The sequence below is a fragment of the Pseudomonas viridiflava genome, assembly GCF_001642795.1.
Lineage (GTDB): Bacteria > Pseudomonadota > Gammaproteobacteria > Pseudomonadales > Pseudomonadaceae > Aquipseudomonas > Aquipseudomonas viridiflava.
Genome location: NZ_LKEH01000015.1, coordinates 1 through 95,318, shown reverse-complemented (window position 1 = coordinate 95,318; position 95,318 = coordinate 1). Strand labels below are relative to the sequence as shown.

68 protein-coding genes and 1 pseudogene are annotated in these 95,318 nt (G+C 58.9%); 16 read left to right on the top strand and 53 right to left on the bottom strand.

Features of this window, described 5'->3' with window-relative positions:
• Positions 1-277 precede the first annotated feature (277 nt).
• From AO065_RS00715 to kdpF, 6 genes are all read right to left on the bottom strand, one after another.
• The gene (locus AO065_RS00715) at positions 278-970 is read right to left on the bottom strand and encodes a response regulator (RefSeq protein WP_004882535.1); all 693 of its coding nucleotides are present in this window, start codon (positions 968-970) and stop codon (positions 278-280) included.
• A gap of 55 nt (positions 971-1,025) precedes the next feature.
• On the bottom strand, positions 1,026-3,689 hold the full coding sequence (locus AO065_RS00710; protein WP_004882536.1) for a sensor histidine kinase: 2,664 nt from the start codon (positions 3,687-3,689) through the stop codon (positions 1,026-1,028).
• Positions 3,690-4,033: 344 nt separating this feature from the next.
• Entirely contained in the window at positions 4,034-4,606 is a 573-nt protein-coding gene (gene kdpC, locus AO065_RS00705; protein WP_004882537.1) for a potassium-transporting ATPase subunit KdpC, read from the bottom strand.
• 59 nt (positions 4,607-4,665) lie between these two features.
• Complete coding sequence (gene kdpB, locus AO065_RS00700; protein ID WP_004882538.1) at positions 4,666-6,732, bottom strand: potassium-transporting ATPase subunit KdpB; 2,067 nt, start codon at positions 6,730-6,732, stop codon at positions 4,666-4,668.
• Positions 6,733-6,742: 10 nt separating this feature from the next.
• Positions 6,743-8,437: a potassium-transporting ATPase subunit KdpA gene (gene kdpA / locus AO065_RS00695; RefSeq protein WP_004882539.1), complete on the bottom strand. Its 1,695-nt coding sequence runs from the start codon at positions 8,435-8,437 to the stop codon at positions 6,743-6,745.
• An 8-nt stretch (positions 8,438-8,445) separates the two neighbouring features.
• Positions 8,446-8,535 carry a K(+)-transporting ATPase subunit F gene (gene kdpF, locus AO065_RS00690; RefSeq protein ID WP_004882540.1) on the bottom strand — a complete coding sequence of 30 codons (90 nt, stop codon included), beginning with the start codon at positions 8,533-8,535 and terminating at the stop codon, positions 8,446-8,448.
• Between the two features lie 269 nt (positions 8,536-8,804).
• Between kdpF and AO065_RS00685 the strand changes: the two genes are divergently transcribed.
• Complete coding sequence (locus tag AO065_RS00685) at positions 8,805-9,047, top strand: helix-turn-helix domain-containing protein (RefSeq protein ID WP_004882541.1); 243 nt, start codon at positions 8,805-8,807, stop codon at positions 9,045-9,047.
• Between the two features lie 86 nt (positions 9,048-9,133).
• On the opposite strand, the gene AO065_RS00680 is transcribed toward AO065_RS00685, so the two are convergent.
• The 6 genes from AO065_RS00680 to AO065_RS00655 all read right to left on the bottom strand — a co-directional run bounded on the left by AO065_RS00680 (position 9,134) and on the right by AO065_RS00655 (position 25,388).
• Positions 9,134-12,985 (bottom strand): RHS repeat protein, encoded by a 3,852-nt coding sequence (locus AO065_RS00680; RefSeq protein ID WP_050562169.1) that lies wholly within the window; start codon positions 12,983-12,985, stop codon positions 9,134-9,136.
• 78 nt (positions 12,986-13,063) lie between these two features.
• Complete coding sequence (locus AO065_RS00675; RefSeq protein WP_004882543.1) at positions 13,064-13,561, bottom strand: hypothetical protein; 498 nt, start codon at positions 13,559-13,561, stop codon at positions 13,064-13,066.
• A 34-nt stretch (positions 13,562-13,595) separates the two neighbouring features.
• Positions 13,596-16,523 carry a hypothetical protein gene (locus AO065_RS00670; RefSeq protein WP_004882544.1) on the bottom strand — a complete coding sequence of 976 codons (2,928 nt, stop codon included), beginning with the start codon at positions 16,521-16,523 and terminating at the stop codon, positions 13,596-13,598.
• 3 nt (positions 16,524-16,526) lie between these two features.
• Entirely contained in the window at positions 16,527-18,911 is a 2,385-nt protein-coding gene (locus AO065_RS00665) for a hypothetical protein (RefSeq protein ID WP_032651096.1), read from the bottom strand.
• Positions 18,912-19,011: 100 nt separating this feature from the next.
• Positions 19,012-23,730, bottom strand: coding sequence for a hypothetical protein (locus tag AO065_RS27340; RefSeq protein WP_004882546.1), 4,719 nt, complete (start codon positions 23,728-23,730; stop codon positions 19,012-19,014).
• Between the two features lie 35 nt (positions 23,731-23,765).
• Positions 23,766-25,388 carry a hypothetical protein gene (locus tag AO065_RS00655; protein WP_235811608.1) on the bottom strand — a complete coding sequence of 541 codons (1,623 nt, stop codon included), beginning with the start codon at positions 25,386-25,388 and terminating at the stop codon, positions 23,766-23,768.
• A gap of 485 nt (positions 25,389-25,873) precedes the next feature.
• Between AO065_RS00655 and AO065_RS00650 the strand changes: the two genes are divergently transcribed.
• The 5 genes from AO065_RS00650 to AO065_RS00630 all read left to right on the top strand — a co-directional run bounded on the left by AO065_RS00650 (position 25,874) and on the right by AO065_RS00630 (position 36,497).
• Positions 25,874-30,868: an RHS repeat domain-containing protein gene (locus AO065_RS00650; protein ID WP_162234847.1), complete on the top strand. Its 4,995-nt coding sequence runs from the start codon at positions 25,874-25,876 to the stop codon at positions 30,866-30,868.
• 495 nt (positions 30,869-31,363) lie between these two features.
• Positions 31,364-31,915 (top strand): fimbrial protein, encoded by a 552-nt coding sequence (locus AO065_RS00645; protein ID WP_004882549.1) that lies wholly within the window; start codon positions 31,364-31,366, stop codon positions 31,913-31,915.
• 101 nt (positions 31,916-32,016) lie between these two features.
• Positions 32,017-32,772, top strand: a complete 756-nt coding sequence (locus AO065_RS00640) for a fimbrial biogenesis chaperone (protein WP_004882550.1) — start codon at positions 32,017-32,019, stop codon at positions 32,770-32,772.
• 37 nt (positions 32,773-32,809) lie between these two features.
• Positions 32,810-35,323 (top strand): fimbria/pilus outer membrane usher protein, encoded by a 2,514-nt coding sequence (locus AO065_RS00635; RefSeq protein WP_004882551.1) that lies wholly within the window; start codon positions 32,810-32,812, stop codon positions 35,321-35,323.
• A gap of 61 nt (positions 35,324-35,384) precedes the next feature.
• Positions 35,385-36,497, top strand: a complete 1,113-nt coding sequence (locus AO065_RS00630; RefSeq protein ID WP_032651106.1) for a fimbrial protein — start codon at positions 35,385-35,387, stop codon at positions 36,495-36,497.
• Positions 36,498-36,527: 30 nt separating this feature from the next.
• Here AO065_RS00630 and AO065_RS00625 read toward each other — a convergent pair whose 3' ends face one another.
• From AO065_RS00625 to AO065_RS00615, 3 genes and pseudogenes are all read right to left on the bottom strand, one after another.
• Positions 36,528-37,964 carry a hypothetical protein gene (locus tag AO065_RS00625; RefSeq protein ID WP_004882553.1) on the bottom strand — a complete coding sequence of 479 codons (1,437 nt, stop codon included), beginning with the start codon at positions 37,962-37,964 and terminating at the stop codon, positions 36,528-36,530.
• 182 nt (positions 37,965-38,146) lie between these two features.
• Positions 38,147-40,459: pseudogene (locus AO065_RS00620) on the bottom strand (autotransporter outer membrane beta-barrel domain-containing protein).
• A gap of 371 nt (positions 40,460-40,830) precedes the next feature.
• On the bottom strand, positions 40,831-42,831 hold the full coding sequence (locus AO065_RS00615; RefSeq protein WP_004882554.1) for a hypothetical protein: 2,001 nt from the start codon (positions 42,829-42,831) through the stop codon (positions 40,831-40,833).
• A gap of 356 nt (positions 42,832-43,187) precedes the next feature.
• On the opposite strand from AO065_RS00615, the gene AO065_RS00610 reads away from it, so the two are divergent.
• Together AO065_RS00610 and AO065_RS00605 are read left to right on the top strand one after the other, a co-directional pair.
• The gene (locus AO065_RS00610) at positions 43,188-43,937 is read left to right on the top strand and encodes a response regulator (RefSeq protein WP_004882555.1); all 750 of its coding nucleotides are present in this window, start codon (positions 43,188-43,190) and stop codon (positions 43,935-43,937) included.
• Entirely contained in the window at positions 43,934-44,989 is a 1,056-nt protein-coding gene (locus AO065_RS00605; RefSeq protein WP_004882556.1) for a sensor histidine kinase, read from the top strand. The genes AO065_RS00610 and AO065_RS00605 overlap by 4 nt, the downstream gene beginning before the upstream one ends.
• Positions 44,990-45,046: 57 nt before the next feature.
• Here the strand turns inward: AO065_RS00605 and AO065_RS00600 are convergent, their stop codons facing one another.
• The 8 genes from AO065_RS00600 to AO065_RS00565 form a co-directional block, all read right to left on the bottom strand.
• Positions 45,047-46,096: an AI-2E family transporter gene (locus AO065_RS00600; protein ID WP_004882557.1), complete on the bottom strand. Its 1,050-nt coding sequence runs from the start codon at positions 46,094-46,096 to the stop codon at positions 45,047-45,049.
• A gap of 91 nt (positions 46,097-46,187) precedes the next feature.
• On the bottom strand, positions 46,188-47,018 hold the full coding sequence (locus tag AO065_RS00595) for a DUF4892 domain-containing protein (RefSeq protein WP_032651099.1): 831 nt from the start codon (positions 47,016-47,018) through the stop codon (positions 46,188-46,190).
• 127 nt (positions 47,019-47,145) lie between these two features.
• The gene (locus tag AO065_RS00590) at positions 47,146-48,000 is read right to left on the bottom strand and encodes an alpha/beta hydrolase (protein ID WP_004882559.1); all 855 of its coding nucleotides are present in this window, start codon (positions 47,998-48,000) and stop codon (positions 47,146-47,148) included.
• Positions 47,997-48,818, bottom strand: coding sequence for an alpha/beta fold hydrolase (locus AO065_RS00585; RefSeq protein WP_004882560.1), 822 nt, complete (start codon positions 48,816-48,818; stop codon positions 47,997-47,999). The genes AO065_RS00590 and AO065_RS00585 overlap by 4 nt, the downstream gene beginning before the upstream one ends.
• 130 nt (positions 48,819-48,948) lie before the next feature.
• Positions 48,949-49,392, bottom strand: a complete 444-nt coding sequence (locus AO065_RS00580) for a hotdog fold thioesterase (protein ID WP_004882561.1) — start codon at positions 49,390-49,392, stop codon at positions 48,949-48,951.
• A 59-nt stretch (positions 49,393-49,451) separates the two neighbouring features.
• Positions 49,452-49,916, bottom strand: coding sequence for a phosphohistidine phosphatase SixA (sixA, locus tag AO065_RS00575; RefSeq protein ID WP_004882562.1), 465 nt, complete (start codon positions 49,914-49,916; stop codon positions 49,452-49,454).
• A complete protein-coding gene (locus tag AO065_RS00570; RefSeq protein ID WP_004882563.1) occupies positions 49,913-50,257 on the bottom strand; it encodes a DUF4389 domain-containing protein in 345 nt (114 codons plus the stop codon). Before AO065_RS00570 ends, sixA begins: the two co-directional genes overlap by 4 nt.
• A 25-nt stretch (positions 50,258-50,282) precedes the next feature.
• Positions 50,283-51,308, bottom strand: a complete 1,026-nt coding sequence (locus AO065_RS00565; RefSeq protein ID WP_004882564.1) for an NAD(P)H-dependent glycerol-3-phosphate dehydrogenase — start codon at positions 51,306-51,308, stop codon at positions 50,283-50,285.
• Between the two features lie 286 nt (positions 51,309-51,594).
• On the opposite strand from AO065_RS00565, the gene AO065_RS00560 reads away from it, so the two are divergent.
• The 4 genes from AO065_RS00560 (at position 51,595) to AO065_RS00545 (ending at position 56,610) form a co-directional block, all read left to right on the top strand.
• Positions 51,595-53,520 carry a response regulator gene (locus tag AO065_RS00560; RefSeq protein ID WP_004882565.1) on the top strand — a complete coding sequence of 642 codons (1,926 nt, stop codon included), beginning with the start codon at positions 51,595-51,597 and terminating at the stop codon, positions 53,518-53,520.
• A 220-nt stretch (positions 53,521-53,740) separates the two neighbouring features.
• The gene (gene fabA, locus AO065_RS00555; RefSeq protein ID WP_004882566.1) at positions 53,741-54,256 is read left to right on the top strand and encodes a 3-hydroxyacyl-[acyl-carrier-protein] dehydratase FabA; all 516 of its coding nucleotides are present in this window, start codon (positions 53,741-53,743) and stop codon (positions 54,254-54,256) included.
• A 10-nt stretch (positions 54,257-54,266) separates the two neighbouring features.
• On the top strand, positions 54,267-55,484 hold the full coding sequence (fabB, locus tag AO065_RS00550) for a beta-ketoacyl-ACP synthase I (RefSeq protein WP_004882567.1): 1,218 nt from the start codon (positions 54,267-54,269) through the stop codon (positions 55,482-55,484).
• 274 nt (positions 55,485-55,758) lie between these two features.
• Positions 55,759-56,610 carry a pirin family protein gene (locus AO065_RS00545; protein WP_004882568.1) on the top strand — a complete coding sequence of 284 codons (852 nt, stop codon included), beginning with the start codon at positions 55,759-55,761 and terminating at the stop codon, positions 56,608-56,610.
• A 21-nt stretch (positions 56,611-56,631) separates the two neighbouring features.
• On the opposite strand, the gene AO065_RS00540 is transcribed toward AO065_RS00545, so the two are convergent.
• Together AO065_RS00540 and htpG are read right to left on the bottom strand one after the other, a co-directional pair.
• Positions 56,632-57,366 (bottom strand): dienelactone hydrolase family protein, encoded by a 735-nt coding sequence (locus AO065_RS00540; protein WP_004882569.1) that lies wholly within the window; start codon positions 57,364-57,366, stop codon positions 56,632-56,634.
• Between the two features lie 91 nt (positions 57,367-57,457).
• Positions 57,458-59,365 (bottom strand): molecular chaperone HtpG, encoded by a 1,908-nt coding sequence (gene htpG, locus AO065_RS00535; protein WP_004882570.1) that lies wholly within the window; start codon positions 59,363-59,365, stop codon positions 57,458-57,460.
• Positions 59,366-59,700: 335 nt separating this feature from the next.
• Here htpG and AO065_RS00530 point away from each other — a divergent pair, with 335 nt between their 5' ends.
• On the top strand, positions 59,701-59,973 hold the full coding sequence (locus AO065_RS00530; RefSeq protein ID WP_004882571.1) for a hypothetical protein: 273 nt from the start codon (positions 59,701-59,703) through the stop codon (positions 59,971-59,973).
• Positions 59,974-60,054: 81 nt separating this feature from the next.
• Here the strand turns inward: AO065_RS00530 and brnQ are convergent, their stop codons facing one another.
• The 10 genes from brnQ to sdhC form a co-directional block, all read right to left on the bottom strand.
• Positions 60,055-61,368, bottom strand: coding sequence for a branched-chain amino acid transport system II carrier protein (gene brnQ / locus AO065_RS00525; protein ID WP_004882572.1), 1,314 nt, complete (start codon positions 61,366-61,368; stop codon positions 60,055-60,057).
• Positions 61,369-61,751: 383 nt separating this feature from the next.
• On the bottom strand, positions 61,752-62,633 hold the full coding sequence (gene sucD / locus AO065_RS00520) for a succinate--CoA ligase subunit alpha (RefSeq protein ID WP_004882573.1): 882 nt from the start codon (positions 62,631-62,633) through the stop codon (positions 61,752-61,754).
• The gene (gene sucC / locus AO065_RS00515; RefSeq protein ID WP_004882574.1) at positions 62,633-63,799 is read right to left on the bottom strand and encodes an ADP-forming succinate--CoA ligase subunit beta; all 1,167 of its coding nucleotides are present in this window, start codon (positions 63,797-63,799) and stop codon (positions 62,633-62,635) included. Before sucC ends, sucD begins: the two co-directional genes overlap by 1 nt.
• A 206-nt stretch (positions 63,800-64,005) precedes the next feature.
• Entirely contained in the window at positions 64,006-65,442 is a 1,437-nt protein-coding gene (gene lpdA / locus AO065_RS00510) for a dihydrolipoyl dehydrogenase (protein WP_004882575.1), read from the bottom strand.
• A 165-nt stretch (positions 65,443-65,607) separates the two neighbouring features.
• Positions 65,608-66,825: a 2-oxoglutarate dehydrogenase complex dihydrolipoyllysine-residue succinyltransferase gene (gene odhB, locus AO065_RS00505; RefSeq protein ID WP_004882576.1), complete on the bottom strand. Its 1,218-nt coding sequence runs from the start codon at positions 66,823-66,825 to the stop codon at positions 65,608-65,610.
• Between the two features lie 41 nt (positions 66,826-66,866).
• Entirely contained in the window at positions 66,867-69,698 is a 2,832-nt protein-coding gene (locus AO065_RS00500; RefSeq protein ID WP_004882577.1) for a 2-oxoglutarate dehydrogenase E1 component, read from the bottom strand.
• A 260-nt stretch (positions 69,699-69,958) separates the two neighbouring features.
• A complete protein-coding gene (locus tag AO065_RS00495) occupies positions 69,959-70,663 on the bottom strand; it encodes a succinate dehydrogenase iron-sulfur subunit (protein ID WP_004882578.1) in 705 nt (234 codons plus the stop codon).
• Positions 70,664-70,675: 12 nt separating this feature from the next.
• Positions 70,676-72,448 carry a succinate dehydrogenase flavoprotein subunit gene (sdhA, locus tag AO065_RS00490; RefSeq protein ID WP_004882579.1) on the bottom strand — a complete coding sequence of 591 codons (1,773 nt, stop codon included), beginning with the start codon at positions 72,446-72,448 and terminating at the stop codon, positions 70,676-70,678.
• 3 nt (positions 72,449-72,451) lie between these two features.
• Positions 72,452-72,820: a succinate dehydrogenase, hydrophobic membrane anchor protein gene (gene sdhD, locus AO065_RS00485; RefSeq protein WP_004882580.1), complete on the bottom strand. Its 369-nt coding sequence runs from the start codon at positions 72,818-72,820 to the stop codon at positions 72,452-72,454.
• Positions 72,814-73,200, bottom strand: coding sequence for a succinate dehydrogenase, cytochrome b556 subunit (sdhC, locus tag AO065_RS00480; RefSeq protein ID WP_004882581.1), 387 nt, complete (start codon positions 73,198-73,200; stop codon positions 72,814-72,816). The genes sdhD and sdhC overlap by 7 nt, the downstream gene beginning before the upstream one ends.
• Before the next feature lie 350 nt (positions 73,201-73,550).
• Between sdhC and gltA the strand changes: the two genes are divergently transcribed.
• Positions 73,551-74,840: a citrate synthase gene (gene gltA / locus AO065_RS00475; protein ID WP_004882582.1), complete on the top strand. Its 1,290-nt coding sequence runs from the start codon at positions 73,551-73,553 to the stop codon at positions 74,838-74,840.
• Between the two features lie 69 nt (positions 74,841-74,909).
• On the opposite strand, the gene AO065_RS00470 is transcribed toward gltA, so the two are convergent.
• The 9 genes from AO065_RS00470 to AO065_RS00430 form a co-directional block, all read right to left on the bottom strand.
• The gene (locus AO065_RS00470) at positions 74,910-75,515 is read right to left on the bottom strand and encodes an START domain-containing protein (protein WP_004882583.1); all 606 of its coding nucleotides are present in this window, start codon (positions 75,513-75,515) and stop codon (positions 74,910-74,912) included.
• Positions 75,516-75,570: 55 nt separating this feature from the next.
• The gene (locus AO065_RS00465; RefSeq protein WP_004882584.1) at positions 75,571-75,828 is read right to left on the bottom strand and encodes a YkgJ family cysteine cluster protein; all 258 of its coding nucleotides are present in this window, start codon (positions 75,826-75,828) and stop codon (positions 75,571-75,573) included.
• A gap of 91 nt (positions 75,829-75,919) precedes the next feature.
• Positions 75,920-76,579 (bottom strand): translation initiation factor 2, encoded by a 660-nt coding sequence (locus AO065_RS00460; RefSeq protein WP_080597935.1) that lies wholly within the window; start codon positions 76,577-76,579, stop codon positions 75,920-75,922.
• Positions 76,580-76,691: 112 nt separating this feature from the next.
• A complete protein-coding gene (locus AO065_RS00455) occupies positions 76,692-78,131 on the bottom strand; it encodes an aminotransferase-like domain-containing protein (RefSeq protein WP_004882586.1) in 1,440 nt (479 codons plus the stop codon).
• Between the two features lie 324 nt (positions 78,132-78,455).
• The gene (locus AO065_RS00450) at positions 78,456-79,271 is read right to left on the bottom strand and encodes an OmpA family protein (protein WP_004882587.1); all 816 of its coding nucleotides are present in this window, start codon (positions 79,269-79,271) and stop codon (positions 78,456-78,458) included.
• Positions 79,268-79,618, bottom strand: a complete 351-nt coding sequence (locus AO065_RS00445; RefSeq protein ID WP_004882588.1) for a DUF4398 domain-containing protein — start codon at positions 79,616-79,618, stop codon at positions 79,268-79,270. Before AO065_RS00445 ends, AO065_RS00450 begins: the two co-directional genes overlap by 4 nt.
• An 11-nt stretch (positions 79,619-79,629) precedes the next feature.
• Entirely contained in the window at positions 79,630-80,472 is an 843-nt protein-coding gene (locus tag AO065_RS00440) for a substrate-binding periplasmic protein (protein ID WP_004882589.1), read from the bottom strand.
• A gap of 120 nt (positions 80,473-80,592) precedes the next feature.
• Positions 80,593-81,522 carry an electron transfer flavoprotein subunit alpha/FixB family protein gene (locus tag AO065_RS00435; protein WP_004882590.1) on the bottom strand — a complete coding sequence of 310 codons (930 nt, stop codon included), beginning with the start codon at positions 81,520-81,522 and terminating at the stop codon, positions 80,593-80,595.
• Complete coding sequence (locus AO065_RS00430; RefSeq protein ID WP_004882591.1) at positions 81,523-82,272, bottom strand: electron transfer flavoprotein subunit beta/FixA family protein; 750 nt, start codon at positions 82,270-82,272, stop codon at positions 81,523-81,525. It abuts the gene before it with no gap.
• A 538-nt stretch (positions 82,273-82,810) separates the two neighbouring features.
• Between AO065_RS00430 and AO065_RS00425 the strand changes: the two genes are divergently transcribed.
• A complete protein-coding gene (locus AO065_RS00425; RefSeq protein ID WP_004882592.1) occupies positions 82,811-84,466 on the top strand; it encodes an electron transfer flavoprotein-ubiquinone oxidoreductase in 1,656 nt (551 codons plus the stop codon).
• A 62-nt stretch (positions 84,467-84,528) separates the two neighbouring features.
• Here AO065_RS00425 and AO065_RS00420 read toward each other — a convergent pair whose 3' ends face one another.
• Positions 84,529-85,434 (bottom strand): AraC family transcriptional regulator, encoded by a 906-nt coding sequence (locus AO065_RS00420; protein ID WP_004882593.1) that lies wholly within the window; start codon positions 85,432-85,434, stop codon positions 84,529-84,531.
• 180 nt (positions 85,435-85,614) lie between these two features.
• Between AO065_RS00420 and AO065_RS00415 the strand changes: the two genes are divergently transcribed.
• Positions 85,615-86,667, top strand: coding sequence for an NAD(P)-dependent alcohol dehydrogenase (locus tag AO065_RS00415; protein WP_004882594.1), 1,053 nt, complete (start codon positions 85,615-85,617; stop codon positions 86,665-86,667).
• 1 nt (position 86,668) lies between these two features.
• On the opposite strand, the gene AO065_RS00410 is transcribed toward AO065_RS00415, so the two are convergent.
• The 8 genes from AO065_RS00410 to AO065_RS00375 all read right to left on the bottom strand — a co-directional run bounded on the left by AO065_RS00410 (position 86,669) and on the right by AO065_RS00375 (position 95,090).
• Positions 86,669-87,481, bottom strand: coding sequence for an IclR family transcriptional regulator (locus tag AO065_RS00410; RefSeq protein WP_004882595.1), 813 nt, complete (start codon positions 87,479-87,481; stop codon positions 86,669-86,671).
• Positions 87,482-87,546: 65 nt separating this feature from the next.
• A complete protein-coding gene (locus AO065_RS00405; protein WP_004882596.1) occupies positions 87,547-88,857 on the bottom strand; it encodes an MFS transporter in 1,311 nt (436 codons plus the stop codon).
• Between the two features lie 111 nt (positions 88,858-88,968).
• On the bottom strand, positions 88,969-90,117 hold the full coding sequence (gene dgoD / locus AO065_RS00400) for a galactonate dehydratase (RefSeq protein WP_004882597.1): 1,149 nt from the start codon (positions 90,115-90,117) through the stop codon (positions 88,969-88,971).
• Positions 90,118-90,178: 61 nt separating this feature from the next.
• Positions 90,179-90,808, bottom strand: a complete 630-nt coding sequence (locus AO065_RS00395) for a 2-dehydro-3-deoxy-6-phosphogalactonate aldolase (RefSeq protein WP_004882598.1) — start codon at positions 90,806-90,808, stop codon at positions 90,179-90,181.
• 1 nt (position 90,809) lies between these two features.
• Positions 90,810-91,814: a 2-dehydro-3-deoxygalactonokinase gene (locus tag AO065_RS00390; protein ID WP_004882599.1), complete on the bottom strand. Its 1,005-nt coding sequence runs from the start codon at positions 91,812-91,814 to the stop codon at positions 90,810-90,812.
• Positions 91,815-91,992: 178 nt separating this feature from the next.
• Positions 91,993-93,105 (bottom strand): aspartate-semialdehyde dehydrogenase, encoded by a 1,113-nt coding sequence (asd, locus tag AO065_RS00385; RefSeq protein ID WP_004882600.1) that lies wholly within the window; start codon positions 93,103-93,105, stop codon positions 91,993-91,995.
• Positions 93,106-93,175: 70 nt separating this feature from the next.
• A complete protein-coding gene (leuB, locus tag AO065_RS00380) occupies positions 93,176-94,258 on the bottom strand; it encodes a 3-isopropylmalate dehydrogenase (RefSeq protein WP_004882601.1) in 1,083 nt (360 codons plus the stop codon).
• 67 nt (positions 94,259-94,325) lie between these two features.
• Positions 94,326-95,090 carry a class I SAM-dependent methyltransferase gene (locus AO065_RS00375; RefSeq protein ID WP_004882602.1) on the bottom strand — a complete coding sequence of 255 codons (765 nt, stop codon included), beginning with the start codon at positions 95,088-95,090 and terminating at the stop codon, positions 94,326-94,328.
• Between the last annotated feature and the right edge of the window lie 228 nt (positions 95,091-95,318).

The following is a 95,318-nucleotide window of genomic DNA, read 5'->3' as shown; positions in this document are numbered from 1 at the left end:
CATCCATGCCGATTGCCCCCCGAATCAGCGCCAGGACTCAGCCTTCACCCACGTCGCGTTCTGCGGTGTTCTTACCATCGCGTTAGAAAAGCGCATCAGTGCTGCTGCCTCTCTGGATAGCCAGGTGACTTGTGTAAAACGATGAGCGCTGGAGTGGGCGTGATTGGTGTGCTTGAGACCTCTGATCGTTACCACGCTCCAGCGTGGTAACGCCTCTCAGGACGCTCCGCGTCCGGCCGTGATGTGGCGCAGAGCGGCACGTTTGCGGGCACTGCGCTCAATCCCTGGCCAGCAACCGGTACCCCACGCCCGCCTCGGTCAGGATGAACCTCGGCGCGGTCGGGTCGTCATCCAGTTTCTGACGCAGGTGCCCCACCACAATGCGCAGGTAGTGGCTGTCTTCGGTATGGGTCGGCCCCCAGATGTCCTTGAGCAGTTGCTGCTGGGTGATGACGCGTCCTGGGTGGCGCGCCAGTTGCGCGAGCACTGCGTATTCCTTGCGGGTCAGTGCGACTTCGTTGCCGTCCAGCAGCACTCGGCGATATGCCAGGTCCACAGTCAGCGGACCGAAGGTCAGTGCAGCTTCGGTTTTTTCAGTGCCGGAGGACTGACGCAACAACGACCTGACCCTGGCCAGAAACTCCTGAATGCCGAACGGCTTGGTCACGTAATCGTTGGCGCCTGCGTCCAGCGCCTGCACCTTTTGCGCTTCGCTGGCGCGCACCGACAGCACCAGGACCGGCACTGCCGACCATTCGCGAAACTCGCTCAGCACCTGCTGGCCGTCCATGTCCGGCAGCCCCAGATCGAGCACCAGCAGATCAGGTTTGTTCAGCGCCGCCTGAGTCAGTCCCTCCGCGCCAGTGGCAGCTTCGAGCACTTTATAGCCCTGCGACACGAGGCTGATGCGCAGGAATTTGCGGATCTGCGGCTCGTCGTCGATCACCAGTATGGTTGCCGTCTGACTCATCGGTGCGCTGCCGTTTCAATGCGGGAAGTGAACACAAGCGTAACCCAGGATCGACTCAAGCCGGTTCCTCCGTTTCGGCGTCGGGCTGAGCCTGCAACGGCAGGAACAGGGTGATGCGCGTCCCCAGACCGTCAATGCCTTCACCGACGCTCAAACGGCCGCCATGCGCACCGACCATGCCCTGACAGATCGCAAGCCCCAACCCCGTGCCCTGCCCGCCCCGGTCGCCGCGTGCGGCGGTGTAGAACATGTCGAAAATCTTCGCGCGCTCCTCTTCGGGAATACCCGGCCCTTCATCGCTGACCGAGAAAAACAGTTCGCTGTCGATAACGCCCGCCGCCACTTGCAGGCGTCCTTCCGGCGGCGAAAATCGTGCAGCGTTTTCCAGTACGTTGACCAGCGCCTGCTCGATCAGCGCAGCATGCACGTACAGCAGCGGCAACGCTTCGGCGACCTGGGTACTGACCTGCAACGGCGTCATCACGGCACGCAACCGGTTGAGCGCACTGCCGACGATGTCAGCGGGCGAGACCCAGTCACGGGCCAGTTTCAAGGCGCCGTGACCGAGCCGGGTCATGTCCAGCAGGTTCTGGATATAGCGATCCAGACGTTCGGCTTCGTCGCGCGTGCCCTCAAGCAGTTCACGACGATCCTCCAGTGGAATGGCCTCGCCCAGCGCCAGCAGGCTGTCGATGCTGCCGCGCATGGACGTCAGTGGCGTGCGCAGGTCATGGGAGACGGACGCCAGCAAGGCGCTGCGCAATTGTTCGGTTTCACCGTGCAGGCGAGCCGCTTCCAGCTCTTCGGCCAATTGGGCACGTGCGAGGGCTTGAGCCAGGGGTTGGGTCAGCGCCGCCAGCAGGCGCCGGTGCTGCGCCGTGAACGACTGACCCTTGCGTGCCGTGACGCCGAGCAGCGCCAACGGCCCCTCTTCGGCGGTGATCGGCCACCACCACCATTGCCCCGACGGCAAGGTGCCGGTGCCGCTGCCCGCAGGCTGCTCATGCTGCCAGGCCCAGTCGGCTGCAGCGCGCTCGGCCTCGGTAAAGGTCAGCGGTCCGCCGCTCTCGACGGTCCAGCCGCCCTGCTTGTCGCGATCCAGCAGACAAAGCTTCAATTCCTTCCAGCCACTGAAATGCTGTTCAGCGGCATGAAACACCGCCTTGCTGTCGGCGGCGGCGGTCATCTTGCGTGACAGGTCCAGCAACTCGCTGGTCTGTTCCTGCGTATCGCGCAATGCCTGCAACTGCCGACGCTGACGTGCCGCCAGCTTGCCGGTGAGCGCCGACATCAGCAGGAAAAACATCAGGGTCAGTACGTCTTCGTCGCGCTGGATGCTCAGCGAGAAACTGGGCGGAATGAACAGAAAGTCGTAGGCCAGAAACGACAGTCCGGCACAGGCCAGTGCCGGCCCCATGCTGCTGCGAACCGCCACCAGCAGCACGGCCGCGAGAAAGATCAGAGAGATGTTGGGTAACGCCAGCACGCCCGAAACGCCCCACGCCACCAGACTGGCCAGCACCGTTGCGATCAGCGCCAGCCCGTAGTCGAACCACACCACATCGCGAAGCGGCCGGGCGCGGGGCGGCTGGTCGGGCTGCTGCTCGCTGTCGTCGAGCACACAGACTTCCAGCCCGTGCCCTTCGCGCAGCAGCCTTGCGGCCACCCCGCCTCCGAAAATACGCCGGTGCCAGTGTCGATGCGACTGGCCGACCAGCACCACGTTGGCACGACGCTCCACCGCATGCTGAATCAGGGTTCTGGCCACCTCTCCGGCGCGCAGGGACACCACTTCGCCGCCCAGCCGCTCGGCCAATTGCTGAGCACCTTGCAGACGCGCCCGGGACTGTTCGTCCAGCGTCTGCCCATCGTCTACATGCACGGCGCTCCACGGCAGGTGACGGCGCTGGGCGACCCGGCTGGCATGACGCACAAGGCGCTCGGCCTGCGCATCGCCGTCGATACCCACCAGCAAACGACCGCGCACTGCCGGAGCGGCCTGCCCCAGTTGCCGATAACCCTGGGCCAGATCGTTGTCGACCTGGGTAGCCGCGGTCTGCATGGCCAGTTCGCGCAGAGCACTCAGGTTGGTCGGGGTGAAGAAGGCGTCGATGGCAGCGCGTGCCTGCTCCGGTACGTAGACCTTGCCCTCACGCAACCGCTCCAGCAGTTCGCGGGGCGGCAGGTCGATCAGGATAAGATCGAAGGCTTCCTGCAACACCCAGTCGGGCAGCGTTTCGCGGACCTGCACGCCGGTGATGCCGCGCACTTGATCGTTGAGGCTTTCCAAGTGCTGAACGTTGACCGTGGTGTAAACGTCGATGCCCGCAGCCAGCAACTCCTGAATATCCTGCCAGCGCTTGGCGTGACGACTGCCGGGCGCATTGCTGTGCGCCAGTTCATCGACCAGTACCAGACTCGGCGCGGCCTTGAGCAAGGCGTCCAGGTCCATTTCTTCCAGCGTCATGCCGCGGTATTCGCTGCGCAACAGCGGCTGCTGCGGCAGGCCGTTGAGCAGGGCTTCGGTTTCCGCACGCCCGTGGGTCTCCACGACGCCTGCCATGACGTTCACGCCCTGACGCAGCTGTTTGTGAGCGGCCTGCAGCATGGCGTAGGTCTTGCCCACGCCCGGCGCTGCGCCCAGAAAAACCTTCAGCCGCCCTCGGCCGTCGCGGGGCAATTGAGCCAGTAATGCGTCTGCTCGACCGGAATCACTCACGTTGGGTATCACTCTCTTTCGGTATGGCCTGGGCGCCGTTGAACATCATGGCAGCTGGAAGAACGCATTTTTCTGAAACAGCGTTGTCTCGCATCGAACACCGGACTGTGGGAGGCGGCTCTTATCAAACAAGCTGTAAGCCACTGAAGGAACGCGTTTTTGTGGGGGGCGGTTTGCCGGCGATGCAGTCAACGCGGTATTTCAGGAAAATCGCGTCATTGTTCATCGCCGGCAAGCCGCCTCCCACGGTCCGGTGCTTGCTGCGCGACAGCGCTACGTCGAAGACGTGGAGGCGCCTCCCACACTACGTGCGGTGTTGCGAAACAGCGCTTTGTCAGCGAATGTTACAGCTGCGCGTTGCGTTGTGCAGACGTTATCTGATTCAGGCTCATATTCAAGGTCAATACGTTGACCACTGGCGGTCCGATCAATGGACGACGGGTGTTGGCTTCGATCAGCGCCTGAACCCTGTCCAGCGGCAATTTCCGCGCAGCAGCCACGCGTGCGGCCTGCCAGTCCGCCGCTTCAGGCGACAGGTGAGGATCAAGCCCGCTGCCGGACGTAGTCAGCAAGGCCAGCGGCACAGGTCCCTGACCGGGAACAGCCAGTTTTGCGGCGTCTTCGGTAACACGGGTCGCCAGCGCCGGGTTGCTCGGTGCAAAGTTGCTGGCACCGCTGGCAACCGTTGCGAAAGCACCGGCCGAAGGACGCGGCTGGAACCACTCATCGCCGGTGAAAGACTGGGCGATCAGTTCCGAACCGCGCACCTTGCCCTCGTTGTCATACAGCAGGCTGCCATTGGCTTGCGCCGGGAACGCCACTTGCGCCACACCGGTCACCACCAGCGGATAGGCCACGCCTGTAATCAGACTCATCAACACAATCAGGCTCAGGGCCGGACGCACTACATTCGACATTTCCACATCCTCAATCAGGTGAAGCTGCACACCGACCGGCGTGCAGCTCAGTCATCCACTCAAACCAGGCCAAACGCGACCAGCAGCATGTCGATCAGCTTGATCCCCACGAACGGCACGAAGATGCCGCCCACGCCGTAGATCAGCAGGTTGCGACGCAGCAAGTGCGCAGCGCTCGCCGCCTGAACCCGCACGCCACGCAACGCCAGCGGAATCAGCACCACGATGATCAACGCGTTGAAGATGATCGCCGACAGGATCGCGCTCTGCGGGCTGGCCAGTCGCATGACGTTGAGCACGCCCAGTTGCGGGTAGATCGCAGCGAACAGCGCGGGCAGCACCGCAAAGTACTTGGCCACGTCGTTGGCGATGGAGAACGTGGTCAGCGCGCCGCGGGTCACCAGCAACTGCTTGCCGATGTGCACCACGTCCAGCAGCTTGGTAGGGTCGCTGTCCAGATCGACCATGTTGGCCGCTTCACGAGCCGCCTGAGTACCGTCGTTCATGGCCATGCCGACGTCGGCCTGCGCCAGTGCCGGAGCGTCGTTGGCGCCGTCGCCGCACATGGCGACCAGACGACCCTCACCCTGTTCCTGACGAATCCGTTCCAGTTTCTTCTCCGGAGTGGCTTCGGCCAGCACGTCATCGACGCCCGCTTCTGCTGCAATTGCTGCGGCGGTCAGCGGGTTGTCGCCGGTCACCATCACGGTGCGGATGCCCAGCTTGCGCAGCTCTTCGAAACGTTCGCGGATGCCCGGCTTCACCACGTCCTTGAGGTGAATCGCGCCCAGCAGGCGACCATTGGCGCAGACCAGCAGCGGCGTACCACCGGTCTTGGCGATCTTGTCGACTTCACGTGCCAGCGGTGCAGGCAGGTCGCTGCGCTGCAGGTTGATGAACGCCAGCAGCGAATCCACGGCACCCTTGCGATACACATGGCCCTGGTAGTCCACACCGGACAGTCGCGTGTCAGCACTGAACGGCACGGCGGTCACCGAGCTCAGCGTCGGCTCGTTCATCGGGTGCAAGTTGCGCAGGAATTCGACGATGGATTTACCTTCGGCGGTGTCGTCGGCAAGCGAAGCGAGCAAGGCGCCCTCGCCCAGCTCTTTCGGTGTGACGCCGGGTGCTGCGTAAACAGCAGCGCAACGACGGTTGCCGAAGGTGATGGTGCCCGTCTTGTCGAGCAGCAATACGTGCACGTCACCTGCCGCTTCCACGGCGCGACCGGACTTGGCGATCACGTTGAGGCGCACCAGTCGGTCCATACCGGCGATACCGATGGCCGACAGCAGGCCTCCAATCGTAGTTGGAATCAGCGTCACCAGCAGTGCCACCAGAAACACCAGCGGCAGGCTGCCACCGGCAAAGTGGGCGAACGGCTGCAGGGTGATCACCACCAGCAGGAAGATCAGCGTCAGGCCGATCAGCAGGATATCCAGCGCCACTTCGTTGGGCGTCTTCTGACGCTTGGCACCTTCCACCAGCGCGATCATGCGGTCCAGGGTCGATTCGCCCGGGTTGGCGCTAATGCGCACCAGCAGCCAGTCGGAGACCAACCGCGTGTTGCCGGTAACGGCCGAGCGATCACCGCCGGACTCGCGGATCACGGGGGCCGATTCGCCCGTGATCGCCGCCTCGTTGACGGCTGCAATCCCTTCGATCACTTCGCCGTCGCCGGGAATCATCTCCCCGGCTTCGACGCGCACCACATCGCCCTTGCGCAGTTCGCTGGCGTTGATAGTGCGCAGGCTGCCGTTCTCGTCACGGATGCGAGCCTTCAGGCCTTCGCTGCCCGCCTTGAGACTGTCGGCCCGCGCCTTGCCACGACCTTCGGCCAGCGCTTCGGCGAAGTTGGCGAACAGCACGGTGAACCACAACCACAGCGCAATCTGCAACGCGACCGATGTCGACACCTGCGGGTCGGGAATGAAGCACAGCACGGTGGTCAGGATGGCGGTCAGCTCAACCACCAGCATCACCGGCGAACGCTTGAGCAAACGCGGGTCCAGCTTGACGAAAGCTTGCACCAGTGCCGGACGCCACAAGGCCGACATGCCGGTTTTGGCAGAAGTCTGAGCGGTTTGGGATTCGGCCTGTTTGGCAGAAGAAATAGGCATATTCATGGTCGGTTCCTCAGAAACCCAGGCTCAAGTGTTCGGCAATCGGACCCAGTGCCAGCGTCGGCAAAAAGGTCAGCCCGCCGACCAGCAGAATGGTCACCGTCAGCAATGTCACGAACAGCAGGCCATGAGTCGGGAAGCTGTCCTGCCCCTGCGGTATGCTCTTTTTCATCGCCAGACTGCCCGCCAGGGCGAGGACCGGCAGGATGTAGCCGAAACGGCCGATGAAGATCGCCAGACTGAGCATCAGGTTATGGAAAACGGTGTTGGCACTGAAACCGCCGAACGCCGAGCCGTTGTTGGCTGTGGCCGAGGTGTAGGCGTAAAGCAACTGGCTGAAGCCATGCGGACCGGGGTTACTGATCGCACCCGCAGGACCGGGCAGGCTGGCGGCGATGGCGCCCAGTACCAGCACGCCGACCGGCATTACCAGCAGCGTCGCGACCAGCAGCCGCACTTCCTGAGCCTGGAGTTTCTTGCCCAGGTATTCCGGCGTACGACCGATCATCAAACCTGCCAGAAACACCGCAATCAGCACGTTCAGCAGCATGCCGTTGAGGCCGACCCCGACACCGCCGAAGATCACTTCGCCGACCATCATGTTGACCAGCGCCACCATGCCCGTCAGCGGGTTGAGGCTGTCATGCATGCCATTGACCGAACCGTTGGAAGCTGCGGTCGTGGCCACCGACCAGAGCACGGTGCCGGTGGTGCCGAAGCGGGTTTCCTTGCCTTCCAGCGGTGCGGTCTGTTCGACACCCGCCAGATTCAGCATCGGGTTGGGCTGGTACTCGGCCCACAGTGACACCGCGCCGCCAATCAGCAGCAACGCCAGCATGCAACCGAGAATCGCGCGGCTCTGGCGCATGTCCTTGACGTAATGCCCGAAGGTGAACACCAGCGCCGCCGGGATCAGCAGGATCGAGACCAGCTCGAACAGGTTGCTCCAGGCCGTCGGGTTCTCGAACGGGTGCGCCGAGTTGACGCCGAAAAAGCCGCCGCCGTTGGTGCCCAGTTGTTTGATTGCAATCTGGCTCGCAGCCGGACCCATCGGCAGGCTTTGATCAGTGCCTTGCAGGGTCAGCGCGTCGATGTAATGAGCGAAGCTCTGCGGCACGCCCTGCCAGACCAGAAACACGGCCAGCACGATGCTGATCGGCAGAAGACCGTACAGTGTGGCGCGGGTCATGTCGGCCCAGAAGTTACCCAGACTGTTGGATGAACGACGGCTGATGCCTCGGCACAACGCGACCAGCACGGCGAGGCCGGTGGCGGCGCTGACGAAATTCTGCACGGTCAGGCCGACCATCTGGCTCAGGTAGCTGAGCGACGCTTCGCCGCTGTAGGCCTGCCAGTTGGTGTTGGTAATAAAACTCATCGTGGTGTTGAACGCCAGTGACCACTCCATGCCGGGCAACTGCTGCGGGTTGAGCGGCAGCACGCCCTGCAACAACAGGATCGCAAACAACAGGACAAAGCCCGCCAGATTGAAGGCCAGCAAGGCCCAGGCATACTGTTTCCAGGACTGTTCCACTCGTGGATCGACGCCGGATATCCGGTAGCAGGCCCGCTCAACGGGTCCCAGCACAGGCGTCAGCCAGGTGCGCTCGCCCTCCATCACTCGGTAGTAAAAACGCCCAAGCCAGGGTGCCGGCAACAGCAGCAGCACGAGAAAGGCCAGGATCAACAGATAGTCATAACTGTGCATGGCCGCTCCTAGTTCTGGTCGGCGCGCAACAGCGCCACCAACAGATAGATGAACAGCCCGACTCCCATCAACAGAGAGATACCATCCATAACGCTCATTGCAATTTCCCCATGATCAGGCCACATCGAATACGGCGATGGCCGCGTAATGGCATTGTCGTGACCTGGGGCGTAAAGGAACGAGGGCGAGGCGGCAGAACCCGCATAAAGAAACCGTAAAATTCGGGATTTGGCGCTAAAAAACGCTCGCGCAAAGAACATCAGGTCGGTTGGCGAACCGGGACTGAATAAATGACATTTCTGTCAGGTTTCAAGTGCTCATTGACGCGCTAAGTTAATGGCTGGTTTTCAAGGATGAGGAACCGGCCATGAACACTGTAGAACGCTATTATCGCGCCCATGAAGCGCCCGTACGCTTGACCCCCAAGGAACAGGAGGCCCTGCACTGGGCCATGCTCGGCAAGACTGCGTGGGAAACCTCGCGCATACAGGATTGCAGCGAAGCGGCGATCAACTTTCACCTGAGCAATATTCGTCGCAAATTCGGGGTCAGCTCGATAAGAGCGGCGCTGGTCATCGCCATCAATCAGGGCATGTTACTTTCCAGGTAGGCAACTGCTTGAATGCTTTTCAAGCCCTCATAAAAAAGCCGGCCAGGATACAAAACATTCTTGGCCGGCCTTCCACAAGCAACGCCTCAACGCCTGACTTGCATATCCTCAGAGCTTCCAACCGCCTGGGGATCGGCAGGGTCGTGGGGCCTGTCAATCGTCACGCCCGGACTGCTGACCTCGAGCAGACGGCCAAGGGCGTCGTATCTAAGCGTGCGGTTGCATTCATCACGAATCAGATTGCCGTCCGGATCATAGGTCAAATCGATTCTGGCCGGGTAATCCGCGTGTTTATTCGTGACGGCGCTCAGTTGGACAGGGTCGGGGTTTTCGTAATGATAGCTGGCAATATTGCTTTCGTTACCGAAGCTGGTCTGGACCAGTCTCAGGTTGTCCAGACCGTCGAAACTGAACAGTTGTCTGGAGACGATCTTGCCGTAGGGGTCCACCGGACAGTGAGTGCCTTCACAGACGTATCGTGTCAGACGTCCACGTAGGTCATAACCGTAAGCCTCGTCCCGAATGACGGTGTTTCCTTCAGTCAGCAGACGCCTGGTCATGTCATCAACATGATCGTACTCCTGTTCCATTCGCTGCATGACGCCGGCAAGATCAAAAGTGCGCAGAATCTCGCGACCGAAATCGTCGTACTCCAGACCGACCGCGACACGCTGCTGATTTCCGGTGTCAGTCGTCGTGATGCTGCGCGTGCGACCCAGGGCATCGTAGGTGAAATCCGTGGATGTAGTACCCAGCGAGGTGTGGCTCAAACGTCCGTAGTCATCGTACAGGAAGGTTTGCTCCTGTTTGAGCACATCGGTATAGCCCAGCAGTCGGCCAAGCCGACTGTAGCGATACTGCATTGAGTAAAGATTTCCATCGGAGAGCCGCTGCTCGCTTTTCAACTCTCCGGTGCTGTAGTAATTGCGCTCAAGACGCTCGCCCTGCTCCTGGGAATGAAGCAGACGTGCATTTTTCGGATCATAGGTGTAATCAGACGTCACGCCCTCCAGCGTCCGTTGCAACGGATCGGAGCCCAGCCGAGGCTCGTAGGTATACCCCACAGTTTTTCCGCTGGCCGTGGTGACCGACTGGGGTTGCAACATTCCCGGCTCATACTTCAATACGCGCTGTCGTCCACCCGTGACGGTTTTCCTGATGCGATCAAGGCCATCGAACACCTGTTCGCCCAGTGGCAATGTCTTGCCGGCATCTTCGACGCTGATGGAGACAGGCAGGTCTTCGCTGCTGTGGCGCGCAAAGGTACGGTGCACGATGGCGTTATCCGGCAAGGTGGTTCTGACAGCCCGGCCGAAGGCATCATAGGAAAACGTCGTTTCCCTGAACGGTGGCTCGAGGCCGACGATCTCCTCCACGGTACGTCCCAGGCCATCGTAGCGGGTCTGCGTCTGGCTGACTTTTTTACCGTCACGGTCAAACCGGACGACAAGGGTGGGTTTTTCAAACAGATTGAGCCAGGTTTCGGTGACACCGGTTTTTACGACGATACCGTTTTCGTCGGTTCCTTCGCTCCAGCTGCGCCGGACAGGTCCTTTGGACTCATCGGTACCAATGGGGTCGGTTTCTTCAAAATTCCTGACACCGTCCGGGCCCGTCACGCAGCGTTGTTCTCCCCAGTCGTCGTACTCGAATCTGCTGGTCAACGCCAGAGCACGCGCATCAAGCCAGTCGTACTCGCACTCCCACGACAGCCGCCCCCATGGATCATAACGGGCCGCATAGGTCGGACGTGTAGAACGGGTACCGAACGGGCTGGGGTTATCAGCATCGTCACGTTCCTCGCGGATCACCCGGTGCAAGCCGTCCATGTAACTGATGGTTTTCACGCCCTTGACGTCAAACACCCCTTGCTCGGCCTGATCGCCGTCATCGGCGCAAAGGACATAGCTGTAGAACCGGGAGGCCTCGTACATCGTATCGGGCGCAACGGTCTCCGAAAAAACGCGTCTGAGCGAGTCGTATGCATAGCGGATTTCCACATCGTTGTCATCGCGATTGAGTAAAGGCTCACCCATGAGCAGAGAGTGCTCAAACGTCGTGACTTTCTGTTCGCCATCAAAGCCGGTGACCGTCTGAACCGTACGCTGCACACTTTCGCCAAAGACGGGACTTTGCAACGTGTCGTAGGCGAAATCGGTTGTGGTGTCCTGACCGTCCAGTGTCACGATCTGTCGCCCGATGCGCCCATGCCGAAATGCATCGGTGGGCACGTCAATATAGTCGTAGACAATGCTCTGCAGCGGCTGCTCGCTTTGTGCGACTTTCTTCCTGACAGCCTCGATGAGCTTATGCGCAGTGCGTTGAAAGAGAGGGGCCTGTTTTGACAGTAAAGCGGCAGCCATTTTGTCCAGACTCGCTTGCAGCTTGTGTAGGGTCCCTGTATCAATCTGCACCTGCGTTTCGCTCTGCACAGCCAGCCAGTTGTCGAGCTCGCTGCCCGCTATCGGGTCAAGCGACGTGTAACGGTAGCGTGTAACAAGCGTCGGCGCCTGACCGTACTCCGAAGCCGCAGGCTCGACAGTGCGGCTCTTGATGTTACGAACAAACCCTTCTGGATCGGACGGGCAACCATCCTCTCCTTCGGCCTCGTACCACACACTGGTTTCGACCACCCCGTTTGCGTCGGTCTGACTGAGCAGGTTGCCATGCGTGTCATAGCGGCTGCTGACGATTTCACTGCGCGGCACACGCCCACTTTCCAGTTGCCGCCATACTGTCCTGACCTCCCTGGGAAGCTGACAATAGTTGGGCTGCTGGTCGAAGGGTTTGTCCGGATCAACGTAGTAGAGGGTCTGCACCTCTTTGACATTGTTGTTCTGGCGGGTGGTTTCCAGGGTGAGCAGGTGGAACTGATTGAACACACGCTCAATCGTGCGTGCGTCCTGATCGTCCACGCACAGGGTTTCGGTCGTGACATAGTTATACGCTTGCGCCCCCCCGTATTTGTAAAGATTGTCGAGGCCGTCGTCCGCCCAATCAATCTCGAGGCCGGCACCGAGGAAATTATGCTCACGGCCTTCGCTGTCCTGATAGGTGTAGTGCACCTCCACTTCAGGCTGGTCAAAACCGGGCGTGGTGCGATGACAGGTCACGCGCGGCAATGGCTGACGTCCCGCTGACCCCGGAAACTGATGGCCGGCGTCCAGGTAGGCAATGTCTTCGTGACCTCCGGCAGGTGTGTCGAGTGATGTGACACAGAGGTGTTCGCGAAACAGCTCGTATTCAAAACGCCAGGATGCGGCATTCTCGGTAGGAAGTTCAATCCGCTGGACACGATGATCCGAACCGCCCAGTCTCATTAAAAACTCGACGTCCGGCCCCTCCCCCGCACTCATCCGGAGACTGACAGACAGATCGTCTCGACAGATGCTCAGCAAGGTGTGGCCTGCATCATCGATGACTTCGCTGAGCAACTGATGGGTATTGTCGAAAGACGTGTAGGTCAGTTTCAAACTGTGCCCTTCAGGGGCAAACAGTTGCACGGGCAGCGCAACGGGATTCTCGCGACTCCCGACAACTTCAAGTATCTCTACCTGTCCGGACTTGTGCACGACCCGGTACGTCGAGTCGACCTGTTCGTGAAAGTGGAAACTGTCGATCTTCTTTTCCGACATCAGTAACTGATCGCCGTTACTGTCATCCACCTTGAACGTCTCGCCGGTGCTCAAGGCAAGTATCTGACTACCCGGTGTGTATTGCGACAACCCCAGATTCCAGCCCAGGCCAAAACCACTGTCTTGGGTATTGAGCGGGTTATAGTTCAATGCCAATGGAAAACCCGGACCGCGAAGCCCATTGGTTTTTATATCCGGCAATGTAATGGAAACGGTGTACTGACCGGTACGTGGGTCTACGCCACTTTGGACGAAACTCATGAAATTGAAAGCGTTGGAATGTACGGAAGTTGAAAGCGTCATTGCGTGATTCTCCCATTCTTTTTCGCAAGGGAAGACAGGCCTCATCGTTCCCTTGCAACGAAACCCATGCGCTCACCGTCAACGAGAGGTTCTCACCCTGACACAGGACAGCTTTCCTTTTATCTGATCGTCGTTTTGATGTCTTTTCCACTCGAGATAAACGCCCTCCCGAACGATATAACCAGGCTCTTGGCCTTTCAGTTCCTGGATGTCAATCCAGTCCGTACTCACCGGATCAACGTACGTCTTTAAAGCAAACACCCACCCACCGGAATCGTTACAGTGCCTCGACTCCAATTCGATGCCCGTGGCCGAACGAACATTATTCAGCTGAAAATAATTCATCTGATCATTCTTGCAGGGATTATCATCCGCGAAACTCCAATCCACAGTCGAATTGATGGGGACCGAGCACTGATCGCCCTCAGGTCTTTGATTTTCATATTTTTCTGCAAAATTTATGGAGCGTGATGTATCGCCTTCGAGCGCTACCGGCTGCCTGTCAGAGCCGAATCCTTGCAAACTCGTCAAGCCTGCCACCAGCAGGCACGCAAAAAAACCATTCCTTATATTCATGACTCTGACTCCCTGTCGTTTAATCGCCTAAGGTTTAAAAGGGGGTATATAAACTATGAATCAGACGATTTCGTCTTCCGACACCGCTGGGTCTAAAGTCGATGTATCTTCGGTGAACGCTTCCTTTCTGATCAATCAACATGACCGCCAGCGGACGGTACAAACGATCGCGCACCGCATCGCCTGAGGGACGGTAGGGTATTCTCCAGGAGCGGTGCAGGCTGATGACCAGCGAACCCACTTCAAATCCAGGCAGCACCCCGCCCTTATCCAGACTTTCACCGATGCCTATAACGTCCGAAACACCGGGATCGAATGAAATTTTTTCAACGTTCAAGCCATCCGGGATGGCCTGAAATATATAACCTGTCCAGCTGACAAACGACTCGTTCGCTTGTTCGCTCTCCCAAAGCAGTGCCGAGCAATTGATGTCATCGCTCCCGTTTACCGAAGGCAGGAACTCAACGGTGTAAAACTTTATCCATTGACGCGTCATCGGATCCAACACTTTCAACGCCCAGAAATCAACAGACTTAAATACGAAATTGAATGCAGGGTCTGAAGTGACGTCGCCGTCCGCCGCGGGCGGGGGCGGTTCCGCTGTGGGAGGAGGAATATCATTGCCCTCGACCCGATGCGGTTCGAACGAATAGTCTTTCGTGTCAAATACAACAAGCGCTAACGGCTCGATCGTTATCCTGTTGAACTCGTCGGCAAACTGGATCGATTCAAACCATGCATTTGTTTCAGATTGAAACCTGGCATAAAACTCCGTGACCGCTCCTGCAGGTGCACGACTTTGCAGATAAAAGGGCTGGACGACGGTGCTCGAACTAATAACTGACGACTCGGCCGCGGCAAACGTATCCGGCACATCCGCACTGGCCATCGTCCAGGTAGCGAGATCGAAACGATTGGCGAGACTGTGGGTCGCCCACAGTTGCTGCTCTTGCAGTGAGGCCGCTTCAGCGATAGCCTCCTGACCATCAAGCAGGAATGCTATCTCCTGACTGGTAGCTTTATCGACCAGTCGCATCGAAGCCATTTCTGCCGGGCTCAACGGATAATTCACACCGCTGACGTCCATGGTTTGCGTCTCGACCCGGAACGCGAGTTGCTGGCGACCGTTCGGAAGCAACTTTCCGGCATGAACGTTATATACGCTTGGCACCACCACCTTGAAAACACTCAGCTCACTCCACGTCGGCTCATCGATCAGATCCGACACCTCGATAACGCTATAGCCACAGGCCAGCACCATACCCTCGCGGACGATCTCACATCTGACCACGCTGTTCGACCCGGTATTCTCCAGAGGCGGGCTGAACTCACCCTGGTCATTGACGCTGCCAGCGCCACTGATCACGTGCCAGCGGCGCTGAAAGCCCGGAAGCATCGTGGCGTCGTCGGTCAGCTTGACGGGAGTCGATTGTCGCGCCCGCGCTACAAAGACGGGATCGATTCGCAACATGGGTTGCCCATTGGCTATCAAAACCGTGGCAACTTTCCCGTCCGCCCCCCCTGCCTCGATCTGCTGGGCGATCAGTGCCTTGTTTGCAGATCGCTCATCGGGGGTGAACAGTGCACCACCTTCGACCTCACTCAGTACGCCGTACTCAGGGCTGGGTAACGCCCAGAGCGTTACGGCACCTTCGGAATCGGATGCCTTCAGTGTCACAGATTCAGGGCGTGTTCCACCTGCGACGAGCGCCAGGCGTGGCCCGAGTTCCAGTTTCTCGTACACGACCGTCACCAGCGCCGAAGCGATGAGAGGTCTGGCACCACCGTAAGTCGCGATGATCGCGACACGGAGGGATTCGTGGCCCAGCAGGTCCACGCGGGCTGCCGTGTAAACGCCAAGTGGATTGATCTTGCCCTGGCTTTCAAGCGTATGGCTTTCCAGGCCCCGCACCTCCCACTTGTCGACGTTCAATTCCGTACCGTCAGCATCATGCAGCACAAACTGCCGCTGCTCCCCGGCATACAGCCTGGTCGTCGATGGGCTGATAGCAGCCTGCGGCGACGCGAGCGTACCGAACAGCACCAGATCGCTCGACACATCGCGTTCCACCTCGACAAACCTGCTCTGCCCAGCGAAGCGCAGGCTGTCAACGATCATCGCAAGCCCCTCGGCAGTCATGCCTCGTGCGTCGCGCGAAAGTGCCAGCGTCACCCCGAACCCCGTACGTTTGTCCGCGCGGGGGGCGTCAGGAATCAGGAATGGAAAATCACTGGTGGGCGGGAAACGTCCGGACTCAGGACGCCCCCTCAATCGCATGAATACCACCAGAGCACCCGCACCGAAGTTTCTGGCCCCCCGCACGTGCGATCCAGGCGCTGGCTGAATGAAAAGCCTGCTGCCCGAAAGCACCTGTGGAGGTAACTTCTGCACAAGAAAAAATGAACTCTGATGCAGACGCAGATTGTTGAACTTCTGCTCGATAAATTCGGCAACAAGCGCACTGGAGACTTCGTCAGCCCCTGCCACGTTGCAGGTGAAGTCGAATGCTTTTGCCAGATCCAGTGTCACGCCAAGGTCATCATCAAGCTGCAGTTCAGCAACTGCCTGCAGGCTGAAACCCATGGCCTCAGTGATGCGTACATCCTGTGACACTGTGGTGGCGCTGCCTTGCGGGCAGCGCGATATTCGGCAAGTAGCTGACACCACCCCCATCGTCACCTGCACGAACTGTTTGTACGCAGACGCACTTGAGATGGACAGAACCGGTACACCCAACTCGATGCGAGACAGATGAATGTTCATGGTCTTGTCTGTCGAGTTGATGTCACCGGAAAACGATGGAAGAAAACTCAACCGCGCATGGCGCTCCAGATACTGAACGAGCAATTGTTCGTTGAGCTCGGAGAAGCTGATGGCCAGAACAGCGCCCCAGCCTTGAGTGACCGAACCGTTGTCGGAAGTCTGCAACCGGTGTTTCAGATACCTGAGGGAAATTGACATGATTCACACTCCGGGCACAAAAGGCTGCGCCTGGTCATCGGGTTTGATCGAAAGCGCCTTGACTACGGCCGCAGCCTGTTTGAGCGGCAGGGGCAGAATGATGTGCCCTGCCAACTCCCCGAGGAAATCGTCTTCCCAAGTGGCATAAATCAGGACGAAACTGTCGCAGGCATTGGAAGCGCTGGTGTAGATACCGTTCTGATCAATAGAGCCGGGGCCACCGGCAGGCAATGACCACACGAGCCCTTCCTCGTCGGAAGTCTTTGCCGGAATGCGTTCTCCCTTTTTCAAGCTCGTTGTATCGACGCCGCTCAAGACATCCAGTCGAATTTGCCCTTCGGGAAGCGTTGCATCCTCGACAGGCCTGATCGCGAGCGACGGCGGCATCTGCTTCACAAGGATCCAGGCCGAACGGGTGTCATTGCCATCGCTGACCGTCACTTCATCCAGCACGTAGGTTTTATCTGCCACCCTGGGCCCGGCGGTATAGATCTGGCCGCCTGCCGGATCACTATCGTCAGGCCCGAGGCTACCTCCACTGGCCGCGTCCTTTTTCTTCCAGACAAGATCTGCACCACTGACACTGCTGGCCGACAGCCTTACCGACTCGCTGTGATTGCAGACTTCGATCAGCGGGTTCAGGCTGACGCCATGAGACTGCACGGCAATCAGCGTTGTAGCGCGCTCGTTGCCGACAGCGTTCTCTGCGCTGATCAACACCTGATGAAACCGCTGCCCCATCGCCTCGGTGTCAGGGGCCTGATACAGGCCTTGGGCACTGATCGTCCCCGGGGCGCCATGACTGCCATCAGGCATAGTGACAGACCATCGCAACCCTTCGCAGACGGGCTCAGTCCTCAACTGCAGGCTCGAGCCAGCCACAACCACGCCCTGGGGCGCGACAATCCTTAGCGTCGAGGAGTCAGGCCCCATTCGGCCGAACACTGCCAGATCGTGAGGCAGCCTCTTTGCCCGAGCTTGCAATCCCTGCCCGCCGCACAGTTTCAGACCCGACAGATAGGTTTCACTGCCATCGGCACGAAAATGCGGGGCCAGTCCCTTGAGCAGACCATGTTTGGCCGTGTAGGCAACGAAGCCATTGATCTGTTGCAGTTCTGCGGGCGAAATGTCTGCCAAATGACCTGCCACAGGGGTGACCTGCGCATCATGGTGATAAGGGCAATAGAAATGGCCCTCGATCACATCGTTGTCGAATTCGCCAGGCGTCAGGTGAAACTCATGCTTGAGGGTGACGTTGAACGTTGCCTCCTGATACGGCTGCCACTCGCTACTGTTCAGCGCCCTGTACCGAAAGTTGAGCGTGCAGGGAAAACCCCAACTGTGAACAGCGTTGCCGTAATCGAAATCAACCGTCAGTGGCTGGTGCGTGTCAGAGGCCTGCACACTGAATGCGGAAGACTCGAAAACAAAGTCGGCGCTCTGGTAACTGTCGCCCGCCACGTCGAACGTGCCCGACCGGGCGACCATCGATCTCAGCGGTTCCTTGTCAGGCATTTCGAAAAGGAATTCGGGGCTATTCAGCATTTCTATCACGGCATGGCCAAGCGCGGCCCTGTGGAGCGCGTGAGAGGAAAACACCATCGCCGCCGAATAGTCAGCGCCTGCGTCATTGGGAATCAGATAACGGAAATCCGAGCTGTCATCCGGCAGCCCACCCGCCACGCCATAATCAAGCGTGACAAACAGCAGCAACGCTCCCTTGCCCTGCGCCTCTGCGGTTTGTCGAGAAACACCTTGAGCGTTCTCGAGCTGGGCTCTTGCATCGATCCTGCGCACTTTCAACAACGGATTGTCCGTGGCGCTGAATTCGACGATCGGAAACACGCGCGCGGATTCGGAAAGGCTTTGCAACCAACTGTGAAAAAATTTGCCCGTCTCGCGCTGCTCAGTCCTAGTGCCGGCAATCGTCAGCTCCGGACCCTCGCCAAGCGCCAGATCCACAGAAAGGGTGTTGGATTCGCTGGCCAGCGCCAGATCCATATCAAGCGCCGGACTGTTGAGCGGCTCGTAGGCCGATATCCGCAGTACCTCGTTGTAACCATACTCTCGGGCCAGAACAGTATGCAGGCCACCGACCATCGACACTCGCCATGCCAGTGGTGCATGTTCAAGCGAAGCCTGCCTGAGTGAAAGGCCTGGCGGCCCTGATACGAATCCCGAGAAAAAGTGCGAGATGTTGGTGTCGGGGATGACGACGCTTCCGTCGGGTACGGTTGGCGTAACGCCATTCTCAAGGTTGAGCTGGTAAACGCCCTTCAGGCCCTCACTGACCTGTCGAGTATCCAGCGCTATCACATTATCCCAACCTCTCAACCGGGTCGTGTCCCTCAACCACACCAACAGACTGTCCATTGAATAACCCGCCATGACATCACCTCCTGTGATATCCGTGTGCATCTTGTTTACAAAATGCCGTCAACTGCTTTGCTGAATGCGTTGCGAATCGTGAAGGCAGCCTTGACCCTCTTTAGAGTTTGCGCAAAGGCAACGGCAGAATGATATGCCCCTCGAACGCCCCCTGGATCTGGTGCTCCCACCTTGCGAAAATCAGAACAAATCGGTCGCTGGACTGCGGATCACTGAGGTAGGTACCGGCTTCGCTGATTGACCCGGGCCCGTGCGCCCCGATTGACCAGTTAACGACCTGATCGGGCAGCAAGGGTTTGCCATTGGCGAACGCCAACAAATGGATGCTGTCTGCGGTGAGCCCCGCTTCTTCATGTTTGATCACCAGGCCTGGCAGCTTCTGTTGCACCAGCACCCAGGCCGATACGCAGCTGTCGACGCCTGTCACGACAACCTCATCCAGTACGTAGGTTTTACCTCGCACGGCCGGTGCCGCGAGATAGGCGCGATTGCCGTTGTGATCACTGCCTGGTTGCTCGCTGAATTGCAGCTCTCCACTTTCGCCTTCCACAAAATTGTCAATGCGCCATTCCAGATCACCGCCGCCAAGGGCACCGGCAGCCAATTCCACGCTATCCAGGGCATCGCAGACCTGAATAAGCGGATTGAGGGTCAGCGCATTGGCCAGCACGGTAACCAGCGCCGAGCTGGCATGCCCGGTGGCCGGATTTGTGGCGGTGACCCTGATCCGGGTGAACGACTTTTCAAACGAGCTGGCTTCCGGCGCGTAATACTTGCCCACCCCACTGATAGCACCAAAATCTTCGGACTCTCCGTACAGATTTTCGATACTCCATTGCACATCCACCTCGGGTGGATCAGTCGTGAACTTCATGGAGCTGTCAGCCGCCATCAGGTGCTCCTGAGGCGTCACGACAAAATCTTCTGCCACCGCAGCCACACGACCGACCGAGAGGAAATCCCGAGGTGCACGCAACACATCGCTGGTGACGGCGCGATTGAAATTGAGCTGGACGCTTTCACGGATGAACCCGCTGACCTGCACACTCGCATTGAACGTGCTTTTCAGGATATCCGTAATCCTTGTGATGAACAGCTCGCGGCTGCTGGTCGAGGCACCAATACCTGCTGCCATAATCAAAGCCATAAGAGCGAGAGAAGGGGTCGGGGCGCCGGGGTCGATGCCGGTATCCTGGTCTGAACTGCTCACGTCCAGCCTGAGCTCGGGCTTGAGGATCAATTCGCCGGTTTCATCGTTGAAACTGTACTGGACAGTCACGTCGATCGAGATTTTTTCCGTGAACACAATCAGCGGAAACTGTATGCCGTTCAGCTCAAGCATATTGGCAATCGTGAGGCTGTCCTTCCACTTCAGCAGAACACTGTTACGTCCGACCAGCTCCAGAACCATCGGCTGCGATCGCGCAAGATCAACCTGCGCACCGTTCCAGTAAATGTGGGGAGTCACCCATACACCGTCGACCCTGCTTGGGAGAAGATCTCGACTGGAGGTGGGAAAATTCAGCGTACCCCTGGTTGCTGTAGCATTGATCACGACTCCGTCAGCGTTTTGCTTATAGGTAAAATCGGCGGCCTCGAAGCGAGCCTTGACGGCCTCTGCCACCGTTTCAACGAAGCGCGCGGCGTCAATGGCTCGCTCAGCTTCGAGCAGGACGGTGGCTGAATAGTCCTTGCCCTGATCATTCGGGATTAGATACGCATACTCGACCGGAATATCTCCGCCCTCCGAGCTACCCTCCATCCTTATTAACACCAGAAGAGCACCGTCACCAGAGCTCGCCGCACGCCCATCGCGCGCAGCCATGGGATCGGACTGCGTACGCAGCTTGAACGACGCCGGCACCAGCAACGGGTTGCTGTTCTTCTGAATGACACCCAGTGTCCAGATCCGCTGTGAGTCAGGCAGATTGTTGAAAAGCTCGCTGAAAAAATCACCGCCCAGCTTTCGCTCATATTCGGTGTCTGCAAACGACAGCGTGAAATTGTCACTGTTCTTGAGGTCCAGTCGCACCCGACCGTCACTTTCGACAAGACCCGGAACCTGATCGAGTTGCAGGTCAAGCGTCAACTCAGGCCCCTGCAGCGGGTCGATGTACACCGCCTTTTCGACCTGCCAGACATCGACGTTGTTGTAAAGCTTGAACTGCGTTCCGCTGTAAATGGAACACTTCAAGGTCGCGCGTGAGCGACCAAGGTCATCATTGGTAAAGGCCAGACGTGGTGCATCGAGGATGAAATCGTGAATGCTTTCCTTCCACATCCCTTTCACTATCGACACTTCACCGCTTATGGGCGGCAGGTAAGTGTCGCTGTCGAAACGGGCGGTATATTCCTGTAATAACAGATCGTTGATCTTGCCCCGTGCCATGGCACAGATAGCGCCCCACCCCAACATGACTTTGCTGTCGGGTTTGGCCATCCATTGCACGAGCCCCTCGAGGGAAGGATCATTGAGCAGCGATTTCTGACCCAGTCCTTCCTCTTCAATGCCCACGCTCAGCAACCCCAGCTCGTCACGGAAGTCTTCCAGCGGAAGGGGCAGGATGATGTGGCCTTCGATGTCGCCAAGAAATGCATCGTCATACGAGGCAAATATCAGGACAAACCGGTCATCGGTACCTTGAGGTGCGGTATAGACGCCCTCTGCATCGAGAGAGCCCGGACCTTCCAGCGGCAGACGCCATGAGACAGGCGTGGCCTCGTCGCTGCCGAAGAAGGCTCGCACACGTATCTGACCGGCGGACAGGTTGACGTCCGGGAACGGTCTGACTGTCAACGGTGACACTATCTGCCTGACCAGCACCCAGGCAGAACGCGTCTCACCTGCGCTGCTGACCTGCAGTTCATCGATCACATACGTCTTGTCCGGCACTCTTGCCGCCGCGACATAGCTGCAATCGTGGCCAGGCACCTTACCGGGTTCCAGCGTACCGCTTTCCCCCGCCACCGGGTTGCGCACCGTCCACTGCAGTGCTGCATCGTCCAGTGCGCCGCCCGCCAGTTCCACGGTTTCGCCGGCGTTGCATACCTGAATCAAGGGACTGATGTTCAATCTGTGTTCCAGTACAGTGACAAGCGCAGCGCTGCTGTGCCCGTTGTGCGTGGCGACCACCCTTATGCGATTGATAGTGGGGCTTGACGTTTCACCGCCAGGTGCCTTGTACAGCCCTGCAGAAGTGATGCTGCCCAGGTCTGCACTGCCACCTGCCGGGTCCTCCAGTGACCAGATCACACCTGAGACACCGGGTTGGGTGCTGAACTGCTGACTGCCTCCTGCCGCCATTATCGGCTGCAAAGGATTGATGACGAACGTCGTCAGGGTCGGGTTGACGCGGCCAAAAATGACAACGTCACGGGGGATGTGCAAGCTCTGGCTTTCGATGAACTGGTCAGCCCCCACCTTGATGTTGTCCTTCAGGAAGGCTTCGGCACCGGTCCCGGCCGAAAAGGTGGTTTCAAACATCGGATCGATGCTTTCGCTGACTGTTTCCAGCAATGCGTAGTGAACGAGATCGAGTATCACCTGCTCGATAAAACGCCAGAACCAGCCCGTCCGGCGAGCCAGATCAAGGTCAGCGGGGGCAATGTATGTTTTATCGAGCGTATAAGCCGTTCTGGAGAACATGAGGCCTTGCAGTTCATAAGTGGCGTCGAGCCTTAGGGACACACCAAAGGTGAGGCTGTCCTCCTCAGGCTGATCCTCTGCCGACATACGCATTGTCGCTGAGGCTGCCGAAGACCAGGTGATATGAGTGGTGGTGCCCTCGATGCCCAGTACGAGCGGCTGCTCGACCGTGGCAGGGAACTTCATTTTTTCAATGACGCAAACCACCACATAACCCGTGTCCGGATCGGTTTCCTCGATCGTCATGGGCGGCACGCTCAATTCCCCGGAGGTCAGCTTCGCTTCCCAGCGTGAACTCTGCGCATCGTAGGCAAACGAAAATGCCTGGCTGCCGAATGCTTTTTCGATAGCAGCGAACAAGGCAAAGGGGGTTGTGGCCTGGTCAAAAAGTACGGTGGCCGAATAGTGCTCCCCGACGTCGTCAGGAATGAAATAGGGGTAATCAGCCGGAAAGTCGTCTCCCCTGTTCTGACCCGCCATATTGATGCACACAAGAACAGCGCCGTCGCCATCATTATCCCGCTCCGCTGCCGGGTTTTTCTGCGCACGCAGCGTAAAGCCATCCGGCGTCATCAGCCCTCCGCCTTCGCCGCCTATACTGCCCAGCTCCAGGATACGTTTGTCATCCGGCTGTCCTTTGAACCAGTCCTGAAAAATCTGCCCGATCCTTTTTTGCTGCTCTTCAGTGTCGGCTCCCATAAACCTGAAGTCATCACTGTTCCTGAGGTCAAGCAGGATGCGACCGTCGTCGTCCACGTCTCCCGACGCAGTTGTCAGGTCCACGTTCAGCAGTACCCTGGGCGCAGTCAAAGGGTTGATCGCCGTGACTTTCCGGATATGCCAGTTCCGATTCTCGGCAACGAGCAAGAGCCAGGAACCGGCTACAACCGAACAGCTCAGGCTCGCATGATCGCGCTCAGCCCTCTCGAACGATAACTGGGGCGCATCCAGCAAAAAACCGCTGAGGATGTCTTTCTGTTTGCCTGGAATCGTGTCAACCGCTGCATCGATACGAAACCCTGTATCAGCGGTATGGCAGGCGATGTGATTCTGCACCAGCACCTCATTGAGCTGCGTGCGCGCCAGTACTGCAATGCATCCCCAGCGATGCATCACGTCGTTTTTGCTGTCGCGCATCCATGACACGAGACCTTCCAGCGAATTGCCATCCATAGCGGTTTTCTCCCAGCCAAGCGTCAGGCGTTGAATCAGTCGAGCACACTGAAGTCGATAAAGGGGAAGGTCACGTAGGTCGCCCCGTCATCAAAGCTGACGGCAACCGTAACCCTGTTGGTCTCGCTGTTTCTCTTCAGGCGCGCCAGAAAATCCTTGGGAAGGATTACCGATACCTCTCCCGCCTGATACTCCGTAGGGGTAACGGGTTCGGCAGCCCCCGTACGAATGTCGATTCTTTCTTCCCCTCCTGCCTGCAATACGCCTGTGGCCTTGACCTGTACGCGCTGGCCCTGCGCCATATAGACCCATGAGGCCAGATCAAGCCCGGCGCCCTTCGCAGGCACGCTGCCCAATGGAATTCGCGCATCAGTGGCAGGTGGACGCTTGATCTGGATCACTGGCCAGCCTTCCTTGATCCCTCTGACTTCCAGATCGAATATTTTCGACATTCCCGAGGGTTGCGAAACAGGCTTGACCTCGTAATAGACACTGACATGCCGCCCCATGTTGGCAGGCACGGCAGAGGCAGGAATATCGAATGAACCGGGATCATCCGGTAAAGGACTGGCAATGAAGCTGCCCGTATTGCCGTAGCCGTCCCAATGCATTCGCACGGTATCGTCGACACCGATGAGGGCGCTGTCCGGAATACGGACACGTGCTCCACGGACAAGGCTGGATGCAAAGATATGCCCCGCCACGCCGTTCTCGATCACACCGTCGATAATGGCATCGTCGATCTCCGGCGGCGGTAGATCGAGGGGTTTGCGGATCATTACTTTGTGTGCAATGGCGCTGCCCGCCTGGCCTTCACGCGCGTACTGCCATGTAAGCTCGATTTCCTTGCCGTTGTTCTGCAGCAGCCACTGATACGGAAGATCGAACTGCAGCACGCCGCTGTCGAGATTCGAACGATCAGTACGCAGGCTCTCTGCCTCTTGTTGCACGCCGCTTGCGTACAGCACCACGCCGTCGTCGATACGCATGTCGGGATAGGGCTCGATGACCAGTGTGAGGCCGTCGGGAAAGGAGTTGGGGTCCAGCGAGCCACCGCTGAATCCTTCAATCGTCAACGCGGGCAGCATAGGTTGCGAAGGAGCGACGACAGACAGCCTCTGAATGAGCGACACCGTCGGTTGCGTGGGTGTCGCATAGTCGACGCTGTAGTGCATGAGAAAAAAACCGTCTTCGATCATCGACAGCTCGGTCACACCGATGACCCACAGCAACGTTTGCCCCACATCCTCCTCGGTCACCTCTTTTGACTGAACGAGGGAGATCAGGCAAAAATCCTCAACCAGGTAAAGGTCGAGCGTGAGCGTGACCCTGTCACCCGCAAGCATGGCGCGATAAGGCGGCGTCACGATCGAAATGATATCGATCTTTTCCAGCAGCGCGGGATCGAGGTGCAGGTCATGAGACTCCTTGCACTGGGCGACTGCCAGGGCAGGCAACATCATCGACCGCTCGCCGACGTAGAAAAACAGCCGCGCGGACTCTTCGCCCGGATCGTTCGGCTGGGCGGGATCGAGGAGCCGATAGGAATAAAACACCCAGCCCTGATCCAGCGCCTTGAGCAATGCATTATCAATCTCCAGAAGCATGCCTTCGGGCCCTGGATTGATGACCTGCTGCATATCTGCAAAGAAATCCACAACCTCTCCTGCAGCCCCGCAGCCTCGCCAGTTAGGGTAGAAAAAATCACCGTCAGCGATGCCCGGATAACTGACATACGTCGTCAGGGCAGCGGTGCCCAACCTGGCCAGATCGATGTAATTGCCAGGCTGTTGCAGGTCAGGCACCTTTGGCGCAGGCAGATTGCGGGTCATATCGGATGGCTCCTGTCGCATTCGTACTCGACTCAAGAACGAAACGCTGCGGGCATCAGGCTCACGACAGCGGGTGGAGCATTTCTACCCCGCGCCCACTGCCCCGCCTACTCGCACAATTGCTAGGTTGCCTGCCTGCGGAGGGTTGTTAGGGTTAATAAGAGCCTGGCTTCAGCACTGCAGGCTCAATAATGCCCAGGCGCACGGATCAGAGACTGTCAGGCGTCCGCGCACTCGTCTCTTCCCGATCAAAGAGGTCCGCCTCCATGCCTGCAGCCACCAGTTCCGTGCATTCCAAAGCGCTCAGTTTCATGAGCAGCCTGAAAAGCGGTGTCGATCCGCGCACCGGGCTTTACAACGTATCGATCGATCTGCCCGAGTTGAAATGCAATGACTTGCGCGGTCCGGACATCAAACCCACGCTGTCTTACAGCCCCTTGAATATGCTGGACAGTGGCTACGGCTACGGCTGGACCCTCGAACTTTCGCACTACGATATCAGTAGACATATTCTGTCTCTAAGTACCGGTGAAACGTACCGCATCGATAACACGAACGGCACCGAGCTGCTGGCGACGGAGAAAAAACTGGATACGTTTCACTTCTATAGGGTCGACCAAAAAAACTTTCGTGTGGCACATAAATCCGGACTCACGGAACTGCTGACCGTGCACAGCGCCGGCGACTCCCAGGTTGCCCTCGTCACCCGGATCATTGCGCCCTCCGGGCACAGCGTGCACCTCAGTTATTCCCCTGCGGGCAACAGTCAGTTCAGGTTGAAAGAGATCACGGATGACGCCGGTGAAAGACTGCTTGCCGTGTCGCGCAGCGATAACATGGTGAGCATTGATCTCTACCCTGACTCAGGCACGGATGGCCAACTGACCGATTACAAGCTGATCCTCGGTTACAGCGATAACCGCGTGAAACGCATTGTTCTGCCTACCGATAATGAGGCGAGCTGGGAGTTCGAACATGATTACAGGCACGAACAGCTATGCATCGTGTCTGTACGCACGCCGACGGGTGGAAGGGAATTCCTGAGCTACCATGACGCTGGGCACACATTTCCTGCCAGTGCCCATCGTACCGCTCTGCCCAGAGTTACCCATCACCGGACTGAGCCGGGGTTTGGTCAATCTGCGGTCGATGTGGAATACACCTACAGCGACAAGAACTTCCTGGGTGCCGGTCTTACCATAGCCTGGGAAAACGACGGCCTGGACAACCTGTTCAAAACCCTTCAGGACTACGACTACGTCTGCACTGAAAGCCTGTGTATCGATGACAAACCCGCACGCACTGTTCAGCGCACCTTCAATCGGTTTCATCTGCAGACGCTGGAAGTCACCTCCCAGAACAACCATACCCAGACGTTACGTACGAACTACAACATCAGACCGGGCCAACCTTTTGAACAGCAACCCATCGATTGCCAGATGCCCCGTGATATCACTACAGAGTGGACCGTGTCGGGTGAGTCGGCGATACGCAAGGAGACAGTCACCCACACCTACTACCCTGACGGCAACCTGCAGAGCAAGGCACGCGCGGACGGAGTCGTCGAACACCTGACATGGTATCCAGCGCAAGGCGAGAGAAGCCCGGACGGCAGCGAACGCTGCCCCGCCAACCCCGAAGGTTTTGTCAGTCAGTTGAAGGAAAAGACCATTACACCCGCGAAGTCCAGTCAGGGTGGCGCTCCGACGTTGAGTACGCGTTACACCTATACAGCACTGCCTGCGCTGGAGGGCAGTGACATGCCTGAATGGATCGTGCCGGTCACCGAGACGATGGTGCACCTGGACGCTGACGGCAACGGTAATGAGCTGGAGCTGCAGCGGACCCGCAAAGAGTATTTTCACGCTCTGGAGGAACCATTTTCGCATGGGCGCACCCGGCGTCAGACTCAAACCTTGAATAAAAAATCGACCTCTATCACCTACGATTACGAAAAAATCACGAGTGAGCAGACGGGCCTGCAAGCCTTGCAGACTAAACAGTGCCTGAGCAACGATTTCGATGAAGCCACCAAGACGAGCCTGCGCCAGCAGTCACTGCAGACGGCACTTGAGCAAATGAGCCTTGCCGATGGTGTGGAGATTCACTACAAGTACGACGTTCTGAGAAGAGTGATTCTTGAAACGACTGCGCCAGGCATGCCGCTCTTCGAGGCCAGCCGTTCTTACCAGTACACCTTGTGCGCGGGACCTGAAGATCAGGCCGAACAGGTCATGACCGATGCACTGGGTGTAAAGACCTGTACCCGAGTGGACGGAATGGGCCGGATCATCTTCGAGGCTCGGGACAACCTCGACAGCAATACCCCCCAGGCCCCGAAGCAAATATATTCGGCCTGCTACGACGCCTGGAGCAACATGCTCACAGAGACCGTGTACGACCATCGCGACAATGATCAACCGCTCGTTCTCACCAACCGTTACCTGTATGACGACTGGAACCAACAACGCTGCGTTATCGGCAGCGATGGTGTGCAGACCCATCAGTTGTTCGATCCCGTCGGCAGCGCAGAATCCGCCAGCCCGATTCTGCGCAGCTGGGTTCAAAGCGCCGAGCCGGAACCGCTCATTACCGGTCGCCAGGAAACCTGGCTGAACCTGTTCGGCAAACCGGACCGCATCATCAGCCAGAACGGCGATGGAGAGACAGCCAGCACTCAGACCTTTTTATACGATGGCCTGGGACGCTGTACGAAGCAGATCGATCAACTGCAGCAGGAAACGTTGTACCGCTACGATGCATGGTCGCGCATGATCACGACAACGTTGCCCGACACCAGCGTGGTCGAACGCAGTTACGCCGTACACAGCTCTGCCGAGTTGCCGGAAAAAATTGAAGTCATTCACGCCGACGGCACGACCCGGACGCTGGCAGGTGAGCAGGTATTCGACGGACTGCAGCGTCTGACGCAGACCCGGATTGGCAACCGGATCGAGACCTTCACTTACGAGGATGGCCGATCACAGATCAAGGCAAGAACAACCGGCAAAACCGACACGATACAGTTCACTTACAACCCGACACTGACGCATCAGGCCCTGACCAGCACTGCGCCGGATGAAAGGGCCCGCTTCGAATACCACGATAAGAGCGCCCGCCTGCTTCTTGCAGAGAACGAACAGGGTAAACGCACCTACCACTATGACGCGCTCGGCCGCCTGCAGCGTGAGGCATGGACCGATAAGCAGGGCAACGACTGGACAACCTTTCACGAGTCGTCATCAAAGGGACGCCCTATAAAACGTAGCGAGCAGATTCCCGGCACGACCCTATCTATCGAGACAAAGTATGACTATGACACGCTCGGTCGAATCGCAACGCTGGAGCAGGGCAATCTTGTTGCAGAGTTCGGCTACGACGACTTGGGCCGCGTTCAGCTGATATTGACGACCGACATCAACGCATCGACCGTGTTAAGCACGGCACTTGAATACGATGATCAAGGGAGGGAAACCCTCAGAACGCAGTGTTTCCCCGAACAGCCCGCGCGCTACATTCGTCAGGAATGGCAAGCGGACAATCTGCTCAAGAGCCGACACCTTCACCTGAACGACGGAACCAGTCTGCTGCTTGAAGAGTTCAGGTACGACGCCAGGGGACGTCTTGACGATTATCGCTGTTCAGGCGCCACGCTCCCCAAAGATGTCATGGGTCGCGAGATCACGAAACAACAGTTCAGCTTCGATGCTCTGGACAACATCACGCTGAGCAAAGCCGAATTTGCCGATGGCAAGCTCGAACTCGCCATGTTCTCGTATGACACTGATAACCCCTGCCAGCTGACAGGTATTGTGTACATGCCTGCAAGGGCAACACCGAATCCGTCGTTCACCTACGACCTGAACGGCAACCAACTCAATGACGAGCGAGGCCAGAAGCTTGAGTACGATAGCCAGAATCGTCTCGTGGGTGTTCATGGCTCCGAGGGCGAGCCAGTCAGCGCCTATGCGTATGACGGTCATGATCACCTCGTAACGTCCAGACACGGCAGCGCCAGTGAAACGCTGCACTTCTATCAGGGGCATCAGGAAAGCAGCCATGTCCAGGACGGTCACCGCACCCAGCACCTTTATCTCGACGAGCAACCACTGGGCCAGCAGACGACGGAAGACCCGCAAAAAACACTGCTGTTGCTCACCGACGCCAACCGGAGTGTGCTCGGTGAATACCAGCAAGACACGTTGAGAACGGCGGTCTACAGCGCCTACGGGGAGCAGCCGCCGGACCAGCCGCTTCTCGCACTTCATGGGTTCAACGGCGAATCGCGTGAGCCATCCACCGGCTGGTACCTGCTGGGTAACGGCTACAGGGCGTACAACCCGGCCCTGATGCGTTTTCACAGTCCGGACTTCATGAGTCCATTCAGCGAGGCCGGGGTCAATCCTTATGCCTACTGCCTGGGCAACCCCATTGCCCTGCGTGACCCCACCGGACACGACGCAGCCAACCAGAGTGGCCGGTTGCGTCGACCGGATGAAAATGTGGTGCCGGGAAGTTCCGCTGGTGGTGGTTTTGGAGTGGTGGACTGGGTGATGCTGGGTGTGGGCGTCGTATTCACCATAGCGGGTGCCTACGCGACAGTTGCCAGCTTTGGAGCAACCGCGCCGGTAACGGTTCCTGTCTCGGTAATGGGGATCTCGATGAGTGCCGCATCAGCCTCGACAATAGCCACCGGGATACTCGCTCTGGGCACGGTGGCGCAGGCTGCGTCAACTGCGGCCAGCGTATATGGCGCTGCTACCAACAACAAGACCTGGCGCGATGCAGGCATGTACGCGGGTCTGGCAACCATACCTCTCACATTAGGCGGCGGTGCAATCGCCTCCACAGTCAGAAGTGCCGTCAAAGCGGCTATTGCGCCTGCGGCAGCCGCGCAGACGGCAGCTAGAAGCAGCTTATCGTCAAGCGTCGCAGCGATGGCAGCGAGTGAGTCGAACGCGGGATCGCTTGGCGCTGCATCGAGAACCTCGAACGGCCTGAGAAGCGGTCTCGGCGATGTCATCACTCTACCAAGAGCTGCCCTTAAACCTCAGTTCATGGCGATTAACGTAGACATGAGCGCTTCAAGGCTGCACACGCTGCCGATAAAAGTGTCAGGCAGTAACCCCGGTGTCAGCGGTGCGCGGACCGCAGCCAGCGCCAATCGAGCCGCTCAACCGGTACTGAACAACGTGCCAGCCATGGCAGTCACAGGTCAGAATATCCAGCCGACATTCGTCATCGCAGAGCAGTTCCCGGCGAACGGCAAACTGAACTATGGGATCAGAATGATTGGATACAACTGATGTGACGCAACGCTACGGGCTTGCTGTGACATGAAGCCTACCCAGTGAGGGCATGATCACATAAAAGGTGGAATGGCCGGAGTGCTCTGAGCGAGCACTTCCGCCTGCTCAAACCCTCACTACAGATTACTCTTGAAACAACTTCTAATAATCGATGTTGCCCTGCCACCATTACAAAAACTGCAGTTAAGTCCTCATGACTGCAACGACCTACAACTTCCAGGCTGCCTTGTTTTTCAACGAGAAATATCCACATACGAAAAGAAATAGAAAAACCCGTCACATGCCATCTATTTCCCTTTAAAAAACCAGCAGGAAAGTTCTTACAGACACAGTCATCAACCAAGTAAGACTCGCCCCTTTATCAATCAAATTTCCCGCACTAGAATCCCGCCCCGTCATGACACGCAATAAAAACGCCATACCGCTTGATATAAATAGATACATATAACGCAAAAAACTTTCTACACTTCACCTCGCCATAAGGTTCTTACCGTGAAAAAAACAGTATCCGCACTGGGCCTGACCGTGGCCGCCGCACTTTATGCAGCGTCGGCATCGGCCAATACCGGCACAATCAACTTCGAAGGCAAGATCACCAGCAGTACCTGCCCGATTGAAGTCGTCAATCCCGGCGACGGCGCAGTGGGCAATCTGGTGAAAATGGGTTCGGTCGACGCCAGCCGTTTTACCGGCGTGGGCCAGGAATACAGCGGCAAGCGATTTGCCCTGCGCATCGACGATAAAGGCAGCTGCGGTCTGACCGGCGTCGATGACGTCGCCAAGGTGACATTCAACGGTACTGCTGACACCTCTGGCAGCTATTTTGGTGTTACCCCTACCTCGGATGGAGCGACCGGCGTGGCCATCGTGATCAAGGACCACACCGGCGCGGCTGTCGCCCCCGGCGCGGAATCTGCCGAGTACCCGCTGATCAAGGACGGCATCACAGACATGGTATTCGATGCCTACTACCGCTCGACCGCTGCCACAGTCACTGCGGGTACGGCCTCGGCAGACGTGCAGTTCGTCGTTGCAATCAACTGATCTGCCCGCTGGCTTCCGACATGGTCGTCCACGCACCATCCACCTGAAACATCGTCAATGCATCCAGACCTCCTGAGGTCTGGATGCACAAGGTAAATCCAATGATCGGCGTAACCCGTCAGCAGGTTTTTCCAGGCCGTGCACGTGCGCTTTGCGTGGCTTTGCTCATGCTCACCGCTTTCATGCACGAAGCTCGTGCGGCATTGACCGTCAATGCAACTCGCGTGGTATTTGCCAGCGACAAGCGCAGCACTTCGGTCATCATTTCCAACCCGAGCAATCGACCTTTCGCCGTTCAGACGTGGGTCAACACCCAGGCGGACGACGCCACCTCACTCGTGCCGTTTGCCCCCTCACCTTCGCTGTTTCGCCTCAACCCCGGCAAGGAACAGCAGGTGCAGATAAACGGCCTGCCCAATGATCTGCCCGATGATCGCGAATCGCTGTTTTTCTTCAACGTCCAGGAAATCCCACAGGCCGACGCGTCACAAGGCAACGTACTGAACATCGCACTGCGCACACGCCTGAAACTGTTCTATCGGCCTGCGCAGCTCAAGGACAACCCCATCTCCCGGCTCAAGGATCTGCAATGGTCGATCAGCAGTCTGGAGGGAAAAACCTACCTGACTGCCGCCAATCCGACGCCTTTTCACGTGTCGTTCATTCGTCTGGAAGTCAATGGCAGCGGCAAGACTGAAAAGCTCAGGCAGGCCGCCATGCTCGCCCCCTTTTCGACCCAACGTTACCTGCTGGAGGAGACCTACGCGACACCAGGCGTAGAAGTAGTGTTTTCAGCAATCAACGATTACGGCGGTTACAGCACACCACGGACCGCCCCTGCCCCGCTGACACCCTGAGTCGGCCTTTTTTGGATTCACCTCCAGGACATAGAAAATGACGCTATTACCCGAATCCGGGCTCATACCGGTGCGCCTGCGTTTCATGCGCCTGTTATTGGTATGCGGAAGCGGTGCCTTGATCCTGAAGCCGAGTTCCAGTGCTGCGGCTACGCTCCAGTTCCAGTCAGGCTTCCTGCGTCAGGGCCCCGGTTACTCCAGCGATGCCGGGGTACAGGCGCTCGATTCGCTCACCGACACTCAGGATCTGGTCCCGGGAAGCTACTGGATAGAGATCTACGTGAACACGCGCTATTTCGGCCAGAGACAGATCCGTTTTATCCAACGGCCGACGGGCGAAGGTCTTGTGCCCTGTTTCTCCAGCCCAATGCTGGAACAGATGGGGCTTCGGGTTGAAAGCCTTGCCGAACCTGCCTTGTTGCAAGAGCAGTGCGTCGACCTGCTGCGGCTGGTCCCGGGATCACAAATCGAATTCGACGGCGGCAGGCTCCAGTTGTCACTCTCCGTCCCGCAGGTTGCCATGCGCCGCGACATGATCGGCCAGGTCGATCCAGCCCTCTGGGATCATGGTATCAACGCTGCGTTTTTCAGCTATCAGGCGTCAGCCCAGCAAAGCACCGCAACCCATACCGGAAGCCGCAACAGCGCTGACCTCTACCTCAATAGCGGGATCAATCTGGGTGCCTGGCGACTGCGCAGCAATCAAAGCATACGCCACGATGAAGAAGGAGGCCGCCAATGGAAACGGGCCTACGCCTATGCACAGCGGGATCTGCCAGGTACTCATGCGAATCTGACCCTGGGCGAGACCTATACCGCAGGTGACGTCTTCGCAAGCGTGCCGATAGAAGGGGCGCTCATCAGGACCGATCAGGAAATGCTGCCGGATGCGCTTCAAGGCTACGCACCGGTGATCCGTGGTGTTGCACAAAGCCGCGCCAAACTGGAAGTGCTTCAAAACGGCTATCCGATCTATTCAACCTACGTCAGTGCGGGCCCTTATGTGATTGACGATCTGACCACTGCAGGCAGCGGCGAACTGGAAGTCGTGCTGACCGAGGCTGATGGGCAGGTCCGGCGCTTTATCCAGCCCTACGCCACGATCAGCAATCTGCTGCGCGAAGGCGTATGGAGGTACAGCGCTGCGCTCGGACGTTACAACGGCGCTCGGGACAGCGAACAGCCCTGGCTGTGGCAAGGCACTTTGGCCATGGGTATCGGCTGGAACTCGACGCTTTATGGTGGCCTGATGACCAGTGATATCTATCACGCCGGAGCGCTCGGAATATCAAGGGACATGGGACAGCTGGGTGCCCTGGCCTTCGACCTCACCCATTCGCGTGCCGAAACAGACAGGCTTGATGAGAGCAGCGTGCAAGGCATGAGTTATGCGATCAAATACGGCAAGGCATTCGCGACCGACACAAGCCTGCGTTTCGCGGGTTATCGCTACTCCACCGAAGGGTATCGGGACTTCGACGAAGCGGTGCGCCAACGCGACCAGCGCAGCACGTTCAGCGGCAGCAGACGCAGCCGTCTGGAAGCGTCCATTCATCAACGGATCGGGTCACGCAGCAGCCTCGGCATGACGCTGTCACAACAGGACTACTGGGGTACCCGGAGTGAGCAACGCCAGTATCAATTCAACTTCAACACTCGATATGCCGGCATCACCTATAACCTGTATGCCTCGCAATCGCTGAGCGAAGGGCGCAATCGCAACAGCGATCGGCAAATCGGTCTCAGTCTGTCAATGCCTCTGGACATCGGTCATTCCAGCAATGTCACGTTCGATACGCAAAGCAGCGGCAGCCGTCACAGTCAAAGAGCGAGCCTGAGTGGCAGCCTTGACGATAACCGCCTCAGCTACCGAACCAGCCTGAGCAGTGACGACGGGCACCAACGCAGCGTCGGGGTTTCGGCAGGCTACCAGGCCGCTTTCGGCAGCGTTGGTGCAGGCGTCACTCAAGGTACCGGTTATCGCAGCACATCGATCAACGCCAATGGCGCCGTTCTGCTCCACGCCGACGGCATCGAGCTGGGACCCAATCTGGGCGACACCATTGCGCTGGTGCAAGTGCCTGGCACGCCAGGTGTCGGCATTCTCAACGCCACAGGGGTCGAAACAAACCATCAGGGCTACGCGTTGGTCCCCTATCTGCGCCCCTACAGGTACAACCAGATTGCTCTGCAGACCGATCAGCTCGGCCCGGAAGTCGAAATCGAAAACGGCAGCGCTCAAGTGGTTCCCACACGAGGGGCCGTGATCAAGACCACCTTTGCTGCCCGTACGGTCACGCGACTGATCATTACCGCCCGGACCGCCGGCGGTCAGCCGTTGCCATTCGGAGCCCGGATCAGCGATGCAACCGGAAAGCCGCTGGGAATTGCCGGCCAGGGTGGGCAGGTCCTGATCGCCACTGACGCCCGACCGCAGACCCTTGACGTGCGCTGGGGCGAACAAGGCGAGCCGCAATGCCAACTGCACATTGATCCAGCAAGCATGCCGCAGACCGATGGCTATCGCTTGCAAGAGCTGACCTGCACCTGATCGCCACGCAACCGACACCGTCAAACCGCCCGCCGCCAAGGAATACTTGATGAACGACCCAATGAAGCGCCTGACACGGGGCCTGATCGCCCTTGGTGTCCTCTACGGTGCCAGCGTCCAGGCACAACCGCAAAAGCAAAACCCCAACAACGATTGTTACTGGGTTTCCAACCCTGGAATCAAAGACTTCCGTCGCGACATCGGCACGCTGTATATCCCCCGGGATGCACGCATCGGCAGCGTTATCGGTACGGTGGACATGAGCGCACGAAGCACTGATCTGGCCAACCTGCACGCAGCCTGTGGCAACAACGGCACGGTGCTTCTCGAATTCAACGCGGTCGCAACTGCACCGATCTTTCCGGGCGTAATCGACCCGATCAATGGTGAAGATGTAACCGGCAAAATAGTGCAAACCAATATTCCAGGCGTCGGTGTCAGGATCAAACTGGGTTATCCGTTCACCAACCCGTTTGGCCCTTGCGCCAATTGCTTCTTGCCGGTGGGGGGAAATCCGACGGTGCCCTACCTCGGCATCAACGACCACCAGCACATGCTGACTTCGCTCAGCATGACGTACCTGACTAATGTGATCACACTGGTGAAGACCGGACCGATCCCGCCTGGCCCGCATCAACTGGACGGTGGCGAACTCTGGTCCGGCAGCGTCACGACGCTGGGCAGGATCATGAGATACGGACTGGTCGGCACCATCATCCAGGCTCAGTGCACTGTAGGCAGCAACCCGGTCAGTGCAGATCCGGTACAACTGGGTGAATGGGACAGCTCGGACTTTACAGGACCAGGCTTTACCACCCCCCCGGTTCCTTTCAGCATTGCCCTGAGCAATTGCGAGACCGATGCCAGCGGCGCGTTCGTGAGCACCGCACACATCCAGTTGGACGGCGTCAATGGCTCAACACCTATTGGGCCGGCCAGCAACGGCATTTTCAGCCTGACGAGCGATTCGGGAGCAGAGGGCATGGGGATTCAGATCCTCAAGGCAGATGGTGTTACGCCGATGGAGCTGCAGGCAGAAGTGCCTCTGGTCACGATTACGCCGGGCAGCACCACGCTCAATTTCAATGCCCGTTTCTACCAGACCCATACCAGAAGCGAAATTCGCCCGGGGCTGGCAAAAGGAGCGCTCAGTTTCACGATGACCTACCGCTAGTGGTGCGCGCTCGATAGCCGACTTTCCGGATCAGTTGGACAGCGTCGGCCTCAGCGACCCGAATGGCATCCAGCTGGCTTTCTCATCGAAACTCACCTTCGTGCGCACTTCCAGCAGACCACCTGTCTTGAAACGTTGCAGGTCGGTTTTGGTGATGTGTCCGACATCGATGGTATCGGCGACATGGGGGACCGGAGACTCTTTCAAGACATCTATGGTCAGGTTCTGTCCTCCGACGCTCAGGCCGATAACCTGAATGGTGATGAATTGGCTGGTGTCCATGAACGGCCAGCTACCCAGCGTAAAAAGGGCCCTTCCGCCATCTGCAATGCTGCCCAGACTCAATCGCCCGCCCGAGACCTTGTCGCACTGCACCACGGGAAAGCCGCTGATCGTCAACACCTTCAAGGTGTGAGTGTTCGAAACGTGAGGATCCGCGACACCGCTTTCGTGCACCTCGTAATAGACCGGAATTGATTTTCCGAAGTGCTGCGCGATGCAGGTGGACGGGATGGTGAACGTCCTCGCATCCTCCTTTGACGTGAGATAGGAACCCACGCTCTCTGGCTCCGCCCACTGCACCGAGACTGTTTCTCCGGCACGGATCACAGCGTCGTCAGGTATTGTTACCGTGGCGCCGTGGATGGCATGTATCGGGTTGAGCGTGCTGGTTGCTGCCGAGCCAGTCGCTTGTGTGACTCTCGGGGGAGGCAGTACGCGAGGTGCAGGCTGGGCCTTGACCTCAAGTTCAAAGGGGCGGGAATACGGGCTGAGATTGCCCGCCCGATCGCGGAGTCTGTAGAACGCGTAACGCGTTCCATCCTTGCGCGACAGAATCATGTCACCACCAAACTCGAGCGCGACCGGCTTGCCCACTTCTTCTCGCTCGAGGATCCTGGTTGAAACCACATCAGCCTCAGTGAAATTGAAGGCACTTTTACTCCAGTACCAAGTCACCACATCACCTGCCTTGCCGCCACTGTAAACAGGCACAATGCCAATGACTTTATTGTCATGGTCGTTCAGATACTGTTCCGTGATAGTCGCAGTGTCGAACTCCAGCTGGCCGGAGGCGGCGTTCAGTACAGGGGCGATCACATCCACCGTAACGATCTGTCTCAACGAATCGTTGGAGTTGCCATCTGAATTGACCACCACGTAATGAAGCTCATGCGCCCCTTGGGTCAATTGCGCAACAGGTATGTCGAAGATCAGGTCGTTCGCAGGCAAGGTAGGCACCCCGCCATCCAGCTCTCGTCTGTCAAGCAGCTTTTCATCCCAGAATATGTTGAGATAAAAACGCTCATTGGGCTTGGGGGTGTATCCCCAGGCAGGCACTTCGATCCGCAATGGCGAGGTCGCCAAGCAGGCGGGCAGCAGACCCGTTTCGTCCCATCGGGAATCGTCAGCCATCAAATCGGCGACAACAGGTAACGCGAGTTCTTGCTTTGGAGTGGAGTCGGTCATGTGCGCCCTCACCATCCGGTTTCATAGCGTCATGAAATCGGCATCAATTCTTCAAGATCCAGATTTAACACGCTGACCCGTGGCGTAAACACTGGCAGATCTGCCAGGTCGTCGATGAGACATACGAAAAAAGGGAAGACCTGCTGGCCTTCCCTTTGGATGCGGTAGAAATTTCTGGCGAATTACCAGTTGTACCTGAGTCCGACGTTGGCACCCCAAGGCTGCTCAATGCTGCTGCCATTGCTGTATTCGAAGTCCATGTGCGCCTCCAGCCGCTCGGAAAACGCAACGGCGACGCCAGCTCCCAGCTCACCGCGTGAACCGGAAATGTCATTGTCGAACCGGTTGTCGTTCACTTTCACTTCATTGCTTTTGACGAACTCATGTGCCAGCGCGACGCGCAGGTATGGCTGAACGATCCGGCCCTGCCCCATATCGAAGTTGCGCCCTGTTGTGACACCCACCTTGCCCAAAAGCGAGCGGGTCGAATCACCCTCGGCACGCAGACCGTTATCCAGCTCGTAATCCTTGCCTTCGATGAATGCCCCGATCAGTTGGGTATAGGGCTCGACGTAATAGCTGCCGTCCAGTTTGATGTGACGCCCAAACTCAACGGACGCACCAACGCCGGAATTGCTGTAGTCCCCCTTGGTGCGCGTACCATCACTGAGATTCACTCGCGCCTTGTTGTTGAAGCGGTTCAGCTTGATCACGCCGTCCAGATAATAGCCGCTCTGGCTGTCCAGCCAGGTGCTATAGGCGCCCACGTAATAACTGTCAACCTTGCCATTGGCTCCCAGATCCAGGTCGGACGTGCTTTGCCCAGCCATCACGCCTGCCAGCCACTGCCCGTTAGAGGTCGGTATGCTGCCGTCCGCTCCCAAAGCAGTTCCGTGCTGCACCTGTTTGTAGCCGAAGCCGGATGCATTGGCCACATTGAATTTATTGCCGTAAGACCTCATCCAGACGCCTGAGCGCCCACCATTGGCGCGCAGCTCACCCATACGTGTGCGCAGACTGCTCAACTCGCCGTACCACACGGTAGGTGCGGCGTTGAACAGGGCCAGAACTGTCTGCGGTGCAGGACCGATCGTGCGGGTAGTAGCGTCCAGCTACCAGTCGTTGTCGCCCTGCTTGATCAGGTCATAAGACCAGGTGCCCAGGTCCACGCGTCCGCCGACCAGCGCGAAACTGGCATCACCCGCTTGAGCATGCACCACATGCAGACTGGTGTCGGTAGTCGGATCGCTGCCAGTACTGCCGACCAGCAACTGGTGGCTGCCCGTCGCGCTGCCAGTGATGTCGATAAAATCGGTTTGCGCCCCGCCGAAGTCCACATCCATCCTGAAGGTGCCGCTGCCAGACAGATTGGCGGCCGAAAGGGTGTAAAACGCGGCAGCCTCGCCGAGCTGGACGGCACCGCCGTTCATCACGAGGTTTTCGACGTTGCCGTTGTCGACCATCGTCCACCGCGACCCGTTGCCGACAGCTACACTGCGAGTGTTTTCAAGACGACCGGTCAGTAGAGAGCCGTTGTCCAGGTGCACATTGGCCGTACCGCCGGACTCGGCAACGATATCGCCCGTGAGGCTACTCTGGTTCAGATTGACGGTGGCCGTACTGCTGGCATCAACCTGGACATTACCGTTCAGGCGGCTGTCGTTGACGTTCAGGGTAGCGTGCGACCCGTCCGCGGTTTCGAGGATATTTCCGTTGCCGCCCGTCAAGGTGGAACCGTTATTCACATTGATGACGGCGATGGGTAGAGCGCTTGCCGGGTTCGATTGTGCGACCCTTATCGCAGCACCGGTCTGCCCCGTCACCTGGCTGGCATCGAGGCTCAACGAACCCTCCCTGTAACCCTGTTCTGCGACGATCAGCACACCCTGCTTAGTACCGGTAATGCTACTGCCGCTCGCCTCGGCCGCTCCTGCAATCAAACGCAGGCCCAAACCGCTGGTACCGTTGCCGGTCAACGTCGAGTTCTGCAGATCGAGCAGGCTGAAGTGCGTCACCGAAGCCCCGGCAGTCACGCCAGTGCTGGTACTGTTGGTCAGGGTCACGGTCGAGCCGAAGGTATTGCTTGACTGCCTTATAAGGGAAAGGCCGCTACCCGTGCTGTTGAGCAGCGTACTGTCGGCGATCGCTCCCAGGCTTTCGTTCAACGTCGTTCCGCTTCTGACCGTCGAGCCTGTCATCGTGAACAATGAGCCGAACGACAAATCGGCGTACTCGATCGAGGATCCGGCGGTCATTGTCAGGGTGGAGTTCCGCACAATGACCGAGCCGTGCTGGGTTCCACCTTTGACATTCAGCGTTCCCCCCTCGGTCACGATGTAGTTATTACTATTGCTGAGTCGATCAATGTCAAGAATGCCCTTGACTGGAATAGTGGCACCCAGCGCCGTATGGCTGAAGAGAAAAACCGGCAAGAGCGACGTCAGGCTGATCGCAGCAGGCAAGGGGCGACGAATGAACAAATCGGCGATCGACATACATAATATCCTTGAGGCCATGGGCAGCTGATACGCATAGGGCAACGCCAGCCGGGCGCTTCATAAGTGAGCGGCCGCGCAGACTACATGCTTGCACCTCAAGCTTATGCAAGACCAATCTGATGTTATTGTAGGACTCGTCCTACGTAATAATGCCGTCAGCCTCTAAGTTTAAAGCCTGGAATTCAACGCAACAGAACGTTTTGAACTATAAGTTCATCGGCTTAGTTAAATCGGGTAGCCCGCAATAGAAAGGATGGACGCTTCGATTTCGCGACCCTTTGAGTCGAAATCGGCAATACCCACCCGCAACAATCATCAGGCATTGCCGTATTCAATACAGTTCAATTGTCAAGCCGCGTCGCAGGCCGTCATTCAGAGAGATCGGGGATATCGCAAACTCCCGGCTCTTCCCGTGTGCACAGGTTTAACTCGCCTGGCAGTACGCGCGTTACAACGACCAGGGTCGATTTGACACTTATCTGGGTTGGCGATTTCTTCAACACGTAGGTGACGCGGCCACTGCCACGCGTCACGATGGGCTCGATGTAATCAATATAAGGCACTGTGATGGTAAAACCGTTCCTCACTGCGTCGTCATCCAGCGTCACAGTGGGCGCCGAATAGGCCGTTCCAGGAATAGGCGAGTTACCTTGCGAGTCATCATAGGCCTGCCAACTGACATCAACTGTGTTACCCACTTCGAAACTAACCCGATCCCCCGGGATCCTGGCTTTGATTCCGTCCCAGGGTTTCGAGCAGCAGTTGATCACCGGAATGGCCGGATTTCCTCCGGAATACCGGTCTGGAAACTCTACATCTGCGAGTTCTTCCGACTCGACGATAGTCACCTTTACCAGGGTACGCGGGGATTGCTGCTCGTTGACGCCATTCCAGGTGCTGTAATAGACCGGCAATTGTTCGTTGTAGCCACCTTGCTGGATTTTGTCCCAAGGCACTGTGAACTCAACGGGATCGGCGGGCGGGTCGGTAATAACCACCTCATCGACATGAGGTATCAACGCCCCCCAGAACAGGCGCAGGCTCTGTCCGGCGATCACAGGATTTGGCGTCACCAGCGCCTTGGCATCCAGCCCCTTGTCCTCCTCGCTTAGCTCGTTATCTACAGGCCCGCGGCTCTTGATGACCACCGGTGGCAGCTTGTCATTTATCGGATCAGGCCCTTCGGGATCCGGATCCGGATCTGGATTGACACCTGCCACGGTGAAATCCACAGAGATGTCAATTTCCGGAGAGCTTGTCTTGGCAGCGCCCCGGACCACGCTATAACTCACTTTGAAGCTGCGCGCGTCCAGCGCTCCCTCTGCCGACAAGGTAGGCCAGTCAATGAAAATCAGCATCGGAAAGGTTGACAGAGGCACCGCTGGAACCGTGGTGTTTTCCCAATTGACCTCAATCATGTCCTTGCCTGGTTGCGGGTTGCCATAACCTGGCGCGGGAATTTCCACGCGCACGCCCAGACGCGCGTCGGCACGATCAATCAAACCATCATTTGCCAACGGTACCAGCGGCGCCACAAGACTTTCCGGCAGCGGATCAAGATCAACATAGATCTCCTGCCATCTTGAGGGCTGACCAAGGTTGCCGGTTCGATCAACATAGCGATAAAGCACTGCGATCGGGCCATCCTGAAGTGTTTTGACGAGATCAGCGTCAAGGCTTATGACCGGATCAGCGGCTCCTGGCAAGGCTTGATCCTTTGAGACGGTAATGGATGCGACGTGGTCTATCGGATCGGCCATGCTTTTGGGACCAACCGGACCCCAATACACTCGAATCTCATCGCCGGCAATGATATCGCTGGTACGAGGGATACTGATATCAAGCGTCGCATGAGCATCGAAGTACGCCAGTGTAAGGCCGTTATCGATGACGTCTTGCGGCAAGCCGGGAGCCTGCCCTGGAATATTTCCGTTGGGCGCCGTATGGTCGACAGTCACTGACCGGGAAGCCGAACCAATTATGTTGCCATCACCATTTGCGTGCAGATATTCAATCTTGTAGACGCCTTCGGATTCGAATTTATCTGCGGGTATCACATATACGCGAATGTCAGGGGTCACCGGATCAGGCAGGTCGATAATATCCAGTCGATCTCCATTCATGATGAAATGCAGTTGTTCATAAGGATTCAGCTGTACAGAGTTTGGAATCCTGATCGTCCAGTCTTTTCCCCACTGAGTTCTGGGCCAAAGGTACCTGTCATCTCCATCAATAAGCCCGAGCACGCCATCGACGTCGGGCTGATCCAGGTCCACCTTTTTCTGTGAGCCCTCGGAACGTTTTTTTCGATAGGACTGCCGCGCCTGCTCAGCGGCGGTCAGTTCGGGTTGAGGTTTTGATACAGTCATCAATGCGTCTCCCTGACGAAGACCCGCCGGACCGACGGGCAATGACACATGGGCCTGAACGGACTTTCATGACCGAGAAGGCGACCTGCCGGCACGCAGCAACACTTCGGTTGCGCGGCCGTACAGACGCCATTTAACGTGGACAGCGGCGTTGTCGATACTGTTGGAAACGCTAGGTGCAGGCACAGAAATGAGGTAAAAATTCTTAGGTGTATCAACTCCGATACATTCCCGACATGCCGATGACAATCAGAAGCCCCACCCTCTCGCCGCGCCTCCCGGCGAATCGGTATGACGGGAGCCTGAATCATCAACAGCGGCCAACCATGGCAGCATCAACAGGCAGCACAGGCACTATGCAGGCATTCACCGAGAACTCATCCGACACTACCGCCCCCGAGCAGCGCTGGGCAGTGCGCGCCCTGATCGTCGATGACGACGTGGCGATCCGTGAACTGCTGTGCGATTACCTGACGCGCTTCAATATTCAGGCACGTGGCGTGACTGACGGTGCCCAGATGCGTCTTGCCCTTAGCGAAGAAAGCTTTGACGTAGTCGTGCTGGACCTGATGTTGCCCGGCGAAGACGGCCTGTCGCTGTGCCGCTGGCTACGCAGCACCTCGGACATCCCTATCCTGATGCTGACCGCCCGCTGCGAACCCACCGACCGAATCATCGGCCTGGAACTGGGTGCAGACGACTACATGGCCAAGCCGTTCGAGCCCCGCGAACTGGTAGCACGCATCCAGACCGTACTGCGCCGGGTTCGCGATGAACGCAGCGATCAGCGCAGCACCATCCGATTCAATACCTGGCGCCTGAATAGCGTGCTGCGCCAGTTGATCTCGCCTGACGGCCTTGTGGTGCCACTGTCGAACGCCGAATTTCGGCTGCTGCGGGTGTTTCTCGAGCGTCCGCATCGCGTGCTGAGCCGCGAGCAATTGCTCGACGCCGCCCGTGGTCGTTCGATCGAGGCGTTCGACCGCAGCATCGACCTGCTGGTCTCGCGCCTGCGCCAGAAGCTGGCCGACGATCCGAAGAACCCGCAACTGATCAAGACCGTACGTGGCGAAGGCTATCTGTTCGATGCCAGGGACCTGGGTTGATCCGCAGGTTCGATACGCTCTTCGCCCGCCTCTTCGGCGGTGCGCTTTTGGCCATCCTGCTGGCGCACCTGCTGGCGTTCATCTGGTTCATGAATTACGGCATGCACCCTATGCAGCCTCCGCCAGGGGGTGAATCTTCTGCTCAGCACGATCAGAGCAGCCCGGATTATCCGGACGAGCGACGCAGACCGCCCAGACCACCGCTACTGGGCGGTCCTGTCGTGCCACTGATCTTTCAGTTCATTACCCTGATCATCGCGGCGTGGTATGGCGCAAAGGCCCTGAGCCGTCCTGTGCAGCGATTGAGCGAAGCCGCCGAACGACTGAGTGAAAACCTCGACAGCCCGCCGCTGGAAATCTCCGGCCCGCGCGAAGCCCGTCAGGCGGCGCAGACCTTCAACCTGATGCAGCACAAGCTCCGTGAGCAGATGCAGCAACGCGGGCGCATGCTGGCAGCGGTCTCTCATGACCTGCGCACGCCCCTGTCGCGGCTCAAGCTGCGTGTCGAACAGATCGAGGAGCCCAGGCTGCACGGGCAGATGACCCAGGACCTCAACGACATGATCAACATGCTCGACGCGACCCTGGCCTACCTCAACGAACACCGCCGGACCGAAGTCCTGCAACAACTGGACTTGCAGGCGCTGATCGAGTCACAGGCCGAAAACGCGCAGGACAATGGCGACGATGTTCAATACGAAGGCCAGTGCAAGCCGCTGAAAACCCAGCCCATGGCGCTGCGCTCATGCCTGCAGAACCTGGTCGATAACGCTCTGCGCTACGCAGGCAGCGCGAAGATCGTGATAGAGGACGGCGCTGATCGGGTCAAGATTTCGGTCGTCGATCATGGCCCCGGCATCGCGCCTGAACTGCATGAAAGCGTGTTCGAGCCCTTTTATCGACTGGAAGGTTCGCGCAATCGCAACTCCGGTGGCGTCGGCATGGGCATGACCATCGCCCGCGAAGCGGCGCGACGCATCGGGGGGGAATTGTCGCTGGAGCAGACGCCGGGTGGAGGACTGACGGCGGTGCTGCAATTGCCACGTCATTGAGACCCGGACGCCGCAGATTCTGGCCCTGCGACGTCACTGACCTGCGCAAGCGTCCATTCAACGCGGCGTTCGCGCCCGCTCGCTGCCGACCCAATCCGTCAACAGGCTATAAGCCACCGCCAGTAACGTCGGCCCAATGAACAGACCGATGAACCCGAACGCCAGCAGCCCGCCAAAAACACCCAGCAACACAATCACCAACGGCAGGTTGCCGCCCCGGCTGATCAGGTACGGCTTGAGCACGTTATCCACGCCACTGATGATGAACATGCCCCAGATGCCGAGGAATACAGCCATGCCATATTCGCCCTGCCAGACCAGCCAGGCGGTAGCGGGCAACCACACCAGTGGCGGGCCCATCGGGATCAGGCTGAACAGGAACGTCAGAATACCCAGCACCAGAGCGCCGGGAATGCCCGCGATGAGGAAACCGATCAGTGCCAGCACCGCCTGGGCAGCAGCCGTGCCTATCACACCGTTGACCACGCGCTGAACCGTACCCGCAACGAGATCCAGATAATACTGGGCTCGGTCGCCGATCAGACGTTCCAGCAGGCTGAGGACGAACGCCGCCAGGCGCGGGCCGTCGCGGTAGAAGAAAAACGCAAAGACGATGCTCAGGGTCAGCTCGAGAATACCGCCGCCGATCTGCGCACTGCGCGCCAGCAACCAGTTGCCGACCTCACCCAGATAGGGTTTGACGGTGGTCATGAAGGCTGCGCCCTGCTGATCGATGGTGGTCCAGAAACCCACCAGCCGCTCACCCACGATCGGAATGCCTGCCAGCCAGGTGGGCGGATCCGGCAGACCGTCGACCTGTACATCTTTGACAAACGCCGTGGCATCGCGCACGTGATCAGCCAGGTTGAAACCCAGCCATACCAGCGGCGCGGCCACCAACAGCAGCCAGCACAGACTCATCACCAGTGCCGCCAGCGATTCCCGCCCCTTGAACCAGCGCGTCAGCAGGCGCATCAGCGGCCAGCTGGCAAACGCCAGCACCGCGCCCCAGACCAGTGCCGACCAGAACGGTGCCATCACCCACAGGCAAGCGCCGAACAGGGCCAGCAGCAGGATCTGAACCAGTAGACGATCATTGTTGAACATGAAGGGCCTGCGAGAAGGAATCGGAAGTGGCGAGCATAAAGACGAACACGGCTGGCGTCAGCCGTATTCGTCATGGGCAGAACGTGGAATGCTAGCGAATCACCTCGATGGACACGCCCTTTTTATCGGCACCGCCGGTCTCCAGTCGTGCAGCACGGACACCCTTGGCGATCAGCGCATCGCGCCATGCAGCAGCGTTGGCCCCGGACACGGTGGCTCGCAAGGTGCTGTCGAGGTTGAGCCCACGCGAGATCAACGTCACCCAGCCCTCTTGAGGTTCGCCACCAAGTCTTGGCAGATCAAGCTTGCCGGTGCTCTTGAGTTGACGCAGCAAGGTGGCCGAGGTGGGCAGCAGATCACCCAGCGGCGCGGCTGACTCGAACTGCTCGACATGCAGATAGGCGCGGCGATTGCCACGGGTGATGCTGTAAAGCGCAACCAGCGTATCCGTATTGGGTTCAGCAAGACGCAACAGCAGATACGCTTGCCGGTCATCGGCGCCATACAACTTGGAGTTGCCGAATACCTCGTTGGCCCACAGGCTGCTTTCGCCACAGTCGCGGGCCTGGCACCAGAACAGCAACTCGGCACCCTGTTGTTGCAAGGCTTCGCGCGCTGCGGTGAAGGCGTCGTCAGAAGAATGCTCGGCAGGCAGCTGATAGGTAACCGACGTCAGATTGCCTCGCGCACTGACCTGACCATCGAACCGCAGCTGGCCGCTGATCTTGCGGATCGAGCCCATCGGGTAGACACGTTCGAGTTCGGCGCGGGGGCGATAGTCGACGATTTCCGAGTCAGCCAGACGCGGCAGAATCTGCAAATCCTGACTGCCCGGCAAATCGGCAGCACCCACCATGGCACTGAAGACCGACGCAAGGAGTGCAACGAATGGAACACTGGATACACGCATGAGTGCTCTCATTGGCAGGCAGACGAAAGGAAAACATGAGGGGCATTGCCGACAAGGCAATCTTGCAGAGTGGAGGATTGATCCATCGTGGTTGGCTCCTGTTTCAACCTGCTCAGCGTCGGCAGTTGCCGACCGCAAGTCAAGAAGCAGCGAAGAAGCGATTGAAACAGCGTGCAACAGCGCACGCGCCCTCCTCGTCATCCAGATGCAGATGATGGCCGCCCGGCAAGGTTTCGATGCCGAAAGGCAGACGCTCGATCACGTCGTGTTTTTTCACCAGCATGCCCTCGCGGGCGATGACCAGTTGCGTCGGACATCTCACATTGTTGATGAACGCCATGGCCTGTTCGTGGGTCAGGCGCGTCGCAGAAGGCAGGGTCAGGCGGCTGTCGCTGCGCCAGGTGTATCCGCCCGGCACCGGCATCAGCCCGCGCTGCGCCAGCAACTCGGCGGCCTCGCGACTGACCGCCACCACACCCTTCACGCGCGCCTGAATGGCCCGGTCCTGATTCTGATAAACCGGTTTTTTCTTGCCGGGCAGCGCCAATTGCGCCTGCAGCGCAGTGCCCATTCGTTCAGCGGCAGAGTCAGCCTCGCCGGTCAGAGGAATCAGGCCGTCGATCAACGCAAGCCGAGTAACCCGCTCAGGCAGCGCGCCAGCCAGCATGACCGAAATGATTGCCCCCAACGAATGCCCGAGCAGCGCGAAGCGCGACCAGCCCAACTGCTCGGCGACCTGAAGGACGTCGAACACATAATCGGCCAACGCGTACCCGGCACCTGCCGGTCGGTGATCGGAGTGACCGTGCCCGGCCAGATCCAGTGCCACGATACGCAGGCCGTCAAGCTTCGGGGCAAGCCGGGCAAAGCTGTTGGCGTTGTCGAGCCAGCCATGCAACGCGATGACCGGCAGTCCGTCTTCGGGGCCGAACAGATGCGCAGCAAGCTCAATGTGCCCAAGGCTCAGTCGTACCTCCTCGACAGCACAGGTCATGCCAAGCTCTTCTGTGCGAGACGTCTTGCATTGCGTTCATCCCAGCGCATGAACAGCGATTTGAGCAACTGCGCCGTTTCATCCGGCCGCTCCAGTGGAAACATGTGCCCTCCCGGCATCGACAGGTATTCGCCTTCACGCATGCGCCTGGCCAGATAGCCATGGTGCGGCATGATCACACGGCTGTGCTTGCCACGCACCATTGCCAGCGGCACCTTGAGCTGACGCGACGGAACGGGGCTGGTGTGCGGAATACTGCGATAAATGCTGATCTCGGTGGCCGGATCGAAGCGCAGGCGCAACTGCTCGCCATCCTGTTGCAGGCCGTGCTGCAGATAGGCGTCCAGACATTCCGGGTCGAACCGGCGAAACAGCGTCTTGCTGGAAAAATAGGCCCGGGCCGATTCCAGATCGGCAAAGGCCTCGCGACGCCCCAGCGTTCGCCCCGCAGGCGTGATCCGGTCAATAAACCCCAGGCGTTTGGCAGCACGGATAAACAACTGATCAGCCAGCCCCAGTACCGGCGAATCGAGCATCACCACCCCTCGGTAAAGCTCGGGACAACGCAGGGCGGCATGCAGGTGCAACAGCCCGCCCAGCGAATGGCCCACGCCCCACACCGGCTCGGCCTGCTCTCGCAAATGATGGATTAGTTCGTCAACCAGATTCCGCCAGTTGTCGTCCACGGGAAAACGCGGATCATGGGCATGCTGTTCCAGATGTGCCACTGCATATTCAGGCCCCAGCGCAGCGAACAGCTTGCCGTAGGTGGCCGAAGGAAAGCCGTTGGCGTGGGCGAAGAACACGGACTGGGGCATGCTGATAGACTCAGGGGCCGGACGAGTAGCAATTGTGCGCACCCTCGCGTAGCCACGACAACGATTGGAACTGCCATCGAAGGTGTCACTCCGGCCATCCATAGGCCGAAGTGTCAGCAGCCCGCATCCATCAACGAGCTGGTGGTTCCTGCCCGTGTGGCACCACCGCGACGGTCAGGCGCGAGATACAGCTCAGTTTGCCTTCGTCAGTGGTGATTCGGATATCCCAGACATGGGTGGTACGGCCGAGGTGCACCGGCTTTACAACACCTGTGACGCGTCCGGACCGCACGCCACGCAGGTGGTTGGCGTTGACCTCAAGCCCAACGCAGAAAAACTTGCCCGGATCCACAACCAGGTAGCTGGCCATCGAACCCAGTGATTCGGCAAGCACTACCGACGCGCCACCGTGCAGCAGGCCGAAGGGTTGATGGGTGCGCTGATCGACCACCATGCTGGCGGTCAGGGAGTCGTCCGTGAAGGCTTCGAAGCGGATATCAAGCACTTCGCCGATGGTGTTCTTCTGCGCCTTCATCAGGGCATCGATATCCGGGGTGACACGCCATACACTCATGTTCAGTCCTTTTTATGGTGGGGTGACGCTGGTTTTTCACAGGGCGAGCGGCCGACTTGTCAGTCCGCTCGCACGTGGCGAATACTGTTGAGGTTCATGCCACCTGCGAGCACATGATCGCCTTCAAGCTCGGCAAGGCTGGCCGTGCTCATCGGTTCGGCATGCTGGTAACTGCTGTGGGCCAGCAGCCCGATCAGGGCACCGACCAAAGGCTGATGGCTGACCAGCAGGACTTCGTCGACAGTCAGCGACGCGAGTTGCTCCAGAACCTCACGCGGATCGCTGTCCGGTGTCAGCCATGGCACGGTCACGACCGCGTCATCGAAGCCCAGCGACTTGTGAACCAGCCCGGCTGTCTGCTGCGCGCGGACATAAGGGCTGGCGAGTATTTTCTGCAACGGCTTGTCGCTCAGGTGAACGGCGCTCTTGAGCACTTCTTCTCGACCATGATCGGTCAGTTCCCGCTCGGCATCGCTGCGCGCCCGGGACTGGGCTTCGCCGTGGCGCAACACCCAGACCTTCATAGCTTCGGCTCCTCGTCACGCACCGGATGCGGCGCCGGGGCAACACAATGCGCAGCTTCGCCCTCCGGGGCACGTGGCGTCGGCCAGTCAGCGAACGGCCAGGGCTTCTGATCCGAATGGAAGGTGCCGAAACGGCCGATCTGAGCCAGAAACTGGCTGAGGCTGTCGCCAAAGTTCATGAGGCTGCCGCTGGGTGCGCCGTAGATCAGGCGATAGCCCAGTTGCACAATGACCACGCCTGCCAACATCACTTCTGCGACCTGCCATACAATGATGAACAGCAGCATCCAGAGGATGCGCAGCGCGATGGATTCGTTCTTCTGGGTGTTCGACTGGTTCAAGATCCTTCTCCCGGCTGACGTGATTTCAATTGAAGCCCGTGATTGAAATGAAGTCGACGTCCGTCTTGGGCTCGGCGCGCATCAGCGCCTCGATCACCTGATTGAGCGTACGACCTTCGAAAAGGATGGCATGCAGGCCCGCGACCAGTGGCATGTAGACCTGCACCTCCTGGGCTTTGACCTTGAGCACCTTGAGGGTGTTCACCCCTTCTGCGACCTCGCCCAGACGCGTGACCGCCTCCTCCAGGGTCAGACCCTGGCCCAGCGCGAACCCGACCTGATAATTGCGGCTCTTGGGTGACGAACAGGTCACGATCAGGTCGCCGACCCCGGCCAGCCCCAGAAAGGTCATCGGGTTGGCACCCTGAGCAACGGCAAAGCGGGTCATTTCGGCAAGGGCGCGTGTGATCAGCATACTCTTGGTGTTTTCGCCCATGTCCAGCGCCACGGCCATACCGGCGATGATCGCGTACACGTTTTTCAGTGCCCCGCCCAGCTCGACACCGAACCGGTCGGCGCTGGCGTAAACCCGAAATGTACGACCATGCAGAACGGCCTGCACCTGCTGACACAGCGCCTCGTCTTCGCTGGCGACCACAGTGGCCGTCAACGCATGCTCGGCGATTTCCCGCGCCAGATTCGGGCCGGACAACACGCCGATACGCGCCTGCGGGACGATCTCTTCGAGAATCTGACTCATCAGCTTGAAGGTCTGCGCTTCGATACCCTTGGTCAGGCTCACCAGCATCTTGCCGCTCAGGCATTCGACGTGAGGTGAAAGCACACCGCGCAGGGCACTGGAGGGCAACGCGACGAAGATCAGCTCGCTGCCTTCAAGCGTTGCGGCCAGATCGGTCACAGGCTCCACTTCAGCCCGGACCTTGATGCCCTTGAGGTAGCGTGGGTTTTCACGATTGATGCGGATGGCCTCCGCCTGCTCGGGATCACGCATCCACTGGCGAACCTGGTGACCGTTTTCGGCCAGAAGATTTGCGATGGCGGTGCCAAAGCTGCCGCCACCAAGAACCGCTACAGGCTGCTGCGTGGTCATAAATCATTCCATCCTGGGCCACTGATTGGCGATGTCGGCATTATACGGAGCGTTGCGTCGTCGGCCAGCGTCAAACGCGCCAGAGCCTGTCAGCAAACAATAAGGTGTCTGGAAACTGCCTCCATCTCGGTTAACATGCGCGGACACTGAATGCATTATCGTGAACATCGGCTTTCCTGAGCATCCGGAACGATGCCACCGATGCATTGATACGAACCCGCGAGCGCACCGGCATGGACGCATCAGTCGAATTTCAGGAACAGGCCGCCGCCGAACGGGGCTGGCAATGACGTTTCGTCACTGGGACATCAACACCCGCACGCAAATGATCAGTCTCGGCCCGGCCTTGCTGCTGACGGTCCTGCTGATCGGGTTCTTTACGTTCGTGCGGATTCAGGATCTGCGTCAGGAACTCAACCACACCGGCCAACTCATCGCCAACCAGCTGGCGCCTGCCGCCGAGCCCGGATTGCTGGTCGGCGACACCGAAAGCCTCAAAGGCCTGATGCGCGCCACGCTGTCCATGCCCAGCGTTCGCTATGTCGAGATTCAGGACAGCTCCAACACCGTTCTGGTCTACATCGACCAACCTCGGGAGAACGAGCACCAGACGCGCCAGATGGAAATTTTCCAGGCACCGGTACGCGCCCAGCATCTGGTGGTGCACAAGACACCTGCGACGGGAGAGCCGTTATCGGCGGCAGGCTCCAAGCGTTATCTGGGCCGAGTACTGGTCGGCATGTCCAGCGAAGCCTTCAACCGACGCCAGCAGGAAATCCTGCTCAAGGCCGGCATCCTGGCGCTGTGCGCACTGTTGTTTACTTTCCTGCTGGCCAGACGCCTTGCGCTCAGTCTGTCGCGACCGATCAGCCGCATGGGTGAAGCCCTCAAGGCCATTCAGCAGGGAGACTACAGAACGCCGCTGCCGGTCAGTGACGATGCCGAACTCGGGGCGCTGGCGCGGCACATCAATAATCTGGCAGCGAATCTGGACAAGGCCAGCCTGGAGCAGCAACGCTCCATGGCCCAGCTCATCCAGACCCGAGAGGAAGCGGAACAGGCCAACCGCGCCAAATCCGACTTTCTGGCGATGATGAGCCATGAATTGCGCACGCCCATGAACGGCGTGCTGGGCATGCTGCAATTGCTGGAAACGACCCGCATGACCGACGAGCAGAGCGAATACGCCACGCTCGCCACCGAGTCCACCGAGCATCTGTTACGCGTCATCAACGACATTCTCGATTTCTCGCGCATCGAACGCGACGCGCTGCAGATGGAGGGAATCGCGTTCAATCTGGCCGAACTGGTCAACGCATCCACCCATGCCTTCAACCACAATGCACAGCAGCGCAACCTGCAGTTGAATCTGCAGGTCCAGCCAGGCCTGGAATCGCTGACCGTCATCGGCGATCCGACACGTATCCGGCAGATTCTGGTCAACCTGATCGGCAACGCGCTGAAGTTCACCGAGCAAGGCAGCGTCTGCATCAAGGCGGGCTGGAGCCTGATCGAAGACGACCGGCTGCAGTTCACCTGCACGGTTCAGGACAGCGGCATCGGCATTCATGCCGACATGCTGGAATCGATGTTCGACGCCTTCCAGCAGGCTGACAGTTCCATCTCCAGACGCTATGGCGGCACCGGCCTTGGCCTGCCGATTGCGCGCACCCTGGCCGAGCGCATGGGCGGCACCCTGCGTGCGCAAAGCGAAGAAGGCGCGGGTTCGCTGTTCACCCTGCAGATACCGCTGCCGATATCACGACACCTGCCCGTCGACATTCGCCAACCGCTGTCGGCACTGGACGCTTCGGGCAAGGAGCGCAGTGTTCTGCTGGTCGAAGACAATCCGGTGAACCGCACCGTGGTTCAGGCCATGCTGCACAACCTGGGGTGCCGGGTGGACGTCGCCGTCGATGGTGCCGAGGCTGTTAACATGGCCGCCGCAGGCGAATACGGCCTTATTCTGATGGATTGCCGACTGCCGGTCATGGACGGCTATGAGGCCACGCGCCGTATCAGGCAACTGGAAGGCCTCGAACAGCTGCCCATCATCGCTTTGACGGCGAATGCATTGCAGGGTGACCGTGACGCCTGTTTACAGGCGGGCATGGACGACTATCTCGCAAAACCCTTCAAACACGCTGATTTACAGCAGGTTTTACGTCGCTGGCTATTCTTTCGGACACCTGTGACTGGCGATAAATGTTAAATTGCGGCAGTCTTGACAGCCTGATCGACCCTGAACGTCGGTCGAGTGACAAAATTCAGTGCACAGGTGTACTTTGATTTCTCCTGTCCTGTGACTTTCATTACAACGCAACAGTCTATGAGTAGGCTGCCGGACATAGTCCTGGCAATTTAGTCCGCCAGGACTGGCGTTTGGGCCAGTGGCGCCCCAACCTGCCGCACAAGATCATTGAGGAGCTCGCATGACCAAACAACACGCCTTTACCCGGGAAGACCTGCTGCGCTGCAGTCGTGGCGAGCTGTTCGGCCCAGGTAATGCGCAACTGCCCGCCCCCAATATGCTGATGGTTGACCGCATTACGCACATCAGCGAAGAAGGCGGCAAGTTCGGCAAGGGTGAGTTGGTCGCCGAACTCGATATCAATTCTGACCTGTGGTTCTTTGCCTGTCACTTCGAAGGTGACCCGGTGATGCCGGGCTGCCTGGGCCTTGACGCCATGTGGCAGCTGGTCGGCTTCTATCTGGGCTGGCAAGGCAACCCCGGCCGCGGCCGCGCCCTGGGTTCAGGTGAAGTGAAGTTTTTCGGCCAGGTCCTCCCGACTGCCAAAAAAGTCACCTATAACATCCATATCAAACGCACCATGCGCGGCAAACTGGTCCTGGCAATCGCCGACGGTACCGTGAGCGTTGATGGTCGCGAAATCTACAGCGCCGAAGGTCTGCGTGTCGGTCTGTTCACTTCCACTGAAAATTTCTAAGGGTAATCGCATGCGCCGCGTCGTTATCACTGGTCTGGGTATTGTTTCCTGCTTGGGCAATGACAAAGACACCGTCACCGCTAACCTGCGTGCCAACCGCCCTGGCATCAAATTCCAGCCGGAATATGCCGAAATGGGTCTGCGTAGCCAGGTTGCCGGCTCCATCGACCTCAACCTTGAAGAACTGATCGATCGCAAGATCTACCGCTTCGTCGGCCATGCGGCAGCCTATGCCTATCTGGCCATGAAAGACGCCATCGCTGACGCCGGCCTGACCGACGAGCAGGTGTCCAACGTGCGCACCGGCCTGATCGCCGGCAGCGGCGGCGCATCGACACTGAACCAGATGGAAGCGCTGGACATCCTGCGTGAAAAAGGCGTCAAGCGTGTCGGCCCTTACCGCGTCACGCGGACCATGGGCAGCACCGTTTCCGCTTGCCTTGCCACGCCGTTCAAGATCAAGGGCGTGAACTACTCCATCTCGTCCGCCTGCGCCACCAGCGCTCACTGCATCGGCAACGCTGTCGAGCAGATCCAGCTGGGCAAGCAGGACATCGTCTTCGCAGGCGGTGGTGAAGAAGAACACTGGAGCCAGTCGTTCCTGTTCGACGCAATGGGCGCGCTGTCGACCCAGTACAACGAGACGCCGGAAAAGGCTTCCCGCGCCTATGACGCCAAGCGTGACGGTTTCGTCATCGCCGGCGGCGGCGGCATGGTCGTGGTCGAGGAGCTGGAACACGCTCTGGCACGTGGCGCGAAGATCTACGCGGAAATCGTCGGCTACGGCGCGACATCCGATGGCTACGACATGGTCGCACCGAGCGGCGAAGGTGCCATCCGCTGCATGCAGATGGCCCTGTCGACCGTTGATGGCCCGATCGACTACCTGAACACCCATGGCACCTCGACCCCGGTCGGCGATGAAATGGAGATGAATGGTGTACGTGCAGTCTTCGGTGATAAAGCGCCGGCGATCAGCTCCACCAAGAGCCTGTCGGGTCACTCGCTGGGCGCCGCTGGCGTTCACGAAGCGATCTACTGCCTGCTGATGATGGAGAACAACTTCATCGCCGGCTCCGCCAACATCGACGAGCTGGACCCGAAAGTCGCTGACATGCCGATCCTGCTGGAAACCCGGGAAGACGCAAAGCTCGATCGCGTCATGAGCAACAGCTTCGGCTTCGGCGGCACCAACGCCACACTGGTTCTGCAGCGCTACAACGCGTAAGCAAGACCGTGCAAGACTGAAAAGGCGCCTCTCGAGGCGCCTTTTCTGTTTTCGGACTGCAGCGCGCAAAAGGCTGCCTGACACCTTTGTGGGAGGCGGCTTGCCGGCGATGAACGATGACGCGATTTTCCTGGCATACCGTGTCGCCGGCAAGCCGCCTCCCACAGCCCTGTGCCCGCTACGGAAATCGGTCATGCCAACCCTGACATTCTCCCCTCGCCCCGCCCGCGTTATGATTCCAGACACTCCCTGACAGATTGTCGAGACCCGAACCATGCTCACCCTCACACCACGCGCCGAAACGGTGGAAGGCCAGCCGATCCTTCGCCCCCTGCCCTCCGCGCGCTGCCGCAGCGTGGGGCCATTCGTGTTCTTCGACCACATGCTTGCGACGGATTACCCGCCTGGCGCAGGCATGGATATCCGACAGCACCCGCATATCGGCCTGTCGACGCTGACGTACCTGCTGGAAGGCGAACTGCAGCACAAGGACAGCTTGGGCAGCGATCAGTGCGTCAAGGCGGGAGATGTGAGCTGGATGACGTCAGGCGCAGCCATCGCCCACATCGAGCGCACGCCGGAGCCGTTGCGGGTGAGCGGATCGCGCCTGCATGGCCTGCAGGTCTGGCTGGCATCGCCCCGTGACCACGAACAGGGTGAAGGTCATTACAGCCATCACCCGGCACACAGCCTGCCGCAAAGCGACAGCATGGGAATTTTCATACGCATGCTGGCGGGTAACGGCTTTGGCCTGCAATCACCCATACCGGTGCTCTCAGACACGCTGTACGCTGAAATACGCCTGCAGACCGCCACGACCCTGGCAATGGAACCGGAACATCAGGAGCGCGCGCTGTATGTGCTCGCAGGTGAAGCCGCACTGGACGGCACACCGGTCCTGCCCTGCACGATGGTCGTGCTGGAACCCGGAACCACTGTCAACCTGTGCGCGGAAAGCGAATGCCATGCGGTGCTGATAGGCGGCGCAGCCCTGGACGGACCGCGGCGCATGAACTGGAATTTCGTCGCCAGCGAGGCCGCACTGATCGAAGATGCACGGCGTCGATGGGCAGACGGCGACTGGCCGACAGTTCCAGGAGAAACGGGCCGGATCGAGTTGCCTTGAAGATCCGGCCGTTACACTGACTTACTTTTGGTTGAACACTTCGCTCAATAGATCGTGCATCGACTTGAAGGCCCGTGCAGCGACCTTGGCGTCGTACATCATCTTGCCCGGAACATTGGCGTGCGGATCGGTAAAGGAATGGAACGCGCCGCCGTAGTTGTGCAACTGCCAATCGACCTTTGCTGCATTCATTTCATCTTCAAACGCCAACTGCTGGTCTTTCGGCACCATCGGGTCCGATGCGCCGTTCAGGACCAGAACAGAACCCTTGATGTTGCTCGCATCGCCAGGGTTTGGCGTGTCCAGTGTGCCGTGGAAGGATATCGCCGCCTTTACATCAGCACCGCTGCGCGCCAGCTCCAGCGAGCAGCAACCACCGAAGCAGAAGCCGAACGTCGCGATGCGTTTGGCGTCCAGCGACACACCCGCCTGACTCAGCAGCAGATCAAGACCGGCCTGCATGCGCTTGCGCAGCAGAGCACGGTCATCTTTAAGGGGCATCATCGCCGCGCCGGCTTCATCGCCATTGGCCGGGCGAATTTTCTGACCATACAGGTCGGCCAGCAGTACTACATAACCCTGCTCAGCCACGGCCTTGGCGATGTCCTCGGCACCTTCGCTGACGCCCATCCAGTTGGGAGCCATCAACAGGCCAGGACGGGACGAGGTCGCGCTGGCGTCGTACACGAGACGACTTTCGTAGGGCTGACCATCAATCTGGTGTACTACGGAACGGACAGTAATCTTGCTGCTCATTGCTGACTCCTGATCATTTGAGGTTGTCAAAAATACGGTGCGCAAGCACAAACAAAAAACCCGCCGAAGCGGGTTTTCTGTCATTCGGTCATCAAACCGACAGCTCTACCAACAGCTTGTTCAGACGGCGCACGTAAGCGGCCGGATCCTTGAGGCTGTCACCGGCAGCCAGCGCAGCCTGATCGAACAGGATGTGCGACAGGTCGCCAAAGCGTTCTTCGCTCTGCTCGGCGTCCAGCTTGCCGATCAGAGGGTGCGCCGGGTTGAATTCGAAGATTGGCTTGGAGTCCGGAACCTTCTGACCGCTGGCTTCCAGAATCTGACGCATCTGCAGACCCATGTCCTGCTCGCCGATGGCCAGAATCGCAGGTGAATCGGTCAGACGATGCGACACACGCACCTCACTGACAGACTCGCCCAGGGCCGTCTTGATACGCTCGATCAAGCCTTCCTTGTCCTTGGCGATCTCTTCCTGAGCCTTCTTGTCCTCTTCGGAGTCGAGCTTGCCCAGATCCAGATCACCACGCGCCACGTCCACGAAGCCCTTGCCGTCGAAGTCGCTCAGGTAGCTCATCAGCCACTCGTCGATACGGTCGGTCAACAGCAGCACTTCGATGCCTTTCTTGCGGAAGACTTCAAGGTGCGGGCTGTTCTTGACCTGAGCGTAGGATTCGCCGGTCAGGTAGTAGATCTTATCCTGACCTTCCTTGGCGCGAGCCAGGTACTCGGCCAGAGAAACGCTCTGCTCGCCGCTCTCGTCGGAAGTGGAAGCGAAGCGCAGCAGGCCGGCGATCTTCTCCTTGTTGGCGAAGTCTTCTGCCGGGCCTTCCTTGAGGACCTGACCGAAATTCTTCCAGAAACCCTTGTATTGCTCGGGCTCGTTCTTCGCCAGCTTTTCCAGCATGTCGAGGACGCGCTTGGTCAGCGCCGACTTCATCGAGTCGATGATCGGGTCTTTCTGCAGGATCTCGCGGGACACGTTCAACGACAGGTCATTGGAATCGACCACGCCCTTGATGAAGCGCATGTACAGCGGCAGGAACGACTCGGCCTGATCCATGACAAATACGCGCTGCACGTACAGCTTCAGGCCACGTGGTGCTTCGCGCTGATACAGGTCGAACGGTGCGCGGGCCGGTACGTAAAGCAGCGAGGTGTACTCCAGCTTGCCTTCGACCTTGTTGTGGCTCCAGCTCAGCGGGTTCTCGTAATCGTGGGCGACGTGCTTGTAGAACTCCTGATACTCCTCGTCCTTCACCTCGGAACGGGAGCGGGTCCACAGCGCGCTGGCGCGGTTGACGGTTTCCCACTCGAGCGCCGGTGCCTCCTCGCCTTCTGCCGCCGGAGCCTGCTCTTTCGGCAGTTCGATAGGCAGAGCGATGTGGTCGGAGTACTTCTTGATGATGTTGCGCAGACGATAGCCGTCGGCAAACTCATCTTCGCCGTCCTTCAGGTGCAGGACGATGCGGGTGCCGCGCTCGGCCTTGTCCAGGGTCGCGACTTCGAACTCGCCTTCACCCTTGGAGGACCAGTGCACACCTTCGCTGGCCGGCAGGCCCGCACGACGGCTGAACACTTCAACCTGATTGGCGACGATGAACGCCGAATAGAAACCGACGCCGAACTGACCGATCAGGTGCGAATCCTTCTTCTGGTCGCCCGACAGGTTTTTCATGAAATCAGCGGTACCGGATTTGGCGATGGTCCCCAGATGGGTGATCACATCGTCACGGCTCATACCAATGCCGTTGTCTTCGAGCGTAACGGTCTTCGCGTCCTTGTCGAAGCTCACGCGAATCTTCAGCTCTGCGCCGCCTTCCAGCAGCTCAGGCCTGGACAGCGCCTCGAAACGCAATTTGTCGACCGCGTCAGACGCGTTCGAGATCAATTCGCGAAGGAAGATTTCCTTGTTGGAATACAGCGAATGGATCATGAGGTGAAGCAGCTGCTTTACCTCGGTCTGGAAGCCCAGGGTTTCCTTTTGAGTTTCCACACTCATGGTCATCAAACTCCGATCTGGATGGCATAAGCCGCCACAGCGAGGCATGAGCCTGTGTAGCAGCGCGTAGTCATCAAAGTGGGGGCTGGGCGAGGGATTTCAAGAGCACAGGAATCAATCGATGCATTCCGACTGCCGACCGGGCTGTGAACTTCTTTGTCGTCGCGGATCGGAACCGCGTATACATAATAACATCGACGGCTGCTTGCGAGCTGTTTCAGCTGGACGAAACATGAATAAAACAGCGAGGTTAAATAATATACCGAACTGCCTGGAACTTAATTTACACGGGCATGCTCTTAGGCACGTGGATACTCAATAAGGAGAAATACCCCATGCGTAAATCTTTAGCCTATGCCTTGATGCTTTCTGCCACTCTGGGTCTTGCTGCCTGCGACAAAAAATCCGAGAACACTCAGCAAGATGCCAACAAAGCTGCTCAACAGTCCCAGGAGTCGATGGAGAAGGCTCAGGAAAAAGTGAACGACGCGGCCAAGGAAAGCCAGGAAGCTGCTCAGAAAAACGCTGAAGCCGCTCAACAGCGCGCGACCGAAAACGCCAACCAGGCTCCGGCCCCGGCGACTGAAGCAGCACCTGCAACCAAGTAAAGCCATCGGCTTGCAGAACTACACATAATAAAGCCCGCTTAGGCGGGCTTTATTATTGCGCGTTTAGTTATATGACCGACTTCATGCCAACGCTTCGCTGCGCTTGCCTTTAATTCTGTCGACAATGATTGCACCCGCCAATGTTATAACCGACGGAATCAACCAGGCCAGACCCTGCTCACTCAATGGCAAGTTAGCCAACGCTTTCGGCAGAGAGTCAGTAAAGCCCGCGCCTTTTATCGCATCGATCAGCCCAAAGATCAGCGACACCAGCATGACAGGTGCCACCACTCGACCCTGACGTTGCCAGAATCCCTTGCAGAAGCTCAACGCAACCAGAACGATGCAGGGCGGATAGATCGCGGTCAGTACCGGGATCGAGAACAGGATCAGCTTGGTCAGGCCCAGATTCGACACCAGCAGCGAGAAGACAGCCAGCATCACCACCAGCGTCCTGTAGGACAGCGGCAGGATCTTGGCAAAGTATTCGGCACAGGCGCAGGTCAGACCTACCGCTGTCACCAGACACGCCAGGGAAATCAGCACCGCCAGAAAGCCGCTGCCCAGCGAACCGAAGGTGTGTTGCACGTAAGCGTGCAGCACCACCGCGCCATTGGTTGCACCCGCAGCCACCGAGTGACTGCCGGAACCCAGGCGAAACAGACTGATGTACACCAGCGCCAGCCCTACCCCTGCAATCAGTCCGGCGATGATCGCGTAACGCGTGATCAGCCGCGGCGATTCGACGCCCCGCGAGCGGATTGCGTTGACGATGACGATGCCGAATACCAGAGCCCCCAGGGTGTCCATGGTCAGGTAGCCATTGATGAAGCCCTGCGAGAACGGCGCTGCCGTGTAAGCAGGCTCTGCGGTACCGATGTCGCCTGCTGGCAGAGCAAAGGCTGCGATACCCAGAATCGCCAGTGCGAGTATCTTGAGCGGCGCGAGAAAGCGCCCTACCGTGTCGAGCAGTCGCCCCGGATACAGCGACACCCAGAACACCACCAGGAAATACACGAGGCTATACAGGGCCAGCGCCATCGGACCGTCACCGGTCAACGGCGCAAGCCCGACCTCGAAGGAAACCGTGGCCGTGCGCGGCGTGGCGAACAAAGGGCCGACGGCGAGGTAACACACCGCAGCGAGAATACCGCCCGCGACCTTGCCGATCGGGCTGCTCAACGCATCCATCGCGCCACCGACCCTGGCCAGGGCAATTACCGTGACCACTGGCAAGCCCACTGCCGTAACCAGAAAGCCCAGCGCGGCGATCCATACATGGGGACCGGCCTGCAGACCCACGATAGGCGGGAAGATGATATTGCCCGCCCCGACGAAGAGGGCGAACGTCATGAAACCAAGTGCCAGGATGTCCTGGCCTTTCAACACTTTCATTGCAAAGGACCACACAAAATCGAGATAAGGGAAATGACGTCACCCGTGAATGAGGTGAACGCAGCCCGTCAGCGTAAGACGTGGCAGTACCTTGCGACGTGCCCCTTGTGAGGGCGACGCAAAAACGGTCGACAGGGTAGCGAATCCGGGCAATAAATGCACTATTGAAGGGCGAGCTTCCGATATACGCCCTTTATAAGCGCAGAAATTTATAGCCACTGACACTCAACTGTGGGAGGCGCCACCACGGGTCTGTCACAAAAAAATCCTGGTTCTTCAGTAGCTTGACGGTGGCGTGGCCGCGATTGATTTCTCAATCCCCAGAATGCACAAAGGCCACCAGAAGGTGGCCTTTGCTGATTGCTCGAGAAAGTAAGCGAGGCTTACTTCACCGGCCAACCGGTCAGCTCGGCCAGGGCCTTGCCGATGTCTGCCAGGGAACGAACGGTTTTGACGCCCGCGTCCTGCAGTGCAGCGAATTTCTCGTCTGCAGTACCTTTACCGCCGGAGATGATTGCGCCCGCATGGCCCATGCGCTTGCCCGGAGGAGCAGTCACACCCGCGATGTAGGAAACAACCGGCTTGGTCACGTGTGCCTTGATGTAGGCAGCCGCTTCTTCTTCAGCCGAACCGCCGATCTCACCGATCATGACGATCGCTTCGGTCTTCGGGTCTTCCTGGAACAGTTTCAGGATGTCGATGAAGTTGGAGCCCGGGATCGGGTCACCACCGATACCAACGCAGGTGGACTGACCGAAACCGGCGTCAGTGGTCTGCTTCACAGCTTCGTAGGTCAGGGTGCCGGAACGCGACACGATACCGACCTTGCCTGGCAAGTGAATGTGACCTGGCATGATGCCGATCTTGCACTCGCCCGGAGTGATGACGCCTGGGCAGTTAGGGCCGATCAGGACCACGCCCAGTTCGTCACACTTGACCTTGGCTTCCAGCATGTCGATGGTCGGGATGCCTTCGGTGATGCAGACGATCAGCTTGATGCCGGCGAATGCAGCTTCCAGGATCGAATCCTTGCAGAAAGGAGCCGGAACGTAGATAACCGAAGCATCGGCGCCAGTGGTAGCAACCGCTTCTGCAACAGTGTTGAACACCGGCAGGTTCAGGTGAGTGGTGCCACCCTTGCCTGGTGTCACGCCGCCAACCATTTTGGTGCCGTAGGCAATGGCTTGTTCGGAGTGGAAGGTACCCTGCGAGCCAGTGAAGCCCTGGCAGATAACCTTGGTGTCTTTATTGATCAGGACGCTCATTATTTGCCCTCCGCAGCTTTGACGACTTGTTGAGCAGCGTCGGTCAGGCTGGTAGCCGCGATGATGTTCAAACCGCTTTCTGCCAGTACTTTAGCGCCCAGTTCAGCGTTGTTGCCTTCAAGACGAACAACAACCGGGATTTTCACGCCGACTTCTTTCACTGCACCGATGATGCCTTCGGCAATCATGTCGCAACGAACGATGCCGCCGAAGATGTTGACCAGTACTGCGGCGACGTTGGTGTCGGACAGGATGATCTTGAACGCTTCGGTAACGCGTTCCTTGGTAGCGCCACCGCCAACGTCAAGGAAGTTTGCAGGCTTGCCGCCATGCAGGTTGACGATGTCCATGGTACCCATGGCCAGGCCGGCACCGTTGACCATGCAGCCGATGTTGCCTTCCAGTGCCACGTAGTTCAGTTCGAACTTGGCAGCGTGGGCTTCGCGCGGGTCATCTTGCGATGGATCGTGGAAAGCCTTCAGCTTTGGCTGACGATACATGGCGTTGGCGTCGATGTTGATCTTGGCGTCGAGGCAATGCAGGTCGCCGTCAGCCTTGATAACCAGCGGGTTCACTTCCAGCAGGGCCAGATCGTGGTCCTGGAACAGTTTGGCCAGACCGGTGAAGATCTTGGCGAACTGAGTGACCTGCTTGCCTTCCAGACCCAGCTGGAATGCCAGATCGCGACCCTGGAACGGCTGAGCGCCAACCAGTGGATCGATCGTGGCCTTGAGAATCTTTTCAGGAGTGTCGTGAGCGATCTTCTCGATGTCCACACCACCTTCGGTGGAAGCCATGAACACGATACGACGGCTGGAACGGTCTACAACAGCGCCCAGGTACAGCTCTTTGGCGATATCGGTGCACGATTCGACCAGGATCTTGGTCACTGGCTGACCATTGGCGTCAGTCTGGTAAGTCACCAGACGCTTGCCCAGCCACTGCTGTGCGAACGCTGCAGCGTCTTCCTTGCTGCGAACCAGCTTTACGCCGCCCGCTTTACCGCGACCACCTGCGTGAACCTGGGCTTTGACGACCCACTCGGTTCCGCCGATCTTGTCGCAGGCTTCTGCTGCTGCTTCTGGGGTGTCTACTGCGTAGCCTTTGGATACTGGCAGGCCGTATTCAGCGAACAGCTGCTTACCCTGATACTCGTGAAGATTCATGCTTATTACCGTCTTCGTTTAGGTACTGCGCATTCGGTGCTGCACGTCAGCGTGCCGCACCACCTGTGACCGCTACTCCGGGTGGACTCCGGAAAGGCCGTCGGGCCTTCCTGAAGCCGCCTGAGAGGTCGAGTCCGACGCAGATTCCGCGGTGATTCCTGCTGGCAGGATTCACGACGGGCACTGCGTCGTGGTTTCTTGTTGTCTCAGCGTTTCTTGCGGTTCTGGATGTGGATGGCGCCGCCATTCACTGCCAGGGCCGCTTCGTGCAGCGCTTCGGACAGAGTCGGGTGCGAGAAGACCATCATGCCGATGTCTTCAGCGCTGGTGCCGAACTCCATTGCAATAGCACCCTGCTGTACCAGTTCGGCAGCGCTCGGGCCAATCACGTGGACACCCAGAACGCGGTCGGTCTTGGCATCGGCGATGATCTTGACGAAACCGCCAGTATCGTTGGCTGCCATGGCACGGCCGCTGGCTGCGAACGGGAAGGTGCCGACGTTGACTTCAACGCCTTCGGCCTTCAGGGTCTGCTCGGTCTTGCCGACCCATGCAATTTCCGGGTGGGTGTAAATGACCGAAGGAACCAGATCGTAGTTCATCTGGGCCTTGTGGCCCTTGATGCGCTCGACGACCATGATGCCCTCTTCCGACGCCTTGTGCGCCAGCATCAGACCACGAACCACGTCGCCGATCGCGTAGACGCCCGGAACGCTGGTGGTGCAATGGTCGTCGACGAAGATGAAACCACGCTCGTCGATGTCGACGCCGCTGTCGGCTGCCAGCAGATCAGTCGTCACAGGACGACGGCCTACGGCAACGATCAGGCGGTCAAAAACGATCTTCTGTTCGCCGGAAGCGTCGGTGTAGGTGACTTCAACTTCTTCGCCGTTGACTTTCGAACCGGTCACGCGAGCGCCCAGCTTGATGTCCAGACCCTGCTTGGTGAAGGTCTTCAGCGCTTCCTTGGAAACCGCTTCGTCAGCTGCTGGAATGAATTTTTCCAGTGCTTCCAGAACGGTTACCTGAGCGCCAAGACGCGCCCATACGGAACCCAGTTCCAGACCGATCACGCCTGCGCCGATCACGCCCAGGCGCTTTGGCACCTGTTGGAATTCCAGAGCACCTGTCGAGTCGACGATGACTTTCTGGTCGACCGGAGCCGGCGGAATGTCGATCGGACGCGAACCGGAAGCCAGGATCACGTGATCTGCTTCGATTATTTCGACTGTGCCGTCAGCACCGGTCAGCTCGACCTTCTTGCCGGCCAGCAGTTTGCCGTGGCCCTGCAGAGTGGTCACGCCGTTGGCCTTGAACAGGCTGGCAACGCCGCCGGTCAGGCCTTTGACGATGGTGGACTTGCGACCGATCATGGCCGGTACGTCCATGCTCACTTCGGAGGTCGAAATACCGTGGACCGCAAAGCCATTCTTGGCTTCGTAGAACTTCCAGGAGCTGTCCAGCAGCGCCTTGGACGGAATGCAACCCACGTTAAGGCAGGTACCGCCGAGGGCCAGTTTGCCCTCCTTGTCCTGGTATTTCTCGATGCAGGCAGTCTTGAGACCAAGTTGCGCAGCCTTGATGGCGGCAACATAACCGCCAGGGCCTGCGCCAATCACTACCACGTCGAATTTCTGGGACATAAAAAGATTCCTTTTTAGCTGCGAGCTTCAAGCTGCAAGCTGCAAGCCGCTCTGCCTTGCGGCGTCGCTGGCTTGCGACCAATTCATAAGATGCAACACACCAGCCTCAGGCTGCACATCGACCTGATCGCTCAAGCCCGACACGTGCAACCTGTGGCCGCTTCATCAGATATCCAGCAGCAGACGCGCTGGATCTTCCAGCAGGTTCTTGATGGTAACGAGGAAGGTTACAGCTTCTTTACCGTCGATCAAACGGTGATCGTACGACAGTGCCAGATACATCATTGGACGGATCACGACCTGACCGTTGACTGCCATGGGGCGCTGCAGAATGTTGTGCATACCCAGGATGGCTGCCTGTGGCGGGTTGACGATCGGCGTCGACATCATCGAACCGAAAGTACCACCGTTGGTGATGGTGAACGTGCCGCCGGTCATCTCGTCGATGGACAGCTTGCCGTCACGCGCCTTCTTGCCGAAGGTAGCGATGCCGCCTTCGATTTCAGCCAGGCTCATGTGCTCGGCGTTACGCAGAACCGGTACAACCAGACCACGGTCGCTGGAAACCGCAACACCCACGTCAGCGTAGCCGTGGTAAACGATGTCGGAACCGTCGATCGACGCGTTCACAGCCGGGAAGCGCTTCAATGCTTCGGTAGCCGCCTTGACGAAGAACGACATGAAGCCCAGACGTACGCCGTTGTGCGACTTCTCGAACAGGTCCTTGTACTTCGAACGCAGCGCCATGACTTCAGTCATGTCCACTTCGTTGAACGTGGTCAGCATGGCCATGTTCGACTGGGCTTCAACCAGACGCTTGGCCACGGTTGCACGCACACGGGTCATCGGCACGCGCTTCTCGGTGCGGTCGCCAGCGGCAACGACAGGAGCGGCGGCGGCAGCAGGCTTGGCAGCAGGCGCGGCGGCTGGAGCGGATTTCTTCGCTTCAATCGCAGCGACCAGGTCTTCCTTGGTGATACGGCCGTCTTTACCGGTGCCCTTGACGCTGGCCAGGTTGATACCGTTTTCTGCAGCCAACTGGCGTGCGGCCGGTGCAGCAATCGGATCTTCATCGTCAGCGGCAGATGCAGCAGGCGCCGATGCCGCAGGAGCAGCGGCAGCAGCTGGAGCAGCCGATGCAGTTGCACCGGCATCCAGGGTTGCAATCAGTTCATTGGACAGGACAGTGTCGCCCTCGCCTTTAACGATCGATGCCAGCACGCCGTCGGCTTCGGCCAGAACTTCGAGGACAACCTTGTCAGTCTCGATGTCGACCAGCAGCTCGTCACGTTTTACCGCTTCGCCCGGTTGCTTGTGCCACTTGGAAATGGTGCCGTCGGCAACGGATTCCGGGAAAGAGGGGGCTTTGATCTCGATAGCCATTATCTGTAATTCCTTAATTCGGTTTCTAATGCTCGAAGGCGTTAAACAGTGAAGGCATCTTGCAGGAGTTTTTCCTGCTGCTCGGCGTGCATCGAAGCGTAGCCACAGGCTGGAGCGGCAGAAGCATCACGACCTGCATACTCGAGAACGAGTTCGCGCTTGTGGTTGCCCACACTGCGACGCAGATGATGCTGACTGCTGTACCAGGCACCCTGGTTCATCGGCTCTTCCTGACACCAGACTGCATGCTGCAGGTTGGTATAAGGCGCGATCGTTTCCATCAGGTCATCTTCCGGGAACGGATACAGCTGCTCGATACGAACGATGGCGATATCTTCACGACCTTCGGCACGGCGTTTTTCCAGCAGGTCGTAGTAGACCTTGCCGCTGCACAGCACCAGACGTGTGACCTTGGCCGGGTCGAGGGTATCGATTTCCGGGATCACGGTCTGGAACGAGCCTTCGGCCAGTTCTTCGAGCGTCGAAACCGCAAGCTTGTGACGCAACAGCGACTTGGGCGTCAGCACAATCAGTGGCTTGCGCAGCGGGCGGATCACCTGACGGCGCAGCAAGTGGTAGATCTGGGCCGGCGTGGTCGGCACACATACCTGAATGTTGTGCTCGGCGCACAATTGCAGGTAGCGCTCAAGGCGTGCGGAGGAGTGCTCCGGGCCCTGCCCTTCATAACCGTGAGGCAACAGCATGGTCAGACCGCACAGACGGCCCCACTTGTGCTCGCCGCTGGTGATGAACTGGTCGACAACCACCTGGGCACCGTTGGCGAAGTCGCCGAACTGGGCTTCCCAGATGACCAGCGCGTTGGGCTGGGTGGTCGAATAGCCGTACTCGAATGCCAGCACCGCTTCTTCCGACAGGAACGAGTCATACAGGTCAAAGCGAGGCTGACCGGCGTACAGGTTCTGCAGCGGAATGTAGGTGCCTGCATCCTTCTGGTTGTGCAACACGGCGTGACGGTGCGAGAACGTACCGCGACCGATGTCCTGACCCGTCATGCGGATCGGGTGGCCTTCGAACGCCAGCGTGGCGTACGCCATGGTTTCGGCATAGCCCCAGTTGATCGGCAAGCCACCGGCCTGCATCTTCTGGCGATCCTCGTAGATCTTCTGGACCTGACGCTGCACGACGAAGCCTTCCGGCAGCTCCATCAGTTTGGCAGACAGTTCCTGCAGGGTCTTGAGATCGAAACGCGTGTCGTGACGCGCAGTCCAGGCGTGGCCCAGATACGGACGCCAGTCGACGAACAACTCCTTGTTCGGCTCCTTGACCAGGCTTTTCACCACGTGCAGACCATTGTCTAGCGCGCTGCGATAGTCGTCGACCTTGGCCTGAACACGGGCCTCGTCGAGAACGCCGGTCTTGATCAGACGCTCGGCATACAACTCGCGGGTGGTGCGCTGCTTGGTGATCTGCTGGTACATCAGAGGCTGGGTGCCGCTCGGCTCGTCAGCTTCGTTGTGACCGCGACGACGGTAGCAGACCAAGTCGATGACGATGTCACGCTTGAACTGCATGCGGTAGTCGATCGCCAGCTGGGTCACGAACATTACGGCTTCAGGATCATCGCCATTCACATGGAGAATCGGTGCCTGAATCATCTTCGCAACGTCGGTAGCGTACTCGGTGGAACGCGAGTCCAACGGGTTGCTGATGGTGAAGCCTACCTGGTTGTTGATGACGATATGGATCGTGCCGCCCGTCTTGAAGCCGCGGGTCTGCGACATCTGGAAGGTTTCCATCACAACGCCCTGGCCTGCGAAGGCAGCGTCGCCGTGAAGGGAAATCGGCAGAACCTTGTCACCGTTCGGATCGTTGCGACGATCCTGACGCGCGCGCACCGACCCCTCGACCACCGGAGACACGATCTCAAGGTGGGACGGGTTGAATGCCATGGCGAGGTGAACTTCACCGCCTGCGGTCATGACGTTGGAAGAGAAGCCCTGGTGATACTTGACGTCACCGGAACCCAGCTCCACTTTCTTCTTGCCTTCGAACTCGTCGAACAGGTCGCGCGGGTTCTTGCCGAAGGTGTTGACCAGTACGTTCAGACGGCCACGGTGGGCCATGCCGATCACGACTTCCTTGGTACCGTAGGAGCCGGAACGCTGGATCAGCTCGTCGAGCATCGGAATCAGGCTTTCGCCGCCTTCCAGGCCGAAACGCTTGGTGCCCGGGTATTTGGTGCCCAGGTATTTTTCGAGGCCTTCAGCAGCGGTTACGCGCTCGAGCAGATGGCTCTGGATGTCAGCCGAAAAGGCAGGACGACCGCGTACGCTTTCCAGACGCTGCATGAACCAGTTGCGCTGCTCGGAATCCACGATGTGCGTGAACTCGGAGCCGATGGTGCGACAATATGTCTGCTGCAACGCTTCGTGGATTTCGCGTAGGCTCGCTTCCTCTTTGCCGATGAACAAGTCGCCGGCGCGGAAAGTCGTATCCAGATCGGCATTGGTCAAGCCGTAGTGATTGATCGACAGATCGGCGGGTGCAGGACGCTGCCACAGACCCAGCGGATCGAGCTGGGCAGCCTGATGGCCACGCATACGATAAGCCTGGATCAGTCGCAGTACTTCAACCTGCTTCTTCTCGTGCTCGCTGCTCACACTGCCGGCGGACACCGGTTGAGCGCGGCGCTGGTTTTTGGCCAGCAACACGAAATGATCGCGAATGGTCGAATGCGATACATCAGTGGCAGAGCTGCCATCAGCTGGCAACTTCTGAAAGTAGGTGCGCCATTCTTCTGGCACAGCGTTAGGGTCGTGCAGGTAAAGCTCATAGAGCTCTTCCACATAGGCAGCGTTACCACCGGATAGGTGGGCACTGTTCCACATGCGCTGCATCACGCTTTCTTGCATGCTTGGTCACCCTCGGTAAGGGGACACCACCGGCGAAGACACCAGAGCAATCCTGAAATAGTCGTGTGCAGCGACTGTATCAAGTCACCAGGGAATCACGCAGATAGTCCGGGTACCAGCCCGGATGCCCCTGCTGGTCTCATTTCTTCAAAATAAGAGCCGCAGCCTTGCGAGCTACTGCTCAGGTTAAAACCACGGCGCCGGTTGAAGCCTGCGCCGCGGCCATTTCAGTGCAACGGTGTTACAGGTAAAACGTTGAATCAGACGCCGTTCTGCAGAAGCATGTTGCGTACGTGACCGATAGCCTTGGTTGGGTTAAGGCCTTTCGGACAAACGTTGACGCAGTTCATGATCCCGCGGCAGCGGAACACGCTGAACGGATCGTCCAGTGAAGCCAGACGCTCACTGGTCCGGGTGTCACGGCTGTCAGCCAGGAAACGGTAGGCTTGCAGCAGTGCGGCCGGGCCCAGGAACTTGTCGGGGTTCCACCAGAAGGACGGGCAGGATGTCGAGCAGCAGGCGCACAGAATGCACTCGTACAGGCCATCGAGCTTTTCGCGCTCTTCCGGAGTCTGCAGACGTTCGATGGCCGGAGCCGGCGTGTCGTTCTGCAGGAATGGCTTCACCTTCTCGTACTGCTTGTAGAAGATGCTCATATCGACGACCAGGTCACGAATGACCGGCAGACCCGGCAGCGGACGCACGATCAGCTTGCCCTTGGCAACCACGGCAGACACTGGCGTGATGCAGGCCAGGCCGTTCTTGCCGTTCATGTTCATGCCGTCGGAACCGCAGACGCCTTCACGGCACGAGCGACGATACGAAAAACCTTGATCCTGTTCTTTGACCAGGGCCAGCACGTCCAGCACCATCAGGTCCTTACCACCGGTATCGACCTGAAACTCCTGCATGAACGGCGCAGCGTCCTGCTCAGGGTTGTAACGATAAACACTGACTTGCAACATATCGGTCACCCCTTAATAAGTCCGAATCTTAGGTTCAAAAGTCGGAACAGTTTTCGGCGAGAAGTTCACGGCACGCTTGGTTACGCGCTTGTCACCCGGGAAGTACAGGGTGTGGCACAACCAGTTCTCGTCATCGCGATCTTCAAAGTCTTCACGGGCGTGAGCGCCGCGGGACTCTTTACGATGCTCTGCGGCAATCGCGGTAGCTTCTGCGACTTCCAGCAGGTTTTGCAGTTCAAGCGCTTCGATACGGGCAGTGTTGAACGCCTGGCTCTTGTCGTTGATCTTGACGTTGGCGATACGACCACGCAGGTCGGCCAACTGGGCAATACCCTTCTGCATGTATTCGCCGGTACGGAATACACCGAAGTAGTTCTGCATGCAGCTTTGCAACTCTTTACGCAGCGAGGCAACGTCTTCGCCTTCGGTGCGCTCGTTCAGGCCGGCAAGACGCGCCAGAGCCGCGTCGATGTCGGACTGGGACGCACGGGCGTAATCAACGCCTTCACGCAGGGCCTGCTCCAGGTGGATACCCGCAGCACGACCGAACACCACCAGGTCGAGCAACGAGTTGCCGCCCAGACGGTTGGCACCGTGAACCGATACACAAGCCACTTCACCTACAGCGAACAGACCCGGAATGATCTGATCCGTTCCAGCGGCGTCCTGAGTGATCGCCTGACCATGAATGTTGGTGGCAACGCCGCCCATCATGTAGTGGCAGGTCGGTACGACAGGGATAGGCGCGGAAGCCGGGTCAACGTGTGCGAAGGTCTTGGACAGCTCCATGATGCCTGGCAGGCGGCTGTGCAGCACTTCCTCACCCAGGTGATCAAGCTTGAGCATCACGTGGTCGCCGTCAGGACCACAGCCGTTACCGGCAATGATTTCCTTGACCATGGAACGCGCAACGACGTCACGACCGGCAAGGTCTTTCGCGTTCGGAGCATAACGCTCCATGAAACGCTCGCCATGCTTGTTGATCAGGTAGCCGCCTTCACCACGGCAACCTTCGGTAACCAGTACACCTGCGCCAGCAATGCCGGTCGGGTGGAACTGCCACATCTCGATGTCCTGAACCGGCACACCGGCGCGCAGCGCCATGCCGATACCGTCGCCAGTGTTGATCAGAGCGTTGGTGGTCGACGAGTAGATACGGCCTGCACCGCCGGTTGCCAGTACAGTCGCGTTGGCACGAATGTAAGACGTTTCACCGGTCTCGATGCAGATGGCGATGATGCCGACGAACGCGCCGTCCTGGTTCTTCACCAGATCCACTGCGTAGTATTCGTTCAGGAATACAGTGCCGGCCTTCAGGTTGGCCTGATACAGGGTGTGCAACAGTGCGTGACCGGTACGGTCGGCGGCGGCGCAGGTACGTGCAGCCTGACCACCCTTGCCGAAGTCCTTGGACTGGCCACCGAACGGACGTTGATAGATACGGCCCTGTTCGGTGCGGGAAAACGGCAGGCCCATGTGCTCGAGCTCGAAGACCGCTTCCGGACCTACGGAACACATGTACTCGATAGCGTCCTGGTCACCGATGTAGTCGGAACCCTTGACGGTATCGTACATGTGCCAGCGCCAGTCATCGTTCGGGTCGGCTGAAGCGATTGCGCAGGTGATGCCACCCTGTGCGGATACAGTGTGCGAGCGGGTCGGGAAGACCTTGGTGACCACGGCAGTCTTGTGACCACCCTGAGCGAGCTGCAGCGCAGCGCGCATGCCTGCACCGCCACCACCAATGATGATGGCGTCGAAAGAAAGCGTATTTGTGTTAGCCATGGATCAGATACCCCAAAGAATCTGCACGCCCCAGACGAAGTAGGCGAACATCAGAACGCCGCATACCGCCTGGAACAGGAAACGGACTGCAGTCGCGGACTTGCCCAGCGCCATCGGCGTCAGGTAGTCGGTCGCGATGGTCCACATGCCGACCCAGGCGTGAGCGCCAAGGGCAACGAGGGCCAGCAGACTGAAGATGCGCATCCAGTTGTTCGCGAACAGATCATGCCATTGGGCGTAGCTCAGACCCGGGTGAAAGACCATGTATCCGATCAGGAAGATGAAATAAGCCGCGAGCACGACCGCAGAAACACGCTGCGCCATCCAGTCATAGAGGCCCGAACGTGAAAGGTTGGTGACGTTGGTTACCATATCCATACTCCTGCCAGAAGAATCAGTACCACGGAAACCGCGATAACGATTTTGGAGCCCAGCTTGCCGCCTTCCAGCGTCTCGCCCACTCCCGTGTCCATGATCAGGTGACGGATACCGGCCACCAGGTGATACAGCAGGGCAGACAGCAGCCCCCAGATGACAAGCTTGGCCAGCGGGCTGGTCAGACACGCTTTTACTTCACCGAAGCCCTCTTCGGATGCCAGCGACTTGTCCATTGCGTACAGCATGATTGCAATACCGACAAAGAGGATGACACCGGAGATACGGTGAAGGATGGACGTGTAAGCAGTGACTGGGAGCTTGATGGTCCTTAGGTCTAGATTTACAGGTCGTTGGCTATTCACGGCTTTTTTCACACTGAAGAGCCCCTAACAATCAGGGCAAGTTGTTGGGAAGTGCACTGGTCAGGTACCCACCACCCAGGAAGTGACGACCCCCTTCGAACAGGCCCAAAAGCCCCCGGCGGTCGGACGCCGAGTATAGACAGTTAGGTTACTAATGACAACGCACAGACTTACCGCCAATAGCGGATTGCGCTCGTCACGTAAAAGGCGTAAACGGCAGGAAACGGGCCTTGAAAAATATGCAGGAAGGCCTTCTGGAACGCGACTTTAGCCAAATTGACTTTAGAATTTATCTCACTATAGTGATGCGGGCCCTGCGTGGGGGGCCTGTCTGATGATTTGAAGCATAAATAGGAGGCCACATGGCTGACAAAAAAGCGCAGTTGATCATCGAGGGCGCTGCCCCCGTCGAGCTGCCAATTCTGACCGGTACAGTGGGTCCGGACGTGATCGACGTACGCGGTCTCACCGCCACCGGCCGCTTCACATTCGACCCTGGCTTCATGTCGACCGCCTCTTGCGAGTCGAAGATCACCTACATCGATGGTGACAACGGAATCCTGCTGCACCGCGGCTACCCTATCGAACAACTGGCCCAGCACTCCGACTACCTGGAGACCTGCTACCTGCTGCTCAACGGCGAATTGCCGACCGCCGAGCAGAAAGCCCAGTTCGTCGCCGTGGTCAAGAACCACACGATGGTCCACGAACAGCTCAAGACCTTTTTCAACGGCTTCCGTCGCGACGCCCACCCGATGGCCGTCATGTGCGGAGTGGTCGGCGCGCTTTCAGCGTTCTACCACGACTCGCTGGACATCAATAATCCGCAGCACCGCGAGATTTCCGCCGTACGCCTGGTCGCCAAGATGCCGACCCTGGCCGCCATGGTCTACAAGTACTCCATGGGTCAGCCCATGATGTATCCGCGCAATGACCTCAGCTACGCCGAAAACTTCCTGCACATGATGTTCAACACCCCGTGCGAGATCAAACCGATCAGCCCGGTGCTGGCCAAGGCGATGGACAAGATCTTCATCCTCCACGCCGACCACGAACAGAACGCCTCGACGTCCACAGTGCGCATGGCGGGCTCTTCGGGCGCCAACCCGTTCGCCTGTATCGCCGCAGGCATTGCAGCACTCTGGGGCCCCGCTCACGGCGGCGCCAACGAGGCTGTACTGACCATGCTCGATGAAATCGGCGATGTCTCGAACATCGACACCTTCATCGCCAAGGCCAAGGACAAGAACGATCCGTTCAAGCTCATGGGCTTCGGTCACCGTGTCTACAAGAACCGCGACCCACGCGCCACCGTGATGAAGCAGACCTGCGACGAAGTGCTGAAAGAACTGGGCATCACCAACGATCCTCAGCTCGAACTGGCCATGCGTCTCGAAGAGATCGCCCTGACCGACCCGTACTTCATCGAGCGCTCGCTGTACCCGAACGTCGACTTCTACTCGGGCATCATCCTGAAAGCCATCGGCATTCCAACCAGCATGTTCACCGTGATCTTCGCCCTGGCGCGGACCGTCGGCTGGATCTCCCACTGGAAGGAAATGCTCTCGAGCCCTTACAAGATCGGCCGCCCACGCCAGCTGTACACCGGCAACGTGCAGCGCGACATTGTCGAGCTCAAAGACCGCAAGTAAGCCGTACCGCAAAACGAAAAAGGGCTGCCAATGGCAGCCCTTTTCAGTTATCGCATCAAGACCGTGACGTTATTGCGCAGCCCTTTCCCGCAACGCCTTCAGAGTGTTGAAAGGCGCGTCGACCACGAACTTGTTGGCCAGCATGGACGGTACACTTCCGCCAGGCTCGGTATGCACCTGATAGGTTACCTCGGTCTGGTTGGGACCCTTGGGCACCAGCTTCCAGAAACCCTCGACCTCCGCCACACGTACATAACCCTTCTCTTCAGGAATGTAGTCGGGCTGCTCCTGAATATTTCGAGTCAGACTGCCGTCAGCACCCTCCTGCGTAGTAATCAGCAGCACCGAATCACGCGGCGTGACAGGCCAGGGCGTATTGAAGCGCGTATACGTCCAGGCCTTGTTGCCTTCATGCTTGAGGACTTTCTGTAACTGGCACTCATGGATCCAGGCACAGGCGCCCGCCACGTCTTCCTGCAGCGCGCGCAACTTGCTCACGCTGGCATTGATGATCGCCACACCACGATAAGCCTTGTACTTGGAGCCCGGCACATCACTGAGCGAAACCTTGATACCGTCTTCGTCCTTGGCGACCTGCCAGTCTTCAGCCTGAACAGCCCCCACAAGCATTACAGTCAAGCCACAAGCGACAGCCATGCGATACAGCGGACCCATTGTCTTATTCCTTATTGTTGAGATGCCGACGAAACCATCATGCAGAACAGCTTGCTCAGGCAACTGCGGTCATTTTTTCCCACCAGCCGATCAGACGGATCGCATCAGCCTGATCGACGCCACACACATCCTCCGCCGCCTTGAACTGACTGCAGACCGCTGGCCGCTCGGGATTACCGAACAACCCACAAAGAAGCTCGACGGAAAGATGCAGACAGCGCTCCCCTGCCGGCTTGCCATTCGGCATGCCCGGTATGGGAGACGTGATGGAAGGCGCAATGCAGCAGGCACCGCAACCAGAGCGGCAGTCCATGAACCGAACCCTTGCTGAATGATTGAAAGAAACAGGATAGTACTCATCAGTACGCCCGTTTGAAAACGGCGTTCCGGACGATGATGATGCCTTACTGGTGAAATTTGAAGTCCAGCGCTGCACCTTCGACGTCGCGACGGTTGTCATTACGCATCTGCAGCTGCATTTCATTGGACAGCAGTCGGCCATTCAACTCGAAGCCCCCCGAGTCCGAAGGCGAGTCCTTGCCACCGAACATCTGCGGCAATATCGGCTTTCGTTTGGCCGTGATGACATTGGCAGGCGGATCGAGCGCCTTGACCATCTCGGGAGGCAGGCTGAGGTCCAGCTTCGGCGGATTGAGACGCACATTCTTGGCCTTGACCTCTTTGCCAGTCCTGGCAGCCACCTCACGTTTGGCCGCTGTCGACTTTGTCGCCGCCGCTTTCGCAGTCGGCCGGGGTTTTTCAGCTGCCTCGAGGATAGGACGGGGTGCCACGGGCTGAGAAGACTCCTTGCCAGCCACCACCGGCTTCACCGGAATATTGGGCATCAACTCGTGCATCGTCACGGGTGACTTCTCGGATGCCGAATCGGTGACCACAGACTCGCGTGGCGAATCGACCGTGGAACGCGCCTCGGCAGCGACTGGAGCCTGCGCCGCAGCAGGCGCGCCACTTTCGGTCTTTGGTTTGGGCACCGGCGTTTCCCGAGCGTCACACGCGCTCAGTAAAACGATCACGCAAAGCCCCAGACAGCGAAACATATTCATAGGCAAAAGATCAGACAAGACAGTGGCAAAGCCGAAAGAGCTACATGCTGTGCCTTTGAGGCATACATGACAAGCCAAGAGTTCCGAACAATTGACGAAAAACAGCAAGTGTTCAGTAGGCTGGCGACACTTCCTGACACAACTGTCTGGCCAACATCCCCAATGTCATCAACGCGCGCTCCGCTTCCCTGTTCCAGGGCATTCCGCAGTTCAGGCGAATACCGTGGTTGAATTGCTCGGTGTTACTGAAAATAAGTCCCGGCGCAATACTGATACCCTGCTCCAGCGCCCGGACATGCAGTTCCTGAGTATTGACCCGCCCAGGCAGGCTGACCCAAAGAATAAAACCGCCCGCCGGCCTGCTCATCTGCGTGCCTTCGGGAAACGATTGCTGAACCGCAAGTTGGTAGGCACTCAGATTCTTGCGGTATTCCAGCCGTATAAACCTGAGGTGCCGGTCGTAGCCGCCATTCTCCAGGTAAGCGGCAACTGCCATCTGCGTCACACTGCAGGCCGAATGGGTGCTGAAGGTTTGCAGGCGCTGGATTTCGGCCTGGTACTTGCCGGCGATCATCCAGCCGACGCGCACACCCGGTGACAGCGTCTTGGAGAAACTCGAGCAATAAATCACCCGCCCCAGTCGATCAAAAGCCTTGAGCGCCTTGGTGCGTCCCACCTCGAACATCAACTCGCCATAGACATCATCTTCGACGACCTGAATGTCGAAATCCGAAGCCAGTCGCAGGAGATTCTTCTGCCGCTCCTCAGGCATGGTGCCACCCAGCGGATTACTCAGCCGGGAGGTCAGCACCAGCGCCTTGATCGACCATTGATTGGCGGCAAGCTGCAAGGCCTCAAGACTGATGCCGGTGGCCGGATCGCTTGGAATCTCGATGACTTTCAGGCCGAGCAGGTCAGCCAGTTGAAGCAGACCGTAGTAAGCAGGCGATTCGGCGGCAATCAGATCGCCGGGACGGGTCAGGACGCGTAACGCCATCTGCAGCGCATCGACACAACCGTGCGTGATCACCACTTCAGACGGATCGACGACAACGCCCGCGTCACGCATTCGAATAGCCACCTGCCTGCGCAACGGCTCGAAACCCGGGCTGAACATGTAACTGAATGCCCGCGGACTGTGAAAACGCGTGACCTTGGCGAGCTGCTGATGCAAGGCGCGAACGGGCAGATAGTCAACATGAGGCACGGCTGCACCCAGCGCGAAGACCCCCTCACGGCGCGACTCTTCGAGCACCTGCTGAATGATGCTGCTGCGCGTGACCAGCCCCGGACGCTCGACACGGGCTATATCGGGCGTGGAGGCGGTCAACGCAGGCGTCTGATGCACGTAATAGCCGGACTGCGGCCTGGCCCGGATCAAACCTTGATCTTCGAGGTTCGCATAGGCCTGCAAGACCGTGGCATGACTGACGTTGAGCTGCGAACTCATCTTGCGCACCGACGGCACACGTTCGCCAGGCTGATAAACACCGCGACGAATGTCTTCAGCCAGTTGCTGAGCGATGCGCTGATAAAGCAAAAGATTGGTCATGACCACAGCCTCATGAGGGTCGGCCATTTTTTTATAAAACAGATTGGTGGTGGCCGACCATTGTCATGAAGTGTACTGGAACAGTTTGAGAACGGGCCAGCGAATGCGTGGGGTGCGGAAAATTAATGAGCGCACGCTCAAGCCAGTCACATTCGGGAGCGTCCTGAGCGGCGTTACCACGCAGGAGCATGACAACATCATCATCCCACATTGATAGCGCCCATCGCTCAGCGTCACAATTGGCACAGACTACGGATTCCGTAAGCCGAGAGCACGACTCAGGTCATCCTTTCCCCCAGGATGGAGCAAAGCCAGAACCCAGCCTTAACGAGCCGCCCCAAGCTGACCCTTCTCGTCGGAAAAGACGATTTCAACGCGACGATTCTGCGCCCGCCCACGTTCGGTTGCGTTCACGTTGACCGGGAATTCCTGACCATAACCCTCGACCTTGATTCGCTTTTCATCGATCCCAAGGTCCATCAGCACGTCAGCAACGGCCTGTGCCCGATCACGGGACAGCTTGAGGTTTTCCTGACGATCACCGGTACTGTCGGTATAACCCTCGATTCTGACGATCCGGCGTGGATTGATCTGCAGAAACTGCACGACCTTGAGCACGGTGCGACTCGCAGAATTCTTCAGCTCGGCATGGCCCGCATCAAACAGCACATCGCCCAGGGTCATGACCAGCCCACGGTCGGTCTGGGTCGTGGCGAGACTGAGGATCTGGTCTTCAAGCCACCTGCCCTGCTGCTGGGCGCTGGCCAGCTTGGCTTCGCGCAAGCCCAATTGCAGGCGCTGACGTTCCATTTCCATTTTCGCCAGACGCTCCTGGCTCAGCATGAGATTACTGTGCTCACGGGCGATTTCACTGTAGCGGCTGCTCAAATAGGCGTAATGATTCACGTCGGCACCACTGCCCAGATAGCTGGAGAGACGCTCGGCACGGGCAAGCGACTCACCGGCACGAATCACGTCTTTCGGCGCACTGCGCAGTACATCGGTGTCTTCCTTGACCTTCTGGAAGTCCGCACTGGCCTGCTGCAGGGCCTGATCACTGTTCTGGTGACCGGCGCAACCGTAAAGACCTGCAGAGCCCAGCAACAGGCAAACGCTCAGCGCACGTGGGATACGGTTCATTGGGCGTCTCCCAGCTGCTTGCGCAACCGAGTCAGGCGGGTGTTCAACTGAGTGATCTGCTCCTGGCTTTTCAGCGTCAGGACGCGTGCCTCTGCCAGACGGGCATCCAGCTCGGCCTGCTCAGCCTTCATGCGCGCTTCCTTGTAGGACTTGTCAGCCATGTCGGCACGGGCATCGGCGAACTTGGCCTCGGCCGTTTCCAGCTCGGGCTGTTCGTCAGCGCCGACAGCCTTGGCCTGCTCAAGCGCCTGCTCGGTCAGTTTGAATTGTTCGGTCGGAACCGGATCACTGGCGCAACCGACCAGCGAGGCGATCGCCAGGGCGGCGATTGAAAAACGAATACTCACAAAAAACATCCCTACTTGGTTGAGGCGCTGGCACTGGCAGGCTGCAACAGCTGGGTTTTCCAGAGATCCAGATTGTGTCGGATCACTTCACCTGCAAGGCCGGAGGCGGCCGATTCTGTCATCTTTTTCGCCAGCTGTCCGCGCAACCATGGATCGTTGCAGGCCGAATTGAATGACAGCGCCAGATAGAAACCGGGCCTGTCGAGAGGCAAAGGCTGGGCAACCACGTCGGCCGACAAGCCCAATGTCTGCACCATGACCATCCCCGCATAGCGACCTGCCAGCACGTAATCCACCTCGCCCAGCGCCAATTTCTGGAATGCCGGGGTCAGACCGGAAACGCGCTCCAGCGTCAAATGCTGCCGGGTGGCCTCGTCGAAGTCAGGCGTCAGCCGCGTTTTGTCAGAGATGGCGCCGCTGTGCCCATGAAGTTCGCTGAACGTCGTCAGCGGAACAGCATGATCATGACGTGTCCAGATCACGATATCGTTCTGCGCGATGGCTGGATGGATGTAGTCAAGGGCATCCAGTTGTGCGGCATTCATGGGCGCATCGGCCAGCAGGTCCATGCGTCCGGTGCGCACTTCTTCGAGGGCCTGGCTGCGCTTGCCTGCGTACAGAAACTCGACCTTGATACCCAGCTCTCCGGCCGCCTGTTTCAGCAGATCAGCGTTGGCGCCCATCAGGTGCCTGGGATCCTGAGGATCGCGCCACAGGTACGGCGGCGCGTCAGGGCTGCCGGTCACGATCAGCCGCTCACATTTACCCGCCGCGAAGCCCAGCGCTGGCGACACGATCAACCCCAACAGAAGGGAGCGCAGCAGTCTGGAATGGGGAACGGAATGGCGTTGCATGGACAGCCCTTTTCACAAGTCGATAAAAAACCCGTTCATCAGACTTCAAACACCGCAGACAAGCCTGACAGTGAATGAAGCCGAATGGAACGGGTTCTCTTTATAGTGGAAGAGGCTGAATCAGACCAGCTTCTCCAGCTCCGGGATTGCTTCGAACAGATCCGCTACCAGACCGTAATCGGCCACCTGGAAAATCGGCGCTTCTTCGTCCTTGTTGATCGCAACGATCACCTTGGAGTCCTTCATGCCCGCCAGATGCTGGATCGCGCCGGAGATACCGACAGCGATGTACAGCTGTGGCGCAACGATCTTGCCGGTCTGGCCGACCTGCATGTCGTTGGGCACGAAACCGGCATCGACGGCAGCACGCGAAGCACCAACCGCAGCGCCCAGCTTGTCCGCCAGCGCGTAGAGGTGCTTGAAGTTGTCACCGTTCTGCATGCCGCGACCGCCGGAAACGACGATTTTGGCAGCCGTCAGCTCAGGACGGTCGGACTTGGCCAGCTCTTCGCCGACGAAGCTCGACTTGCCCGCGTCGTGAGCAGCCGAAACCGCTTCGACCGACGCCGAACCGCCTTCTGCGGCAACCGGATCGAAGCCAGTGGCACGCACGGAGATGACCTTGACCGAAGCAGTGGACTGCACGGTGGCAATGGCGTTACCGGCGTAGATCGGACGGGTGAAGGTGTCAGCCGATTCGACCGAGATGATTTCCGAGATCTGGTCCACATCCAGCTGCGCTGCGACGCGTGGCAGGATGTTCTTGCCATTGGAGGTGGCGGCAGCCAGCACGTGGCTGTGACCGGCGGCCAGTTCAACGACCAGCGGCGCGACGTTTTCCGGCAATTGATGCGCGTAGGCGGCGTTGTCGGCCACCAGCACTTTTGCCACGCCAGCGATTTTCGCAGCAGCTTCGGCCACGGCGCTTACGCCGGAACCGGCCACCAGCAGGTGGATGTCGCCACCGATCTTCTGGGCCGCAGCGAGGGTGTTGAGCGTAGCCGGGGCTACGGTTGCATTGTCGTGCTCAGCGATAACCAGGATCGTCATTTAGATTACCTTCGCTTCGGTTTTCAGTTTCTCGACCAGTTCGGCCACCGATTTGACTTTGATGCCCGCGCTGCGCGCAGCCGGTGCTTCGACCTTGAGAGTCTTGTTGGTCGAGGCCGTGGAAACGCCCAGTGCATCGGGTGTCAGCACTTCAAGCGGCTTCTTCTTGGCTTTCATGATGTTGGGCAGCGAGGCGTAACGCGGCTCGTTCAGACGCAGGTCTGTGGTCACGATGGCCGGCAGGCTCAGGGAAACGGTTTGCAGACCGCCGTCGATCTCGCGGGTCACGGCAACCTTGTCGACCGACACTTCGACCTTGGACGCGAAGGTGCCCTGCGGATAGCCGCTCAGCGCAGCCAGCATCTGGCCAGTCTGATTGTTGTCACTGTCGATGGCCTGTTTGCCAAGGATGACCAGTTGCGGCTGCTCCTTGTCGACAACGGCCTTGAGCAGCTTGGCAACGGCCAGGGATGTCAGTTCTTCGGCGGACTCGACCAGCACGGCGCGGTCGGCACCCAGCGCCAACGCAGTACGCAACTGCTCTTGAGCAGTGGTCGGGCCGATGGTCACCACCACGATCTCGGTCGCTACGCCCTTCTCTTTCAGGCGTACAGCCTCTTCCACGGCAATTTCGCAGAAAGGGTTCATGGACATTTTGACGTTGGCAAGATCGACGCCGGAGTTGTCCGCCTTGACGCGAACCTTGACGTTGTAGTCGACCACTCGTTTGACAGCTACAAGAACCTTCATGGATTCCTCACTCTCCGGTGAAAAGAAGTCGCCCGGCAATACCAGGCGATCGATATGTGTCCTCAACAAGCAATCGTATTCGTGCAGGCGAACATGCCTTGATGCAAATCCCGCCAAAAGCCCGATAAAAACAGGGCGTCACCCGTCATGCACCGGCAGGGTGTGTAAAATGCACCGGGCGACACTGGCCGTTTACGTGACTGCCTGCACTGCATTCGCCTGATGCCTTTTTCAGGGGTCCGCTACGGATATCCGCAAGGGATGTCCGTGGAACCCCGTTTCAGCCTACGGCAAACGCAAAACCGCCCGTATCTTGACCGCAACGCCTTTTCCGGTCAATACGCCAAATCGGCCAGTCATGAGTCGCGCGTCTTTGATTTATCTGGCCTGCGGCCGATTCAAACAAACGTTTGTATTGGACCCGCGCAGTGGTGTAGATATACTGCACGCCTTAAAAAGATATGCGGTCCAAGTCCGTATGTCGGTCCACCGTGACCCATAAAAAAATACCGTGAGCCTTGAGAGTAGGAGATAGCCTGTGGAACGCGAATACATGGAATTCGACGTCGTCATCGTCGGAGCCGGCCCGTCCGGGCTTTCAGCCGCTTGCCGCCTCAAGCAGAAGGCTGCCGAAGCCGGGCAGGAAATCAGCGTCTGCGTGGTGGAAAAAGGCTCCGAAGTCGGTGCACACATCCTGTCCGGTGCGGTGTTCGAACCCCGCGCCCTGAACGAACTTTTTCCTGACTGGCAGACGCTGGGCGCGCCGCTCAACACACCGGTCAAGCGTGACGACATCTATGTCCTGAATGACGCCGAGAAAGCCCGCAAGGTGCCGAACTTCTTCGTGCCCAGGACCATGCACAACGAAGGCAACTACATCATCTCGCTGGGCAATCTGTGCCGCTGGATGGCTCAACAGGCCGAGAACCTGGGCGTTGAGATTTACCCCGGCTTCGCAGCTCAGGAAGCGCTGTTTGACGAAAACGGTGTCGTGCGCGGCATCATCACCGGCGACCTGGGTGTCGACCGCGAAGGCAATCCGAAAGAAGGCCTGTACACGCCGGGCATGGAATTGCGCGCCAAGTACACGCTGTTTGCAGAAGGCTGCCGCGGCCACATCGGCAAGCAACTGATCAAGCGTTTCGATCTGGACAATGAAGCCGACGTGCAGCATTACGCCATCGGCCTCAAGGAAATCTGGGAAGTCGACCCGGCGAAACACGAGCAAGGCCTGGTGGTCCACACCGCTGGCTGGCCGCTGGACGACGCCAACCCGGGCGGCTCCTTCCTTTATCACCTGGAAAACAATCAGGTAGTGGTCGGTCTGATCGTCGACCTTTCCTACTCCAACCCGTACCTGTCGCCGTTCGACGAATTCCAGCGCTACAAGCATCACCCTGTCATCAAGCAATACCTGGAAGGCGGCAAGCGCATCAGCTACGGTGCTCGCGCCATTGCCAAGGGTGGCCTGAACTCGCTGCCGAAGATGGTCTTCCCGGGCGGCGCACTGATCGGCTGCGACCTGGGCACCCTGAACTTCGCCAAGATCAAGGGCAGCCACACGGCCATGAAGTCCGGCATGCTGGCTGCCGATACGGTTGCCGAAGCGTTGCTGGCAGGCAACGAAGGCGGCGACACACTGACTTCCTACGTCGATGCATTCAAAGCCAGCTGGCTGCATGATGAACTGTTCACCAGCCGCAACTTCGGCGTGGCCATTCACAAGTACGGCGCGATCAAGGGCGGTGCATTCAACTTCATCGACCAGAACATCTTCGGTGGCAAACTGCCGTTCACGCTGCACGACACCAAGCCGGACTACGCCTGCCTCAAGCTGGCCGCCGACTCGAAGAAGATCAACTACCCGAAACCCGACGGCAAGCTCAGCTTTGACAAGCTCAGCTCGGTATTCCTCTCCAGCACCAACCATGAAGAGGAACAACCCTGCCACTTGAAGCTGACCGACCCTAGCATTCCGATCAGCAAGAACCTGCCGCTGTACGACGAACCGGCGCAGCGCTACTGCCCGGCGGGCGTGTATGAAGTGATCACCAAGGAAGACGGCGAGAAACGCTTCCAGATCAACGCCCAGAACTGCGTGCACTGCAAGACCTGCGACATCAAGGATCCATCCCAGAACATCACCTGGGTGGCACCGGAAGGCGCTGGCGGCCCGACTTATCCGAACATGTAAGTGTTCCGGTCGCGACAACAATAAAGGCTCCCTCGGGAGCCTTTATCTTTTTCAGCAACAGGTCAGGCGGGAACGCCCAGATACGCGCCCTCTTCGCCCGGACTGCGCTCGAAATAGCGTTTGTACTCGCGACTGAATTGCGACGCACTCTGATAGCCGACCCGCAACGCCACCTGCGCGACGCCCAGCCCTTCAGCCACCAGCAACTGCTGAGCCTTGAGCAGCCGCAGGCGCTTGAGGTACTGCACCGGCGACAACAAGGTGCTGCGCTTGAAGTGCTCATGAAAGGTCGAGGTGCTCATGTTCGCGCAACGCGCCAGCGTATCGACATTCAAAGCATCGGCGTAATGCTCATGCAAGTAGGTTACCGCAGATGCGATCCGTGCAAATTGCCCTTGCTGTTCGACCAGCGCCCGCAGCACGCCCGCCTGCGGCCCGCGCAGCGCGCTGTACAGCACATCACGAATCCGGGCCTGACCCATGGCCTGACACTCCAGCGGGTCGTGCAGGCAGCGCAGCAGGCGCTCGACACTGTCACGCATCCCGGCATCGATCAGTACAGAGGTCATGGACTCCGGCGTCTGCGGCTGGCAGTCCTGTGGCGACAGCGAGCCCATCACCTGCACCAGCTCGCCGAGCAACACACGGTCGATGGACACCGACACGCCATACAGCGGCTTGTCCGGCGTGGCAAAGGTCTCGCATTTGAAGGGCACTGACAGTGCCTGAATCAGGTAATGCCCGGTGCCGTACTCGAACGTGCGCGTCCCCAGGCAGGCGATCTTGCTGCCTTGCACCACGATCATCAGGCTCGGCTCATACATCTGCGGGCTGCTCGCGACATAGCTGAACGCCGAGAGCACACGCACCTCGGGCAAGTGCGTGTCGACAAAGCCGGGACGCACCGCCAGCGGCTGGATCAACGAGACCAGAACAGCATTGCCATCGACAGGATGAGGGAGCGACATACGGAGTACCGGCAGAGAATCAGACAGCTCCATGATCGCAGATTTGCGCGCTTGAGCGGTACCCGGATTCGGCAGCCGGAGGAATAGGCATGAAACACGGAGGAATCACCCTAGCGACACGCGCCCATCACGCGGACAATGATTCGCCTCTTCTCCGTATCATTTCGCGAGGTCATATTTATGTACACAGCCATCGGTTACGCCGCTCAGTCAGCCACCGCTCCCCTCGCCCCGATGACCTTCGAACGTCGCGCTCCGCGTGCCGACGACGTTGCCATCGAAATCCTCTACTGTGGCGTCTGCCACTCCGACATCCACCAGGCGCGCAACGAGTGGGGCATTGCCGTCTACCCGTTGATGCCGGGCCACGAGATCGTCGGTCGCGTTACCGCCACCGGTGCCAACGCCACCCAATACAAGGTCGGTGATCTGGTCGGCGTCGGTTGCATGGTCGACTCCTGCCGTGAGTGCTCGGCATGCAAGTCGGACCTTGAGCAGTATTGCCTGGAAGGTCCGACCATGACCTACGCCACGCCAGACCGCGTGGACGGCAGCAACACCATGGGCGGTTATTCCAACAGCATCGTGGTCAGCGAACACTTCGTCGTGCGCGTTCCCGAGAAGCTTGATCCGGCCGCTGCTGCACCTATTCTCTGTGCAGGCATCACCACCTACTCGCCGCTCAAGCACTACGGCGTGAAGGCCGGTGACAAGGTCGGCATTCTGGGCATGGGTGGTCTGGGCCACATGGGCATCAAGTTCGCCAAGGCGATGGGCGCCGAAGTCACCCTCTTCACCCGCTCCGCGTCGAAAGCTCAGGAAGCGCGTCGCCAGGGTGCCGATCACGTGATCGTCTCCACCGATGCCGAACAGATGAAAGCGGCAGCCGGTCATTTCGACTTCCTGCTCGACACCATTCCAGTGCAGCACGACCTGAACCCCTACCTGCAGACCCTGCGTTTCGACGGTGTGCACATTCTGGTCGGTCTGATCGAGCCGGTTGAACCGCCGGTCCACGCCGCCAATCTGGTGATGAGCCGCCGCGTACTGGCCGGTTCGCTGATCGGCGGTATCGCCGAGACTCAGGAAGTGCTGGATTTCTGCGCCGAGAACGACATCACCTGCGACATCGAGATGCTCGACATCCGCAACATCAACGAAGCCTACGAGCGCATGCTCGCCGGTGACGTGAAGTACCGCTTTGTCATCGACATGGCCACGCTCAAAGCCTGATTCAGGCGGCCCCGAGTTCGGCCGACAGTCCCGCCGCGATCTCCCTGATCAGCGGGACCAGTTCGGCCATCTTTTCCAGGGGCATGTACGGAACCGTACTTGCGACGCTGATGCCAGCCACAATCTGCTGGCTGGCATCACGCACCGGCGCCGCGACACAACGGATCGACGGTTCGTTGTCCTCCAGATCGAACGCATAACCTCCCGCCACATACTCCTGCCTGCGCTGCTGCAGTTGCTCCCACGTCTGTTGCTCATGATTGGGCCACAGCGGATGCTTGCCTGACGCTGGCATGCTGACCTCGTAGAGACGAAGCCACTCAGCTTCAGGACTGTCCAGCAATAGCGCCTTGCCGATACCCGTGCGCACCAACGGCATACGATGCCCGACCCGCGAACGCATCTCCGGACCATTGCGGCCGGGATTCTTGTGCAGGTACAGCACGTCATCGCCCTCGCGCACCGCCAGATGCACGGTGTCACCGGTCAATGCGGAAAGCCTGTCCAGAAACGGCCGCGCCAGAATCGCCAGCGGCACTTCCTCTCGCGCTTGAAAGCCCAGCTCGATCAGTTTCGGCCCCAACAGATAACCCACCTGAGGAACCACCCGAAGATAGCGTTCGTCCACCAGACAACTGGCCAGACGATGGGTGGTGCTGCGTGTAGTGCCGATCAGGCGGGCGATTTCCTTCAGATCCCGCGCACCACTGGCCACGGCCTGAACCACACCCAGGCCGCGCAACAGGGTCTGGGTTCCGGCAGGGGCCGACTCTTTGCCTGGAGGATTTTCAGCGGGAAGCGGTTCGTTGTGCATGACAAGCCTTAATCAGATCGGGACGCTGGCGGCATTATCGTCGCCAGCGTCAGGACACGTCGATATCAGAGTTCGATGCGCTCGACTTTACCCACCAGCAGGATGTAGGACAGCGCACCCAGCAGTGCCAGCACCGAGATGTAGGTGATGGCGGGTGCAAACGAATCGCCCGAAGCCAGGAAGCCGATCACGATTGGCGTGGCGATGGCCGCCAGATTGCCGATGAAGTTGAAGGTGCCGCCTGTCAGCCCCAGAAGACGCGCCGGGGCCAGCGTCGATACCAGCGACCACGTAATAGAAGCCAGACCGTTGCCAAAGAATGCCAGTGCCAGAAACGCGATCACCAGCGGCGTGGATTCGACGAAGTTGGCGCCGATGATCGACGTGGAAATCAGCAGACCGGCAATGATCGGCAGCTTGCGAGCGAAGCCCACGGTGTGCCCGCGACGGATCAGCCAGTCGGAGAAGAACCCCGAACACAGCACGCCAACGAAGGCGGCCAGAAACGGCAGCGACGCCAGCAGCCCGGACTTGATGAAGTCCATGCCCCGGTATTTCACCAGATAGGTCGGGAACCAGGTCAGGAAGAACCAGAGCGTGGAGTTCAGGCAAAACTGGCCGAGGTAAATACCCCAAAGCTTGCGCCTGCTGAGGACGATGCCCAGGTCCAGCCAGCTGAAACCCTGCTTCTGCTTTTCGACGTCCTTCTGAATGTCCACCAGCCCGCCGCCTTCGCGGATCAGGTCGATTTCCTGCTGATTGACACCCTTGAAGTCACGGGGCTCGCGGTACACCGCGTACCAGATCGCTGCCCAGAGCACACCGACGCCGCCGGTCGCGACGAACACCATGTGCCAGCCGTAGTGCGCCTGCAGCCACGCCAGCACCGGCGTCAGAAACGCCAGACCGACGAACTGCCCGGACGTATAGAAACCAATCGCCGTGGCACGCTCGCGCTCGGGAAACCAGGTGGTCACCACGCGGCTGTTGATCGGATAGGCGGGAGCTTCCAGCGCACCGACGGCCATGCGCAGCACGAACAGCGCAATGAAGCTGGCGGCAAAGCCAAGCATGATGGTGGCGATCGACCACAAGGCCAGGGCCACGGTGTAAAGAATACGCGGCGGCACGCGGTCCACCAGCCAGCCACCGGGCAACTGCATGGCCGCGTAGGTCCAGCCGAACGCGGAGAAAATCAGACCTACATGAACCGGATCGATGCCCAGCTCGGACGTCAGCGCCGGCGCGGCAATCGACAGGTTGCTACGGTCCAGGTAATTAATGACCACGGTGATGAACAGCAGCACCATGATAAAGAAACGTTTGCGGGACGGCGTCACCAGTGATGCCGCGCCCTCCATGGTACGAGTGCGCATGAAAATGTTTCCTCTTTTTGGATTTATTGAGGATGTGTGTTGTTGGCAAATCGCTTGGATCGTGCCTCACGCTCTGCGTGGGCACGATCAGGAGGCCTGCTCCGGATCAGATCACCACTCGGCAAAGCTGCCATCGGCATGACGCCAGATCGGGTTGCGCCAGCGGTGGCCGATGGCGGCGCGCTCCTTGACGTATTCCTCGTTGATTTCAATACCCAGGCCCGGACCGTTGGGGATCTTGACCATGCCCTTGTCGTAGTCGAAGACTTCCGGGTGCTTTACGTAGTCCAGCAGGTCGTTGCTTTCGTTGTAGTGAATGCCCAGGCTCTGCTCCTGAATGAACGCGTTGTAGCAGACCGCATCCAGTTGCAGGCACGCCGCCAGTGCAATCGGCCCCAGCGGACAATGCAGCGCCAGCGCCACGTCGTAGGCTTCGGCCATGTTGGCGATCTTGCGCGTCTCGGTGATGCCACCCGCGTGCGATGCATCCGGCTGGATGATGTCGACGTAGCCTTCGCTCAACACACGCTTGAAGTCCCAACGCGAGAACAACCGCTCACCCAGCGCAATCGGCGTGCTGGTCAGCGGCGCCAGCTCTTTCAGCGCTTCATAGTTCTCGCTGAGCACCGGTTCCTCGATGAACATCAGCTTGTACGGGTCCAGCTCCTTCATCAGCACCTTGGCCATCGGCTTGTGCACGCGCCCATGGAAATCGACGCCGATACCGACGTTCGGACCGACCGCGTCACGCACCGCCGCGACGTTGGCCAGGGCCAGATCGACCTTGTCGAAGGTGTCGAGGAATTGCAGCTCTTCAGTGCCGTTCATCTTCACCGCAGTGAAACCACGCTCGACCGCTTCCCGTGCTGCACGTGCGGTATCGGCAGGACGGTCGCCGCCGATCCAGGAATAGACGCGAATCTTGTCACGCACCTGACCACCCAGCAGATCGCTGACCGATACACCCAGCGCCTTGCCCTTGATGTCCCACAGCGCCTGATCGATCCCGGCCAGCGCGCTCATGTGGATCGCCCCGCCACGGTAAAAGCCACCGCGGTACAGCACGGTCCAGATGTCTTCGATGTTGCGCGGGTCCTTGCCGATCAGGTAATCGGAAAGCTCTTCCACGGCTGCGGCCACGGTGTGCGCGCGGCCTTCGACGACCGGCTCACCCCAGCCGACAACGCCCTCGTCGGTCTCCACTTTCAGGAAGCACCAGCGCGGCGGAACGATGAAGGTGGTCAATTTGGTGATTTTCATGAGTACGGCTTCTCTTATTGGTTCTCTTGTCAGGCGGCTGTGTCTGGCCCGCCGATCCGTTTCAAAGCGATGAGGTGTGTTCTTTCCAGGCGGCCACATAGGCCTTGGCGCGCTCGGCGACGTCGGCAGCGCTCATGCCCGGCTTGAACAGCCCGGAACCCAGACCAAAGCCTTTGACGCCCGCGTCGAGAAACACCTTCATGTTGTCCGGTGTGATGCCACCGACCGGCAGCAGGACCGTGCCTGCGGGCAGCACCGCCAGCCAGGCCTTGACCACTGCGGGCGACATCTGCTCGGCCGGGAACAGCTTGAGCACATCAGCGCCCTCAGACAGTGCGGCAAAGGCCTCGGTCGGCGTGGCCACGCCCGGCGACAGGAACATGTTTGCCGCTTTGGCCGCACGCAGTACCTTGGGGTCGCTGTGCGGCATGACGATGACCTGTCCGCCTGCGTCCTTGACCTGCGTCACCTGCTCGGGCGTCAGCACGGTTCCGGCGCCGATCAGGCAATCGGCAGGCAGGCGCTGGCGCAGCAGGCCGATACTGTCGAACGGCTGGGGAGAATTGAGCGGCACTTCGATGACCCGAAAACCCGCCTGATACAGCTCGTCGCCAATCGCCGGAGCTTCGTCGGGACGCAGGCCGCGCAGAATCGCGACCAGGCCGTTTTCCTTCAATGCTTGCTTGAGCATGTCACACCTCTTGAACGTAATGAGACGACTGGCGCGCAACCAGACCCGCCTGGACCGCGACCTGCCAGAGGCCGCGTTCGGTCGCCTGGGCGGCCACTGTCACCCGGGGAAAGCCGCAGGCGGTCAGTCCACGCGCATAGCGCTGACACAGCGACTCGCTGCCGATGAGAATCACCGCGGGCAGATGGCCGTGGGCGTCGTATTGAAGTCTGGCGAGCGAGGCCAGTTCATGGCCGATCAACAGACCGGACAGGTAATCGGGCTGGCTGCTCGCAGGTAACTGGCCAGTAAGGCCGAGCGTTCGGCAACTGAAGATGGTGGACAGAGGGCCGGCAGCGCCCTCCTCCGACTGTGCATTGGCGAGCCCGCGATCGAACGCGGCACTGTCGAACGTTTCGCTCGGCTGCATGGTGCGTCCGAGAATGGTATGGGCGCACAGCGCCGCGTAGACCTCGCCGGTCATGAAGGTATCGAAATGAACGATGCGATCCTGCGCCACCTGTACCCACTTGGAGTGGCTGCCCGGCAGGCCGATCAACAGCGGCTGGCTGGCCGACTGCTCGTCGAGTCCGGCGAGCACGCCCAGCACCTGAGTCTCTTCACCGCGCATGACATTGGGCAGCGTCGAACGCTGCAACACACCGGGGATGATGTGAACAGTCACGCCACGCACGCTGCGTACGGTCTGCAAAGCGGCGCTCAGCTCATCGACGCTGGCAGGCGCTTCACGATAGGTCGCCTCGCGCCAGCCTTGCGCGCTGCCAACCATGCCGCAGGCGATCACCGGCAGATCAGGCCGCGCGTCGAGCCAGTCGCCGCATGCTTCATCAAAGGCCAGCTCGAACCCGTCGCTGCACAGCGTGCCCGCGATCATCCGCGGGTTGTCCGGCAATTGCATGATGCCCGCGCTCAGGGCGCGTTGTTCCAGTACCTGGCCGTGTTCGCCAAGTCGATAAGCACGAAGTGAGGTCGTCCCCCAGTCGAGCGCGATCAAGTGCGCCTGCATTGCTTCACCTTTTGTATTTTTGGAAGTGAGTGCAGGACGGACTATAAACCCGAAATCGTAATTATCTCAATATGTAAATTTCAATCCCATATATTGGGATAAGGATTGCCTTATCGATGGGCAATAAAAAACCCGCGTCCTGGACAGGACACGGGTTCGGGGTGCAGCGGCGTTTCGATCAACGTTCCAGCAGGATTCTCAACATGCGGCGCAGCGGTTCGGCCGCGCCCCACAGCAGTTGGTCACCGACGGTGAATGCGCCCAGGTACTGCGAGCCCATGTTCAGCTTGCGCAGGCGACCCACCGGAATGCTCATGGTGCCGGTCACAGCCGTCGGGCTGAGGTCCTGCATGCTGGCTTCACGGTTGTTCGGCACCAGCTTGACCCAAGGGTTGTGCTGGCTGATCAAGCCTTCGATGTCCGCAATCGGCACATCCTTGTTCAGCTTGATGGTCAGTGCCTGACTGTGGCAACGCATGGCGCCGATGCGCACGCAGATGCCGTCCACCGGAATCGGACTCTTGAAGCGGCCCAGAATCTTGTTGGTCTCGGCCTGGCCTTTCCACTCTTCACGGCTCTGGCCGTTCGGCAGCGCCTTGTCGATCCATGGAATGAGGCTGCCCGCCAGCGGTACGCCGAAGTTCTCGGTCGGGAACGCTTCGCCACGCATGGCTTCAGCCACCTTGCGGTCGATGTCCAGAATGGCACTGGCCGGGTTGGCCAGTTCATCGGCAACCGACGCATGCACAGCGCCCATCTGCCTGATCAGCTCACGCATGTTCTGCGCACCGGCACCGGAAGCCGCCTGATACGTCATGACATTCATCCACTCGACCAGACCGGCTTCGAACAGGCCACCCAGCCCCATTAGCATCAGGCTGACCGTGCAGTTGCCGCCGATGTAGTTCTTGGTACCGGCGTCGAGTTGCTGATCGATGACCTTGCGGTTGACCGGATCCAGCACGATAACGGCGTCATCCTGCATGCGCAGGCTGGAAGCCGCATCGATCCAGTAACCCTGCCAGCCCGCCTCGCGCAGCTTGGGGAATACCTCGTTGGTGTAGTCGCCGCCCTGGCAGGTCAGCACCACGTCCAGGGTCTTCAGCTCGTCAATGCTATACGCATCTTTCAGTGGCGCAAGATCCTTGCCCACCGAAGGCGCCTGGCCACCGACATTGGAGGTAGTGAAGAACACCGGCTCAATGAGATCGAAGTCCTGCTCTTCCCGCATCCGCTGCATGAGCACGGAACCGACCATGCCACGCCAACCGATCAGACCTACACGTTTCATCGCAACACACCTAGAAAAAAAGTGGGACCGCTATTCTGCGGATGCACAGCAGAATAGCGGGCCAGAGAGATTACAGATTCCGCAGCGCGGCGACTACTGCGTCGCCCATTTCTTGCGTACCGACTTTGGTGTTACCCGTCGAAAAGATGTCGCCGGTACGCAGACCCTGATCCAGAACCACGCTGACGGCCTTTTCGATGGCGTCGGCAGCGTCGGTCAGGTTGAAGCTGTAACGCAGCATCATCGATACCGAGAGGATAGTCGCCAGCGGGTTGGCGATGCCTTTGCCAGCGATGTCCGGTGCCGAACCGTGGCAAGGCTCGTACATGCCCTTGTTGTTGGTGTCCAGCGACGCGGACGGCAGCATGCCGATGGAGCCGGTCAGCATCGATGCCTGGTCGGACAGGATGTCGCCGAACAGGTTGTCGGTCACAATCACGTCGAACTGCTTGGGCGCACGCACCAGTTGCATGGCGGCGTTGTCGACGTACATGTGGCTCAGCTCGACCTCAGGGTAATCCTTGGCGACCTGCTCGACGATTTCGCGCCACAGCTGGCTCGACGACAGCACGTTGGCCTTGTCCACCGAACACAGCTTCTTGTTGCGCACCATGGCCATGTCGAAGCCGACGCGGGCGATGCGACGGATCTCGCTTTCGCTGTAGGGCAGCGTGTCATAAGCCTCGCGCTCGCCGTTATCCAGCACCCGAACACCACGCGGCGCGCCGAAGTAGATCCCACCGGTCAGTTCGCGCACGATCAGGATGTCCAGACCGGCGACGATTTCAGGCTTGAGGCTGGAGGCGTCGGCCAGTTGCGGATAGAGAATCGCCGGACGCAGGTTGCCGAACAGGCCCAGTTGCGCACGGATTTTCAGCAGGCCGCGCTCAGGACGGATGTCGCGTTCGATAGTGTCCCACTTCGGGCCACCCACGGCGCCGAGCAGAACAGCGTCGGCAGCGCGGGCGCGCTCCAGAGTCTCGTCGGCCAGCGGAACGCCGTGCTTGTCGATGGCAGCGCCACCGATCACGTCGTGAGTCAATTCAAAACCCAGCTGATACTTCTCGTTGGCCAGTTCCAGCACCTTGACCGCTTCGGTCATGATTTCCGGGCCAATACCATCACCTGGGAGAATCAGAATCTGCTTGCTCATAACTTCCTCGATTTTTTATCGACGCCTCGGACAGCGCCCGTTTATAACGTTTCAAGCCGTAAAAAGATTAACGCTCGGCCCACAGCACCAGCACATCGGTACTGAATGAACCCTGCGCATCAATCTCGAAATACTGACGCACTTCATCGCCCATCGCCTGCTGCAATTCGCGTATGGCCACGCGCAACGGCTGTGGCGTGCGCATGCGCTCGACCCACGACGTAAACTCCAGATGCAGCCGCTGGCGGGCATGGCTGCGGGTAAACAATCCCGCGTCGCTGACCTGATGCAGCCATTCGGCGGCGGAATAATCGCGCACATGGCTGGTGTCGCGCAGCACTTCAACCGTTTGCAGATAAGTATCCAGCAACGGGCTGCCCGGCGACATCACATCGATGAACGCCGCCACACCGCCCGGTTTCAATACGCGGCGCACTTCACGCAAAGCCAGAGCGAGATCGCTCCAATGATGAGCCGAATAGCGACTGAACACGAAGTCGAACTCGCCGTCAGCGAACGGCAAGCGCTCGGCCGCACCGCATACCGTGCGGATGTTGCCCAGGCCCTTGTCGGCGGCCGCAGCGGCGACCACGTCGAGCATCTGCTGTGACAGGTCGTACGCGACCACTTCACTGACAGACGGCGCAACATTGAAGCTGACATGACCCGCCCCGCAACCCAGATCCAGCACCCGCGCATCACCGCGGCCTTCGACAGCCTCCTGTAGCAGCGCAAACTCGGCACCTTGCGCATGAACGGCGCTATTGAGGTAAGCCGAAGCCTGTTCGCCGAATTGACGTTGTACGACCTGGGAGTGGGCTGTGCTGGTCATGGGTGGTTTCTCTGAAGGTTCAGGGTGTTGAATTGGGGGACTCTTGAACGTGCTTTCACGAACGCGCGATCTGCTGACTGACACGCCGAAACATCCTGTGGAAGGCACCACCACGTCTTCGACGTAGCGCTGTCGCGCAGCAAACACCGGACCATGAGAGGCGGCTTGCCGGCGATGAACGATGACGCGATTTTCCTGACACACCGCGTCGACTGCATCGCCGGCAAG

Coding starts and splice junctions, on each gene's coding strand:
- AO065_RS00715 (WP_004882535.1), bottom strand. CDS start 970: ATGAGTCAGACGGCAACCATACTGGTGATCGACGACGAGCCGCAGATC.
- kdpC (WP_004882537.1), bottom strand. CDS start 4,606: ATGTCGAATGTAGTGCGTCCGGCCCTGAGCCTGATTGTGTTGATGAGT.
- kdpB (WP_004882538.1), bottom strand. CDS start 6,732: ATGAATATGCCTATTTCTTCTGCCAAACAGGCCGAATCCCAAACCGCT.
- kdpA (WP_004882539.1), bottom strand. CDS start 8,437: ATGCACAGTTATGACTATCTGTTGATCCTGGCCTTTCTCGTGCTGCTG.
- kdpF (WP_004882540.1), bottom strand. CDS start 8,535: ATGAGCGTTATGGATGGTATCTCTCTGTTGATGGGAGTCGGGCTGTTC.
- AO065_RS00685 (WP_004882541.1), top strand. CDS start 8,805: ATGAACACTGTAGAACGCTATTATCGCGCCCATGAAGCGCCCGTACGC.
- AO065_RS00680 (WP_050562169.1), bottom strand. CDS start 12,985: ATGACGCTTTCAACTTCCGTACATTCCAACGCTTTCAATTTCATGAGT.
- AO065_RS00675 (WP_004882543.1), bottom strand. CDS start 13,561: ATGAATATAAGGAATGGTTTTTTTGCGTGCCTGCTGGTGGCAGGCTTG.
- AO065_RS00670 (WP_004882544.1), bottom strand. CDS start 16,523: ATGTCAATTTCCCTCAGGTATCTGAAACACCGGTTGCAGACTTCCGAC.
- AO065_RS00665 (WP_032651096.1), bottom strand. CDS start 18,911: ATGGCGGGTTATTCAATGGACAGTCTGTTGGTGTGGTTGAGGGACACG.
- AO065_RS27340 (WP_004882546.1), bottom strand. CDS start 23,730: ATGGATGGCAATTCGCTGGAAGGTCTCGTGTCATGGATGCGCGACAGC.
- AO065_RS00650 (WP_162234847.1), top strand. CDS start 25,874: ATGAGCAGCCTGAAAAGCGGTGTCGATCCGCGCACCGGGCTTTACAAC.
- AO065_RS00640 (WP_004882550.1), top strand. CDS start 32,017: ATGATCGGCGTAACCCGTCAGCAGGTTTTTCCAGGCCGTGCACGTGCG.
- AO065_RS00635 (WP_004882551.1), top strand. CDS start 32,810: ATGACGCTATTACCCGAATCCGGGCTCATACCGGTGCGCCTGCGTTTC.
- AO065_RS00630 (WP_032651106.1), top strand. CDS start 35,385: ATGAAGCGCCTGACACGGGGCCTGATCGCCCTTGGTGTCCTCTACGGT.
- AO065_RS00625 (WP_004882553.1), bottom strand. CDS start 37,964: ATGACCGACTCCACTCCAAAGCAAGAACTCGCGTTACCTGTTGTCGCC.
- AO065_RS00615 (WP_004882554.1), bottom strand. CDS start 42,831: ATGACTGTATCAAAACCTCAACCCGAACTGACCGCCGCTGAGCAGGCG.
- AO065_RS00610 (WP_004882555.1), top strand. CDS start 43,188: ATGCAGGCATTCACCGAGAACTCATCCGACACTACCGCCCCCGAGCAG.
- AO065_RS00600 (WP_004882557.1), bottom strand. CDS start 46,096: ATGTTCAACAATGATCGTCTACTGGTTCAGATCCTGCTGCTGGCCCTG.
- AO065_RS00595 (WP_032651099.1), bottom strand. CDS start 47,018: ATGAGAGCACTCATGCGTGTATCCAGTGTTCCATTCGTTGCACTCCTT.
- AO065_RS00590 (WP_004882559.1), bottom strand. CDS start 48,000: ATGACCTGTGCTGTCGAGGAGGTACGACTGAGCCTTGGGCACATTGAG.
- AO065_RS00585 (WP_004882560.1), bottom strand. CDS start 48,818: ATGCCCCAGTCCGTGTTCTTCGCCCACGCCAACGGCTTTCCTTCGGCC.
- AO065_RS00580 (WP_004882561.1), bottom strand. CDS start 49,392: ATGAGTGTATGGCGTGTCACCCCGGATATCGATGCCCTGATGAAGGCG.
- sixA (WP_004882562.1), bottom strand. CDS start 49,916: ATGAAGGTCTGGGTGTTGCGCCACGGCGAAGCCCAGTCCCGGGCGCGC.
- AO065_RS00565 (WP_004882564.1), bottom strand. CDS start 51,308: ATGACCACGCAGCAGCCTGTAGCGGTTCTTGGTGGCGGCAGCTTTGGC.
- AO065_RS00560 (WP_004882565.1), top strand. CDS start 51,595: ATGACGTTTCGTCACTGGGACATCAACACCCGCACGCAAATGATCAGT.
- fabA (WP_004882566.1), top strand. CDS start 53,741: ATGACCAAACAACACGCCTTTACCCGGGAAGACCTGCTGCGCTGCAGT.
- fabB (WP_004882567.1), top strand. CDS start 54,267: ATGCGCCGCGTCGTTATCACTGGTCTGGGTATTGTTTCCTGCTTGGGC.
- AO065_RS00545 (WP_004882568.1), top strand. CDS start 55,759: ATGCTCACCCTCACACCACGCGCCGAAACGGTGGAAGGCCAGCCGATC.
- AO065_RS00540 (WP_004882569.1), bottom strand. CDS start 57,366: ATGAGCAGCAAGATTACTGTCCGTTCCGTAGTACACCAGATTGATGGT.
- htpG (WP_004882570.1), bottom strand. CDS start 59,365: ATGAGTGTGGAAACTCAAAAGGAAACCCTGGGCTTCCAGACCGAGGTA.
- AO065_RS00530 (WP_004882571.1), top strand. CDS start 59,701: ATGCGTAAATCTTTAGCCTATGCCTTGATGCTTTCTGCCACTCTGGGT.
- brnQ (WP_004882572.1), bottom strand. CDS start 61,368: ATGAAAGTGTTGAAAGGCCAGGACATCCTGGCACTTGGTTTCATGACG.
- sucD (WP_004882573.1), bottom strand. CDS start 62,633: ATGAGCGTCCTGATCAATAAAGACACCAAGGTTATCTGCCAGGGCTTC.
- sucC (WP_004882574.1), bottom strand. CDS start 63,799: ATGAATCTTCACGAGTATCAGGGTAAGCAGCTGTTCGCTGAATACGGC.
- lpdA (WP_004882575.1), bottom strand. CDS start 65,442: ATGTCCCAGAAATTCGACGTGGTAGTGATTGGCGCAGGCCCTGGCGGT.
- odhB (WP_004882576.1), bottom strand. CDS start 66,825: ATGGCTATCGAGATCAAAGCCCCCTCTTTCCCGGAATCCGTTGCCGAC.
- AO065_RS00500 (WP_004882577.1), bottom strand. CDS start 69,698: ATGCAAGAAAGCGTGATGCAGCGCATGTGGAACAGTGCCCACCTATCC.
- AO065_RS00495 (WP_004882578.1), bottom strand. CDS start 70,663: ATGTTGCAAGTCAGTGTTTATCGTTACAACCCTGAGCAGGACGCTGCG.
- sdhA (WP_004882579.1), bottom strand. CDS start 72,448: ATGGCTAACACAAATACGCTTTCTTTCGACGCCATCATCATTGGTGGT.
- sdhD (WP_004882580.1), bottom strand. CDS start 72,820: ATGGTAACCAACGTCACCAACCTTTCACGTTCGGGCCTCTATGACTGG.
- gltA (WP_004882582.1), top strand. CDS start 73,551: ATGGCTGACAAAAAAGCGCAGTTGATCATCGAGGGCGCTGCCCCCGTC.
- AO065_RS00470 (WP_004882583.1), bottom strand. CDS start 75,515: ATGGGTCCGCTGTATCGCATGGCTGTCGCTTGTGGCTTGACTGTAATG.
- AO065_RS00465 (WP_004882584.1), bottom strand. CDS start 75,828: ATGGACTGCCGCTCTGGTTGCGGTGCCTGCTGCATTGCGCCTTCCATC.
- AO065_RS00460 (WP_080597935.1), bottom strand. CDS start 76,579: ATGAATATGTTTCGCTGTCTGGGGCTTTGCGTGATCGTTTTACTGAGC.
- AO065_RS00455 (WP_004882586.1), bottom strand. CDS start 78,131: ATGACCAATCTTTTGCTTTATCAGCGCATCGCTCAGCAACTGGCTGAA.
- AO065_RS00450 (WP_004882587.1), bottom strand. CDS start 79,271: ATGAACCGTATCCCACGTGCGCTGAGCGTTTGCCTGTTGCTGGGCTCT.
- AO065_RS00440 (WP_004882589.1), bottom strand. CDS start 80,472: ATGCAACGCCATTCCGTTCCCCATTCCAGACTGCTGCGCTCCCTTCTG.
- AO065_RS00435 (WP_004882590.1), bottom strand. CDS start 81,522: ATGACGATCCTGGTTATCGCTGAGCACGACAATGCAACCGTAGCCCCG.
- AO065_RS00430 (WP_004882591.1), bottom strand. CDS start 82,272: ATGAAGGTTCTTGTAGCTGTCAAACGAGTGGTCGACTACAACGTCAAG.
- AO065_RS00420 (WP_004882593.1), bottom strand. CDS start 85,434: ATGTCGCTCCCTCATCCTGTCGATGGCAATGCTGTTCTGGTCTCGTTG.
- AO065_RS00415 (WP_004882594.1), top strand. CDS start 85,615: ATGTACACAGCCATCGGTTACGCCGCTCAGTCAGCCACCGCTCCCCTC.
- AO065_RS00410 (WP_004882595.1), bottom strand. CDS start 87,481: ATGCACAACGAACCGCTTCCCGCTGAAAATCCTCCAGGCAAAGAGTCG.
- AO065_RS00405 (WP_004882596.1), bottom strand. CDS start 88,857: ATGCGCACTCGTACCATGGAGGGCGCGGCATCACTGGTGACGCCGTCC.
- dgoD (WP_004882597.1), bottom strand. CDS start 90,117: ATGAAAATCACCAAATTGACCACCTTCATCGTTCCGCCGCGCTGGTGC.
- AO065_RS00395 (WP_004882598.1), bottom strand. CDS start 90,808: ATGCTCAAGCAAGCATTGAAGGAAAACGGCCTGGTCGCGATTCTGCGC.
- AO065_RS00390 (WP_004882599.1), bottom strand. CDS start 91,814: ATGCAGGCGCACTTGATCGCGCTCGACTGGGGGACGACCTCACTTCGT.
- asd (WP_004882600.1), bottom strand. CDS start 93,105: ATGAAACGTGTAGGTCTGATCGGTTGGCGTGGCATGGTCGGTTCCGTG.
- leuB (WP_004882601.1), bottom strand. CDS start 94,258: ATGAGCAAGCAGATTCTGATTCTCCCAGGTGATGGTATTGGCCCGGAA.
- AO065_RS00375 (WP_004882602.1), bottom strand. CDS start 95,090: ATGACCAGCACAGCCCACTCCCAGGTCGTACAACGTCAATTCGGCGAA.